The organism is Enterobacter sp. Li2LvB3, assembly GCF_056156645.1.
The window spans coordinates 113,639-228,981 of sequence record NZ_JBSICG010000002.1 but is presented as its reverse complement, the minus strand read 5'-3'; the positions used below and the strand labels follow the sequence as shown (position 1 = coordinate 228,981).

The 115,343-nt window shown below is 52.4% G+C and carries 104 protein-coding genes, 2 tRNA genes, 2 other RNA genes and 2 pseudogenes (2 of these 110 running past the window's edge); 68 read left to right on the top strand and 42 right to left on the bottom strand.

What is annotated here, in order from left to right; genetic code table 11:
• From nifN to nifH, 7 genes are all read right to left on the bottom strand, one after another.
• Positions 1–778: the 5' portion of a nitrogenase iron-molybdenum cofactor biosynthesis protein NifN gene (nifN, locus tag ACS603_RS02630; protein WP_182061387.1), read on the bottom strand. It extends 608 nt beyond the left edge of the window; the window shows 778 of its 1,386 coding nt (coding positions 1–778); its start codon is at positions 776–778; its stop codon lies off the left edge, out of view.
• 10 nt (positions 779–788) lie between these two features.
• Positions 789–2,162 carry a nitrogenase iron-molybdenum cofactor biosynthesis protein NifE gene (gene nifE / locus ACS603_RS02625; protein ID WP_182061386.1) on the bottom strand — a complete coding sequence of 458 codons (1,374 nt, stop codon included), beginning with the start codon at positions 2,160–2,162 and terminating at the stop codon, positions 789–791.
• 156 nt (positions 2,163–2,318) lie between these two features.
• A complete protein-coding gene (locus ACS603_RS02620) occupies positions 2,319–2,981 on the bottom strand; it encodes a NifB/NifX family molybdenum-iron cluster-binding protein (protein WP_182061385.1) in 663 nt (220 codons plus the stop codon).
• A gap of 11 nt (positions 2,982–2,992) precedes the next feature.
• Entirely contained in the window at positions 2,993–3,211 is a 219-nt protein-coding gene (gene nifT / locus ACS603_RS02615) for a putative nitrogen fixation protein NifT (protein ID WP_182061384.1), read from the bottom strand.
• 40 nt (positions 3,212–3,251) lie between these two features.
• On the bottom strand, positions 3,252–4,814 hold the full coding sequence (nifK, locus tag ACS603_RS02610) for a nitrogenase molybdenum-iron protein subunit beta (RefSeq protein WP_315685951.1): 1,563 nt from the start codon (positions 4,812–4,814) through the stop codon (positions 3,252–3,254).
• A gap of 55 nt (positions 4,815–4,869) precedes the next feature.
• On the bottom strand, positions 4,870–6,318 hold the full coding sequence (gene nifD, locus ACS603_RS02605; protein ID WP_182061382.1) for a nitrogenase molybdenum-iron protein alpha chain: 1,449 nt from the start codon (positions 6,316–6,318) through the stop codon (positions 4,870–4,872).
• 27 nt (positions 6,319–6,345) lie between these two features.
• Entirely contained in the window at positions 6,346–7,227 is an 882-nt protein-coding gene (gene nifH / locus ACS603_RS02600) for a nitrogenase iron protein (protein ID WP_182061381.1), read from the bottom strand.
• Positions 7,228–7,613: 386 nt separating this feature from the next.
• Between nifH and nifJ the strand changes: the two genes are divergently transcribed.
• Both nifJ and ACS603_RS02590 read left to right on the top strand, forming a co-directional pair.
• Positions 7,614–11,126 (top strand): pyruvate:ferredoxin (flavodoxin) oxidoreductase, encoded by a 3,513-nt coding sequence (nifJ, locus tag ACS603_RS02595; RefSeq protein ID WP_474943702.1) that lies wholly within the window; start codon positions 7,614–7,616, stop codon positions 11,124–11,126.
• Between the two features lie 103 nt (positions 11,127–11,229).
• Positions 11,230–11,349, top strand: a pseudogene (locus ACS603_RS02590) (IS3 family transposase); the annotation flags it as partial.
• A 327-nt stretch (positions 11,350–11,676) separates the two neighbouring features.
• Here the strand turns inward: ACS603_RS02590 and ACS603_RS02585 are convergent.
• Positions 11,677–12,390, bottom strand: a complete 714-nt coding sequence (locus ACS603_RS02585) for a hypothetical protein (protein WP_474943701.1) — start codon at positions 12,388–12,390, stop codon at positions 11,677–11,679.
• Between the two features lie 281 nt (positions 12,391–12,671).
• On the opposite strand from ACS603_RS02585, the gene ACS603_RS02580 reads away from it, so the two are divergent.
• From ACS603_RS02580 to ACS603_RS02570, 3 genes are read left to right on the top strand one after another with little or no spacing between them, the layout of a single operon-like run.
• Positions 12,672–13,883 (top strand): DNA cytosine methyltransferase, encoded by a 1,212-nt coding sequence (locus tag ACS603_RS02580; protein WP_474943700.1) that lies wholly within the window; start codon positions 12,672–12,674, stop codon positions 13,881–13,883.
• Positions 13,880–16,849 carry an ATP-binding protein gene (locus ACS603_RS02575; protein WP_474943699.1) on the top strand — a complete coding sequence of 990 codons (2,970 nt, stop codon included), beginning with the start codon at positions 13,880–13,882 and terminating at the stop codon, positions 16,847–16,849. The genes ACS603_RS02580 and ACS603_RS02575 overlap by 4 nt, the downstream gene beginning before the upstream one ends.
• Positions 16,842–18,641, top strand: coding sequence for a response regulator receiver domain (locus ACS603_RS02570; protein ID WP_234049214.1), 1,800 nt, complete (start codon positions 16,842–16,844; stop codon positions 18,639–18,641). The genes ACS603_RS02575 and ACS603_RS02570 overlap by 8 nt, the downstream gene beginning before the upstream one ends.
• A 220-nt stretch (positions 18,642–18,861) precedes the next feature.
• Here ACS603_RS02570 and ACS603_RS02565 read toward each other — a convergent pair.
• From ACS603_RS02565 to pth, 4 genes and pseudogenes are all read right to left on the bottom strand, one after another.
• Positions 18,862–19,973 (bottom strand): annotated as a pseudogene (locus ACS603_RS02565) (IS3 family transposase).
• A 160-nt stretch (positions 19,974–20,133) separates the two neighbouring features.
• Positions 20,134–21,309 carry a tyrosine-type recombinase/integrase gene (locus ACS603_RS02560; protein ID WP_474943698.1) on the bottom strand — a complete coding sequence of 392 codons (1,176 nt, stop codon included), beginning with the start codon at positions 21,307–21,309 and terminating at the stop codon, positions 20,134–20,136.
• A gap of 214 nt (positions 21,310–21,523) precedes the next feature.
• Complete coding sequence (ychF, locus tag ACS603_RS02555) at positions 21,524–22,618, bottom strand: redox-regulated ATPase YchF (protein ID WP_182061379.1); 1,095 nt, start codon at positions 22,616–22,618, stop codon at positions 21,524–21,526.
• A 126-nt stretch (positions 22,619–22,744) separates the two neighbouring features.
• Positions 22,745–23,329 carry an aminoacyl-tRNA hydrolase gene (gene pth / locus ACS603_RS02550; protein WP_182061378.1) on the bottom strand — a complete coding sequence of 195 codons (585 nt, stop codon included), beginning with the start codon at positions 23,327–23,329 and terminating at the stop codon, positions 22,745–22,747.
• 273 nt (positions 23,330–23,602) lie between these two features.
• Here pth and ychH point away from each other — a divergent pair, with 273 nt between their 5' ends.
• On the top strand, positions 23,603–23,878 hold the full coding sequence (gene ychH, locus ACS603_RS02545; protein ID WP_182061377.1) for a stress-induced protein YchH: 276 nt from the start codon (positions 23,603–23,605) through the stop codon (positions 23,876–23,878).
• 119 nt (positions 23,879–23,997) lie between these two features.
• Positions 23,998–25,044 (top strand): MerR family transcriptional regulator, encoded by a 1,047-nt coding sequence (locus ACS603_RS02540; protein ID WP_474943697.1) that lies wholly within the window; start codon positions 23,998–24,000, stop codon positions 25,042–25,044.
• Here the strand turns inward: ACS603_RS02540 and dauA are convergent.
• The 4 genes from dauA to lolB all read right to left on the bottom strand — a co-directional run bounded on the left by dauA (position 25,027) and on the right by lolB (position 29,395).
• A complete protein-coding gene (gene dauA, locus ACS603_RS02535) occupies positions 25,027–26,721 on the bottom strand; it encodes a C4-dicarboxylic acid transporter DauA (RefSeq protein WP_474943696.1) in 1,695 nt (564 codons plus the stop codon). The genes ACS603_RS02540 and dauA overlap by 18 nt on opposite strands.
• Positions 26,722–26,845: 124 nt before the next feature.
• Positions 26,846–27,793, bottom strand: coding sequence for a ribose-phosphate diphosphokinase (gene prs / locus ACS603_RS02530; RefSeq protein WP_003856663.1), 948 nt, complete (start codon positions 27,791–27,793; stop codon positions 26,846–26,848).
• 124 nt (positions 27,794–27,917) lie between these two features.
• Positions 27,918–28,787: a 4-(cytidine 5'-diphospho)-2-C-methyl-D-erythritol kinase gene (gene ispE / locus ACS603_RS02525; protein WP_182061374.1), complete on the bottom strand. Its 870-nt coding sequence runs from the start codon at positions 28,785–28,787 to the stop codon at positions 27,918–27,920.
• On the bottom strand, positions 28,784–29,395 hold the full coding sequence (gene lolB, locus ACS603_RS02520; RefSeq protein WP_182061373.1) for a lipoprotein insertase outer membrane protein LolB: 612 nt from the start codon (positions 29,393–29,395) through the stop codon (positions 28,784–28,786). The genes ispE and lolB overlap by 4 nt, the downstream gene beginning before the upstream one ends.
• A 234-nt stretch (positions 29,396–29,629) precedes the next feature.
• Here lolB and hemA point away from each other — a divergent pair, with 234 nt between their 5' ends.
• The 6 genes from hemA to kdsA are packed head-to-tail and all read left to right on the top strand — an operon-like array spanning position 29,630 to position 34,933.
• Positions 29,630–30,886, top strand: coding sequence for a glutamyl-tRNA reductase (gene hemA, locus ACS603_RS02515; RefSeq protein ID WP_474943695.1), 1,257 nt, complete (start codon positions 29,630–29,632; stop codon positions 30,884–30,886).
• 41 nt (positions 30,887–30,927) lie between these two features.
• A complete protein-coding gene (gene prfA / locus ACS603_RS02510) occupies positions 30,928–32,010 on the top strand; it encodes a peptide chain release factor 1 (protein ID WP_182061372.1) in 1,083 nt (360 codons plus the stop codon).
• Positions 32,010–32,840, top strand: coding sequence for a peptide chain release factor N(5)-glutamine methyltransferase (prmC, locus tag ACS603_RS02505; RefSeq protein WP_474943694.1), 831 nt, complete (start codon positions 32,010–32,012; stop codon positions 32,838–32,840). The genes prfA and prmC overlap by 1 nt, the downstream gene beginning before the upstream one ends.
• The gene (sirB2, locus tag ACS603_RS02500; RefSeq protein ID WP_182061370.1) at positions 32,837–33,229 is read left to right on the top strand and encodes an invasion regulator SirB2; all 393 of its coding nucleotides are present in this window, start codon (positions 32,837–32,839) and stop codon (positions 33,227–33,229) included. The genes prmC and sirB2 overlap by 4 nt, the downstream gene beginning before the upstream one ends.
• 3 nt (positions 33,230–33,232) lie before the next feature.
• Complete coding sequence (sirB1, locus tag ACS603_RS02495; protein WP_182061369.1) at positions 33,233–34,042, top strand: invasion regulator SirB1; 810 nt, start codon at positions 33,233–33,235, stop codon at positions 34,040–34,042.
• Between the two features lie 36 nt (positions 34,043–34,078).
• Entirely contained in the window at positions 34,079–34,933 is an 855-nt protein-coding gene (gene kdsA / locus ACS603_RS02490) for a 3-deoxy-8-phosphooctulonate synthase (protein ID WP_315685945.1), read from the top strand.
• An 88-nt stretch (positions 34,934–35,021) separates the two neighbouring features.
• On the opposite strand, the gene chaA is transcribed toward kdsA, so the two are convergent.
• A complete protein-coding gene (gene chaA / locus ACS603_RS02485) occupies positions 35,022–36,122 on the bottom strand; it encodes a sodium-potassium/proton antiporter ChaA (protein ID WP_315685944.1) in 1,101 nt (366 codons plus the stop codon).
• Between the two features lie 447 nt (positions 36,123–36,569).
• On the opposite strand from chaA, the gene ACS603_RS02480 reads away from it, so the two are divergent.
• Positions 36,570–37,265: a gamma-glutamylcyclotransferase gene (locus ACS603_RS02480; RefSeq protein WP_182061367.1), complete on the top strand. Its 696-nt coding sequence runs from the start codon at positions 36,570–36,572 to the stop codon at positions 37,263–37,265.
• Between the two features lie 42 nt (positions 37,266–37,307).
• Here ACS603_RS02480 and ACS603_RS02475 read toward each other — a convergent pair whose 3' ends face one another.
• From ACS603_RS02475 to ACS603_RS02465, 3 genes are all read right to left on the bottom strand, one after another.
• Positions 37,308–37,547: a DUF1883 domain-containing protein gene (locus ACS603_RS02475; protein WP_182061366.1), complete on the bottom strand. Its 240-nt coding sequence runs from the start codon at positions 37,545–37,547 to the stop codon at positions 37,308–37,310.
• 213 nt (positions 37,548–37,760) lie between these two features.
• Positions 37,761–39,545 (bottom strand): methyl-accepting chemotaxis protein, encoded by a 1,785-nt coding sequence (locus ACS603_RS02470; protein ID WP_474943693.1) that lies wholly within the window; start codon positions 39,543–39,545, stop codon positions 37,761–37,763.
• 106 nt (positions 39,546–39,651) lie between these two features.
• Positions 39,652–40,005, bottom strand: coding sequence for a DsrE/DsrF/TusD sulfur relay family protein (locus ACS603_RS02465; RefSeq protein ID WP_182061364.1), 354 nt, complete (start codon positions 40,003–40,005; stop codon positions 39,652–39,654).
• Between the two features lie 73 nt (positions 40,006–40,078).
• Here ACS603_RS02465 and nasR point away from each other — a divergent pair, with 73 nt between their 5' ends.
• From nasR to ACS603_RS02430, 7 genes are all read left to right on the top strand, one after another.
• On the top strand, positions 40,079–41,263 hold the full coding sequence (nasR, locus tag ACS603_RS02460) for a nitrate regulatory protein NasR (RefSeq protein ID WP_474943692.1): 1,185 nt from the start codon (positions 40,079–40,081) through the stop codon (positions 41,261–41,263).
• Positions 41,264–41,493: 230 nt separating this feature from the next.
• Positions 41,494–42,741, top strand: coding sequence for a CmpA/NrtA family ABC transporter substrate-binding protein (locus tag ACS603_RS02455; protein ID WP_182061362.1), 1,248 nt, complete (start codon positions 41,494–41,496; stop codon positions 42,739–42,741).
• A gap of 2 nt (positions 42,742–42,743) precedes the next feature.
• On the top strand, positions 42,744–43,625 hold the full coding sequence (gene ntrB, locus ACS603_RS02450) for a nitrate ABC transporter permease (protein ID WP_446493339.1): 882 nt from the start codon (positions 42,744–42,746) through the stop codon (positions 43,623–43,625).
• Positions 43,626–43,634: 9 nt separating this feature from the next.
• Positions 43,635–44,423, top strand: coding sequence for an ABC transporter ATP-binding protein (locus ACS603_RS02445; protein WP_182061360.1), 789 nt, complete (start codon positions 43,635–43,637; stop codon positions 44,421–44,423).
• A 13-nt stretch (positions 44,424–44,436) separates the two neighbouring features.
• Positions 44,437–48,423: a nitrite reductase large subunit NirB gene (nirB, locus tag ACS603_RS02440; RefSeq protein ID WP_474943691.1), complete on the top strand. Its 3,987-nt coding sequence runs from the start codon at positions 44,437–44,439 to the stop codon at positions 48,421–48,423.
• Positions 48,420–50,918, top strand: a complete 2,499-nt coding sequence (locus ACS603_RS02435; RefSeq protein WP_474943690.1) for a nitrate reductase — start codon at positions 48,420–48,422, stop codon at positions 50,916–50,918. Before nirB ends, ACS603_RS02435 begins: the two co-directional genes overlap by 4 nt.
• Positions 50,919–51,082: 164 nt before the next feature.
• Complete coding sequence (locus ACS603_RS02430) at positions 51,083–52,489, top strand: YchO/YchP family invasin (RefSeq protein WP_474943689.1); 1,407 nt, start codon at positions 51,083–51,085, stop codon at positions 52,487–52,489.
• A 2-nt stretch (positions 52,490–52,491) separates the two neighbouring features.
• On the opposite strand, the gene narL is transcribed toward ACS603_RS02430, so the two are convergent.
• Together narL and narX are read right to left on the bottom strand one after the other, a co-directional pair.
• Positions 52,492–53,142, bottom strand: a complete 651-nt coding sequence (narL, locus tag ACS603_RS02425) for a two-component system response regulator NarL (RefSeq protein WP_003856701.1) — start codon at positions 53,140–53,142, stop codon at positions 52,492–52,494.
• Complete coding sequence (gene narX, locus ACS603_RS02420) at positions 53,135–54,931, bottom strand: nitrate/nitrite two-component system sensor histidine kinase NarX (RefSeq protein ID WP_182061356.1); 1,797 nt, start codon at positions 54,929–54,931, stop codon at positions 53,135–53,137. Before narX ends, narL begins: the two co-directional genes overlap by 8 nt.
• Positions 54,932–55,240: 309 nt before the next feature.
• On the opposite strand from narX, the gene ACS603_RS02415 reads away from it, so the two are divergent.
• Positions 55,241–56,638 (top strand): NarK family nitrate/nitrite MFS transporter, encoded by a 1,398-nt coding sequence (locus ACS603_RS02415; protein ID WP_315685938.1) that lies wholly within the window; start codon positions 55,241–55,243, stop codon positions 56,636–56,638.
• A gap of 44 nt (positions 56,639–56,682) precedes the next feature.
• Here the strand turns inward: ACS603_RS02415 and ACS603_RS02410 are convergent, their stop codons facing one another.
• Complete coding sequence (locus tag ACS603_RS02410) at positions 56,683–58,962, bottom strand: patatin-like phospholipase family protein (RefSeq protein ID WP_474943688.1); 2,280 nt, start codon at positions 58,960–58,962, stop codon at positions 56,683–56,685.
• A 353-nt stretch (positions 58,963–59,315) separates the two neighbouring features.
• On the opposite strand from ACS603_RS02410, the gene ACS603_RS02405 reads away from it, so the two are divergent.
• Genes ACS603_RS02405 through narI form a run of 4 tightly spaced genes read left to right on the top strand, consistent with a single transcriptional unit; the run spans position 59,316 to position 65,975 of the window.
• Positions 59,316–63,059 (top strand): nitrate reductase subunit alpha, encoded by a 3,744-nt coding sequence (locus tag ACS603_RS02405; protein WP_474943687.1) that lies wholly within the window; start codon positions 59,316–59,318, stop codon positions 63,057–63,059.
• Entirely contained in the window at positions 63,056–64,591 is a 1,536-nt protein-coding gene (gene narH, locus ACS603_RS02400) for a nitrate reductase subunit beta (RefSeq protein ID WP_182061352.1), read from the top strand. Before ACS603_RS02405 ends, narH begins: the two co-directional genes overlap by 4 nt.
• On the top strand, positions 64,588–65,298 hold the full coding sequence (gene narJ / locus ACS603_RS02395) for a nitrate reductase molybdenum cofactor assembly chaperone (protein ID WP_474943686.1): 711 nt from the start codon (positions 64,588–64,590) through the stop codon (positions 65,296–65,298). Before narH ends, narJ begins: the two co-directional genes overlap by 4 nt.
• A complete protein-coding gene (gene narI / locus ACS603_RS02390; protein ID WP_315685933.1) occupies positions 65,298–65,975 on the top strand; it encodes a respiratory nitrate reductase subunit gamma in 678 nt (225 codons plus the stop codon). The genes narJ and narI overlap by 1 nt, the downstream gene beginning before the upstream one ends.
• Here narI and ACS603_RS02385 read toward each other — a convergent pair.
• The gene (locus ACS603_RS02385; protein WP_474943685.1) at positions 65,972–66,868 is read right to left on the bottom strand and encodes a DMT family transporter; all 897 of its coding nucleotides are present in this window, start codon (positions 66,866–66,868) and stop codon (positions 65,972–65,974) included. The two genes, narI and ACS603_RS02385, sit on opposite strands and share 4 nt — an antisense overlap.
• 107 nt (positions 66,869–66,975) lie before the next feature.
• Here ACS603_RS02385 and ACS603_RS02380 point away from each other — a divergent pair, with 107 nt between their 5' ends.
• A complete protein-coding gene (locus ACS603_RS02380) occupies positions 66,976–67,419 on the top strand; it encodes an Lrp/AsnC family transcriptional regulator (RefSeq protein ID WP_446493329.1) in 444 nt (147 codons plus the stop codon).
• A gap of 199 nt (positions 67,420–67,618) precedes the next feature.
• Here ACS603_RS02380 and ACS603_RS02375 read toward each other — a convergent pair.
• From ACS603_RS02375 to ACS603_RS02350, 6 genes are all read right to left on the bottom strand, one after another.
• Positions 67,619–67,749, bottom strand: a non-coding RNA gene (locus ACS603_RS02375) — RtT sRNA.
• 45 nt (positions 67,750–67,794) lie between these two features.
• Positions 67,795–67,879: transfer RNA gene (locus ACS603_RS02370), tRNA-Tyr, on the bottom strand.
• A 35-nt stretch (positions 67,880–67,914) separates the two neighbouring features.
• A non-coding RNA gene (locus ACS603_RS02365) (RtT sRNA) lies at positions 67,915–68,046 on the bottom strand.
• Positions 68,047–68,089: 43 nt separating this feature from the next.
• A tRNA-Tyr gene (locus ACS603_RS02360) sits at positions 68,090–68,174 on the bottom strand.
• A 156-nt stretch (positions 68,175–68,330) separates the two neighbouring features.
• A complete protein-coding gene (gene purU, locus ACS603_RS02355; RefSeq protein WP_182061347.1) occupies positions 68,331–69,173 on the bottom strand; it encodes a formyltetrahydrofolate deformylase in 843 nt (280 codons plus the stop codon).
• Between the two features lie 48 nt (positions 69,174–69,221).
• A complete protein-coding gene (locus tag ACS603_RS02350; protein WP_182061346.1) occupies positions 69,222–69,680 on the bottom strand; it encodes a YchJ family protein in 459 nt (152 codons plus the stop codon).
• A 114-nt stretch (positions 69,681–69,794) separates the two neighbouring features.
• Between ACS603_RS02350 and rssA the strand changes: the two genes are divergently transcribed.
• The 3 genes from rssA to galU all read left to right on the top strand — a co-directional run bounded on the left by rssA (position 69,795) and on the right by galU (position 72,909).
• The gene (rssA, locus tag ACS603_RS02345) at positions 69,795–70,697 is read left to right on the top strand and encodes a patatin-like phospholipase RssA (protein WP_182061345.1); all 903 of its coding nucleotides are present in this window, start codon (positions 69,795–69,797) and stop codon (positions 70,695–70,697) included.
• A gap of 92 nt (positions 70,698–70,789) precedes the next feature.
• On the top strand, positions 70,790–71,803 hold the full coding sequence (rssB, locus tag ACS603_RS02340; RefSeq protein WP_182061344.1) for a two-component system response regulator RssB: 1,014 nt from the start codon (positions 70,790–70,792) through the stop codon (positions 71,801–71,803).
• 197 nt (positions 71,804–72,000) lie between these two features.
• A complete protein-coding gene (gene galU, locus ACS603_RS02335) occupies positions 72,001–72,909 on the top strand; it encodes a UTP--glucose-1-phosphate uridylyltransferase GalU (protein ID WP_182061343.1) in 909 nt (302 codons plus the stop codon).
• Between the two features lie 205 nt (positions 72,910–73,114).
• On the opposite strand, the gene hns is transcribed toward galU, so the two are convergent.
• Positions 73,115–73,528: a histone-like nucleoid-structuring protein H-NS gene (hns, locus tag ACS603_RS02330; RefSeq protein WP_008502781.1), complete on the bottom strand. Its 414-nt coding sequence runs from the start codon at positions 73,526–73,528 to the stop codon at positions 73,115–73,117.
• A gap of 551 nt (positions 73,529–74,079) precedes the next feature.
• Between hns and tdk the strand changes: the two genes are divergently transcribed.
• A complete protein-coding gene (gene tdk, locus ACS603_RS02325) occupies positions 74,080–74,694 on the top strand; it encodes a thymidine kinase (protein WP_182061342.1) in 615 nt (204 codons plus the stop codon).
• 80 nt (positions 74,695–74,774) lie between these two features.
• On the opposite strand, the gene adhE is transcribed toward tdk, so the two are convergent.
• Positions 74,775–77,453, bottom strand: a complete 2,679-nt coding sequence (adhE, locus tag ACS603_RS02320; RefSeq protein WP_182061341.1) for a bifunctional acetaldehyde-CoA/alcohol dehydrogenase — start codon at positions 77,451–77,453, stop codon at positions 74,775–74,777.
• Positions 77,454–77,933: 480 nt separating this feature from the next.
• Here adhE and ACS603_RS02315 point away from each other — a divergent pair, with 480 nt between their 5' ends.
• From ACS603_RS02315 to ACS603_RS02285, 7 genes are all read left to right on the top strand, one after another.
• Complete coding sequence (locus ACS603_RS02315) at positions 77,934–78,581, top strand: YchE family NAAT transporter (protein WP_014070541.1); 648 nt, start codon at positions 77,934–77,936, stop codon at positions 78,579–78,581.
• 771 nt (positions 78,582–79,352) lie between these two features.
• Entirely contained in the window at positions 79,353–80,987 is a 1,635-nt protein-coding gene (gene oppA / locus ACS603_RS02310) for an oligopeptide ABC transporter substrate-binding protein OppA (protein ID WP_182061340.1), read from the top strand.
• A 123-nt stretch (positions 80,988–81,110) separates the two neighbouring features.
• Positions 81,111–82,031 (top strand): oligopeptide ABC transporter permease OppB, encoded by a 921-nt coding sequence (gene oppB, locus ACS603_RS02305; protein ID WP_182061339.1) that lies wholly within the window; start codon positions 81,111–81,113, stop codon positions 82,029–82,031.
• 14 nt (positions 82,032–82,045) lie between these two features.
• Positions 82,046–82,954, top strand: a complete 909-nt coding sequence (gene oppC, locus ACS603_RS02300) for an oligopeptide ABC transporter permease OppC (protein WP_182061338.1) — start codon at positions 82,046–82,048, stop codon at positions 82,952–82,954.
• 11 nt (positions 82,955–82,965) lie between these two features.
• Positions 82,966–83,979: an ABC transporter ATP-binding protein gene (gene oppD / locus ACS603_RS02295; RefSeq protein WP_014070537.1), complete on the top strand. Its 1,014-nt coding sequence runs from the start codon at positions 82,966–82,968 to the stop codon at positions 83,977–83,979.
• Positions 83,976–84,980, top strand: a complete 1,005-nt coding sequence (gene oppF / locus ACS603_RS02290) for a murein tripeptide/oligopeptide ABC transporter ATP-binding protein OppF (RefSeq protein ID WP_182061337.1) — start codon at positions 83,976–83,978, stop codon at positions 84,978–84,980. Before oppD ends, oppF begins: the two co-directional genes overlap by 4 nt.
• Positions 84,981–84,994: 14 nt before the next feature.
• Positions 84,995–85,864, top strand: a complete 870-nt coding sequence (locus ACS603_RS02285) for an ion transporter (protein WP_182061336.1) — start codon at positions 84,995–84,997, stop codon at positions 85,862–85,864.
• Between the two features lie 31 nt (positions 85,865–85,895).
• Here the strand turns inward: ACS603_RS02285 and ACS603_RS02280 are convergent, their stop codons facing one another.
• On the bottom strand, positions 85,896–86,225 hold the full coding sequence (locus tag ACS603_RS02280; RefSeq protein WP_003856748.1) for an HI1450 family dsDNA-mimic protein: 330 nt from the start codon (positions 86,223–86,225) through the stop codon (positions 85,896–85,898).
• A gap of 33 nt (positions 86,226–86,258) precedes the next feature.
• Complete coding sequence (gene cls, locus ACS603_RS02275; RefSeq protein WP_182061335.1) at positions 86,259–87,719, bottom strand: cardiolipin synthase; 1,461 nt, start codon at positions 87,717–87,719, stop codon at positions 86,259–86,261.
• Positions 87,720–87,862: 143 nt separating this feature from the next.
• On the opposite strand from cls, the gene ACS603_RS02270 reads away from it, so the two are divergent.
• The 4 genes from ACS603_RS02270 to leuE all read left to right on the top strand — a co-directional run bounded on the left by ACS603_RS02270 (position 87,863) and on the right by leuE (position 89,410).
• Positions 87,863–88,036, top strand: a complete 174-nt coding sequence (locus ACS603_RS02270) for a YciY family protein (protein WP_182061334.1) — start codon at positions 87,863–87,865, stop codon at positions 88,034–88,036.
• Positions 88,037–88,153: 117 nt separating this feature from the next.
• The gene (locus ACS603_RS02265) at positions 88,154–88,282 is read left to right on the top strand and encodes a KPN_01571 family protein (RefSeq protein ID WP_210434728.1); all 129 of its coding nucleotides are present in this window, start codon (positions 88,154–88,156) and stop codon (positions 88,280–88,282) included.
• Between the two features lie 11 nt (positions 88,283–88,293).
• Positions 88,294–88,704 carry an Exc2 family lipoprotein gene (locus ACS603_RS02260; protein ID WP_182061333.1) on the top strand — a complete coding sequence of 137 codons (411 nt, stop codon included), beginning with the start codon at positions 88,294–88,296 and terminating at the stop codon, positions 88,702–88,704.
• A 70-nt stretch (positions 88,705–88,774) separates the two neighbouring features.
• Positions 88,775–89,410 (top strand): leucine efflux protein LeuE, encoded by a 636-nt coding sequence (gene leuE, locus ACS603_RS02255; protein ID WP_182061332.1) that lies wholly within the window; start codon positions 88,775–88,777, stop codon positions 89,408–89,410.
• Between the two features lie 105 nt (positions 89,411–89,515).
• On the opposite strand, the gene ACS603_RS02250 is transcribed toward leuE, so the two are convergent.
• Complete coding sequence (locus ACS603_RS02250; RefSeq protein ID WP_217186544.1) at positions 89,516–90,526, bottom strand: phage integrase; 1,011 nt, start codon at positions 90,524–90,526, stop codon at positions 89,516–89,518.
• Between the two features lie 96 nt (positions 90,527–90,622).
• The gene (locus tag ACS603_RS02245; RefSeq protein ID WP_032665606.1) at positions 90,623–90,922 is read right to left on the bottom strand and encodes a helix-turn-helix domain-containing protein; all 300 of its coding nucleotides are present in this window, start codon (positions 90,920–90,922) and stop codon (positions 90,623–90,625) included.
• A gap of 119 nt (positions 90,923–91,041) precedes the next feature.
• Here ACS603_RS02245 and ACS603_RS02240 point away from each other — a divergent pair, with 119 nt between their 5' ends.
• Complete coding sequence (locus ACS603_RS02240) at positions 91,042–91,320, top strand: regulatory phage cox family protein (RefSeq protein ID WP_032665605.1); 279 nt, start codon at positions 91,042–91,044, stop codon at positions 91,318–91,320.
• Between the two features lie 41 nt (positions 91,321–91,361).
• Positions 91,362–91,601 (top strand): hypothetical protein, encoded by a 240-nt coding sequence (locus ACS603_RS02235; RefSeq protein ID WP_058677177.1) that lies wholly within the window; start codon positions 91,362–91,364, stop codon positions 91,599–91,601.
• A gap of 2 nt (positions 91,602–91,603) precedes the next feature.
• Here the strand turns inward: ACS603_RS02235 and ACS603_RS02230 are convergent, their stop codons facing one another.
• A complete protein-coding gene (locus tag ACS603_RS02230) occupies positions 91,604–91,792 on the bottom strand; it encodes a hypothetical protein (RefSeq protein WP_058677176.1) in 189 nt (62 codons plus the stop codon).
• A gap of 264 nt (positions 91,793–92,056) precedes the next feature.
• On the opposite strand from ACS603_RS02230, the gene ACS603_RS02225 reads away from it, so the two are divergent.
• From ACS603_RS02225 to ACS603_RS02205, 5 genes are all read left to right on the top strand, one after another.
• Positions 92,057–92,557 (top strand): replication protein B, encoded by a 501-nt coding sequence (locus ACS603_RS02225; RefSeq protein WP_474943684.1) that lies wholly within the window; start codon positions 92,057–92,059, stop codon positions 92,555–92,557.
• A 66-nt stretch (positions 92,558–92,623) separates the two neighbouring features.
• Positions 92,624–92,842 (top strand): DUF2732 family protein, encoded by a 219-nt coding sequence (locus tag ACS603_RS02220; protein ID WP_474943683.1) that lies wholly within the window; start codon positions 92,624–92,626, stop codon positions 92,840–92,842.
• A 22-nt stretch (positions 92,843–92,864) separates the two neighbouring features.
• A complete protein-coding gene (locus ACS603_RS02215) occupies positions 92,865–93,128 on the top strand; it encodes a DUF5405 family protein (protein WP_474943682.1) in 264 nt (87 codons plus the stop codon).
• A 1-nt stretch (position 93,129) separates the two neighbouring features.
• Entirely contained in the window at positions 93,130–95,415 is a 2,286-nt protein-coding gene (locus tag ACS603_RS02210) for a replication endonuclease (protein WP_474943681.1), read from the top strand.
• A gap of 62 nt (positions 95,416–95,477) precedes the next feature.
• Complete coding sequence (locus tag ACS603_RS02205; RefSeq protein WP_394119439.1) at positions 95,478–96,524, top strand: DNA cytosine methyltransferase; 1,047 nt, start codon at positions 95,478–95,480, stop codon at positions 96,522–96,524.
• On the opposite strand, the gene ACS603_RS02200 is transcribed toward ACS603_RS02205, so the two are convergent.
• The 4 genes from ACS603_RS02200 to ACS603_RS02185 all read right to left on the bottom strand — a co-directional run bounded on the left by ACS603_RS02200 (position 96,506) and on the right by ACS603_RS02185 (position 101,497).
• Complete coding sequence (locus tag ACS603_RS02200; RefSeq protein ID WP_394119437.1) at positions 96,506–97,255, bottom strand: MAE_28990/MAE_18760 family HEPN-like nuclease; 750 nt, start codon at positions 97,253–97,255, stop codon at positions 96,506–96,508. The genes ACS603_RS02205 and ACS603_RS02200 overlap by 19 nt on opposite strands.
• Positions 97,256–97,260: 5 nt before the next feature.
• Positions 97,261–98,382: a GmrSD restriction endonuclease domain-containing protein gene (locus tag ACS603_RS02195; RefSeq protein WP_394119435.1), complete on the bottom strand. Its 1,122-nt coding sequence runs from the start codon at positions 98,380–98,382 to the stop codon at positions 97,261–97,263.
• Positions 98,383–98,709: 327 nt separating this feature from the next.
• Entirely contained in the window at positions 98,710–99,726 is a 1,017-nt protein-coding gene (locus tag ACS603_RS02190) for a phage portal protein (RefSeq protein ID WP_474943680.1), read from the bottom strand.
• Between the two features lies 1 nt (position 99,727).
• Complete coding sequence (locus tag ACS603_RS02185; protein WP_474943679.1) at positions 99,728–101,497, bottom strand: terminase ATPase subunit family protein; 1,770 nt, start codon at positions 101,495–101,497, stop codon at positions 99,728–99,730.
• Between the two features lie 165 nt (positions 101,498–101,662).
• Between ACS603_RS02185 and ACS603_RS02180 the strand changes: the two genes are divergently transcribed.
• The 11 genes from ACS603_RS02180 (at position 101,663) to ACS603_RS02130 (ending at position 107,330) form a co-directional block, all read left to right on the top strand.
• The gene (locus ACS603_RS02180) at positions 101,663–102,505 is read left to right on the top strand and encodes a GPO family capsid scaffolding protein (RefSeq protein ID WP_447222530.1); all 843 of its coding nucleotides are present in this window, start codon (positions 101,663–101,665) and stop codon (positions 102,503–102,505) included.
• A gap of 57 nt (positions 102,506–102,562) precedes the next feature.
• The gene (locus ACS603_RS02175; RefSeq protein WP_474943678.1) at positions 102,563–103,630 is read left to right on the top strand and encodes a phage major capsid protein, P2 family; all 1,068 of its coding nucleotides are present in this window, start codon (positions 102,563–102,565) and stop codon (positions 103,628–103,630) included.
• Positions 103,631–103,633: 3 nt separating this feature from the next.
• The gene (locus ACS603_RS02170; RefSeq protein ID WP_474943677.1) at positions 103,634–104,389 is read left to right on the top strand and encodes a phage terminase small subunit; all 756 of its coding nucleotides are present in this window, start codon (positions 103,634–103,636) and stop codon (positions 104,387–104,389) included.
• Positions 104,390–104,488: 99 nt separating this feature from the next.
• On the top strand, positions 104,489–104,995 hold the full coding sequence (locus tag ACS603_RS02165) for a head completion/stabilization protein (RefSeq protein WP_156240060.1): 507 nt from the start codon (positions 104,489–104,491) through the stop codon (positions 104,993–104,995).
• A complete protein-coding gene (locus ACS603_RS02160; RefSeq protein ID WP_474943676.1) occupies positions 104,995–105,198 on the top strand; it encodes a tail protein X in 204 nt (67 codons plus the stop codon). The genes ACS603_RS02165 and ACS603_RS02160 overlap by 1 nt, the downstream gene beginning before the upstream one ends.
• Entirely contained in the window at positions 105,189–105,410 is a 222-nt protein-coding gene (locus ACS603_RS02155) for a phage holin family protein (RefSeq protein ID WP_474943675.1), read from the top strand. The genes ACS603_RS02160 and ACS603_RS02155 overlap by 10 nt, the downstream gene beginning before the upstream one ends.
• Positions 105,394–105,903 (top strand): lysozyme, encoded by a 510-nt coding sequence (locus tag ACS603_RS02150; protein WP_474943674.1) that lies wholly within the window; start codon positions 105,394–105,396, stop codon positions 105,901–105,903. The genes ACS603_RS02155 and ACS603_RS02150 overlap by 17 nt, the downstream gene beginning before the upstream one ends.
• A complete protein-coding gene (gene lysB / locus ACS603_RS02145; protein ID WP_474943673.1) occupies positions 105,900–106,325 on the top strand; it encodes an Rz-like lysis system protein LysB in 426 nt (141 codons plus the stop codon). Before ACS603_RS02150 ends, lysB begins: the two co-directional genes overlap by 4 nt.
• Positions 106,213–106,458, top strand: coding sequence for an Rz1-like lysis system protein LysC (gene lysC / locus ACS603_RS02140; RefSeq protein WP_474943672.1), 246 nt, complete (start codon positions 106,213–106,215; stop codon positions 106,456–106,458). Before lysB ends, lysC begins: the two co-directional genes overlap by 113 nt.
• Positions 106,421–106,888 carry a phage tail protein gene (locus ACS603_RS02135; RefSeq protein ID WP_474943671.1) on the top strand — a complete coding sequence of 156 codons (468 nt, stop codon included), beginning with the start codon at positions 106,421–106,423 and terminating at the stop codon, positions 106,886–106,888. The genes lysC and ACS603_RS02135 overlap by 38 nt, the downstream gene beginning before the upstream one ends.
• A complete protein-coding gene (locus ACS603_RS02130; RefSeq protein ID WP_474943670.1) occupies positions 106,881–107,330 on the top strand; it encodes a phage virion morphogenesis protein in 450 nt (149 codons plus the stop codon). Before ACS603_RS02135 ends, ACS603_RS02130 begins: the two co-directional genes overlap by 8 nt.
• A 126-nt stretch (positions 107,331–107,456) precedes the next feature.
• On the opposite strand, the gene ACS603_RS02125 is transcribed toward ACS603_RS02130, so the two are convergent.
• Positions 107,457–108,527 (bottom strand): hypothetical protein, encoded by a 1,071-nt coding sequence (locus ACS603_RS02125; RefSeq protein WP_474943669.1) that lies wholly within the window; start codon positions 108,525–108,527, stop codon positions 107,457–107,459.
• Positions 108,528–108,615: 88 nt separating this feature from the next.
• Here ACS603_RS02125 and ACS603_RS02120 point away from each other — a divergent pair, with 88 nt between their 5' ends.
• From ACS603_RS02120 to ACS603_RS02085, 8 genes are all read left to right on the top strand, one after another.
• Positions 108,616–109,251: a phage baseplate assembly protein V gene (locus tag ACS603_RS02120; RefSeq protein ID WP_474943668.1), complete on the top strand. Its 636-nt coding sequence runs from the start codon at positions 108,616–108,618 to the stop codon at positions 109,249–109,251.
• The gene (locus tag ACS603_RS02115; protein ID WP_474943667.1) at positions 109,248–109,598 is read left to right on the top strand and encodes a GPW/gp25 family protein; all 351 of its coding nucleotides are present in this window, start codon (positions 109,248–109,250) and stop codon (positions 109,596–109,598) included. The genes ACS603_RS02120 and ACS603_RS02115 overlap by 4 nt, the downstream gene beginning before the upstream one ends.
• 5 nt (positions 109,599–109,603) lie before the next feature.
• Positions 109,604–110,512 carry a baseplate assembly protein gene (locus ACS603_RS02110; RefSeq protein ID WP_474943666.1) on the top strand — a complete coding sequence of 303 codons (909 nt, stop codon included), beginning with the start codon at positions 109,604–109,606 and terminating at the stop codon, positions 110,510–110,512.
• The gene (locus tag ACS603_RS02105; protein WP_474943665.1) at positions 110,505–111,035 is read left to right on the top strand and encodes a phage tail protein I; all 531 of its coding nucleotides are present in this window, start codon (positions 110,505–110,507) and stop codon (positions 111,033–111,035) included. The genes ACS603_RS02110 and ACS603_RS02105 overlap by 8 nt, the downstream gene beginning before the upstream one ends.
• Positions 111,036–111,047: 12 nt before the next feature.
• Positions 111,048–113,165: a tail fiber protein gene (locus ACS603_RS02100; RefSeq protein ID WP_474943664.1), complete on the top strand. Its 2,118-nt coding sequence runs from the start codon at positions 111,048–111,050 to the stop codon at positions 113,163–113,165.
• 1 nt (position 113,166) lies between these two features.
• Positions 113,167–113,589: a tail fiber assembly protein gene (locus ACS603_RS02095; protein WP_474943663.1), complete on the top strand. Its 423-nt coding sequence runs from the start codon at positions 113,167–113,169 to the stop codon at positions 113,587–113,589.
• A gap of 123 nt (positions 113,590–113,712) precedes the next feature.
• Positions 113,713–114,906 carry a phage tail sheath protein gene (locus ACS603_RS02090; protein WP_474943662.1) on the top strand — a complete coding sequence of 398 codons (1,194 nt, stop codon included), beginning with the start codon at positions 113,713–113,715 and terminating at the stop codon, positions 114,904–114,906.
• A gap of 12 nt (positions 114,907–114,918) precedes the next feature.
• Positions 114,919–115,343, top strand: partial view of a phage major tail tube protein gene (locus tag ACS603_RS02085; RefSeq protein WP_166715563.1) — the 5' portion only. Its footprint extends 94 nt past the window's final position; the window shows 425 of its 519 coding nt (coding positions 1–425); it begins with the start codon at positions 114,919–114,921; its stop codon lies off the right edge, out of view.

Sequence of the window (115,343 nt, the reverse complement as noted above, 5' to 3'; positions counted from 1 at the left end):
CTGCATGGCTGCGCTGCGTCAGCAACTGCGCGGCGCGGGAGAGGGAAACGCCAATGGCGAACGTGCCGAGGCTCTGTCCCATCTGTTCAATCAGCCGCAGGCTGCTGCCGCCCTGGGTAATAGGCGAGAAATCCCCGCTGGCGAGATGGCCGTCCAGCGACTGGGAGAGATCCGGCACAATCACCGGTTGCAGGCCAAATGCCTCGACATAACTGCGCAGCAGCTCGACGTCGCCCGGCGTCAGCAAGTGGCTGAGCAGCAGGTTCACGCGGCGATTGCGCACGCCCGGCTGCGGTTTTTCCGGCACCCACTGTTCAACCATGCTCTCCAGTACCGCGCTGTAGCCGTTTTCCAGGCTGCCATAAAAATCCGGTGTGTTAACGGTCAGCAGCGCCACCCCTTTATGGCGCGGGAATTCATCGCGGAACTGGCGCACCACACGTGAAATATCGCTGCCCTGCGCCTCAGAAAGGCCGGTGCTCAGCAGAACAATCGCTTTCGGGTTGTTACGTGAGCACAGCACATTCAGTGCGGTAAAGATGTTCCCATCGGCGCCCATAATGGTGGATGTCGGGTCCATTGCCGTCGATTGCAGCGGGATCGGATCGTGAAAATGCTGAATAAAAAAGACCTTTGCGAAGGCGCTGCACCCCTGAGCACCATGAACCAGCGGAATGCTCTGTTCAAAGCCCATGCTCGCCAGAATCGCGCCCAGCGGCTGGCCGCTTTTTACCGGACTGACGGCCAGCGGCTTTTTACTACGGATAATTTCTGCCATTGTGTGATCCTTATTGCCACGGTGCGCGGGAATGGGTTTGTGGCCAGACCGGGCTTTCCATGGTCAGGCAGAGTTGTTCAGCCAGCGTGACAATGCCGCGGTAGCCGGCAAAGGCGTGCTCGCGCTCCTGATTGATATCGAGGAACGGCAGCCGCGCTTTGTAGGCGGTATACATATTGCGTCCCCCGGCGATCATTATGTCCGCCTGGTAGCGGTAAACCACGTCCAGAAGCGAGCGGGCGTTGCCTTCATCAAGCATCAGCGCATCGGCGCCCATCAGTTCGCGGATGCGCTGTTTATCCTCTTCGGTGGATTTGCGTGTGCCGGTCGCCACCACTTCCATGCCCAGATCCTGAAGAGCCGAGACCACCGACCAGGATTTCACGCCGCCGGTATAGAGCAGCGCTTTGCGCCCGCGCAGGCGCTCGCGCAGCGGGGCCAGAGCCTGCTCTGTTCGTTGTTCTTCGCGGGCAATGAGTTGTTCAGTGCGCTGCATCAGATCGCGGTCTGCCGTCAGTGCCGCCAGTTGACGCAGAGCGTCGGAAGTGGCGCGAACACCATAAAAACTGCCTTCAAACCACGGCGTGCCGTAGCGCTGCTCCAGCGAGCGGGCGACATTGATCAGCGCCCTGGAGCAGACCAGCATATTGACCTGTGCCCGGTGCAGCGTCTGGATCTCACTGAAACGGCCGTCGCCGGAAAGGCTACCGAGCACGCGAATACCCAGCTCATCGAGCAGCGGCTGAATGTGCCAGAACTCCCCGGCAATATTGAATTCGCCAATCAGCCCGATATCGTGGCGGTGCGCCGGGGCAAAAGGGGTATCTTCGGGCCACGGTGCGGGTTCACGCCCGCCAATTACCTTTTTCACCATCACTTCACCGGCCAGCCGGTTGCCGAGATTTTTGCTGCCGTAAAAGCCGGCGACATCAACGGCAATCACCGGTACGCCGGTAGCGGTTTCTGCCGCCTGACAGACGGCTTCGATATCGTCGCCCTCCATTGCGGGTACGCAGGTGTTATAGATAAAGACGGCGGCCGGGTGGTAGCGGTTGACGATGTGGCGCACGGCATGGAACAGGCGGCGCTCGCCACGCCCCATGATCACATCCTGTTCGCTCAGATCGGTGGTAAAACCCAGCCGGTTGATCGTCGGGCCGGAGCTGAAGCTGCCACGGTTATCCCATGAACTACCGGTACAACCAATGGGGCCGTGCACCAGGTGGGCAACATCGGAGAGTGGCAGCAGGGTGATCTGCGCGCCGTCAAAGGCGCAGCCACCCGCCGTCGCGCCGGGTTTCGGCGCGCTGCAGCCGGATTTCTGTTTGTGGTTGTGCTCGCAGGCAGGTTCATCGAGCAAAGCCAGGATCTCGTTCCCCTTCATCTTCACCTCATCATATGGTTGGGTTGTTGCAGAAGGTGCAATTCGCGAGCCAGTAATGAGTGATTGATTTTTAAGAGAAAAAAAGTGTCGTTTTTGCAACAAAGCAGACAATTGGCGCAATGTTCACGCAAAAAAAATCCCCCGAAGGGGATTGATTCAGAACACCCGTTCTTCCAGCGGGTTGGCGCGCTCAAGGCGTTTTGCCAGCCACGGCGGCAGTTGCCCATTGAGTAGCGTTTTGATGGCGTCGCACTGCGAGGTAATGGTCTGCCCGGGGGTGACTTTCATCGGATGGATATTGTGGCGGATCAGGCGGGCAGCGGCGGGGCCGCCAATCGCTTCGCAAAACAGCAGATGGCAATCGCCGAGCAATTGCGCGCGGCTCTCGTTGGGCTCTTTGTCCTGCGGGCTGGCGGCGTAACGACGTAAGTCATACAGCCAGCCGCCCTGGTCATCAAAGGCATAAATAAAAAACAGCCGCCCCTGGCCGAAATGACCGTTGATTGCCAGACCATCCTGCGAGCAGAAGGCGACAATCAACTGCGGGCGACGCGCCGCGTAGTCGATAACGCGCAAGTGGGCAGGCAGATCGCCTTTCAGGCACGCGTTTACCCGTGCCCAGCGCCCGGCGGACATTAATGCTTCCTCATGAGGAAAACGCTGCTCCAGATGGTGTTGATCCAGCGAGGCCAACAGTTCCGGCGTCAGCGGTTCATCGCAGTCACCGGTCAGCCACGCCATGATTTGCGCGGGTTGCAGTTCCGGCAGCGCCTGGAACAGCGCCAGCATCCGCCAGAAAAGGGTATCGTTTTCGGACATGGCTCGTCTCCTTACACCAGGGCGTCGCGGGTGGCGCGCAGGCTAATGGGAAATGAGGGCCGTCCCGGTTGCACATTGACGTAATAGCGGCGACCGCCCTCAAGAGAAATCGTACCGCCCCAGCGTTCCGGGGTGTCGTGCTCAACGACCAGGATTTTCGCTTCCAGATCCTGTTTAGCGATATAGCAGTAGAGATCCGCGCCGCGCTGGCGAATAATAACGACCGGCATAGTGCCTCCCTGAGCCCCGCACAAGGCGGGGCTGTGATGGTTAACGGATAAGATCGAAGCTGTAGTCGGTTTTGCCGAGCTTGATGGTCTCTCTGTCGACTTTCTCCAGCACCGCATTAACCAGCGTGGTGAGGATATTCATGGCCCCTTCGTAACCCCAGGTGGTCTGGCGGTGCAGATGGTGGCGATCGAACAGCGGGAACCCGAGGCGGATCAGCGGCACTTCAAACTGCTCACCCTTCGCCAGCGTATCGCGCTGGATAAACTTGGCGTAGGAGTTGCCGATCATAAAGTCCGGCTGACGGGTAAACATCAGCGAGCGGAAATGCCACAGATCACAGTTGATAAAGACTTCGCTCTCTTTACCGTACGGCGAGGCTTCAAGCATTTTCTTCATCGCTTTCTGCCAGCGTTTGTTGCCGTTATGGCACAGAATCACCGTCGGTTCGCAGCCCAGTTCCAGCAGGAAGCGGGTCAGCCCCATGACAAAATCCGGATCGCCGAACAGGCCGAATTTCTTGCCGTGCAGCCAGGTGTGGGAGTCGAGTATCATGTCCACCAGCCGGCCGCGTTCCAGCGCTAAGCTATCCGGAATGGCTTTGCCGGTTAACTGGCTTACTGCCATCAGCAGTTCGTCGGTTCCGGCCAGCCCCATCGGGATTTGCACCTCGGTGGCGGGCTGGTTCCAGCTTTCCTGCACCACTTTTTTAGTTTTCGCCAGCTGCCAGGGTTGCAGTAGCAGGGTGTCGATAGCGTCAGGCGCTTCGCGTATCTCCTGCTGGGTCGTACCGCCTGCATACATCTGGTAATGCCCGTCAGCCGGGGTATCCAGTACTTCGGAGGGATCGGAAAGCAGACTGCACGGCACTTCCATTTGCTCCATCATGCGTTTCAGCACGCGGAAATTGCCGAGATAGGTTTCAAATCCGCTAACCAGATTAATACGCGGTAGCTTGCCCGGCTGCCCGCTGTAATCGGCGGTAAAGGTACGGGCGAAGCCCTCAAACATATTGTCCCAGCCGGTGATATGGCTGCCGATAAAGCTCGGCGTATGCGCGTAAGGCACCGGGATCGCCGCGTCGATAAAGCCGTCTTTTTTGGCGTTAGCAATAAACGCCTGCAGGTCGTCGCCGATGACCTCCGCCATACAGGTGGTGGAGACGGCAATGATTTCCGGCTTGTAGAGGGCGCTGGCGTTCTGCAACCCGGTGTTCAGGTTGTTGTTGCCGCCGAATACTGCCGCATCTTCCGTCATCGAGTCGGAAACACAGGCAATCGGCTCTTTAAAGTGACGGTTAAAATAGGTGCGGAAATAGGCCACACACCCCTGGGAGCCGTGAACATACGGCAGGGTATTGGCAAAGCCCAGCGCGCAAAGTACCGCGCCCAGAGGCTGGCAGGCTTTTGCCGGATCGATAGTCAGCGCTTCGCGTTGAAAGTTAAGCGCTTCATACTCTGCCGTGGTGGTCCATTGAAAGACCTCCTGCACGCGCGCCGGATCGTGGGCCTCTTCCAGTTGCCGTTTATCTTTAAACAGCATCTGGTACGCATCCTGTTCAAACAGCGGATGACAGTTTTGAATTTTCTCAGCACTTTGGCTCATGGTGTTCTCCTCCCGCGCCACAAATCGGTGAACAGACGGGATAGCAGGATTAAAATCAGGCGGATTTCAGCCACGGCGCAGTCAACTGGCCCCACGCGGGGTTGTTGAGCGTCATATCCATATCGCGGGCGAAGATGGCAAAGCCGTCATAACCGTGATAGGGGCCGGAGTAATCCCAGGAGTGCATCTGGCGAAACGGCACGCCCATTTTCTGGAAGATGTACTTCTCTTTAATACCGGAGCCGATCAGATCCGGCTTCAGCGCTTTGACAAAGGCTTCCAGTTCATAACTGCTGGCATCGTCGAACAGCAAGGTGCCTTCTTTCAGATCCGGCAGGGTACGGTCGTAGTCATCGTTATGGGCGAATTCATAACCCGCAGCGATAATTTCCATCCCCAGATCTTCATAAGCGCCAATCACATGGCGAGGACGTAAACCGCCCATATACAGCAGCACTTTGCGGCCTTCCAGACGCGGACGGTATTTGGCGATGATGGCGTCGTTCTGCGCCTGATATTTGGCGATCACCGCTTCAGCGTTGGCGCGAATGGTGTCATCAAACATGTCGGCGATTTTGCGCAACGACTCGGCGACTTTGGTCGGGCCGAAGAAGTTGTACTCCATCCACGGAATACCGTGTTTCTCCTCCATATGGCGGGAGATGTAGTTCATCGAGCGGTAGCAGTGCACAAGGTTGAGTTTGACGAACGGCGTGTTCTCCATCTCAACCAGCGTGCCGTCGCCGGACCACTGCGCCACCACGCGCAGGCCCATCTCTTCGAGCAAAATGCGCGAAGCCCAGGCATCACCGCCGATGTTGTAATCACCGATGATCGCCACGTCATAAGGACCGGCTTCAAACGGCTTGCCTTCACGGTTATCCAGTACCCAGTCGCGGATCACGTCATTGGCAATGTGGTGACCGAGTGACTGGGAAACGCCGCGAAAGCCTTCGCAGCGCACCGGAATAACCGGTTTATTGATGGCTTTGCGGCTGGCGTTGGCAACGGCTTCAATGTCATCGCCAATCAGGCCGACCGGGCATTCAGACTGAATGGAGATCCCTTTGGTCAGCGGGAACAGCGTCTCCATCTCTTCAATCAGTTTGGCCAGCTTTTTATCGCCGCCAAACACGATATCGCGCTCCTGAAAATCGGAGGTGAAGTTGAGCGTACCGAAGCTATCAACACCGCTGACGCCGGTGTAGTAGTTACGCCGCCCGGCGCGGGAGTACTGACCGCAGCCGATCGGGCCGTGGGAGATATGGGCCATATCTTTGATCGGCCCGAATACCACCCCTTTAGAACCGGCGTAAGAGCAACCGCGCACGGTCATCACGCCGGGCTGCGACTTACGGTTGGAGATGATGCATTTCCCGACGCTTTCCAACTCCGGGTCGCTCACCATCATGTGCTTTCTGCGTTCTTTGCGCGTTTTTTCCGGAAAGATCTCCAGCACTTCCTGGATGATCTCCAGATTACGTTCGCCTGTTGCATTGCTCATAGTTGTCTTCCTGTTGGCGGGCGTGCATCAAACCGCGCTTTCTTCTGCGGCGGTTTTACCGATAATGCTGGTATCTTCCACATCCATAATGCCGAATTCCATCAACAGCTCTTCCAGTTCGTCCATGGTGATGGGCGTTGGTACCACCATTTTGGTGTTGTTGACGATCTTGTTCGCCAGCGAGCGGTATTCGTTGGCCTGGTTGCAGTTCGGATCGTACTCAATCACCGTCATACGGCGGATTTCTGCGCGCTGTACAATGTTGTCGCGTGGAACGAAGTGGATCATCTGGGTGCCGAGTTTTTCCGCCAGCGCCATGATCAGTTCATCTTCACGGTCTGTCTGACGGGAGTTACAGATCAGCCCGCCAAGGCGTACTTTGCCGGATTTGGCGTATTTCACGATGCCTTTAGAGATGTTGTTGGCGGCGTACATCGCCATCATTTCGCCGGAGCAGACGATGTAGATCTCCTGCGCTTTGTTTTCGCGAATTGGCATGGCGAACCCTCCGCACACCACGTCGCCCAGCACGTCGTAAAAGACGAAATCGAGGTCGGGAACATAGGCGCCTTCTTCTTCAAGGAAGTTGATGGCGGTAATTACCCCGCGACCGGCACAGCCTACGCCTGGTTCCGGGCCGCCGGATTCTGCGCAGCGCACGTCGCCGTAACCGATTTGCAGCACATCTTCCAGTTCCAGATCTTCCACGGAGCCGACTTCAGCCGCCATCTCCATAATGGTGTTCTGCGCTTTCGCATGCAGGATCAAACGGGTGGAGTCTGCTTTCGGGTCGCAGCCGACGATCATTACTTTCTTGCCCATCTCCGCCAGCGCGGCGACCAGGTTTTGCGTGGTGGTGGATTTACCGATACCACCTTTGCCGTAAATGGCGCATTGACGCATGGTCATGGTGTTTCTCCTGTTGGTTGTGTGAGTGGCGATTGCCTCACTCTGTTTTGCAGGGAACATACCAGCCGTGCCATTTCATTTAATTTATTGATTTTAAAGGTGTTGATTTTTTCGCTGTCGCAAAGGAAGGGACAAAGAGTAAACAATCGCCTTACCAATTGTTCGAAACAGAACAATTCCGCACATCGTTTCTGTACATCAGGGGATAACCCACGGCGTGCGACACTTTGTCGGCAGTTCAACAGGATGTCGCGTCTACTGTCTTGTTTCATGCAACCGTTTTGTTGTGGTTGCCTTTAATGCATTGTTTATAAAGGGATAAATGAGCTGGCACAGGCTGTGCAACGTCGTCAGGGAGATGACCTCTTACAGTCGAGGAATGAGCAATGTCCGGAAAGATGAAAACAATGGATGGCAACGCGGCAGCGGCATGGATTTCGTATGCCTTTACCGATGTCGCCGCGATTTACCCCATTACCCCCTCAACGCCGATGGCGGAAAACGTCGATCAGTGGGCGGCTGACGGCAAGAAAAACCTGTTTGGCCAGCCGGTGCGTTTAATGGAGATGCAGTCAGAAGCGGGCGCGGCCGGTGCCGTACACGGCGCGTTGCAGGCCGGGGCGCTGACCACCACCTATACCGCTTCGCAGGGGTTGTTGTTAATGATCCCCAATCTGTACAAAATCGCCGGTGAACTGCTGCCCGGTGTGTTTCACGTCAGCGCCCGCGCGCTGGCAACCAACTCGCTGAACATTTTCGGCGATCATCAGGATGTGATGGCGGTTCGCCAGAGCGGCTGCGCGATGCTGGCAGAGAGCAACGTTCAGCAGGTGATGGATCTCTCGGCGGTAGCACACCTCTCCGCCATTAAAGGCCGCGTACCTTTTATTAACTTCTTTGATGGCTTTCGTACTTCTCACGAGATCCAGAAAATTGAAGTACTGGAGTATGACGATCTGGCCACGTTGCTGGATACCGACGCGCTGAACCGCTTTCGCCGTAACGCCCTGAACCCGGATCATCCGGTGATTCGCGGCACCGCGCAAAACCCCGATATCTATTTTCAGGAGCGGGAAGCTGCCAACCGCTACTACGATGCACTGCCGGAAATCGTCGAAAATTATATGGCGGACATCTATCGCCTGACCGGTCGCGAATACCACCTGTTTGATTACTACGGCGCAGACGATGCTGAACAGATCATTGTGGCGATGGGGTCTGTATGCGACACCATTTCCGAAGTGGTGGATGCGCTAATCGACAGTGGTGAAAAAGTTGGCCTGGTGACGGTGCATCTGTTCCGGCCTTTTTCGCTGTCGCACTTCTTCGCCAAAATCCCGAAAAGCGTTAAACGTATTGCGGTGCTCGATCGCACCAAAGAGCCGGGCTCGCAGGCAGAACCGCTGTGCCTGGATGTGAAAAATGCGTTTTATCACCAGCATGACGCGCCGCTGATTGTCGGTGGGCGCTATGCGCTGGGCGGTAAAGATGTGCTGCCGGGGCATATTGTCTCGGTGTTTGAGAACCTGAAAAAACCGCTTCCGAAAGATGGTTTTACGGTGGGGATTTTCGACGATGTCACGCACACCTCGCTGCCGGTGCCTTCTCATGAGGTTCACGTTTCCCGCGAGGGGATCACCGCCTGTAAATTCTGGGGGCTGGGTTCCGACGGTACGGTCAGCGCTAACAAGAGCGCCATCAAGATCATCGGTGATAAAACGCCGATGTATGCGCAGGCCTACTTTGCCTACGATTCGAAAAAATCCGGCGGCATTACCGTTTCGCACCTGCGTTTTGGTGAACGTCCGATTACCTCGCCTTACCTGATCCACCGTGCGGATTTTATCGCATGCTCGCAGCAATCCTACGTCGACAAGTACGATCTGCTGGAGGGGCTGAACTCTGGTGGCACATTCCTGCTGAACTGCACCTGGTTTGGTGAAGAGCTGGAAGCGCGGCTGCCAAACAGTATGAAGCGTTATATCGCCCGCCAGGGGATCCGTTTTTACACCCTCAATGCGGTGGAAATTGCCCGTAAGCTGGGGCTGGGCGGGCGCTTTAACATGCTGATGCAGTCGGCATTCTTCAAACTGGCGGGGATTATTGAACCACAAGCGGCATCCGATTACCTGAAGCAGGCAGTCGAGAAATCCTACGGCAGTAAAGGGCAAAAAGTGGTGGATATGAACAATGCCGCCATTGATTTGGGGATGGAAGCCATCCAGGAAGTGATGGTGCCGGAACGCTGGGCGACGCTGGAAGATGACGCGGTGGAAGATACGCGGATGATGCCGGATTTTATCCGCGACATTCTGCAACCGATGAACCGGCAGAACGGCGACAAACTGCCAGTCAGCGCCTTTGTCGGTATGGAGGACGGGACATTCCCGACGGGAACCGCGGCGTGGGAGAAACGCGGCATTGCTTTGCAGGTACCGGTGTGGAACCCCGAAGGCTGTACCCAGTGCAATCAGTGCGCCTTTATCTGCCCGCATGCTGCCGTTCGTCCGGCACTGCTGAATCAGGAAGAGCGCGATGTGGCACCGGTAGCGTTGTTGAGTAAAGCGGCGCAGGGGGCGAAGGATTACGACTATCATCTGGCCATTTCGCCGCTCGATTGTTCCGGCTGCGGCAACTGTGTCGATATCTGCCCGGCGAAGGGGAAAGCCCTTACGATGCAGCCGCTGGAGAGTCAGTTAGCGATGGAACCGGTGTGGGACTATGCGCTGGCGCTGTCGCCAAAAAGCAATCCGTTCAACAAAACCACGGTTAAAGGCAGCCAGTTTGAAACCCCACTGCTGGAGTTTTCAGGTGCCTGTGCGGGCTGCGGTGAAACCCCGTATGCGCGGCTGGTGACGCAGTTGTTCGGCGATCGCATGATGATCGCGAATGCCACGGGTTGTTCGTCTATCTGGGGGGCCAGCGCGCCGTCAATTCCGTGGACCACCAACCATAAAGGGCAAGGCCCGGCATGGGCTAACTCGTTGTTTGAAGATAACGCTGAGTTTGGTCTGGGGATGATGCTCGGCGGGCGCGCGGTACGTGAACAGCTCGCCAGTGATGCGATGGATGCACTGGCTGCGCCGCATAGCGAGGCGTTACAGCAGGCGGTGCAGCAATGGCTGGAAAGCAAAGATCGCGGTGAAGGCACGCGCGAGCGCGGCGAGCAACTGAGCGCGTTGCTGGCGCAGGAGAAGGGCGACGATCCGCTGCTGAACCGCATGTACCAGAACCGCGACTATTTCGCTAAACGTTCGCAGTGGATTTTTGGCGGCGACGGTTGGGCGTATGACATCGGTTTTGGCGGCCTCGATCATGTGCTGGCTTCCGGCGAGGATGTGAATATCCTGGTGTTTGATACTGAGGTGTACTCTAACACTGGCGGCCAGTCGTCGAAATCGACGCCGGTTGCGGCGATTGCCAAGTTTGCCGCCGAAGGCAAACGGACGCGCAAGAAGGATCTCGGCATGATGGCGGTGAGCTACGGCAATGTGTATGTCGCGCAGGTGGCGATGGGCGCGGATAAAGCCCAGACGCTGCGGGCGATTGCTGAAGCGGAAGCGTGGCCTGGCCCGTCGCTGGTGATCGCTTATGCGGCCTGTATCAACCACGGCCTGAAAGCCGGGATGGGATGCAGTATGCGCGAGGCAAAACGCGCGGTGGACTCCGGTTACTGGCATCTGTGGCGCTATAACCCACAGTTGATGGCGAAGGGTAAGAATCCGTTTATTCTCGACTCCGACGAACCAGAGGAGAGCTTCCGCGACTTCCTGATGGGCGAAGTGCGCTACGCAGCGCTGGGCCGCACTGCGCCGGAACTGGCGGATCAACTCTTCGAGCAAACCGAGCAGGACGCGAAGCAGCGTTTAGCGCAGTATCAGCGAATGGCGGGGGAGTAAACGGTAATGTTTGGTGGCATGGAAGTTTCTGAGGTGAAGCGGCTCAAGTCGCTTGAAGATGAGAACGCCCGCCTCAAGAAGCTTCTTGCCGAAGCCATGCAGGCGACAGGATTATGACGAGTGTCGCCCACATTCATCGCTGGATTACCAGACTCGAGCTGAATTTGCAGCAGACTGGCAAAATGGGGGATATGAAGAAAAGCCAACCGACATGACTAACTAAGGGGGGAACTGATTCGGGGGGCCGGTCAAGATGAGTTGAGACAATATGAAATGAAAAATCCACGCAATTGCGTGGATTTTATAGTTTTTTCGATGCTCATGAGGTTCAACGAAACCTCATAAGACAACAAATTTTATTTAGATGTTGAACTGTGATTGGTTATTTATTCTTTTGATTTAATGTATTTTTATTTAATTTTGAATAATTTGTACTCATTTGTGTACTCACTTTCTCAAAAGCAGCAATTTAGGAAGTATGGCATTCACTTTTGACCGAAAACTGGTCAAAAAACCCATGCGTTGTTGATCAATGGTGTCCATTACACCATTATTCCCAAACCACCTCAGTTGCGAGATAGTTATGTATTACTGAGCGGACTGTCAGTATGCCTTGTTGAAATACCACGTATCGATAGATGTCATCTTGAACATTAACCCAACCATCATCTAAGTCTTGACCTGTCATGACACGAGTCATCATTCTACTTCCAACTTCTGGCCAGCCAGCAAAGGGTCCACCAGCTTCTTCGAAGTCGTTACGTTGGTTTTGATTCATAGACATCAGCGGAACGGCACTTACAGAGACTGGATCGTCCAACATTGGCTCTCCGTACTCGTAGAAAGCATGGCCTCTGGCATTTTTCAAAATAACCCGATGTATGCGTTCTATTTCAGGAAGCCAAAGAATCTGCTGTCTGCCATATTCATCCACTGTAATCTGCTTAGCTGCCTGTAGTCGAGCAGCCAGGGATGGGTTACGTGTAAGTGCCCTCCCGATTTTTGGATTTCTCTGCGCTGAAGGGTCTGTGCTTCCTGCCTCCACACAACTCAGAAAAGTAACGAAGTACTCTTCATCCAATGAGAAGCCGGTATTACATTCCTTGCATACTTCGACTTGTGGTACATGGGGCGGCAGAGGTCTTTCTAGTAACCCTTTTGTCGGGACGTGATCTCTGTTGGTATGACGGTCAATAATGGGTGAACTGCAATGGATACACCAGGCTTTGTGCCGATCATCGGTAAAATGCTCTATTTTTTCCATACATCCTCTCTAAATGTCATATTGCTGTTGCTTGTTTGTTCTGTAAGCCACGCAGTTTCAACGATTAAAAAGTTACTGATGCATAAACCAGCCATCCCATATACATAGAAACTAGTATCAATCCTGTTGTTAGTCTCAGTAAAGAGTGTTTGGTGCTTTTGATATCATATAGATAACACGGATCACACGATTTTCTGCTAGTAACATTAACTGGGGGTATCTGATACAAATGTTGCGTATAATGTTGGCATCAAAACTTGAAAAGTCTGAGTAAGATTAAATTGAAAGCTATTGATTTATTTGCTGGTGCGGGAGGTTTTTCGCTAGCAGCCTTTGAGGTTGGCATTGATGTTCAAGCTGCAATTGAACTCGATAAGCAAGCCTCTGATACTTATTACCACAACCTTGTTGAGAAGCTTGGCGCACAAACTCAGGTGTTCTCCCAAGACATCAATGATGTTGATATTGGCTCTATGATGAAGTTTCAGGGCATCAAGCAGGGGCAGCTTGACATTTTGCTTGGTGGTCCGCCATGTCAAGGGTTTTCATCACATCGTATTAACGATGCAGGAAAAGATGACCCAAGAAATGCTCTATTGATACGTTACTTTGACTTCGTTAAGAATCTAAGACCAAAAGTATTTCTGGTTGAAAATGTGCCGGGCCTCCTTTGGCCTCGCCATGCAGAGTATTTGAACAATTTTATCGCTCTCACGAGAGCACATGACTACCACATCGTTGGGGATCAACCCTTCATTCTCAATGCGAGAGATTATGGTGTTCCACAGAGCCGTAAGCGTGCTTTCATACTTGCAGTAAGAAAAGATATATGCACCGATGGTTTTGAATGGCCTCCAAAAGCGACTCATACCAAATCGGGTCCAAGAGTGTGGTCAACATCTTCAACTGTGTTTGAACGTCCTCCTCAATCAGTATTAATTGAGCTGAAAGATAGGCTTATTGAGAAATTTGACTTCACAGTGAAAGATGCTGAAACCTGCATTAAGGCGTTAATGTGGGGCAAACCCGTAGCTTCCAATGATCCATGTCATGTTCATATGATGCATTCTCCTGAACTGACAGCTCTTTTTGAAAACACCCCTCTCTTGGGGGATAGAACTGAATCAGGAAGGATATTGGATTGCCATAAAAATTACAGTGGGCATCTGGATGTGTATGGAAGAATCTATCCCCATATACCATCGAATACTGTTACTACGGGTTGTAATAACCCTTCGAAAGGCCGTTTTGTTCATCCGTGGCTACCACAGGGGATTTCTCTTAGGCATGCAGCACGGTTACAGACATTTCCTGATGATTATGCTTTTTTGGGGGGATCAATGTCTGTTGCTAAACAAATTGGAAATGCTGTCCCTGTGGAACTTGGTAAAGTGCTGCTGGGATCAATAATGAAACTACTATCAACGCAGCCTTCCCATGAGGTTGAAGATAATGCCAGGGAAGTAGATTATGGTAAGGAATGTACAAAATGACGCAACATGTTACGTTTCAGACTAGAGCAAGGACGATTGACCATCTAGGGCGAGAACAGATAGCTGACTGTCCGACAGCTATATCGGAGCTTTGGAAGAACGCTTATGATGCTTATGCCAGACAAGTAAGTCTTCATATCTTTGATGGGGATATGAAGATTTCGGCCGTTGTTGATGATGGCCACGGTATGAATCGTAATGAATTTGAATCTAAATGGCTCATTGTTGGGACGGAATCAAAAACTAATGGTTTCTCTATTCCTGAATTTGATCGAGATGGTTTACCAGAACGTCCAAAGCAAGGTCAGAAAGGAATTGGTCGCTTGTCATCGGCAGCTTTGGGACCACTGCTATTACTCATCTCCAAACGAAAAAACAGTGATTATGTTGCGGCCCTTATAGATTGGCGGTTGTTTGAAAACCCATTCTTATTTTTGAATGATGTTCAAATCCCTGTCAGCGAGTTTAACCATAAAAATGATCTATCAGAGGTACTTCCACAACTATTTGACCAGATGATGGGGAATATATGGGGTAGCTCAGATGATCCTGCGCGCACAAAACGGATCGCGGATGCCTGGAGTGCCTTTAGCAAACAAGAAACTGAAGATGGATTAGAAGTTACTACTCAAGAAAAAATCGAAGAAACACTGATACAAGACGTATTCAAAGATGAGCATTTCAGCAAATGGGCAGTATGGTCGGGCGATTCGGCCCATGGAACAGCCATGTTTATCGCTGATGTTCAATATGACATCTATATCCAGTTATCAAATACCGACCCTAATCAAGCTGACGACACAGAGAAAAGTACTCGTGAGAGATTTTTCCAAACGCTTTCAAATTTCACTGACCCCTTTTCCCGTAATGATGAACCTACAATAGATAATTTTTCATACAATGTTACGGGTTGGATTAATAATACTCCAAGAGTTATTATTGGAGAAAATAGAGAATTTGATCTAAGAAACCTTGAAGATTTGGAACATATCATTGAGGGGGGAGTTGATTCTGATGGATATTTTAAGGGACGGGTTAAGGTTTTTGGAGAGTGGATTGAAGAATATACTATTAAACCAAAGCAAGTCTATAAAACACGAAAAGATAGTGCCTTTGGTCCTTTTCATATACGAATTGGAGCTTTTGAACGAATCTATAACAGTTCTTCACTAAATGAAGCTCAACACGCGAACTTTATAGAACAATCAGATAAATATGGTGGTCTCAGAGTATATCGTGATGGGCTGCGAGTTATGCCATATGGAAGGGCTGATAGTGATTATTTTTCAATAGAAGAGCGCCGTTCTAAGAATGCTGGCCGATACTTTTGGTCGAATCGACGCATGTTTGGGCGTATCGCTATAACTCGCGAAAATAACCCTAATTTAAAGGATAAAGCGGGCCGAGAAGGATTTATTGAGAACCGCGCGTCTAAACTTTTTCGTGAAATTGTTGAAAAGATTCTTCTGGATTCTGCTGACAAACACTTCGGTAGGCTTGCAAAAGAGCGACAAAGCACAATTGATGATCTCAGAGAAAAGAAAGCTCAGTTAAAGGCTGATGAGGATAGGAGTAAATTACTTAACAAGGAACGCACACGTATACGGATGTCAATAAAACGTAACATGGCATCTCTAGTAAACCTTGTAACCACATTATCTGAATTTAAAGATAATCTGGCAGGTAGATTGAGTTTAGATTCAATTGATGATCTACAAGCGCTTAAGAAAACTACCGATGAATTTATTGAGATAATTCAGAGTTATTCATTGAGTCCTATACCTACAAATCTTGGTCGTTTGGAAGAGGATTATCGGGCTTATAGGAAAGAGGAATTACTGTGCAAAGAGATGATCAAGGATCTCTCATATGCAATAAACAAAGCTATTGCGGATTCTACACAAAAAAGTGACTACGAAAAAGCACATGAGGTTTATCGTAGTAAACTGGCAAGTATCAATAATAGCATCACAAGATATGCTGCCCGCGGTAAAGAAATGCTTGTCAAGCAGCAAGTTGAACTCGAAGAGTTAATTAAAAATTGCCGAGAGCAATATAAACTTGTTATGGAAGAAAGTCTTGAGGACTTAGACCTTGCGAGAGTATCATTGCCAGCAGTGCTTGAGAAATTAGATTCCGAACAAGAGAAAATTGAAATAGAGAATGCTCAAAAATTATCTCCATATGTTACAGCACTTGAGCGTGTTAATGAACAGATTGATCTGGAAGGTCTCGCCATCCACAGCATGAATGAGTCCGTTCGTTATAGAGACGAATTAGCTCGGTTGCATTCTCTGGCGCAGCTCGGAATTACAGTCGAAATTATCGGTCATGAACTTGATGGATTAGATCAAGAGCTTACCTATGCATTGAAAATGATAAAAGATGATCAGTTGACTCCTACCCAAGAGAAAAACATCGATGTAGCATTAAATTGCCATAACTCATTAATCGATAAGCTTAAATTTCTTTCTCCTCTAAAATTATCCGGGAAGAAAGAGATTCAGAAGATTACAGGTTTAGGTATAGAGGAATATATTACAGGGTATTTTTCTAAACAACTCTCGAACGCAGATATAAAGCTTTTATGCACTCCTGAATTCAGAAATATATCGATTATGGATTTGCAGTCACGAATCTTTCCAGTATTTATAAATATAATAAATAATTCTATATATTGGGTGCAGAGGCTCGAAGGCAATAATAAAGAGATATTATTATCATTTAGGGATAATGAAGTATATATAAGTGATGATGGCCCTGGCGTAGATGTTGATGATCTCGGAAGTCTCTTCACACTGTTTTTCACCCGCAAGCAAAAAGGTGGAAGAGGTGTAGGGCTTTATCTATGTAAACAAAACCTGATGGCTGGCGGACATAGTATCCGTTATGAGGTTCGAGATACTTTTAAAAAACTTAGCGGTGCGAATTTTGCGATTGCATTTAAAGGATTAATCAATGACTGACATGACAACGACTTATCCTGAGCTCATAAACGAAGCTTTTATAAAACCTATCCGTAACGTCACAGTTATTGATGATGAATATCCTACTCTTATATCACTGATTGAGTCGCAAGGCCAAGCTATTAATGGTGATGCTGAGACTATTGCATTAAGAAATGCTAATACAGAACGTCTTAAAAAAATCATTAATATGTGTCATTCCGATTATAAGTGGAGTATAGATGTTTTTAACGGTGAATCACCAAATTTCGGAGGGGAGGTAGATATACCACCTCATATTCATCACAGCGATTTGATCGTATTAGATTACCATTTAGATGGTGATGCATCGGCAGATAATGGTGCGCGTGCGCGTAAAATCATCCAATCGCTTGATCGAAACAATCACTATAATATAACCTTGGTGCATACAAAAGGGTATGAGGACGACATTAAGGACGTTTTCATTGAGGTTTTGAAGGATTTTATGCGAGTTGACTCTTCCCATGTTCTCATTCCTTCAGACGATAAAGTTGAAGAAATGAACATCTGGTTAGATTCTCATGATGATGGTAGAGACTATCAATGGATTAACTCAGACATAAATCTGCTTGAAGTCTTAAAAATATACTGTTCAGTAACTCCGGATAAATGTATTAATCCAAACAAACCAGAACATCCACTTCATGCTTTTGTGCCTGAGATAAATGATGTGGCACAAGAGTCAGGCTTAGATAGTGTCGATCTTATGAAATGGCGATTTCATGATATCCTGAAGCAAAATGAAATAGAGTTTGAGAAAAATGCCAGAGATGACTTAAGATGGTATTGGGGGAATGATACTAATTTTATTAGTACAGGTAAGACTTTCATTTCAGTTATTAGAAAGAGTTCGGATAGTCCTAAAGACGAACTGATAGGTGCACTTAACATTGCCTTAACTAAACACAATGCATCACCGATGCATCTCTTGATGGCGAAAATGCGCTATGAGATGGATGAAAATGGCATTGAGCAAGCATCAAGAATCATCAGCAACAAATATGCCCAAGCTGGGTGGCTTTACAACCTTCTTAAAAATGCTGGTGATGATTCAGCTCACGATAAGGCGATTAATTTGCATTGGGAGCAGTTGGCAACAGCTTCACGATTAGTTCTTCGCGATTTTTCTAAAAAAATAATGACAGTAGCTGAGAATGACTGTCCTTCGAATGAGAAGGGGTTTGTTCAGAAATTTTTCAAAGAATGCATGGGCGATAAAAATCTAGCCGTAGGGCATCTTAATGCTTTCTCTTGTTCTTTGCCAGTAAGCAATGACCATCTTATAACGGGTACCGTTTTAGATATTGAAGGTGAAATATGGGTATGCATTACACCAGCCTGTGATTTAGTACCCAAACAAAAGATTACTCAATGGCAATCACGCATTGGTGAGTCTCATAAAGTTTTTAAAGCAGTAAGATTTGACAGTGCGAAATTGAGCAAAGCAAATAGTAATGCAAACTGTAATGAATATATTTACCTTAATATTGATGGTACACCAAAAGCCTATTGGTTGGGGAACGATAATCCGACTTGGGATACATTTTACGCAGGAAATTTAGGCCGCTATGGAGATGGGCATACTGTGACGCTAACTGCTGTTCGCGAAGATGCTACAGTTGATGGTAACCCATTAACTATACGGTCATTAGCTGCTCACGCTGTTGCAGAGTTACGTTATGAGTATGCTCTGAATCTATTGCATAAGTTTGGTTCATCGCAGACCCGTGTAGGGCTTGATTTTCAGGAGCAAAACAGTATGTGGGCTTAGCACTTGATTTGAGTCCACCAGAACATTTTTTTATACAGATATTAATTAATATGCTATTCGGTTCAGGCTCGCAAAGTACTTCAAGTAAGAGCCTGAACACGTATAGTGGCTAAATATCATGTAGAAATATATGATGATTGTTGGTGGCATCCTTTATTATCAATTGCATTAGCCATGTTAATTAAGAATTGGGTTGAATGATTGTGTAAGCATCCCAGCTTTAGTTCCACGCACTTTTTGAGAGTTCCGGTTTTTCAGCCATCAGCCGGTACTCTTCCGGCGTCAGGTTGTTCAGGGATTCATGAGGCCGCTCGTGGTTATATTCCATCAGCCAGTGCTCTGTAATTTCCCGTGCTTCATTCAGTGTTCTGAACAGGTAAAAATCCAGGATTTATGTCCGGTAGGTCCGGTTGAACCGTTCGATAAACGCATTTTGTGTAGGCTTACCCGGCTTGATAAATTCGAGCTGCACGTCATGTTCTTCAGCCCATTGTGCCAGCGCCAGTGAGACCAGTTCCGGTCCGTTGTCCATCCGCATCTTCAGCGGGTAGCCGCGATTTACCACGATCCTGTCCAGCACCCGGACGACTCGCTGAGCCGGGATATTCAGATCTATTTCTATCGCCAGCGCTTCACGGTTAAAATCATCCACCACATTGAAGGTCCGGAAACGTCTGCCGCAGACCAGCGCATCGTGCATAAAGTCTATCGACCAGCTCTGGTTAAGTGCTTCAGGCGTCACCAGTGGTGACGGGTTACGTACCGGCAAACGCTGCTTTCCCTTGCGACGAAAATTCAGTTTCAGCAGGCAGTAAATCCGGTGAACGCGTTTATGGTTCCAGGTATTACCCTGCCTGCGCAGCAGCTGGAACAGCTTCTTAAAACCGTAGCGCGGATAGCGTTCTGCCAGCTCAGTCAGCGCATGGATCACCGGTTCATCACGCTGGGTATCAGGCTGATAAAAATAGACCGTCCTGCTCAGCGATAACGTCCTGCAGGCCTGGCGTAAACTCATGGCAAATTGCACCGTCAGATAGCTGACGAGTTCACGCTTTATCGCTGGTTTTAAAGCTTTTTTTCGATGACGGCTTTAAGTGCCCGGCACTTAAGGCTGAGATCAGCAAACATCTGTTTAAGGCGTCGGTTTTCATCCTCCAGATCTTTCATCCTTTTGATATCAGACGCTTCCATACCGCCATATTTTGCTTTCCGGTTGTAGTACGAGGCTTCAGAGATACCGGCTTCACGGCAGACATCCTTGATGGTACGTCCGGTTTCAACGGACTTCAGAACGGCGATGATCTGGTGCTCAGTGAATCGGGCTTTACGCATGGCGATCTCCTCAGGGGGACATAATCAGTATGTCGGAAGATCTCTAAAAGTGAATGGTTCGTTTTGCCGGGATGCTTACATTAGGAACTTCCGCTCTTGGCACAAAAGTGGACCCTGAGGAATTAGTTCTATCCTCGTGGTTCACTAAGTGCAGCAAGTTCTACTCGAATCCTGCTACCCATTTGTCCAACATATCAGCCCATTCCTGCATCATCACCTTACGCTCATCAAGATAAGTCGCATGATTGTATGTGCGACGAACATTGTTGGTGTCAGCATGCGCAAGTTGAGCTTCAATAGCATCAGGTCGATAGCCCATTTCGTTTAAACGCGTACTTCCTGTAGTTCTGGTTGCATGTGGGCTATAAGTACCACTCCAGCCGAGGCTTTTAAGTAACTGACGCAGCGAGTGCGACGTCATTGGACCTAGCGGATTATCTCTACCTGGGAAAAGGTGCTGCCGATGCCCGGTTAATCCCTGTAGTGTTCTGAGCATTTTGACAGCTTGGAAGGGTAGGGGAATAACGTGTTCTCTGCGAGCTTTCATTCGCGCTGCCGGAATAGTCCATAGGGCGTTATCAAGATCGAATTCTGTCCATTCAGCTTCGGTGGCTTCTGCAGGACGCGCTAATGTCCACCACATGAGCCACATGCAATAGTTAACCTGGTATGAGCCACGACTGTTATCAAAACAGCTTAATAGCTTCCCGATTTGTTGTGGGTTTAATGCCTGTTTGTGCTGTGTCTTATTCGCCGGAATCGCCTTACGCACTGGCCAGACAGGATCGCTATCTGCTCTGAGCGTCGCCACCGCTAGTTCAAAAACGGATGAAATGGTGCGGCGGGCTTCAGCGGCAACGGTCGGAGCGCCGCGCTTAGCCGTTTCCTGAAGAATTTTAAGAATGTGATGTGGAGTGATCTCTCTGACTGGGAGCTTACAGATTGCAGGGAAAACCACTCGTTCGAGCATATCCAGTCGCCGCGTTTTGGTAATTTCGGCCCAGTCTTTCATCTGTAACCACTCTTTAGCGATCAGCTCAAAGGTGTTAGAAGCGTCATTGACCTTGCGGATCTTATCTAATTGACGAGCCTGTGTCGGGCTAACTCCATCTGCGACTTGCTTACGCGCTTGCTCGCATTTCTCGCGAGCTTCGGCAAGTTTGACCGTCGGGTACTCACCCAGCGCAAACATGCTGGATTTACCGTTGAGTTTAAACCGATAGCGCCATGCCTTTTTGCCATTGGGTTTCACTTCGAGGTAGAGACCATTGAAGTCATTGAGTCGATAGAGTTTTTCTTTCGGCTTAGCAGTGCGGCATTGCGTATCAGTGAGCATAGCGAGTCCTTGTTTATTTCTTATACTGCTATTGTACTCACCTAAAATGAAGATGGAAACTGATTGTACTCATTCCTATACTCATTTTTGGCTGCGCTATTATGAGATGAGTTGAGACATTATGAAAAGAAAAATCCACGCAAGCGCGTGGATTTTATGGGGTTTTGCGGTTGTTTTGAGGCTCAGTGAAACCTCATGAGACAACAAATTTTATTTAGACGTTGAACAGGAAGTTCATCACATCGCCATCTTTAACAATGTAGTCTTTACCTTCTGCACGCATCTTTCCGGCTTCTTTCGCACCTTGCTCACCTTTATAGGTGATGAAGTCTTCAAACGCGATAGTCTGCGCACGGATGAAGCCTTTTTCGAAGTCGGTGTGGATTTTACCTGCAGCCTGTGGCGCAGTGGCACCCACCGGGATGGTCCATGCGCGTACTTCTTTCACGCCAGCGGTGAAGTAAGTTTGCAGGTTCAGAAGTTCGTAGCCTGCGCGGATCACGCGGTTCAGACCCGGCTCTTCCAGACCCAGCTCAGCCATGAATTCATCACGGTCTGCGTCGTCCAGCTCAGCGATATCAGACTCAACGGCTGCGCAAACAGCAACAACCACAGAACCTTCTGCAGCAGCGATTTCACGCACTTTGTCCAGGTACGGGTTGTTTTCGAAACCGTCTTCGTTGACGTTAGCGATGTACATGGTTGGCTTCAGCGTCAGGAAGCTCAGGTATTTGATGGCTGCCTTGTCTTCTTCAGTCAGGTTTTTCAGCGCACGCAACATGCCGGCGTTTTCCAGCTGTGGCAGACATTTTTCCAGTGCGGTCAGCTCAGCTTTGGCGTCTTTATCGCCGCCCTTGGCTTTCTTCTGCACGCGGTGAATGGCGCGTTCGCAGGTGTCCAGGTCAGACAATGCCAGCTCGGTGTTGATAACCTCGATGTCGTCAGCCGGATCCACTTTATTGTTTACGTGGATGATGTTGTCGTTTTCAAAGCAACGTACAACGTGGCCGATGGCTTCGGTTTCACGGATGTTGGTCAGGAACTGGTTACCCAGGCCTTCACCTTTAGATGCGCCTTTTACCAGGCCCGCGATATCCACGAATTCCATCGTCGTTGGCAGAATGCGCTGCGGTTTAACGATTTCAGCGAGCTGATCCAGACGTGGATCGGGCATCGGTACAACACCGGTGTTTGGCTCGATGGTACAGAACGGGAAGTTTGCTGCTTCGATGCCCGCTTTGGTGAGCGCGTTAAACAGGGTGGATTTGCCAACGTTAGGCAGACCAACGATACCGCATTTGAATCCCATTTCTAAATCACCTTAATATCTTGATAATCAATCCGTTAGCGTTAACCGACTGAAGAAAAGTAAATAACTCTGCCTATTATACACGTAACCCGTACGCTGCGCGGCAAAAAAGCCGTAATGTGCGGATTATTGCGCTTTGAAGGCGTGTAAGCGATTTGTGGCTTTGGTTAAACCGTCTTTGAGCCAGATCTCGGTGCAACGGGCCGCTTCGTCTACCGCTTCGTCAATCAGTTTCTGCTCAGAAACCGGAGGTTTACCCAGCACAAAACCGACAACTTTGTTTTTATCGCCCGGATGGCCAATTCCGACGCGCAAACGATGGAAATTCGGGTTATTACCCAGTTTGCTGATAATGTCTTTCAGACCGTTGTGGCCGCCATGACCACCGCCGAGTTTAAACTTTGCCACGCCCGGCGGCAGATCAAGCTCATCGTGGGCGACGAGAATTTCGTCAGGATTGATGCGATAGAACGTCGCCATTGCAGAAACCGCTTTACCACTCAGGTTCATAAAGGTGGTCGGGACCAGCAGCCGCACATCCGCCCCGGCAAGGTTAATACGTGAGGTATATCCGTAGAATTTCGGTTCTTCACGCAGGGGAGCACGCAACCGTTCGGCCAGCAAATCAACATACCAGGCACCCGCGTTATGGCGAGTTGCTGCGTACTCTGCGCCTGGGTTGGCAAGACCGACAATCAGTTTAATCGTCACGATGTAATTCCTAAAGGGTTCCAGATCTGGCGCGTAGTTTACTGTCTGGCGAGCCGGTTGACAAAATTCTGCGACAGCAACCACGAAATACGAATAATTGCTTATCTGAACAATTAGAATTTCAAGCTGTTCAAGACGTTATTTGTAAGTTTTTGTCTGGGAGCGATCCGTAAATGTGATCATTCACGCAACTCATAAAATGGGCGTTGTCTATACTTTACACACAAGGATTAGGGGCTTTCCCCTTGCAACCCAAAGTTCCGGAGGTGACATATGAAACGCAAAAACGCTTCGATGCTCGGTAACGTGCTAATGGGGTTGGGACTGTTCGTGATGGTGGCCGGGGTGGGTTATTCTATTTTAAACCAGTTGCCACAGATTGACCTTCCACAATATTTCGCACACGGCGCGGTGCTAAGTATCTTCCTCGGTGCGGTTTTGTGGCTGGCAGGTGCGCGTGTGAGCGGCCATGAACAGGTCAGCGACAGGTACTGGTGGGTGCGCCACTATGATAAACGCTGCCGCCGCGATCAGCATAAACACAGTTAGCGGTTAAACGGTTTTATGAGAACGGTTCCTTCAGGAGCCGTTTTTTTTTGCATATCATCTTGACCCTCACGTAACGTAAGGCTCCAGAGTGGGGCAACTGGCAAAGAAAAGGAGCTGCTATGTTGATTCAGGTGGGGGAACTGGCAAAGCGTGCCGGGATCACCGTACGCACATTACATCACTATGAACAAACAGGGCTGTTGCTGCCTTCTGCCAGAAGCGAGGCAGGTTATCGGCTCTACAATCTGCATGATGTTCAGCGTTTGCATATGATACAGGCGCTGGCAAAAGCGGGGCTGGAACTTGCTGAAATCAGGGACTTTCTGGAAAAGGAGTCACTCTCTCTGGCGGAACTGCTCGACGCACAAATCACGTTGCTGGAAAAACAGGCGCGCAGCATTACAACGCTGCGTGACAGGCTGGTGGATTTGCGTACCGGGCTTACCGCAGATGAAGACCCCGATCTTGAGTCCTGGCTACAGACTCTGGAGTTAATGAACATGTACGATCGCTGGTTTAGCAAAGAAGAGTTGCAACAGTTGCCGTTCGCGATACAGAAAGATGAACTGGGCGTCATTTGGGCAGGGCTGGTTACAGAGGCAAAAGCCCTGCTGGAACAACGCGCCGACGTATCAGACCCACGTGCCATGGATCTGGCCACACGCTGGATGGTGCGCCTGGAACAGGATACAGCGGGAAAACCGGAGTTTCTCACTCGCCTGAACGAGATGCACAGCGTCGAACCGCAGATGCGTCAGCAAACGGGGATCACCGCGGAAATGACGGACTACATTACCCGGGCATTCGCGGAAACAAAGCTCGTTATCTGGCAGAGCTATCTGTCGCCGGAAGAGATGGCATTCACCCGCGCGCACTATTTTGACCGCATGATAGAGTGGCCGCCGCTGGTGGCAAAACTGCACCAGGCGCAGAGCGAGTGCCTGGAACCTTCATCAGAAGCGGCGCAAAAACTGGCAGAGAACTGGCTGGCGCTGTTCCAGTCTTATGCCGGAACTGATCCTGCGACACAGCAAAAGTTTCGCGTAGCGATGCAGCATGAGCCGCACCTGATGAAAGGGACCTGGATGACGCCTGCCGTGCTTGAATGGCTACAGCAGGCGATTGGTTTCATGATGCAAAGACGAATGTCAGCGCAGGGTCGGTGACAGGTCGGCTAACGCGGCGGCACGGTCAGGATAGAAGGCAAGGCGGCCAGGGATCGGCTGCACGCCAGCTCGCGCCATCGTACGCAGCGGCTGGAACTCAAGATTACTTACCCGCAATTCACAGCCTTCCGGCAGGCGTTTCACGAAGCGCTGGAAGGCATCAAGCCCCCCCGCGTCCAGCACCGGCACCGCATCCCATTTCAACACCACAATCCGCTTGCCTGCGATACGTGACTCCAGATCGCTAAACAAACCTTCTGCGGCAGCAAAGAAAAGTGGGCCAATCACGCGCAGCACCAGCACATCGTCCGGGACGTCAACGTTTACCGGGGCCAGACGGGTCATCCGCGCAATGCGACGCATAAACAGCAGGGAAGCCATCACGATACCTACGCTGATGGCGATAACCATATCGAATAATACGGTCAGCGACATACAGATGAGCATCACGATAATGTCGTCTTTCGGCGCTCGGCGTAACAGGTTCACCACTTTATGCGCCTCGCTCATATTCCAGGCCACCATAAGCAGCAGGGCCGCCATTGCCGAGAGCGGCAGCCAGGAGAGCAGCGGGGCGAGGATCAGCAGGGCGAGGATCACCAGCACGGAGTGAATGACCGCCGAAACAGGAGACGTGGCCCCCGCACGCACGTTAGCCGCAGAGCGAGCGATCGCCGCCGTGGCGGTAATGCCGCCAAAGAACGGGGCAATGATATTCCCCAGTCCCTGGCCCACCAGTTCGCTGTTTGCTTTGTGTTTGGTGCCCGTCATGCCGTCCAGCACCACGGCGCACAGCAGAGACTCAATCGCCCCCAGCATCGCCATAGAAAAGGCGGCAGGAAGCAGGGCTCGCAGAGAATCCCAGCTTAAGGTGAAGCTTGAGCCCGGCATATCCCACGGCAGCACCAGCTGTGGTAACAGCTGCGGGATCCCGCTCCCCTGAGAGCCGTCTGCCAGCGTGTAATGGAACTGAGAGCCAATCGTTGCCACATGGCCGCCAAGCATATTGACGATGGCCATCACCGCGCAACCCAGCAGCAGTGCCGGTAAGTGCCCGGGCAGACGAATACCCAGGCGCGGCCAGATAATCAGCGTACCCAGCGTCACCACCCCGATAGCAGCGTCCCCAAGGTTCGCCGTCGGCAGCGCCATAAACAGCGCACCCACTTTTTGCAGGTAGTGTTCAGGAACGTGAGCCATTTGCAGACCGAGGAAATCCTTGATTTGCATCGTCCCGATGGTGATACCTATCCCGGAAGTAAACCCCAGCGTCACGGAAAGGGGTATGTACTCGATCAGGCGGCCAAAACGGGCCAGCCCGAACAAAATCAAAAAGACGCCGGACATCAGGGTCGCAACCAAAAGGCCTGCCAGCCCAAACTGTTGAGAAACCGGATAGAGAATGACCACAAACGCGGCGGTCGGGCCTGACACGCTAAAGCGCGAACCGCCGGTCAGTGCGATGACAATCCCGGCAACAGCCGAGGTATACAGACCGTACTGTGGCGCCACACCGCTGCCAATAGCCAGCGCCATTGCCAGGGGAATAGCGATGATGCCAACGGTTATCCCGGCAATAACGTCGCGCAAAAAGCGTGACGAGGTGTACTTCTCTTTCCAGCAAGCGTCGATGAGGGCGCGAAAGGGCAGAACATGTGACGAGGCTACGTTTTTCACAATTATCTATCATCCGTGTGCGCATCATCTGTCATATGAATGGCAGGTGAAGGAGGCATTAGTCATACAAATTAAAACCAGAGACAAAAAAACCCGCCGCAGCGGGTTTTTTGGCCGTGTTCGATTAGTGTTCGAACATTGCAGAGATGGATTCTTCGTTGCTGATACGACGAATCGCTTCGGCCAGCATCCCGGACAAGGTCAAAGTACGCACGTTTGGCAGTGCTTTGATTTCGTCACTCAGTGGGATGGTATCGCACACCACAACTTCGTCGATAACGGAGTTACGGAGGTTGTTCACGGCATTACCGGAGAAGATCGGGTGAGTTGCGTAAGCAAATACGCGCTTAGCACCACGTTCTTTCAGCGCTTCAGCTGCTTTACACAGCGTGCCGCCGGTATCGATCATGTCGTCAACCAGCACGCAGTCACGGCCAGCAACGTCACCGATGATGTGCATCACCTGAGAAACGTTAGCGCGTGGACGACGTTTGTCGATGATCGCCATGTCGGTGTCGTTCAGCAGTTTCGCGATAGCACGAGCACGTACCACACCGCCGATGTCCGGGGAAACCACAATCGGGTTATCCAGATTAAGTTGCAGCATGTCTTCCAGCAGGATTGGGCTGCCGAATACGTTATCAACCGGAACGTCGAAGAAGCCCTGGATCTGCTCTGCGTGCAGGTCAACGGTCAGTACGCGGTCAACGCCTACGCTTGACAGGAAGTCAGCGACAACTTTGGCAGTGATTGGCACACGCGCGGAACGGACGCGACGGTCCTGGCGGGCATAACCAAAGTAAGGGATTACAGCAGTGATACGACCTGCGGAAGCACGGCGCAGGGCGTCGACCATAACAACCAATTCCATCAGGTTGTCGTTCGTTGGAGCACAGGTGGACTGGATGATGAAAATATCACCACCGCGTACATTTTCGTTAATTTGTACGCTGACTTCGCCGTCGCTAAAGCGACCTACGGCGGCGTCGCCGAGGGAAGTGTACAGGCGGTTGGCAATACGTTGTGCTAGTTCCGGGGTGGCGTTACCAGCAAAAAGCTTCATATCAGGCACGAGAAGAACCTCAGGCATGCGTCCAGTGGTGGATAACCTTCGCCAAAAACTGTGCGGGCCAGGCGAACGCTATCCAGGCGTGTATTAAAGAGCGCGATGCAACGTCTGGAACAGGGTGACGTTGTCACCGAAACTCAGTCTGCGCCAGAATGGCTTGCTGTAGGGGGGAGGTGTTCATCCCGCGTGCTACAAAACCATGCAGCCAAACCGGCGCTTGCTCAAGCACCTGACGAGCAGTGGACTCAGTGTCAAATTCAGCAAAGACACAAGCCCCTGTACCAGTCAGGCGCGACGGCGCGTATTCTAACAGCCAGGAAAGCACCTCATCAACCTCGCGAAAACGTTTTCTTGCGATATCCTCGCAATCGTTGCTGAATTCACAATTTAATAACGTTTCTATTGACCGCACCGGGGTATTTCTTTTCAGGTCAGGATCTTTAAAGATGACCGGTGTCGGAATACTGACCCCCGGGTGGGCAACCAGGTACCATTTTTCTGGTGGCTCTGCGGGGGAGAGGATTTCCCCTACGCCTTCAGCAAACGCCGCATGACCACGAACAAACACCGGAACATCCGCGCCCAGCGTTAACCCTAAGGCGGCCAGTTCGTCTTGCGACAGCCCGCATCCCCAAAGATGATTTAGCGCAACCAGCACGGTTGCAGCATTGGATGAACCACCACCTAAACCGCCGCCCATCGGCAGACGCTTCTCGATGCTGATATCTGCACCGCTTCCGGCAGGCAAACGACCAGAGTCGGCGGCTGCCTTCATCAACAGACGCGCGGCGCGCACAATCAGGTTGTCTTCGTGCGCCACACCCTCCACCGCAGTGAGCAGGTGAATCTGGCCATCGCGGCGCAGTTCAATCGAAATCGTGTCACCATAATCGATAAACTGAAACAGCGTCTGCAACGTGTGATAACCGTCAGCACGCTGCCCGGTGATGTATAAAAACAGGTTCAGCTTTGCGGGTGAGGGCCATTGGGTCATCATTTAACGATCCAGTTGTCCATTTTCAGCTTGATACGCTGGCTACCCTGCGTCAGCTCCATACTGGATGGCAGAGACGGTTTGGTATTGCTGTCGTAGGCGCTGTAAACCACTTTCCAGGTTTTACCGTTTTGAGTGTAGTTGACCTGGCTCAGACGATACTGGTCGTCGAGCGTGTAGTCGGTCGAATCACCCGGCAAGCCCAGGATCCACTGACGCAGGCTGTTCAGCGGGATTGGCATTCCGGTCAGTTTGCCAATCATCTCTTCGGCATCGGTCGCGGTGTAGTGCTGGCCTTTGTTGTCGGTTATCTGCGCTTCACCCGGTTTGGCGATAAGCTCCAGTTCAGTGCTGCCCAGCGGGTTCAACAACAGCAGGCGATAGTTGTCCTGGCCCGTCTGCTGCCAGAAGAAGCGCGCATAAACCTTTTGTTCGTCAGACAGATAAGCAAAGGCACCGCGGGTCTGATACTGGCTCAAATTACGTACGTCCTGCTGGTGCTGACGCCACTGCGGAGAGTCCGGGCTTTTGCCTGGTCCTTTTGGTTGGGTGACGGTACATGCGGTCAGAACCAGTGCCGCCAGCGGCAGAAGGCGAATCAGTCGGGTCATGATAATGACAAATCCTTGAGATACGTTGCAGTTATAACTGTTAATGCTAGCGTCACAGGGTGCCACCGTCTACGTTCAAATTATCTCAAAGCGTTGTATCTACCCTAAATAATGTGAGTTGCTTGACCGGTATAAGCTATTACTCCGAAAGGGTGCAGTCTCTTTTATTGATCTCGCGCATCCTGTATGATGCGACCTGCTAACCTTATTAACGCTGGTACTACTCCCGCTCATATGACCCTTTTAGCACTCGGTATCAACCACAAAACAGCCCCGGTTTCTCTGCGAGAACGCGTAACGTTTTCGCCAGATACGCTCGACCTGGCGCTGGACAGCTTGCTTGCACAGCCAATGGTGCAGGGCGGCGTGGTGTTGTCGACGTGCAACCGTACCGAGCTGTACTTAAGCGTGGAAGAGCAAGACAACCTGCACGAAGCGCTTATCCGTTGGTTATGCGACTACCACAATCTGAACGAAGAAGAGCTGCGTAAAAGTCTTTACTGGCATCAGGACAACGATGCCGTCAGCCATCTTATGCGCGTGGCCAGTGGCCTGGATTCACTGGTGCTGGGCGAACCGCAGATCCTGGGCCAGGTAAAAAAAGCCTTTGCCAATTCACAAAAAGGGCACCTTAAGGCCAGTGAACTGGAGCGTATGTTCCAGAAATCCTTCTCTGTGGCGAAGCGAGTGCGAACCGAAACCGACATTGGTGCCAGTGCGGTTTCTGTTGCTTTCGCAGCCTGTACGCTTGCGCGTCAGATCTTTGAATCGCTCTCCACCGTTACGGTGTTGCTGGTCGGTGCGGGTGAAACCATCGAACTTGTGGCGCGTCATTTGCGCGAACATAAAGTGAAAAAGATGATTATCGCCAACCGTACCCGTGAGCGTGCGCAGGTGCTGGCAGACGAAGTGGGCGCAGAAGTGATTGCGCTCAGCGACATCGATGAACGCCTGAAAGAGGCGGATATCATTATCAGCTCCACCGCCAGCCCGCTGCCGATTATCGGTAAAGGGATGGTAGAACGTGCCCTGAAATCCCGTCGTAATCAGCCAATGCTGCTGGTGGATATCGCCGTTCCGCGCGATGTTGAGCCAGAAGTAAGCAAACTGGCTAACGCCTATCTTTACAGCGTGGATGACCTGCAAAGCATCATTTCGCACAACCTGGCGCAGCGTAAAGCCGCAGCGGTTCAGGCAGAAACGATAGTTGAGCAGGAAACCAGTGAGTTTATGGCCTGGCTGCGCGCGCAAAGCGTCAGCGAGACTATCCGCGAGTATCGCGGGCAGGCAGAACAGGTGCGTGACGATCTGACTGCCAAAGCGCTGGCTGCCCTTGAACAGGGTGGCGACGCACAAGCAATCATGCAGGATCTGGCCTGGAAACTGACCAACCGCCTGATCCATGCACCAACCAAATCTCTTCAGCAGGCAGCCCGAGACGGGGATGACGAACGCCTGACTATTCTGCGCAACAGCCTCGGGCTGGAATAGCGCCACATACCCATTTTCTATTACAAGGTGCACTTACGCCTATGAAGCCTTCTATCGTCGCCAAACTGGAAGCTCTGCATGAGCGCCATGAAGAAGTCCAGGCGCTGCTCGGCGATGCCGGGACCATTGCAGACCAGGACCGTTTTCGCGCGCTGTCGCGCGAGTACGCGCAGTTAAGTGATGTTTCTAAATGCTTTACCGACTGGCGACAGGTCCAGGAAGATATCGAAACCGCGCAGATGATGCTCGACGATCCTGAAATGCGCGAAATGGCGCAGGAAGAGTTACAGGAAGCAAAAACGCGTTCAGAAGAGATGGAGCAACAGCTCCAGGTTCTGCTGCTGCCAAAAGATCCGGACGATGAGCGCAACGCGTTTGTGGAAGTCCGCGCCGGGACCGGCGGTGATGAAGCCGCGCTGTTTGCAGGCGATCTGTTCCGCATGTACAGCCGCTACGCAGAAACCCGCCGCTGGCGTGTCGAAATCATGAGCGCCAACGAAGGCGAACATGGTGGTTTTAAAGAAGTGATCGCCAAAATCAGTGGTGACGGTGTTTACGGTCGTCTGAAATTTGAATCCGGTGGCCACCGCGTCCAGCGTGTTCCAGCCACCGAATCGCAGGGGCGTATCCACACCTCCGCGTGTACGGTTGCGGTGATGCCAGAGCTGCCGGAAGCAGAACTGCCGGACATCAACCCGGGTGACCTGCGTATCGACACCTTCCGTTCTTCCGGTGCGGGTGGTCAGCACGTTAACACCACCGACTCCGCAATTCGTATTACCCACTTGCCAACCGGCATTGTGGTGGAGTGTCAGGACGAACGTTCCCAGCACAAAAACAAAGCCAAAGCGCTTTCCGTGCTCGGCTCGCGCATTCGTGCCGCGGAAGTGGCCAAACGCCAGCAGGCGGAAGCCTCGACCCGTCGTAACCTGCTGGGTAGCGGCGATCGCAGCGATCGTAACCGTACCTATAACTTCCCGCAGGGCCGCGTTACCGACCACCGCATCAACCTGACGCTGTACCGTCTGGACGAAGTGATGGAAGGGAAACTCGATATGCTGATTGAGCCTATCGTGCAGGAATACCAGGCCGACCAACTGGCGGCATTGTCCGAGCAGGAATAATGGATTTTCAGCACTGGTTACGTCATGCCGTCAGCGCGCTTTCAGAGAGTGAAAGCCCGAAGCGTGATGCCGAGATATTGCTTGAGTTTGTGACAGGTAAAACCCGCACTTACCTGCTGGCTTTCGGCGAAACGGTGCTCACTGCTGAACAGGAAACACAGCTCGCGGCGCTGCTTTCCCGCCGTAAAACCGGCGAGCCGGTGGCGCATCTGGTGGGTGAGCGCGAATTCTGGTCATTACCGCTGTACGTCTCCGCGGCCACGCTCATCCCGCGCCCTGACACCGAGTGTCTGGTGGAGCAGGCGCTGGCGCGTTTACCGGCAACTCGCTGTAGCATTCTCGATCTTGGCACCGGAACCGGCGCGATTGCGCTGGCGCTTGCCAGCGAACGCCCGGACTGCGACGTAACGGCGGTGGATGTCATGCCTGATGCCGTGGTGCTGGCACTGCGTAATCAGGAACGCCTCGGATTAAGCAACGTGACGGTACTGCAAAGCAGCTGGTTTAGCGCGCTGTCGAACCGTACGTTTGCAATGATAGTCAGCAATCCGCCCTATATCGACGAGCGCGATCCGCATCTGGCGCAGGGTGACGTGCGCTTTGAACCACTGACAGCGTTGGTTACCGCCAATGAAGGTCTGGCCGACCTGGATCATATTGTGTCGACATCGCGCCAGCATTTGCTGCCGGGTGGATGGCTATTGGTCGAACACGGCTGGACACAAGGCGAAGCGGTTCGCGCGCTGTTTAGTGCGGCAGGGTACGCCGCGGTGGAAACTTGTCGTGACTATGGCGGCAATGACCGCCTGACACTAGGACAGTGGCTATGAGCCTGTTTTACGTTCTCATTACCGCTCACCTGGTGTCGGTGGCACTGACCATCGGGTTTTTCATCGTCCGTTACTGGTGGCGCTACAGCAATAATCCACTGATTGACGCGCGCTGGGTGCGCATTGCGCCGCACTGTATCGATACAGTGCTGTTCCTGTCTGGCGCAGGATTAATGTGGAAGACCGGCTATCTGCCATTTACTGATAAAGGCGCATGGCTGACTGAAAAGCTGTTTGGCGTTATCATCTACATCGTTTTGGGTTTTATCGCGCTTGGGCGTCGTCGTCCGCGCAGCCAGCAGGTGGGGTTTATTGCCTTTCTGCTGGGTCTGGTGGTGCTGTACATCATCATTAAACTCGCCACCACAAGAATACCGTTACTGGGGTAAGTCATGAGGTCCTTAGCCGATTTCGAATTTAACAAAGTGCCGCTTTGCGATGGGATGGTCCAGATTTCGGAGATGATCCGCGACGACTTTTCGTCACGCTTTGTCTACGATGAGCTGGAAAGCCTGGTTAGCCTGGCGCGAGAAGAGATTAATCAGGCGCGTCCTCAGGACTGGCAATTAGAGAAGCTGGTTGAGCTTTTCTATGGCGAATGGGGCTTTTGCGACACGCGCGGCGTGTACCGTCTTTCTGATGCGTTATGGCTGGATCAGGTTTTAAAAAATCGCCAGGGTAGCGCGGTTGCGCTGGGCGCTATTTTACTGTGGGTTGCCCACCGTCTTGATATTCCACTGGTGCCGGTTATTTTCCCGACGCAGATGATCCTGCGTGCGGAATGGCTGGACGGTGAGATGTGGTTAATTAACCCCTTCAACGGTGACACGCTGGACGAACACACGCTGGATGTCTGGCTGAAAGGTAACATTAGCCCGGTGGCTGAGCTCTTCAACGAAGATCTCGACGAGGCGGATAACTCAGAAGTTATCCGCAAGCTGCTGGATACGCTGAAAGCCGCGCTGATGGAAGAGCGGCAGATGGAGCTGGCGCTGCGTGCCAGTGAAGTGTTGCTGCAATTTAACCCGGAAGATCCGTACGAAATTCGCGACCGTGGTCTTATCTATGCTCAGCTCGACTGCGAGCATGTGGCGCTGAATGATTTGAGTTATTTCGTCGAGCAATGCCCGGAAGATCCGATTAGCGAAATGATTCGTGCGCAGATCAATTCGATCGCGCATAAACAAATTACACTGCATTAAATTTAATTCCGATTCACACCTGAATAAGGCGATCCTATGAAACAAAAAGTGGTTAGCATTGGTGATATCAAGGTAGCAAACGACCTGCCGTTCGTGCTGTTTGGCGGTATGAACGTGCTGGAATCCCGTGATCTCGCGATGCGCATCTGCGAGCACTACGTGACCGTGACCCAGAAGCTGGGCATCCCGTATGTGTTTAAAGCCTCTTTTGACAAAGCCAACCGCTCCTCTATCAACTCTTACCGTGGCCCAGGCCTGGAAGAGGGGATGAAGATTTTCCAGGAGCTGAAGCAGACCTTTGGCGTGAAAGTGATCACCGACGTGCATGAAGCCTCTCAGGCGCAGCCAGTGGCTGACGTGGTTGACGTGATTCAGCTTCCGGCCTTCCTGGCGCGCCAGACTGACCTGGTTGCCGCGATGGCGAAAACCGGTGCGGTTATTAACGTGAAGAAACCACAGTTCGTGAGCCCGGGTCAGATGGGTAATATCGTCGATAAGTTTATCGAAGGCGGTAACGACAAGATTATCCTGTGCGACCGTGGCGCAAACTTCGGTTACGACAACCTGGTTGTGGACATGCTGGGCTTCAGCGTGATGAAGAACGTGTCTAACCAGTCTCCGGTTATCTTCGACGTGACCCATGCCCTGCAATGCCGTGACCCGTTTGGTGCCGCGTCTGGCGGTCGTCGTGCGCAGGTTACCGAGCTGGCGCGTGCCGGTATGGCAACTGGCCTGGCTGGTCTGTTCATTGAAGCGCACCCGGATCCGGCTAACGCGAGATGCGACGGCCCATCTGCGCTGCCACTGGATAAGCTGGAGCCGTTCCTGAAACAGATTAAAGCGATTGACGATCTGGTGAAAAGCTTCGACGAGCTGGATACCAGCAACTAATAAAAAACCCGCTTCGGCGGGTTTTTTTATGGGGCATATTGCCGGGTGGCGTGTAGGCCCTGCAAGCGAAGCGCCGCTGGGCAAAAAGCTACGCAAATATCGTCATCAGATACGCAATAAACAACGCCATATGCGCCGCACCGTTAAGCACGTTAGTGCGCCCGGTTGAGAACGAGATATGGCACAACACCAGCGACGCCACCATCACAATCATCTCTGGCGCGCCCAGCGCAAAGTGCAGTTCGTTACCCGTCATAAAGGCAATCAGCGTCACCACCGGTACGGTAAGTGAAATCGTCGCCAGCACGGAACCAAAGAACAGGTTCATTGCACGCTGTACCTGATTGTTCAGCACCGCCCTCAGCGCCCCAAGGCCTTCCGGTGAAAGGATAAGCAGCGCGACCAGGAAACCGGTAAACGCCACCGGCGCGTTCAGTTCGGTCAGCAGTGTCTCCAGCGGGTTAGCGTTCATCTTGGTCACCGCGATAACCGCAATAAGATGTACGATCAGCCAGATGGTATGCCACACACTGCTATGCGCAGACGGTTTACCGTGATGCGGGTCGTCATCGTCGCTGTCATCTTCGTGCTCATAGACAAACAGGCTCTGGTGCGTTTTGGTCTGAATCAGCAGGAATACGCCGTACATGGCCGCGGAAATAAGCGCAACCAGCAGTGCCTGGCCGGTGGTGAAGTTCGCGCCCGGCAGCGCCATCGGGAACACCAGCACGATAATCGCCAGCGGAAACAGGGCAATCAGGTACTGCTTAATGCCGAACAGGTTCATATATTGGGTGGCGAATTTACGCCCGCCCAGCAACAGGGAAAAACCAACCAGGCCGCCCGTTACAATCATAATGATGGAATAGAGCGTGTCGCGCATCAGCGTAGGCGCAGCGTCACCGGTTGCCATCAGGGCAGAAATAAGGCTGACCTCAAGAATAACGACGGAAAGGCTTAATATTAAGGATCCGTACGGCTCGCCCAGGCGGTGAGCTAATACATCAGCGTGGCGAACAACGCTGAATGCACTGGATAAAATACCAATAAGTGCAAGAATATTGATACCAACGACCACTGGCAGTGACTGACTGCTTCCCCAGAAGAGCAGCACAGCCAGCGCCAGAACCGGGAAAATGAGTGATGTCTCCTTGTGGCGGGTTTTCACCGCCTCATGTGTTGCTGTCATGTTCTTCTCCCTCAATGCAGGTGCTTGTAATTATAGATAGAAAATTTGAGGTCATTAAACTAACAGATAACAATTTAAATCCAGTTATCTTTTACTTAATTTTACTGTATGGCCATTATTTTTATCGAATTATCTGTAATGACGTGTTTTTGCTAAATAAAACCTAAATAACAAAGCATTATGAATGGACGTTTTGCACTCTCGTAATGAGAAGGTATGTGGGCGAAATCGCCAAAATATCAGAGCAGCTATCGCCTGGTGAGTCTATTGCAGGCAAATTATTAGCCTCCTGCATTTTGACTTTTCAGGCGGTTGAACTTTCGTTGTATTGCAACTGGCCCATGAATTGCTTATCGTTAATCAACTGCTGGCAAAATGACCAGCACATAATGCCGGGAAGGCGAATTACAGATGTCGCAAGGAAGCATGCAGTGGCGGAGGTGTAAAGTGTTAACGCGTGATTTCTTAATGAAGGCAGATTGTAAGACGGCATTTGGTGCTATTGAGGAATCGCTTCTCTGGTCGGCTGAACAACGTGCGGCATCGCTTGCTGCCACGCTTTCCTGCCGCCCGGATGATGGCCCGGTATGGATTTTTGGCTACGGCTCCCTGATGTGGAACCCGGCGCTTGAATTTGTAGAATCAGCGACAGGGACACTCCCTGGCTGGCATCGTGCATTTTGTTTGCGTTTGACCGCCGGGCGGGGCAGTGCATGTCAGCCTGGACGGATGCTTGCACTGAAAGAGGGCGGACGCACCACGGGCGTGGCATACCGGTTGCCGGATGCATCCCTGGAAGACGAGCTGACGTTGCTCTGGAAGCGCGAAATGATCACTGGTTGCTATATGCCGAGCTGGTGCAAGCTTGAACTCGACGACGGTCGTACCGTCAATGCGCTGGTGTTTATTATGGACCCGCGCCATCCCCTGTACGAAGCCGATACCCGTACGCAAGTTATTGCCCCGTTGATTGCCGCTGCCAGTGGGCCGCTTGGCACCAACGCCCAGTATCTCTTTTCACTGGATCAAGAGCTGACTCGCCTGGGCATGAAGGACGATTGCCTGAATGAGCTGGTGACGAAGGTGAAAGCGTTACTGGAAGGGAACCTGCTGAATAACCCGTTGCGCCCGGGTTTTGCCTGATAAAACGCCCGGTTGCCAGATGGCAAACCGGGCGTTCATTTATTACGCGGCAACGTAGCTTACGGAATGCTCAAGAGACTGACTGTGGCTGTCAATCAGCACATCCCAGGTGCCGGTGTATGGCACGGTCAGCCACGCTTTATCATCCTGCACGGTCAGAATATCGGCCTGCGATTGCTTTTGCTCTTTAGAACTCATCAGATGAATGCGGCAACGCTCTGAGCAACGCACCACAACAGTATCCCCGCCAAACAGTTTCAAACTTGTTTTTACCAGTGCCATTTTTAAACCCCGTAGTCTTAAACAACGCTCTCCTTGCAGCCAATCCTGAGCGTGATGTTGTTCACAATTCACTCATTGCATAACACCAAAGGGGAGGGTACGGGATGCTGATTTTGATCAAAAAATGGCATAACGATTAAACAAAAATGACAAAACACCTGAAAGCTTTCAGCCTGCGGGCATTTAACCAGGTAAATGCCCGCGGGTGGAACATTAAATGCGGAAATGCCCCGCCGTTTCAGCAAGGTCGCCCGCCTGGCTTTGCAATGCACTGGCCGCAGCGGCTGATTGTACAACCAGTTCGGCGTTTTGTTGCACCATACGATCGAGATGTGTTACTGCGTGGTTAATCTCATGAATACCTTTCATCTGCTCGCTGGTTGCAATAGAGATTTCACGCATAATCCCCGACACGTTACCGATGCTGGAGCGGATTTCATCCATGCTTTCACCGGCCAGATGCACATAGCGGGAGCCCGTTGCCACGCTGTCGGTGGTGGAATCAATCAGGGATTTGATCTCTTTCGCGGCCTGAGCGCTGCGGCTGGCAAGGTTACGCACCTCGCCGGCTACCACGGCAAACCCGCGCCCCTGTTCCCCCGCACGGGCGGCTTCTACCGAGGCGTTTAGCGCCAGAATATTCGTCTGGAAGGCAATGCCGTCAATCACGCTGGTGATATCGCCAATTTTTGCCGACGCCACTTCGATTGACTGCATGGTGCTGATGGCCTGAGACACCACGTCCCCCCCGCGAGAGGCAGCAGCCGAGGCTTTGCTGGCCTGGTCGTTGGCTTCCGCAGCCGATTCATTCGACTGGGTAACGGATGCGGTGATCTCCTCGACGGCGCTGGCAGTTTCGCGCAGGCTGGATGCCGCCTGCTCGGTACGCCCGGAAAGGTCGTGGTTGCCTGCGGCAATTTCCTGGGCCGCATTTTTCACCGAGGCGCTGGCATCACGCAGCTGCGCCATCACCACCGACAACTTATCGCTGAAGGCGTTAAACGCCTGCGCAATTTGCGCTACTTCATCATCGCCATTATCTGGCAGACGCTGTGACAGGTCGTTAGTGCCGTTGGCAATGTTGTGCATGGCATCGCGAATATCTGACAGGCGCTTCAGCAGACGGGCAATCAGGAAGTGGACAATGGCACCGCTCAGCAGAGCAAGGATCACCAACGACAGCGCAGAAGCCTTGAGTAAGGCACGCATCCCGGAGGTGGCATCGTTGTTGTCGAGCGCGACAATTAACATCCAGTGCGTCCCGTTAACCGGCGTCGCCACAAAAGTCTTTTCTGCGCCATTAAAGGCGCCGTCAAGCGGGTTGCCGTTTTTCAGCGCCGCAAAATCAACGCCTTTGATGGTTTCAGCGAAGGGTTTCAGGGTCAGGGCCGGATCGTTGGCGGCAATAACGGTGCCATCGCTGTCAACCAGCAGCCCGCTGCTCGCCGGTGTCGGGTGAATGCCGCGCACGTTAGACACCACGCTATCCATCGCCACATCACCCGCAACAACGGCCTTCAGTGTCCCGTTGTCTTTAACCGGTACGGCAAAGGTCACCACCAGCTTTCCGGTGCCTGCGTCAACGTAAGGCGCGGTCACCACCGGCGCATCGGTGCTGACCACCTGCTGATACCACGGACGCACGGTAGGATCGTAATCCGCAGGCACACCCGCAGGATCAGAGAATTTCGCCGTCTTGCTGGCGTAACCCACATAAACGTTGGTGAACCCGCCAGCCTGCGCCAGCTGTTTGAATACCGGCACCGGGTCATCGCTCAGGGCAACCGTTTGTGCGGAAGAAATAACCATCATTTTGCTGTTTACCCAGTCAGCAATGGCCATGTTATGACTGGCGCTGGTGCTGGTCAGAATATCGCGCTGCGACTGCTGGTTATCCTGGCGGGTAACCTGGAAGTTAATAACGGTGTTAAGAATGAGTGCGACGATCAGACAACCTGTCGTCGCGGCAATGATGCGTGCACGAATGGACCTGAACATAAGTGAAATACCTGCTGTGTTGTTTTCATGCCTATCGGCAACCTTGCAGGTAAACTTGATGCTGAAACCGCGTCCATAAGAAAATAATATTTTTACGGGTTTATTATTAAAACGTTAATACTTTATCGGCGGTCAGTGTCCACTGCGCCAGCTCAATCAGTGTCCCAATCTCTACCCCGTCAATCAGCGGCAGGGCAGTAATTCCCCGCCCGTCGGTGCAGGTCTTGCACAGCTTCACCGGGACGTTTTGCGCCGTCAGGATCTCCAGCATCTGCTGAATGTTGTAGCCCTCGGCGGGTTTTTGTCCCTTCAGCCCGGCAGTCACGGCATCCGACATCAAAAAGAGACGTAACTGAAGCTCGCTGTCCTGATCGCGCAGGGCAATGGCCAGACGCAGGCTGTTGAAAAGAGATTCACTTCCGTATGCCGCACCGTTAGCGACGATCACAATCTTCTGCATGTTGACTCCTGTTATTTGAAAAGGCACGAATTTTGCTTATTTCTCTGTATAGAACCTATCCGGGAGAATAAGTATGACGTTAATGGTTGGCAGTTCGCCCGGCGCAACCGAATGGTTTCAGCGTGCAAAACAGTTGCGTCAGTTGCAACTCAACAAGCTCGCACAACTGGGCGAGCTGGTGAACGGCATCAGCCAGCTGGTGCATATGCTTCAGTGCGAGCGCGGTGCGTCAAACGTCTGGCTCTGCTCGCAGGGGCAACTCTATGCCCCCGAATGCAAGGCCAGCCGGGCGCTGGTGGACGAAAACCTTACCGCACTTCACCGGATGCTTAACGAACAATCCCCGATGCCGGGCAGCGCCGTGTGCGAACGCATCGCCAGCGCGTTGTTAAGCCTGGAAGGTCTTATCGCCCTGCGTGACGGGGTGAGCGCACAACACATTGCAGCGCCGATGGCGATGGAGCACTACAGCCGGATGCTGCGCCAGCTGCTCAGTATTGTACCGCAACTGAATGACAGTATTGATGATCCGCAAATCGCCGGGCGATTTGTCGCGCTCTATAGCCTGATGCAGGGCAAAGAGCTGGTGGGGCAAGAGCGGGCATTAGGGGCGATTGGCTTCACGCAGGGATTTTTTAGCGATGAGACTCGTCAAAAGCTGGTTGACCGTATTGATGGCCAGCAGGCCTGTTTTGAGGTCTTTTTGTCGCGCAGCGGCGATGACATCCGCCAGACATTTACCCTCAACTGCCAGCCGTGTCTGGAAACAGAACAGCTGCGGCGCGTGGCCTGCACGCGCCAACCTGCGGAAGATAATGGCCAGACGGCCCTCAACTGGTTTGCCCTGCAAACGGCGCGTCTTGAGCACCTGCGCACGCTGGAAGAGATGGTCATCGCCGACCTGATGGTCGCCGTGGATGTACGTATTCACAGTGACGATGAGATAACCCTCGCCGGGGATGAACACGACGATCCCCTTGCGTGTTACCCGGACAAACCCTTGCTGCCTTTGGTACGTCAGCAGGCGCGGGAAATAGAGCTACTGTCCCGCCAGCTGGCATCGCTTCGCGACACGCTGGAAGAGCGTAAAACCATTGATAAAGCCAAAAGCGTATTAATGAGCCACCAGAATATGAATGAAGAACAGGCATGGTATGCCCTGCGCAAAATGGCGATGGACAAGAATCAGCGCATGGTGGATATCGCCCGGGCACTGCTCACCGTGAAGACTTTATGGCAGATAACACCAAAGGAGTAGTTGCACAATCAGTGGGCATTTTGTGCCTGATTGAGGTGCGTAAAGTTGCCGTGAACCCGACGAAGAGTAGAAAAACAGGGGCTTAAAAGCTGGCATCGACTTTGCATTAACTAATTAACCATTTTTGACGATGCGCCAACGGCGGTGCAATCGTCTGCGGGATAAAGGCGTCCAGCGGTGCTTCGGCACTGTAGGGCGCTTTTTTTTTGTCTTTTTTTCAGGAGTGGGTCATGGCGGATTTGTCGAGACGGCGGTTTTTGCAGGCCAGCATGTTGGCGAGTGGCGCAATGTTGTTACCGGGCGTTATGCAGGCTGCATGGGCCGCAGGTTCGGATAAACCAGAACAGGACACAGTTCGCATCGGGTTTATCCCTCTGACCGATTGCGCCCCGGTGGTGATCGCGGCGCTGAAAGGGTTTGATAAAAAATATGGCATCACCATTGTGCCCACCAAAGAGGCGAGCTGGGCTGCAGTGCGTGACAAGCTGGTTGCCGGTGAACTGGACGCGGCACACATCCTTTACGGCCTGCTGTACGGGCTGGAGCTGGGCATCGCCGGTAAGCCGCAGCAGATGGCAAACCTGATGACCCTCAACCATAACGGCCAGGCGATTACGCTTTCAGCCGATCTGGCGGAGAAGGGCGTGCGCGATCTCGACGGGCTGAAAAAGCTGGTCGGGCAGCAGGCCCCGGGCACTTACACCTTCGCACACACTTTCCCGACCGGGACGCACGCCATGTGGTTGTACTACTGGCTTGCCAGTGCGGGCATTAATCCATTCGACGATGTGCGCACCGTGGTGGTACCGCCACCGCAAATGGTGATGAACATGCGTATTGGCAACATGGTCGGCTTTTGTGTGGGGGAACCGTGGAATGCGCGCGCCATTAACGACCGCATCGGTTTTACCGCCGCAACGTCACAGTCCATCTGGCCGGAACATCCTGAAAAGATCCTCGGCACACGGCGGGAGTGGGTGGATAAAAACCCCAATACCGCCCGTGCGCTGGTGAGTGCCGTGCTGGAAGCGTCTCGCTGGATAGATGCCTCACCAGAAAACAAACGCGAAACCGCGCAGATCCTCTCGCGTCGGGCGTGGCTTAACACCAAAGAGCAGTACCTCACCGGGAGAATGCTTGGCGAATACGACAACGGAATTGGCAAGCGCTGGCAGGACGCCAACCCCATCCGCTTCTTTAACGACGGGGCGGTCAGCTATCCGTATCTGTCAGACGGCATGTGGTTCCTGACTCAGTTCCGCCGATGGGGATTACTCAAAAGCGCACCGGACTACGCGGCCATTGCCGCACGCATTAATCAGACCTCGGTCTGGCAGGACGCCGCCACGGCAGTGGGCGGGATCTCTGCGCCATCATCACCTGTACGTAGCAGCACCCTGATGGACGGCACCGTCTGGAACGGTACCGACCCGGAAGGTTACGCAAACCGCTTCGCCATTCATCGTAAAGGGGCCTGATTATGAAGCATCTGCAAAACACCAGACATGTTGAAGAAAAGCCACTGAGTGGGGAAGTGATCACCCTGCCGCCTGTTCAGGTTCGCCGCCGCGCTCCGGCACTGGCCCGCAAGGTCAATGCACTGTTACAACGCATTATTCCTGCATTTCTGGGGCTGGGGTTGCTGGTGGTGCTCTGGCAACTGGCGGCAATTAGCAGCAAAGGTTTCCCGACGCCGCTCAGCACCCTGGATTCCGCGTTAACGCTGTTTGCCGACCCGTTTTACCGCGACGGGCCAAACGACATGGGGATTGGCTGGAACGTGCTGGCCTCGTTACAACGCGTGGCGGTGGGCTTTGGCCTGGCGGCGCTGGCGGGTATTCCGCTGGGCTTCCTGATTGGCCGTTTCACCTTTATCTCGCGCATGTTTACGCCGCTGATTGCGTTACTGCGCCCGGTCAGCCCGCTGGCGTGGCTGCCTATCGGATTGCTGTTGTTCCAGAAAGCGGAGCCTGCCTCCAGCTGGACCATTTTTATCTGCTCTATCTGGCCGATGGTCATTAACACCGCCGAGGGCGTACGCCGAATTCCGCAGGACTACCTCAACGTTGCCCGCGTATTGCAGCTTTCCGAGTGGACCATCATGCGCAAAATTCTGTTCCCGGCGGTATTACCTGCCGTGCTGACCGGGGTGCGTCTCTCCATCGGGATCGCCTGGCTGGTGATTGTCGCCGCCGAAATGCTCACCGGGGGGCTGGGGATCGGTTTCTGGATCTGGAATGAGTGGAACAACCTCAACGTCGAAAACATTCTCATCGCCATTGTGATCATTGGCGTGGTCGGGTTGCTGCTGGAGCAGGGGTTGATGCTGATCGCCCGCCGCTTTAGCTGGCAGGAAAAATAAGGAGTGACTATGAAACCGTTAATTCAGGTACAGGCCGTGAGCCAGCGTTTTTCCACCGCCAGCGGTGAGTTCCTGGCGCTGCAAAATGTCTCTTTTGATATTCACGAGGGCGAAACCGTTAGCCTGATTGGCCACTCCGGTTGCGGTAAGTCGACGCTACTGAACCTTATCGCCGGGATCACGCTGCCGACAGAAGGCGGGTTGATTTGTGATAACCGCGAAATTGCCGGCCCAGGACCGGAGCGCGCGGTGGTCTTCCAGAACCACTCTCTGTTGCCGTGGCTGACCTGCTTTGACAACGTGGCGCTGGCGGTGGATCAGGTGTTTCGCCGCACCATGAGTAAGGCAGAGCGTAAAGAGTGGATTGAGCACAACCTTGATCGCGTACAGATGGGACATGCCCTGCACAAGCGCCCGGGGGAGATCTCCGGTGGCATGAAACAGCGTGTCGGTATCGCCCGCGCGCTGGCGATGAAGCCGAAAGTCCTGCTGATGGACGAGCCGTTCGGCGCGCTGGATGCGCTAACGCGCGCCCATCTTCAGGACTCGGTGATGCAAATCCAGCAGGCGCTGAACACCACCATCGTGCTGATTACGCATGACGTGGACGAGGCGGTGTTGCTGTCTGACCGCGTATTGATGATGACCAACGGCCCGGCGGCTACCGTCGGCGAGATCCTCAACGTTGATCTGCCGCGCCCGCGTAACCGGGTACAGCTTGCTGACGACAGCCGCTATCACCACATGCGCCAGCAGATCCTGCATTTCCTCTACGAAAAACAGCCGAAAGCGGCGTAACGAGGAGGTCACGATGCGTCTGGTCATTATCGGCAACGGCATGGCAGCAACACGACTGATAACCGCCCTCACTGAGCGCGCACCGGGCCGTTTTGTTATCACCGTCATCGGTGATGAGCCAGAACATGCCTATAACCGCATTCAGCTCTCTCCGGTGCTGGGGGGCGAAAAAGAGGCAGCGAAAATCCGTCTTCAGGATGACGACGGGTATCGCGCACAGGGCGTCACGGTATTGCGGGGCGAAAAAGTCACGGCAGTGGATGTGGCAGGCCGCGAAATCCACACCCGGTGCCGGACGCTGCCGTGGGATGAGCTGGTCTTTGCTACCGGTTCCAGCCCCTTTGTACCGCCGATTCCTGGAAACCAGGCGCCGCATGTTTTTACCTTCCGCACCCTGAAAGATACCCGTGCCATTCAGGGGATCGCCGGCCCGGCTGTTGTGCTGGGCGGTGGGGTGCTGGGTGTAGAGGCTGCCGCAGCTCTTGCGCTATCAGGTGACAACGTCACGTTGGTGCATCGCGGGGAATGGTTGATGGAACAGCAGTTGGATCAGCAGGCGGGATTGCTTCTGGAAGAAGCCCTGGCAGAGCGAGGGGTTCGCTGTGAACTGTCGTCCGGTATTACGGCGATTGCGGAGGATTCGGTCACGCTGGCGAATGGTCGTCAGCTGCCGGCTGCACGGGTGGTGATGGCCACTGGCGTTATGCCCAACAGCCGTCTTGCGAACGAGAGCGGTATTGCCTGCGCCAGAGGCATCCTGGTTAACCACCAGATGCAGACTTCCGCCCCGCAGGTTAGCGCCATCGGCGAGTGCTGTGAGATTGACGGCCAGACGTTTGGCCTGGTCGCCCCTTGTCTGGCGCACGCGGATATTCTCGCCGCACGCCTGGCCGGGGAGACCCCCCCGGCCTTGAGCCATCGCGACAGCGGGATGCGTCTCAAGGTGACAGGCGTGGAGCTTTTCAGCGCCGGGCGCGCCCAGGCAATGCCGGAGGATGTGGTCTGGAGTTCGTGGGATCCGCTGACCCGGCATTATCGCCGTTTATTAATTGATCGCGGCACCCTTACAGGCGTGCTGCTGATGGGAGATTGCCGCAGCGCGGCGACATTTACTGATTTACTGGCAACGCCTGTTCCCGCGCACGTGGACTGGCTGTTCGATCGTTTCACTACGCAACCGCAGGTTGCAGGACAGAAAGCTATGACAAAACCTACTCTGGTGGTGGTTGGGCACGGTATGGTCGGCCACCATTTTCTTGAGGATTGCGTAAACCGCAATCTGCATCAGCAATACCAGATTATCGTCTTTGGTGAAGAGCGCTATGCTGCCTATGACCGCGTACATCTTTCCGAGTATTTTGGCGGGCGCAGCGCGGATTCCCTCTCACTGGTCGAGGGCGATTTCTTTGCCGACAACGGTATCGAACTGCGTTTATCCCAGCAGATCACCGCTATCGACCGGGAGTCCCGGGTGGTACGCACCGCCAGCGGGCATGAAACCCACTGGGACAAACTGGTGCTGGCTACCGGTTCTTATCCGTTCGTGCCACCCGTGCCGGGCAATGACCAGCCAGGATGCTTTGTCTACCGCACGCTCGACGATCTGGACAATATCGCGGCTCATGCCGCGGGTTCCCACCGTGGGGTGGTGATCGGCGGCGGCCTGCTGGGGCTGGAAGCGGCAAATGCCCTGAAGCAGCTCGGGCTTGAAACGCATGTGGTGGAGTTCGCCCCAAATCTGATGGCGGTACAGCTCGACAACGACGGCGCAGCAATGCTGCGTAAAAAGATTGAGGCGCTTGGCGTGGGTGTGCATACCAGCAAAGCGACGACCGAAATCGCCGCTACCGATGCAGGCCTGGTACTGCGCTTTGCCGATGGCGAGCAGCTTGATACCGATATGGTGGTCTTTTCTGCGGGGATCCGTCCGCAGGATGCACTGGCGCGCAGCAGCGGTCTGGCGGTGGGTGATCGCGGGGGGATCTGCATTGATGCCCGGTGTCAGACCTCTGATGAAAACGTGTACGCCATCGGCGAGTGCGCCCTGTGGGAAGGAAAAATTTTTGGCCTTGTGGCCCCGGGATACCAGATGGCGCGCGTGGCGGCAGCCTGTCTCGCGGGCGAAGAGAAGACCTTTGCCGGTGCCGATATGAGCACCAAACTGAAGCTGCTCGGGGTGGATGTTGCTTCGTTTGGCGATGCGCATGGCCGCACGCCAGGGGCATTAAGCTACCAGTGGACCCACGGCCCGCAGCAGATCTACAAAAAAATCGTCGTCAGCCACGACAGTAAAACGTTACTTGGCGGTGTGCTGGTGGGCGATGCCAGCGAATACGCCACTCTGGTGCAGATGATGCTGAACGGCATCAGCCTGCCAAAAGAGCCTGAAACGCTGATTTTACCAGCCGTTGCGGGCAGTGCGCCCAAAGCGCTCGGCGTGGCGGCGCTGCCCGAGAGTGCGCAGATTTGCTCATGTCATAACGTCAGCAAAGGCGACATCTGCCAGGCCGTCAGTGCCGGGGCAACGGATATCGGCGCCATCAAGCAGTGCACCAAAGCGGCCACCGGCTGCGGCGGCTGTAGTGCGCTGGTCAAACAGGTGATGGAGTTCCAGCTTGCTGAGCAGGGCGTGGAGGTGAAAAAGGACATTTGCGAACACTTCCCGTATTCGCGCCAGGAGATTTATCACCTGGTACGTGTTAACCACATCCACACTTTCGATCAGCTGATCAGCCGCTACGGACAAGGGCACGGGTGTGAAATCTGTAAGCCTCTGGTGGGCTCCGTGCTGGCGTCCTGCTGGAACGAGTATCTGCTTAAGCCTGCGCATTTGCCGCTTCAGGACACCAACGACCGTTACTTCGCCAATATCCAGAAGGATGGGACTTACTCCATCGTGCCACGAATGCCGGCCGGTGAAGTCACCGCCGACGGGCTGATTGCCATCGGCCAGATTGCCAAACGCTATCAGCTGTACAGCAAAATTACCGGCGGGCAGCGAATTGACCTGTTTGGTGCCACCCTCGAACAACTGCCGGAGATCTGGCAGGCGCTGGTGGAAGCGGGCTTTGAAACCGGGCACGCGTACGGCAAATCCCTGCGGACGGTAAAATCCTGCGTCGGCTCAACCTGGTGTCGCTACGGCGTGCAAGACTCCACCGGGCTCGCCGTCAGGCTGGAGCATCGCTACAAGGGGCTGCGCGCGCCGCATAAAATCAAAATGGCCGTCTCGGGCTGTACCCGCGAATGTGCGGAAGCCCAGAGCAAAGATGTCGGCGTTATCGCAACCGATAAAGGCTGGAACTTGTACCTGTGCGGTAACGGCGGCATGAAGCCTCGCCACGCTGACCTGTTCGCCAGCGATTTGGATGACGAAACGCTTATCCGCACGGTTGACCGTTTTCTGATGTTCTATATCCGAACCGCGGATCGCTTGCAACGTACCAGTACCTGGATGGATAACCTGGAAGGCGGCCTTGATTACCTTCGCGAGGTGATCCTGGACGACAGCCTGGGAATTGCCCACGAGCTTGAGCAGGAGATGGCGCGGGTTGTGGATACCTACCAGTGCGAATGGCAAACCACGCTTAACGATCCTGACCGTCTGGCGCTGTTCCGCACTGCGGTGAACGACACGCCAGCGGATGAGGACAAACGCTGGCAGGAAATCTGCGGCATTGATGAGATTCCTGAGCAGGCGGGCATTGGCGCGACACTTGGTCGCAAACACATTGCGCTGTTCCGCTTTGGCAAAAGCGTCTATGCCCTTGACGATCTTGAGCCCGGCAGCACCGCCCGCGTGCTTTCGCGCGGCATTCTGGGCGATGCGGGGGGCGAGCCTGTTGTTATTTCGCCGCTCTATAAGCAACGTATTCGTCTGCGCGACGGGCGTCAGGCTGAAAACGGTGAGCCTGCCGTGCGCGCCTGGCCGGTGAAAATTGAAAACGGCAAGGTGTGGGTCGGAAACGAAGAGCTGGTGATGCGCGCGGAGGCCTCATGAATGAAACCCGTACAACCTGTCCTTACTGCGGCGTAGGCTGCGGTGTCGTTGCCCGCGTTGAGGGCGAGACAGTGAGCGTGCGGGGGGATGAAACCCATCCTGCGAATCTGGGGCGGCTGTGTGTTAAAGGCTCGGCGCTGGGTGAAACCACGGGATTAGCGGGGCGGTTGTTACGCCCTGTGGTGGATGGCGACGAGACGACGTGGCCGCAGGCGCTGGACGTGGCGGGTGAGCGCCTGCGGGAGATCATAGATACCTGGGGGCCACAGGCGGTGGCGTTTTACGCCTCCGGCCAACTGCTGACCGAAGATTACTACGCTGCCAATAAACTGATGAAGGGATTTATCGGTGCGGCGAATATCGACACCAACTCCCGGCTGTGTATGTCGTCGGCGGTCGTGGGGTACAAACGCGCGTTTGGCGAAGATATCGTGCCGTGCAGTTACGAGGACGTTGAAAACAGCGATCTGGTGGTGCTGGTGGGCTCGAACGCCGCATGGACGCACCCGGTGCTCTATCAGCGGCTGGTGCAGGCGCGCCAGCAGAACCCGGCGATGAAAGTGGTGGTAATCGATCCGCGCAGGACGGCCACCTGCGATATCGCGGATTTGCATCTGCCGTTGCTTCCCGGCAGCGATGCCGGGCTGTTTGTCGGCCTGCTGAATATGATTCAGGGGACTACGGAGTGGACGCTCGCGCGGGTGGCAGAATTTTGTGGCTTGCCGGTAGAGGATATCGGCACGTTTTATGACTGGTTTATCACCGCCCCCCGGGCGATCACGCTCTACACCATGGGGATTAATCAGTCCTCCAGCGGCAGCGATAAATGTAATGCGATCATCAATGTCCACCTGGCCTGCGGGAAGTTCGCCCGGCCGGGCTGCGGCCCGTTCTCCCTGACCGGGCAACCCAACGCGATGGGGGGGCGAGAGGTGGGCGGGCTGGCGAATCAGCTGGCAGCGCATATGAATTTTGAACCGGACGACTTATCGCGCGTGGCGCGTTTCTGGGGAACTGAACGGCTGGCGCAAACGCCGGGGCTGATGGCCGTCGAGCTGTTTGATGCCATCGCGCGCGGAGAGGTCAAAGCGGTGTGGATTATGGGGACTAACCCTGCCGTATCGCTGCCGGACAGCCACGCGGTGTGTCAGGCGCTGGCATCCTGCCCGCTGGTGATTGTCTCGGAAGTGATGCGTGAGACGGACACCAGTCGCTTCGCCCATATCCAGTTTCCGGCACTCGGCTGGGGGGAAAAAGACGGCACTGTCACCAACTCGGAACGACGTATCTCGCGCCAGCGTGCCTTTCTGCCCGCGCCCGGAGAAGCCAGACCGGACTGGTGGATAATCGCCCAGGTGGCAAAACAGCTTGGCTACGCAGAGGCGTTTTCCTGGCAGCATCCGCAGGAGATTTTTTGTGAACATGCGGCGCTCTCTGCGTTTGAGAATGACGGCGCGCGGGCTTTTAACCTGAAAGAGCTGGCTTCGCTGAGCCGTGAAGAGTGGGATGCGCTGGCCCCGTACCAGTGGGCGGCGGGGGATTTTCCGCAACGGAAGATAATCCCGGTGTCGCCAGAAAAGCACGGTGCCGGGGTGGATGCGCTTTATCCGCTGCTGCTGAACAGCGGGCGTATCCGCGATCAGTGGCATACCATGACCCGCACCGGCTATGTACCCAGGCTGATGCAACATATGGATGAGCCGCACCTTGAGATAAGTGCAGAGGATGCGGCGCATTTTGCCCTGTGCGATGGCCAGCTGGCACGCGTAAGTTCACCGCGTGGGGTGATGGTTGCCAGAGTGAAGATAAACAATGGTCAGCGGGCCGGAGAGCTGTTTACCCCGATGCACTGGAACGGCTGCTTTGCCCGTCAGGGGAAGGTCAATGCTCTGGTGGAAGGGCGTTGCGATCCACATTCAGGCCAGCCCGAAAGTAAGCAGACGGCGGTCAGAGTCATGCCCTGGCAACCCGCCTGGCAGGGGGAGCTATACGCCCGTGACGTGCCGGAGCTACCGCTATCGGCCTACTGGTGGCGCAAAGCCGCGCAGGATGTGCAGCGCATCACCGTGGCAGGGGATAAATCGCTGCTGGAGTGGGTCATGGCGCACTGCACCGGGCAAGGCTGGCAGTTGCAAATTGCGCAGACGGGTGAGCGGAGCAGTGTCCTGGCCTGGCAAAATGGCGCATTAATGCTGGGGTTCTGGGAAGGCAGTGCGCTGCCAGAGCTGGCGCATTCGTTTATTGAGGAGGCTTTTCGTGTCGCGCCCGTGGAGCTGGCCGAACGACATGCGATCCTGAACGGGCAACGTCCGGGCGAGCGGGTGGATCCGGGGCGGATTATCTGTAGCTGCTTTAGCGTGGGTGAAAATGCGATACGCGAGGCGATTGCTGAAGGGTGTGATTCAGCGGCAGCGTTGGGAGCGAAGCTGCGCTGTGGCACCAACTGCGGCTCTTGCGTGCCGGAGCTGAAAGGGTTGTGTAGGGTGACGGTGTAACGGCGTCGGGTGGCGGCTTCGCCTTACCCGACCTACAAATGCGCGCCGCCCGACGAAAATGTTCAGGATAATCCTGAAATTTCGGCTAAGACTGCATTTCACTGCTTATCGCGTTAACATAATAAGAGTTTATTCATAAACACAGGTTCTTATTTACGACGTTGATGGCTGTATCGTCCCGCATTCGTTCGCTGTTTTTACTCCCCCTTATTTCGGCCGGAGCCGTTTACGGTGCGCCGAATTCCTTTATCCAGCAGGCGCAGAATCCCTTTGATAACAACGGTGATGGTCTACCCGACCTTGGGCTGGCGGCACCGTCGTCCGCAAGGGAAAAACATCTGGCGGAGATGGCGAAAGCATTCGGTGAAGCGAGCATGACCGATAATGGCCTGACGACCGGCGAGCAGGCCCGCCAGTTCGCCTTTGGCCAGGTACGTGATGCGTTAAGCGGTGAGGTGAATCAGCAAATTGAAACCTGGCTCTCGCCCTGGGGTAGCGCCAGCGTGGATTTGCTGGTGGACGAGGAGGGGAAATTCACTGGCAGCAGCGGGCGATGGTTTGTGCCCTGGCAGGATAATAACCGCTACCTGAGCTGGAGCCAGCTTGGGCTAACTCAGCAGACGGACGGGCTGGTCAGCAATGCCGGCATTGGGCAACGCTGGCTGGCCGGGACATGGTTGCTGGGCTACAACACCTTCTACGACAACCTGCTGGATGAAAACTTGCAGCGTGCGGGGCTGGGCGCCGAAGCCTGGGGCGAGAATCTGCGCTTGTCGGCAAACTACTACCAGCCGTTTGCCAGCTGGCGCAACCGCTCGGATGTTCAGGAGCAGCGCATGGCCCGTGGCTACGATGTCACGGCGAAAGCGTGGCTGCCGTGGTTCCATCACCTGAACACCAGCGTCAGTTTTGAACAGTATTTTGGCGATAGCGTGGATCTGTTCGACAGTGGAACCGGCTACCACAACCCGATGGCGGTAAATCTGGGGCTGGATTATACCCCTGTGCCGTTGCTGACGTTTTCGGCTGCACACAAGCAGGGCGAAAGTGGCGTCAGCCAGAACAATCTGGGCCTTAAGGTCAATTACCGTTTCGGGGTTCCGCTGGTTAAACAGCTCTCTGCCGGTGAAGTGGCCGCCACACGTTCGCTGCGCGGCAGTCGTTACGATTCGCCAGAGCGGGATAACCTGCCAGTGATGGAGTACCGCCAGCGCAAAACCTTATCGGTGTATCTGGCGACGCCGCCCTGGGATCTGAAAGGGGGCGAAACGGTGATGCTGAAGCTACAAGTGCGCAGTACTCACGGTATCCGCAAGCTACACTGGCAGGGTGATACGCTGGCCCTGAGCCTGACGTCGCCGACAAAAAATAACAGCAGCAATGGCTGGAGCGTCATTATGCCCGCCTGGAGTGAGCAGAGCGGCGCACGCAATAGCTGGAAATTATCGGTGGTGGTAGAAGATGAAGACGGGCAGCGTGTCTCTTCCAATGAGATCACGCTTGCTGTGGCACAACCGCTGGTGGCATTACCTAACGACGACCCACGCTGGAAGCTGCTGCCGGATGAATGAAATCAGAAGATACGTTCCTGATGTACCCAAACCGCCGCCTCGACGCGGGATTTTAATTTCATTTTCTTGAGCATATGTTTCACATGCACTTTGACCGTACTTTCGGTGATATCCAGACGACGGGCGATCATTTTGTTTGGCAGGCCCTGGGCAATCAGCTTGAGAATGTCACGTTCGCGTGGCGTTAACTGGCTGACATCGCGGTCAGAAGTGGCACGGTTGGCGCGCAGGCTGGCGGCCAGCACGGGCGTTAAGGCTTCGCTCAGCACCATCTCACCGGCTGCGGCCTGTTGCAGCGCTTTGAGCAGATCTTCCGGCTCCATATCTTTCAGTAAATAGCCATCGGCACCCCGTTTCAGCGCGGTCACGACGTCTTCTTCATGATTCGAAACGCTGAACACAACTACCCGGCCAGACAGTGATTTTTCACGCAGTTTGTCGAGCGTTTCCAGACCGTTCATACCCGGCATATTGAGATCGAGCAGGATCAAATCAGGATCAAGCGATTCGGCAAGTTCGATACCCTGTTCGCCGTTGCTGGCTTCGCCAACCACCGTGATATCTGGTGCCATGCTGACAAGTTGCTTCACGCCTGTGCGCAGCATCGGATGGTCGTCAATCAACAGGATGGATGCCGGTTCCTGGTTAGTCATGGTTTTCTCCTTGGGCAGTTATAAGGGGCTTTTCGGGAATAAAGGTGACCACTACCTCGGTGCCACCAGACTCTCCCCGGCGAACCTGGCAATCTCCGCGCAGGCTTTGTGCGCGATCTCGCATGATAATTAAACCATAGTGGTTACTTCTTTCGGCATTTTCCGGCACGCCGCAGCCGTTGTCCTGGACCGTAAGCCTCACCTGATTATTGTGCTGGCGGACGGTCACGGTTACTGCCGTCGCACCCGCGTGTTTGAGCACGTTGCTCAGGGCTTCACGGGCTATCTGCAGTAAATGTATGGCCTGATGAGAGGGGACAAAACGCGGTGGAAGCTGGTAGTCGAGCTTCACCGGGAACCCCAGTCGGGCGCTAAATTCGTGGCAGCTGGACTCAAGGGCCGGGCGCAGGCCGGGCTCGGTCAACTGCAAACGGAAGGTGGTCAGCAGTTCACGAAGCTGTACCCAGGAGGTATTAAGCTCGTTGCGGATCTGGCTGAGGAGCTGTTTGCTGCTTTCAGGCAGCCCGTCGTCCTGCATTTGCAGGCAGCTGACCTGCATCTTCATACAGGAAAGCGACTGGGCAATTGAATCGTGAAGCTCGCGGGCAATGGTGGCACGCTCTTCCATAACGATCAGCTGCTGTTGTTTTTCCTGGTGGCGATCGAGCGCGAGTGTGGCGGTCAGCTGTTCAACCAGCGTGTCCACCAGTTGCTGCTGGTCATGGTTAAGGTGACGCCCGGCTGGCAGGGTAGCCAGCAAAATGCCGTACTGTGTGTGGCTGTCTGTCAGACGCCATTTGAGCGTGGTACCACTGCCGGTAAGCGGCGGTAATCCGCGTGGGCAAAGATGGCAACCTTTATCATCACAGGACATGTCCGACTGACAGGTAAACTCCTGATGATTTTCTTCATCTTCGATGTCGTAAACCCGCAGTTCCAGATCGTGCAGCAGGGTTAAATTTTGCAGGCCGTTAAGCACCGGTGAGAGACGCTCACAAAGGGGCACCTGCATATGCAGGCGGCGATTAGCCTGCCATAAAAACGAGAGGATTTCGTTTTTCTGCTCAAGACCGGCCGTTTTTTCCTGGACGCGTTTTTCCAGCACCGCATAGCTTTCAGACAGCTCTTCCGACATGGTATTGAGCGCTTGTCCGAGCATCGCCATTTCATTGCGGCCGCTGATGTGGGTACGCTGGGTAAAATCTCTTTGCGTGACCGCGCGCGCCATCGCCAGCAGCTGTTTCCATGGGTTGAGCAGCCGCGCACGCAGCCAGACGATGGTGAACACCAGCAGTAACGCCATAAATATCGCCATCGCCCGATGGACAACCACTACCCGGTCAATACGGTGTTCGGTGGTTTGGTCGAAAGAGGAGACCAGCGCATCGATGCGCGCGACAAAACCGGCGACGTCCTGCGATACGGCGTCTGCACGTTGCGCACCTTCCAGGCCGGGTTTTAACTGCGAGTGCCAGTAGCCCTGGAGCGACTTAAGCTGCGACTCTTGTCCGTCTCGTGTGGCGGCTCTTTCCAGTTCATGGCTGAAGGCCGTGCGCTCCATTTCGTCGATCAGCGGCTGATCGTTGTGCGTAAGGGGAACGGCCGCCAGCAGGCGATAACTCTGCATACGTAGCGAGCCTGCCTCGTTAATGGCATGTGCATTACCCTGCACACCCTGTACCAGCGAGCCAGAGATAGCCATGCCGGTCACACCGATAGCGGTGGACAGCAAGACAATCAATGCCAACTGATTAACGAGTGTCAGCGGGGATAAACATTTTTTTAACATAGGGTTGCCGGGCTCCTGACGTGGCCTGCTTGCAGGAATGGCGCTATTTTCATGCATACCCTGGAGTATACCCATACCAATAAAGGATTACCCCTAAATTGCCGGTCGGGTGATGTCTGGGGGGAAGGGAGTACGGGGAAGCGTCAGTACCGTGAAAAGCCACACCTTTTTTACCGTAAAAGCCTACTCACTTAGAGTAATGGCTTTTTTTTCGCCATAAAACTGCCCACTTTTCCTTTGATTTATATCAACTTACCGCCGGCCTAAAACCCTAATGTTTGCAGCATCATTCGAGAATCAGAGGTGTCTATGAGTCACTCATCCGCCCCCGAAAGGGATAATGGTGCCGTAATTACAGAATGGCGTCCGGAAGATCCGGCGTTCTGGGAACAACGCGGCCACCGTGTAGCAAGTCGTAATCTGTGGATTTCCGTTCCGTGCCTGTTGTTAGCGTTTTGCGTATGGATGTTGTTTAGTGCGGTGGCGGTGAACCTGCCGAAAGTCGGGTTCAAATTTACCACCGATCAGCTGTTTATGCTGACGGCGCTGCCAGCGCTGTCGGGCGCATTACTGCGTGTTCCTTACGCGTTTATGGTTCCCCTGTTTGGCGGTCGCCGCTGGACGGCGTTCAGTACCGGCATCATGATAGTGCCTTGCGTGTGGCTCGGTTTTGCCGTGCAGGATACCTCTACACCGTTCAGTGTGTTCGTGATTATTTCTCTGCTGTGCGGTTTTGCTGGCGCAAACTTCGCCTCAAGCATGGCCAACATCAGTTTCTTCTTCCCGAAAGCGAAACAGGGCGGTGCGCTGGGTATTAACGGCGGTCTGGGGAATATGGGCGTGAGCGTGATGCAGCTGATTGCACCGCTGGTTATCTCTGTTTCTGTCTTTGCTGCCTTTGGTGGTACGGGTGCGCAGCAACCGGATGGCTCTTTGTTGTACCTTCAGAACGCGGCGTGGATTTGGGTGCCATTCCTGGTGGTATTAACGCTGGCGGCCTGGTTCTTTATGAATGACCTGTCGGCCTCGAAAGCTTCCCTCAGCGAGCAGCTGCCGGTGCTGAAACGCGGACACCTCTGGGTGATGGCGCTGTTATACCTTGCCACTTTCGGATCCTTTATCGGTTTCTCCGCAGGCTTCGCGATGCTGTCAAAAACGCAGTTCCCGGAAGTGCAGATCCTTCACTATGCGTTCTTTGGTCCGTTCATTGGTGCGCTGGCCCGTTCTACTGGTGGGATGATTTCTGACCGTCTGGGCGGAACGCGTGTGACGCTGGTGAACTTTGTGGTGATGGCTATCTTCTGTGCGCTGCTGTTCCTGACGCTGCCAACCAACGGCCAGGGCGGAAACTTTACCGCGTTCTTCGGCGTGTTTATGGTGCTGTTCCTGACGGCCGGGCTGGGTAGTGCCTCTACCTTCCAGATGATCTCGATTATCTTCCGTAAGCTGACGATGGACCGCGTAAAAGCGCAGGGCGGCAACGAAGCACAGGCCATGCGCGAAGCCGCGACCGATACCGCAGCGGCACTGGGCTTTATCTCTGCCATTGGCGCGATTGGTGGTTTCTTCATTCCGAAAGCGTTCGGTATTTCGCTTGACCTGACCGGCTCTCCGGCAGGAGCAATGAAAGTATTCCTCGTATTCTATATCGCCTGCGTTGTGATCACGTGGCTGGTATATGGCCGTAATACCAAGAAAAATAAGTAAGTTTGATTATCCGTTTGCGCGGCCTTAGGGCCGCGTTTTTTTTACTATGACAGCATATTCCTTGTAATCGCTTTACCCGCCTGCAAACCTAGCTGATGGTAGGCTTCCCACTGCTCCTCATCAAAGAATTGATCGCCCGTCGTTTGCTGCGGAAAATCATCATGTCGTTTTGCGTAGCGTTCGGTATCGAGCCCCATGTTTTCCAGCAAATGAGGTTTTACAATCAGCAATGTGCCTTCCATTTCAGGCAAGGGGCCTTGTTTCGGGTACGATATTGTCGCTTTGATAAGCGGTGCTGCTGCTTCCCCTTTTTTCAGGTCGTAGAGAGGAATAAACATCGGCTGGGCTGGTGTATCAAAAGTGATGATAATGCCGTAATCAATGCGGGCTTTACGCACCAGATTTTCAAGATCGTCAAACCTGTATTCTGGGTCAGCACCGCAGTCAGCCACAACGATCGTTTTTACCCGCCGTTTTAGCAGGGGGTATACACCGGTGTTTTCGAAATGTCCGCCATCAGAGAGATACCAGTATTCGCTGTTTTTGCCGGGAAATCGGGCAAACATTTCGGCAAACAGGGCAGGTAGTGAAGCGGTCACGTCATCTTTCGGATTGAGGTTTTTTTCCCAAAAACCCAGCCTGCCTCCAATCAGGAAAAGAATAAATGCCAGACCAGGGGATGTCAGAGAGCCCATTCCTGTTGCGGCTGCGGCTCCCGATATGGCAATCCACTTCGATAACGTACTGTCTTTTAATGCGTTGGAAGGGCGTGGGAAATGCGTGCCTGTTTCAACACCAAATGAGCTGACCGTCAGCGCAATTCCCTTTCTGTCGGCATTATAGTTTCCTGAGCGATCGTCAACTGTCTGGTTTATACAGCAGGTGATCAGGTGAATCGGCCCCAGATGGCTATGCGGGTTATAGTCTTTAAATTGAACGTCATCGCAGTGCAAGGAGTCCGTGACTTTCTCGATATTGGCAAGCTTGTTGTTTAACTGGTCTTCTAATGGGTTCTGTGGAAAGCGGTGTTTTGGCGGAGAGCCTACATTTGTAACAGAAAGCCAGGCGCGTTCAATACGTGAACGGTAGAAATTATGCAGAGAACTTAAATTCAGGAACGTAATTATTCGTTTTGGCTGGCAGAGGTAAATGAAGAATAACACCACCGCAAAAGCGAACAGTGAAGGATAGAGAGTGTAGTGGAAAAGTGAATCGTACCTGATGATTTTGATCTCAGCGGCGCAGACCGTTATCAGCGAAAAAATTAACAACAGATAGCCAAGAATGTTCGCACCTTGCATCAAACTGATGGATATAAAAGAGTGGCTGTTTTTCATTTTACTGAACAGTTTTTTGACGGCGGTGAGCTCCCAGCTTGCTTTTAGCAACGCGAGTAATGCTGGAGGGAGTAGCGTACCCGAAGCAGAACTTTCTCTGGACCATAGCAGCCCCAGAGCGTATACCCCCCATAAAATAAGTATGGCACCTGCCAGCCACAGGCTGTTTGTCATCGCCCGGGTAAACTGTTGTCTCAGTTTCCCTGAAGTGGAACTGAGCGTTTTTAATGCAGAGTGAATGAGCTTTACATTTGTGACCGCAATAATGATAAGGGCGACCGGAGGCAAGTATGATTGTAGAAAGTAATCAGGAAAATCGATTATCCATGCTAAACATGCATAAGAGATTGTCACCACAGTAAGGGCGAATTTTAAGGATTCCCTGGGTTTTTCTTCATCCAGTATCCAGTAAGAGAAGGCCATCACGGCAGAAAAATAGAGCGGGACAGAGAGCGCTATCAGCCAGGGCGTTGTTTCGAGAAAATTTGGCTGGAGAACTAACATTGTATTAAGACTGATGGCAATACCGCTTACGACGAGACACATTAGCGTCAGAAGAAATAATGCCGCAATAAAAGAGCGAAAGATTTGGGTAATTGCCAGTGACTTGTCGAGAAACCCCGCAGGTGTAAGATACCGACCGTTATTCCGTAACCATGCCAGTAAAATGGTATCGTCGCTGGCGAGTGCTTTTTCAATCGAATACTTCCCGTTATTCTTTGTATATAAGCGGCCCAGCATTCCGCCTAAATAACCACCACCAGATACAGTCGACAGATAATCGAATTTTTTCAGAAGCCCATTTTTAGCGAGCGCACGAACCAGACCTAAACAAAAGGTTGCACTGCGAATACCCCCACCTGATAAAGCCAGCCCCAGCGTACCCGTGTATTCTATGTTCTGAAGTTTACATTTTTCCCGGCGTTCTTTAATGGCATCTGTTTCGTTATCAGGTGAGAGGTTATGAACATCTGACGCTTCGCTCATCGTTGTGTCCTTACCAGGTAAAATTTAGGGTGATATAAAATGACTCTAGACCAGGCGTAAAAAAATGAGACTCATGCACTGTTCTTAAACAGCCAAAAACACCTACCACTTAATAACTAATCTTGTTAGGGTTTTACGCCTTCCTCGATGAAAGTTAGTAAATACCTATAAAAAACAATCAATTAAAAAACATAAAATACTACTTCTTTGGTGGTATTTTGCGCATCCACTCGTTTTGCCAACCCTGTTGCCCTTGATCGTTATCAATTCTCGTCATCTATCAGAGCGTTACCTTCGCTGCAAATCAGCAATGTCGATTTAGAGAGCCACAGGCTCCACACAGGAGATACCCGATGAGCAAATTTTTGGACCGGTTTCGCTACTTCAAGCAGAAGGGCGAAACCTTTGCCGATGGGCACGGCCAGGTTCTGGATACCAACAGGGACTGGGAAGATGGATACCGTCAACGTTGGCAGCATGATAAGGTCGTTCGTTCCACCCACGGCGTAAACTGCACCGGTTCGTGTAGCTGGAAGATTTTCGTTAAAAATGGTCTGGTGACCTGGGAAATGCAGCAGACCGACTATCCGCGCACGCGCCCGGATATGCCAAACCACGAACCGCGCGGCTGCCCACGTGGCGCAAGCTACTCCTGGTATCTGTACAGCGCCAACCGCCTGAAATATCCGCTGATGCGCAAACGCCTGATGAAAATGTGGCGCGAAGCTAAAGTTCAGCACAGCGATCCGGTTGATGCCTGGGCCTCTATTATTGAAGATGCCGATAAAGCCAAAAGTTTCAAGCAAGCGCGTGGCCGCGGTGGTTTTGTGCGTTCGTCCTGGAAGGAAGTGAACGAGCTGATTGCCGCCTCAAACGTCTATACCGTCAAAACCTATGGCCCGGACCGCGTGGCGGGCTTCTCGCCGATCCCGGCGATGTCGATGGTGTCCTACGCATCGGGCGCACGTTACCTGTCCCTTATCGGCGGTACCTGCCTGAGTTTCTACGACTGGTACTGTGACCTGCCGCCTGCGTCTCCGCAGACCTGGGGTGAGCAGACCGACGTTCCTGAATCCGCCGACTGGTATAACTCCAGCTACATTCTGGCGTGGGGTTCTAACGTTCCGCAGACCCGTACACCGGATGCCCACTTCTTCACTGAAGTGCGTTACAAAGGCACCAAAACGGTAGCTATCACTCCGGACTACGCAGAAATCGCCAAACTGTGCGACCTGTGGTTAGCTCCGAAACAGGGTACCGATGCGGCGATGGCGCTGGCGATGGGCCACGTCATGCTGCGTGAGTTCCACCTGGATAAACCGAGCCAGTACTTCACCGACTACGTCCGTCGCTACACCGACTTCCCGATGCTGGTCATGCTGGAAGAGCGTGACGGCTACTATGCTGCTGGCCGAATGCTGCGCGCTGCCGACCTGGTGGATGCCCTGGGCCAGGAAAACAACCCACAATGGAAAACCGTGGCCTGTAACAGCAATGGCGAACTGGTGGCTCCAAACGGATCTATCGGCTTCCGCTGGGGTGAGAAAGGTAAATGGAACCTGGAACAGCGTAACGGCACAACCGGCGAAGAGACTGAACTGCGCCTGAGTATGCTGGGCAGCCAGGATGATATCGCTGATGTCGGTTTCCCGTACTTCGGGGGCGAAGGTTCCGAACACTTCAACAAAGTTGAACTGCAAAACGTCTTAATGCACAAACTGCCGGTCAAACGCCTGCAACTGGCGGATGGCTCAACGGCGCTGGTTACTACCGTTTACGATCTGACCATGGCGAACTACGGCCTGGAGCGCGGTCTGAATGATGAAAACTGCGCTACCAGCTATGACGATGTGAAAGCCTATACCCCGGCCTGGGCAGAACAGGTAACAGGCGTGCCGCGTGCGCAGATCACCCGTATTGCCCGTGAGTTCGCCGAGAATGCCGACAAAACCCATGGCCGCTCGATGATCATCGTCGGGGCAGGTCTGAACCACTGGTATCACCTCGATATGAACTATCGCGGTCTTATCAATATGCTCATCTTCTGCGGTTGTGTAGGGCAGAGTGGCGGCGGCTGGGCGCACTATGTGGGCCAGGAAAAACTGCGTCCACAGACCGGCTGGCAGCCGCTGGCGTTTGCCCTTGACTGGCAGCGTCCTGCGCGTCACATGAACAGTACCTCTTACTTCTATAACCACTCGAGCCAGTGGCGCTATGAAACGGTTAATGCGCAAGAGCTGCTGTCACCCATGGCGGATAAATCCCGCTACACCGGTCATCTGATTGACTTCAACGTGCGCGCCGAACGCATGGGCTGGCTGCCATCTGCACCGCAGCTGGGAACCAACCCCCTGCGCATCGCCGAAGAAGCGAAAAAAGCCGGTATGACCCCGGCGGATTACACCGTGAAATCCCTGAAGGACGGCTCCATTCGTTTTGCGGCGGAACAGCCAGAAAACGGTAAAAACCATCCGCGTAACCTGTTTATCTGGCGCTCCAACTTGCTGGGTTCATCCGGTAAGGGCCACGAGTACATGCTGAAGTATCTGCTCGGTACTGAGAACGGTATTCAGGGTAAAGATCTTGGCAAGCAGGGCGGCGTGAAGCCAGAAGAAGTGGAATGGAAAGACAACGGTCTGGACGGGAAACTGGATCTGGTGGTGACGCTGGACTTCCGTCTGTCCAGCACCTGTCTGTATTCCGACATCGTGCTGCCAACGGCTACCTGGTATGAAAAAGACGATATGAATACCTCGGATATGCATCCGTTTATTCATCCGCTGTCTGCCGCCGTTGACCCTGCATGGGAATCCAAAAGCGACTGGGATATCTACAAAGATATCGCGAAAGTTTTCTCGGAAGTCTGCGTGGGCCATCTGGGTAAAGAAACGGACGTGGTAACCCTGCCGATTCAGCACGACTCCGCTGCCGAACTGGCGCAACCACTTGACGTGAAAGACTGGAAAAAAGGTGAATGCGACCTGATCCCGGGCGTGACGGCACCGCACATTATTCCGGTTGAACGTGACTACCCGGCTACCTATGAACGCTTTACCTCTATCGGCCCATTGATGGAGAAAATCGGTAACGGCGGTAAAGGCATTTCCTGGAATACCCAGAGCGAAATGGATCTGCTGCGTAAGCTCAATTACACCAAAGCAGACGGCCCGGCCAAAGGCCAGCCAATGCTGAACACGGCCATTGATGCGGCAGAGATGATCCTGGCCCTGGCACCTGAAACTAACGGCCATGTGGCCGTGAAGGCCTGGGCGGCACTGAGTGAATTCACCGGTCGTGACCATACGCACCTGGCGACGAATAAAGAGGAAGAGAAAATTCGCTTCCGCGATATTCAGGCCCAGCCACGCAAGATTATCTCCAGCCCGACCTGGTCAGGCCTGGAAGACGAACATGTGTCCTATAACGCCGGTTACACCAACGTTCACGAGCTGATCCCATGGCGTACGCTCACAGGTCGTCAATCGCTGTATCAGGATCACCAGTGGATGCGAGATTTCGGTGAAAGCCTGCTGGTTTACCGTCCGCCAATCGACACCCGTTCAGTGAAAGGGGTGATGGGCAAGAAATCCAACGGCAACCCGGAAAAAGCGCTGAACTTCCTGACACCACACCAGAAGTGGGGGATCCATTCCACCTACAGCGACAACCTGCTGATGCTGACGTTGTCACGTGGTGGCCCGATTGTATGGATGAGCGAAGCGGATGCCAAAGATCTGGGTATTGAAGATAACGACTGGATCGAAGTGTTCAATAGCAACGGTGCGCTGACGGCGCGTGCGGTAGTGAGCCAGCGCGTACCTGCCGGGATGACCATGATGTACCACGCGCAGGAACGTATCGTTAACCTGCCGGGTTCAGAAATCACCGAGCAGCGCGGCGGTATTCACAACTCCGTGACCCGTATTACGCCAAAACCGACCCACATGATCGGCGGTTATGCGCAGCTGGCCTACGGCTTTAACTACTACGGCACCGTAGGATCTAACCGCGATGAGTTCGTGGTGGTTCGTAAAATGAAGAATATTAACTGGTTAGACGGCGAAGGTAATGACCAGGTACAGGAGAGCGTAAAATGAAAATTCGTTCACAAGTCGGCATGGTGCTGAATCTGGATAAATGCATCGGCTGTCATACCTGCTCAGTCACCTGTAAAAACGTCTGGACCAGCCGTGAAGGTATGGAATACGCCTGGTTCAACAACGTCGAAAGTAAGCCAGGCACCGGTTTCCCGACCGACTGGGAAAATCAGGAAAAATGGAAGGGCGGCTGGATCCGCAAGATCAACGGTAAACTGCAACCGCGCATGGGTAACCGCGCGATGTTGCTGGGCAAAATCTTCGCTAACCCGCATCTGCCGGGCATTGACGATTACTACGAGCCGTTTGATTTCGACTACCAGAACCTGCACAACGCGCCAGAAAGCAAACACCAGCCGATTGCCCGCCCACGCTCGCTGATCACCGGGAAGCGGTTGGACAAAATTACCAGCGGGCCAAACTGGGAAGAAATTCTGGGCGGAGAGTTTGAAAAACGCGCCAAAGATCAGAACTTCGAAAATATGCAGAAGGCGATGTACGGTCAGTTCGAAAATACCTTCATGATGTATCTGCCGCGCCTGTGTGAACACTGCCTTAACCCGGCCTGTGTTGCCACCTGCCCGAGCGGTGCCATCTATAAGCGTGAAGAAGACGGCATTGTGCTTATCGACCAGGACAAATGCCGCGGCTGGCGTATGTGCATCACCGGTTGTCCGTACAAAAAAATCTACTTCAACTGGAAGAGCGGGAAATCCGAGAAGTGCATCTTCTGTTATCCACGTATCGAAGCGGGGATGCCGACCGTTTGTTCTGAAAGCTGCGTAGGCCGTATCCGTTATCTCGGGGTGCTGTTGTATGACGCAGATGCGATTGAAAATGCAGCCAGCACCGAGCACGAAAAAGATCTGTATCAGCGTCAGCTGGATGTGTTCCTCGATCCGAACGACCCGAAAGTGATTGAGCAGGCGCTGAAAGACGGCGTACCGCAGAGCGTGATCGACGCTGCGCAGCAGTCTCCGGTGTACAAAATGGCGATGGACTGGAAGCTGGCGCTGCCACTGCACCCGGAATACCGCACGCTGCCGATGGTGTGGTATGTGCCACCACTGTCACCGATTCAGTCTGCCGCAGATGCCGGTGAACTGGGCAGTAACGGCATTCTGCCAGACGTAGAAAGCCTGCGTATCCCGGTTCAGTACCTGGCGAACCTGCTGACCGCCGGCGACACGCAACCTGTGCTGCTGGCGCTGAAACGGATGCTGGCGATGCGCCACTTCAAACGCGCGGAAACGGTAGACGGTGTGATTGATACCCGTGCGCTGGAAGAGGTGGGTCTAAGCGAAGCACAGGCGCAGGAGATGTACCGCTATCTGGCGATTGCCAACTACGAAGATCGTTTCGTGGTACCAGGCAGTCACCGCGAACTGGCTCGCGAAGCCTTCCCGGAAAAAAGCGGTTGTGGTTTTACCTTCGGCGATGGTTGCCACGGGTCAGACACCAAATTCAACCTCTTCAACAGCCGCCGCATCGATGCCATGGATGTGACCAGCAAAACGGAGCCGCACCAATGATTGAACTCGTCATTGTTTCGCGTCTGCTCGAGTACCCGGATGCTGCGCTTGCGCAGCATCAACAGGAACTTTTCGATGCACTCGCGTCATCTGAAAACCTGGATAAAGAAGATGCTCATAGCCTGGGCGTTTTCCTGCGCGACCTGTTAGCGCGCGATCTTCTGGATGCACAGGCCGACTACAGCCAGCTGTTTGACCGTGGCCGCGCCACTTCACTGCTGCTGTTTGAACATGTTCACGGCGAATCCCGCGACCGGGGTCAGGCGATGGTAGACCTGATGGCGCAGTACGAACAGCACGGTCTGCAACTTGATAGCCGCGAGCTGCCGGATCACCTGCCGCTGTACCTCGAATATCTGGCGCAGCTGCCAAAAGAAGAGGCGCTTGGTGGGTTGCAGGACATCGCGCCGATTCTGGCGCTGCTCAGTGCGCGACTGCAACAGCGTGAGAGCCGCTATGCGGCGCTGTTCGACCTGCTGGTAAAACTCGCGAATGCGGCCATCGACAGTGAGAAAGTGGCAGAAAAAATTGCCGATGAAGCGCGCGATGATACCCCGCAGGCGCTGGATGCGGTCTGGGAAGAAGAGCAAGTGAAATTCTTTGCTGACCAGAATTGCGGCGAGTCGGAAATCTCGGCTCACCAGCGTCGTTTTGCCGGAGCTGTTGCCCCGCAATATTTGAATATCTCTAACGGAGGACAGCAATAATGCACTTCCTGAATATGTTCTTCTTTGATATCTACCCGTACATTGCGGGCACCGTGTTTCTGGTGGGAAGCTGGCTGCGTTACGACTACGGTCAGTACAGCTGGCGTGCGGCGTCCAGCCAGATGCTGGATCGCAAAGGGATGAACCTGGCCTCTAACCTGTTCCACATCGGGATCCTGGGGATTTTTGCCGGTCACTTTCTCGGGATGCTGACGCCTCACTGGATGTATGAGTCGTTCCTGCCGATTGAAGTGAAGCAAAAAATGGCGATGATTGCCGGTGGCGCGTGCGGTGTGATGACGCTGGTGGGTGGCTTGCTGCTGCTTAAACGTCGCCTGTTCAGCCCACGAGTGCGTGCAACCACTACCGGGGCCGACATTCTGATCCTGTCTCTGCTGATGGTGCAGTGTGCGCTCGGTCTGCTGACCATTCCGTTCTCTGCACAGCATATGGACGGCAGCGAAATGATGAAACTGGTTGGCTGGGCACAGTCGGTGGTGACGTTCCACGGCGGTGCGTCTGAGCATCTGGACGGTGTGGCGTTTGTGTTCCGCGTGCACCTGGTGCTGGGGATGACGTTGTTTGTGCTGTTCCCGTTCTCTCGCCTGGTCCACATCTGGAGCGCGCCAGTAGAGTACCTGACGCGCAAATACCAGATTGTGCGTGCCCGCCGCTAATTTGCCGTTTTGATACCAACCCCGCACGAGCGGGGTTTTTTTTCGCCCCAGCCCAGGTTGTTGCCCGCGGCGGCAACCAGGATCAGCGCGCCACCCGCCAGTTGCGTCGCGGTCAGCGAATGCCCGAAGACCAGATTATCAACCACAATCGCCACCACCGGGTAAATAAAGGAAAGGGAGCCGGTGACAGGGGTAGGGAGCTTCTGAATGGCACTATAGAGCAGCTGGTACATTATGCCGGTGTGCACAATCCCCAGCGTTAATAGTATTCCCCACGGGAATTGCCCGGAAAACGTGGGCATGTGCGCCAACGGCAATAGCATAACCACCCCGGTTAAGACCTGAATAAACGCAATATGTTGTGGCGCAATACTTCTGAGCCTGCGGGTGATAATGGCCGTCAGCGCGTAAAAGAACGCGGCACCAAGCGCCAGCGCAATACCGCTAAGCCAGCCAGCCTCGTGTTTGCTGGTCAGCTCGCCTGAGAGCAGAACCACCACGCCGCCGAAGGCAAGCAGGAGCCATCCCCATTTTGCCAGACTCACACGTTCACCCAGTAACATCCCCATCATTACCAGCATAAACGGCTGCGTGTTGTAGACCACGGTCGACAGACCTATCGAAATGCGCGCGTAGGCGGCAAAGAGCAGCATCCAGTTAACGACCAGCGCGATGCCGCCAAAAATTGCCAACCCCAACGTGACTTTGGTTAATGGGCTAAAAGGCTGTTTGCTGATACGGATAAAAAGAAAGAGAGCAACGGCGCCGATGAGGCAGCGCCAGAACACGACTTCTGTGACCGGTAAACCGGAGAGTAATACAAAGGCCCCGATTGAGCCGGAAATAAGCATCGCCAGGCTCATTTGCCAGACGCCTTTTTGTCTATCACCCATTATGCACCTCCTGATTAATTGCTCTATTGTCGAAAAAGCGTGTTGGCTTTTACAGAGGTGATATAAGGTGAAATACAGTTATGGCGTTTTTAAATTAGGTGAATGCTATGGATTACCTTCTCGATGATATCGACCGCCAGATATTAGCCTGCCTGGTGGAGGATGCGCGCGTGTCGTTGAAAGTGCTGAGTGGCCGTATCGGGCTGACATCACCAAGCACCGCAGAGCGTCTGAAAAGGCTGGAAGAACGGGGCGTGATTCAGGGGTATGGCGCGCGCGTGAATTTAGCCGCGCTAGGGTATACCTTGCAGGCGCTGGTGCGTGTGCGGCCGTTACCGGGGTTGTTACATAAGGTGGATAAATACATCCAGGCCATGCCGGAGTGTATTGAGAGCGACAAAGTGACGGGTGAGGATTGTTTTGTGATCAGGCTGGTGGTGCGTTCAATTGAGCAGCTTGATCTATTGCTGGATGGTCTTGCTGAACATGCCCAGTGCAATACATCGATTGTGAAGAGTTCTCCGGTGAAGCGACGGTTGCCACCGATGTAGCTGTCTGTTGCCGGGTGGCGGCTGCGCCTTACCCGGCCTACAATGGGGGAGAGTACGATTTGTAGCCTTGGTAAGCGAAGCGCCACCGGGGAAAGCAGGTGTGCAGATGCCAGATACAGGCATTGGTATACATTATTCCCCGCACAGGAAGAATATGTGACATGGTGCAAAGAGTGAATGCGGGTTGACTTAGAAGTGATGGTGGTGGGGGAAGGATTACTCGGCGCGTTGCGCCTCGCCCTTCGGGTCGTTGCCTGCGGCAACGCTTTCTCGCTACGCTCGAATCGAACCTTAGTCGAAGCTTCTCATCCTTCCCTGCATCGGAAATACATGTGGCATGGTGCAAAAAGTGAATGCGGGTTGACTTAGAAGTGATGGTGGTGGGGGAAGGATTCGAACCTTCGAAGTCGATGACGGCAGATTTACAGTCTGCTCCCTTTGGCCGCTCGGGAACCCCACCAGGGGTAATGCTAATTTTGAGGTACAGCTTGAAGATGGTGGTGGGGGAAGGATTATTCGTCGCTTCGCTCCTCACCCTTCGGGCCATTGCCTTTGGCAACGTTCTCTCGCTTTCGCGAGAGTCGAACCTTAATCGAAGGTTCTCACCCTTCCCGATGAGTGCAAACTTCACATTATCTCATCGGTTTTACCACATCACTGTGGTGAATAATGGTGGTGGGGGAAGGATTCGAACCTTCGAAGTCGATGACGGCAGATTTACAGTCTGCTCCCTTTGGCCGCTCGGGAACCCCACCACGGGGTAATGCTTTTTACTGGCCTGCTTCGTCTGGAAGCGGGGCGCATCATATCAAATGAGACGCCCCTGTAAAGTATTCCTTTAGCGAAATGAAGTTGTTTGCCTGCTTTTTATCCGTAAAGGCGCAAAGCTAATCAATTCATTTTCCAAAAGATTAAAGAATGATGGTTCTGTTACCGTAAACAAAGACGCGTTGACCCAGTACCTGATACAGCGCGCGGCTTAGTACATTCTTCTCTACGTCACGCCCGGCACGCATCATGTCTTCTGCTGTGTAGGTGTGATCCACATGAATCACGTCCTGCATGATGATTGGACCTTCGTCCAGGTTGTCATTCACGTAGTGCGCGGTTGCACCGATGATTTTCACACCGCGCTCATACGCCTGGTGGTATGGACGAGCGCCGATAAAGGCCGGCAGGAACGAGTGGTGGATGTTGATAATCTTGTTCGGGAAACGTGACACGAAGGTTGGGGTCAACACGCGCATGTATTTTGCCAGCACCACGTAGTCCGGGTTATGCGCTTCAATGGCCTGCGCCATTAAATCGTCATGCTCTTCACGGGTATGACCTTCGTGGCTCACCAGTTCGAACGGAATATCGAAACGTTCAACCAGCGTACGCAGCGTGTCGTGGTTACCAATAACGGCAGCAATGTCCACATCCAGCCCACCGTAGTTTGCCTTCATCAGCAGATCGCCCAGGCAGTGCGCTTCTTTAGTGACCAGAATCACGATGCGACGACGGCCTGCAGGCGTCAGTTCACGAACAGAACCTTCAGGTAATGCGCTATCAAGATCGGCAAGCAGGGTTGTGTCGTTGAAAATGCCTTCCAGCTCGGTACGCATAAAGAAGCGACCGGTACGGTGGTCAACGAACTCGTTGTTCTGCACGATATTCAGTTCATGCTTGTAACAAATGTTGGTAATTCGTGCGATCAGCCCTTTTTGATCGGGACAGATGGTGCGCAGAACTTTACGTTGTAATGATTGCATCGCCGGGAAATCCTGTTTGAGTATTTGCGAAATCTGAGTTGTCAGGCGTTACTGCCCGCAACACTTTTTAAATTTTTTACCTGAACCACAAGGGCAGGGATCGTTACGACCGATTTGAGGGCGCGTACCGTCAATATAATACCATTGCCCGCTTTCCTTTAAGAAACGGGAGCGTTCGATAATGGCAGCCGTTTTATCGCGCTCGGTAAAGCGGGCAACAAAGCTGACGTAGCCTTCATTGTCGTTGCTTCCGGGCGATGCTTCAAAAACGGTCAGGCCAAGCCACTGTGTGTTGGCAAAGCCAGCTTCAATGTCCTGACGAAAATCGGCGGCATGGCAAGACGGGTGCCAGGTCTTAATCAGATAGTCTGCGTCTTTGATCACAAAAGCAGTATAACGCGAACGCATAAGGTGTGACGGGTCTGGTGCAACCTGCTCGCCAGAAAGATATCGCTGGCAACATAGGCTATAATCCAGAGCGCTACCACAGGGGCAGAGTTGAGACACGATTCTCTTCCTGGAACAAAAATTAAGGGCGTAAAACGCTTCGGGTAGCACCATGTTAACTGAGCAGTTGCGTTGACGCTATGTTGAGAATCCAGGGGAAGTAAATCAGGGCTAATGAGAAAGGTAAAAATTGGACTGGCGCTGGGCTCAGGTGCGGCTCGCGGATGGTCACATATCGGCGTAATTAATGCCCTAAAAGAGATGGGCATTAATATTGATATCGTTGCAGGGTGTTCTATCGGTTCGCTGGTTGGGTCTGCGTACGCCTGTGGGAAGCTCCCGGAGCTGGAAACCTGGGTTCGTTCCTTCAGTTACTGGGATGTTCTGCGTCTGATGGATCTCTCCTGGCAACGCGGCGGTTTGCTGCGTGGCGAACGGGTGTTTAATCAGTTCCGCCAGATAATGCCTCTTGAAGACTTCAGCAATTGTCAGTTGCCTTTCGGCGCTGTAGCGACAAACCTCAGCACAGGTCGGGAACTCTGGTTTACCGAAGGAGATATCCATCTCGCCGTGCGCGCATCCTGTAGTATGCCTGGTTTAATGGCTCCCGTTCCGCATAACGGCTACTGGCTGGTTGATGGCGGAGTGGTGAACCCGATCCCTATCTCACTCACCCGTGCGATGGGCGCAGACATCGTGATTGCCGTAGATTTGCAACACGATGCGCACCTGATGCAGCAGGAGCTTTTGCCCGTCAATCTTCAAAGTGAGGATGCGGAAGGGGAAAAACTCGCCTGGCATGAACGCTTACGTGGGCAAATAGGGCGAATGGCGGCACGTCGTTCGGTTGCCGCACCGACGGCAATCGAAATCATGACGACCTCTATCCAGGTGCTTGAAAACCGCCTTAAGCGTAACCGCATGGCGGGTGACCCACCTGATATCCTTATTCAACCGTATTGCCCTCAAATCGCTACCCTGGACTTCCATCGTGCTGAAGCCGCAATTGCGGCGGGTTCGTTAGCCGTTGAGAAGAAAATGGATGAGCTGTTGCCGTTTGTGCGGACATCCGCCTGAACACCCTTTTTTTGATTACTTCAGCAAAATCTGACAGGCGATAGTGCCGATCACATGCCACTATTTAGTAACTGTCAGCCAGGGGAGGAACCATGACGCAGCCATTGGCCGGAAAACACATTTTGATAGTTGAAGACGAGCCCGTTTTCCGTTCGCTGCTGGATTCGTGGTTATCCTCGTTGGGGGCGATGACATCGCTTGCCGAGGACGGTATTGAAGCCCTGGAAAAAATGGACACTATCACCCCTGATCTGATGATTTGTGACATTGCCATGCCACGTATGAACGGACTCAAGCTGGTCGAACATCTTCGAAACGAGGGTGACCAGATCCCGATTCTGGTGATTTCTGCCACCGAAAACATGGCTGATATTGCCCGGGCATTGCGTTTAGGCGTGCAGGATATTTTGTTAAAGCCAGTTAAAGATTTGAATCGCCTGCGTGAAACGGTACTGGCTTGCCTGTATCCCAATATGTTTAATTCTCGGGTTGAGGAAGAAGAGCGCCTTTTCCAGGACTGGGATGCGTTAGTCAGTAATCCGCTGGCGGCCTCAAAATTGTTGCAGGAACTCCAGCCACCGGTTCAACAGACTATTTCTCATTGCCGTATAAATTATCGCCAACTGGTCGCCGCAGACGAACCCGGACTGGTGCTTGATATTGCCCCTTTATCTGATTCCGACCTCGCGTTTTATTGTCTGGATGTTACGCGGGCAGGTGACAACGGTGTATTAGCTGCACTGTTACTTCGGGCGCTATTTAATGGGCTCTTGCAGGAGCAGTTATCTCATCAGGGTCAACGACTTCCTGAATTAGGCAGTTTACTTAAACAGGTAAATCATCTCTTTCGCCAGGCCAATTTGCCGGGGCAATTTCCGCTGCTGGTCGGTTATTACCACAGCGGTCTCAAAAACCTTATCCTCGTATCTGCCGGGCTAAACGCATCGCTCAATACGGGGGAGCATCATATTCAGGTAAGCAACGGTGTTCCTTTGGGGACATTAGGAACAGCTTATCTTAATCAAATTAGCCAACGCTGTTCCTCATGGCAGTGCCAAATTTGGGGAGCAGGGGGGCGGTTACGCTTAATGTTGTCCACGGAATAAGCAATTGACTTTTATTCGTCAGATTGCTTTTCCGGTGTTTTGCTGACAGTGCTACTATGACCGCCAGATTCATGCGTATTTATCCTAATTGATCGGCAACGCGTCCTTTTCAGACCCGGACTGTATGGTGAGGCTGATATACTCAACGCGTTATTTATTGAATAAGTTCAAAACTTGAACAGCTCAGGAGAATTTCAATGGCTGCCCTAAATTCGAAAGTCAGAAAGGCCGTTATCCCGGTAGCGGGATTGGGAACCAGGATGCTACCCGCAACGAAGGCAATCCCTAAAGAGATGCTGCCGTTGGTTGATAAGCCATTAATCCAGTATGTCGTTAATGAATGTATCGCTGCCGGAATTACCGAAATTGTGCTGGTTACGCATTCATCCAAAAACTCTATCGAAAACCATTTCGATACAAGTTTTGAACTTGAAGCCATGCTGGAAAAACGCGTTAAGCGTCAGCTGTTAGCGGAAGTTCAGTCTATTTGCCCTCCACATGTCACCATCATGCAGGTTCGTCAGGGTCTGGCGAAAGGCCTGGGTCATGCGGTACTGTGCGCACACCCTGTCGTGGGTGATGAGCCAGTGGCAGTTATTCTGCCAGACGTTATTCTGGACGAATTCGAATCCGATCTGTCCCGGGATAACCTGGCAGAGATGATTAAACGCTTCGATGAAACCGGCAGCAGCCAGATCATGGTTGAGCCTGTTGCGGATGTAACCGCATACGGCGTTGTAGACTGCAAAGGGGTTAATCTGGAGCCTGGCGAAAGCGTGCCGATGGTTGGCGTTGTTGAAAAGCCAAAAGCGGATGTTGCACCGTCTAATCTGGCCGTTGTGGGTCGTTACGTCCTGAGCGCAGAAATCTGGCCGCTGCTGGCGAAAACCCCTCCAGGAGCGGGTGATGAGATCCAGCTGACTGATGGCATTGATATGCTGATCGAGAAAGAAACCGTCGAGGCTTACCATATGAAAGGTAAGAGCCATGACTGCGGTAATAAACTCGGTTATATGCAGGCGTTTGTTGAATATGGCATTCGTCACAATACTCTGGGTGAAGAATTTAAATCCTGGCTCCAGGAGAGCATGGGTATTAAAAAATAATCTGTTTCCCGGATGCACTAAACCGGTGTGGCAATGCCCACCGGTTTTTTTATGCCCATAACGCAGGCGGGGTCGCCTGACGCGGATTGTAAGGGTTTATAAATAGTGTCTTGTCGCTATATGACAGAGTGTAAGAGGATGTTCGGCATGTATTACAGATACAAAAAATCCCGCATTTAGCGGGATTTTTTAGAATGCGTCCTGATTAATCCTTGATCAGGAAGTCATCCAGTTGTTTACCCTGCTCATCCATTGCTTTCTTGATAACAGCAGGAGTACGACCCTGGCCAGTCCAGGTTTTAGTTTCGCCATTCTCATCGACATAGCTATATTTAGCAGGACGAGCAGCGCGTTTCGCTTTGGTGCCGGTTTTAGCAGCAGCCATGCTGTTCAGCAATTCGTTTGGATCGATACCATCAGCAATCAGCATTTCACGATATTGCTGAAGTTTGCGAGTGCGTTCTTCGATTTCCGCAGCAGCTGCGCTTTCTTCTTCGCGACGTTCATTAACTACAACTTCTAATTTTTCCAGCATTTCTTCAAGCGTTTCAAGGGTGCATTCTCTTGCCTGCGCACGAAGAGTACGGATGTTGTTCAGAATTTTAAGTGCTTCGCTCATTGTAGTAATCTCAAACTTATAATGGGGGGTGGTTTGTTGTCCTAATAATAGAGCCATAAATTGACTTGTGCAATAGGTGAGAATGTAAGGAATTCAAAAAATACTAAATATGAGACGCTATTATTAATTACGCTAACTTAAATTTCATGCCTTACCTGAGAGGTTTCTTATCACGTCATAGTTCATAAGGTTACCGAACACATGTTTGTTTTTGTGACATTTACCGCAGGAATTATAGTTGCGGCGGATAAATATCAGCCTTTTGTATTACTCCAGAAAAGCAGAGTGTTGTCGACAATAGTTAATAAATAGTGAATTTTAATGAATGCTGAATCCAGTATAAAAAGAAGTGTTATCTTTGACTAAACGCTTGACCTTACTAAGCTGAGAAATGCGTTTACTTCATGTTTTAACGGATTATTTTCTTAACCTGCCTGATGATGCCTTCCCCCTGAAACCCATACTCTGTGCGGCGTGTCGCTGATGGAGAGACAAAATATGGTACAATGAACCATCGGGAATATTACACATTGATTAAGGTTTTACGGCCAATGGCACAACTTTATTTCTACTATTCGGCAATGAATGCAGGGAAATCGACCGCGTTACTCCAGTCCTCCTACAATTACCAGGAGAGGGGGATGCATACGGTGGTTTACACAGCCGAAATTGATGATCGCTTTGGCGCAGGGAAAGTGAGTTCAAGGATAGGTCTTTCGTCACCTGCAAAGCTGTATAACCCCGAGACTGACCTGTTAGCGGATATACGTGCAGAACATGCTTCACGGCCTGTACATTGCGTCCTGGTGGACGAGAGCCAGTTCCTGACGCGCCAGCAGGTACATGCCCTTTCAGATGTCGTTGATGATCTGGATATCCCGGTGCTCTGTTATGGCCTGCGAACAGATTTCCGCGGAGAGCTATTTGCCGGTAGCCAATATTTACTCGCGTGGTCAGATAAACTCGTCGAATTAAAAACAATCTGTTTCTGCGGCCGTAAAGCCAGCATGGTACTGCGCCTTGATCAGTCAGGAAAACCCTACGCCGATGGTGAGCAGGTGGTGATAGGAGGGAATGAACGCTATGTTTCGGTTTGTCGTAAACACTATAAAGAAGCGTTGGTTGTGGGTTCGCTGACGGCCATTCAAAGCGAGAACCGGAAATAAGAGAAGGTCTGTTCTTTTAATTGCCCGACCGGCAGACATAAAAAAACCCGCCAATGGCGGGTTTTTTATCAGGCTGTCAATTAAGCGCTTTTCTTCGCTTTTTTGTCAACTTTTGCCGCAGGAGCTTCAACTTTAGTTGCTACAACGTCATCTTCTTTGAACTCGCGACCATAGTAGGTATCCAGCAGGATCTGTTTCAGCTCGGAGATCAGTGGGTAGCGCGGGTTAGCACCGGTACACTGGTCATCGAAGGCATCTTCAGACAGTTTATCTACGTGAGCGAGGAAGTCAGCTTCCTGAACGCCAGCTTCACGGATAGATTTAGGAATACCCAGTTCAGCTTTGATGCTATCCAGCCATGCCAGCAATTTCTCGATTTTCGCAGCAGTACGGTCACCCGCAGCGCTCAGACCCAGATGGTCTGCGATTTCAGCGTAGCGACGACGTGCTTGCGGACGGTCGTACTGGCTGAATGCAGTCTGCTTGGTTGGGTTGTCGTTCGCGTTATAACGAATAACGTTGCTGATCAACAGGGCGTTCGCCAGACCGTGAGGAATGTGGAACTGAGAACCCAGTTTGTGCGCCATTGAGTGACAAACACCCAGGAAGGCGTTAGCAAACGCGATACCCGCGATAGTTGCTGCACTGTGTACACGCTCACGTGCTACAGGGTTTTTAGACCCTTCGTTGTAGGACGCTGGCAGGTTTTCTTTCAGCAGTTTCAGCGCTTGCAGAGCCTGGCCGTCAGAGAACTCAGATGCCAGTACAGAAACGTAAGCTTCCAGGGCGTGAGTCACTGCATCCAGACCACCGAACGCACACAGTGACTTCGGCATGTCCATTACCAGGTTGGCGTCAACAATGGCCATATCTGGAGTCAGTGCATAGTCAGCCAGTGGATATTTCTGACCTGTTGCATCATCGGTAACAACTGCAAACGGAGTCACTTCTGAACCGGTACCGGAAGTGGTAGTAACGGCGATCATTTTCGCTTTTACGCCCATTTTCGGGAACTTGTAGATACGTTTACGGATATCCATAAAGCGCAGCGCCAGTTCTTCGAAGTGAGTTTCTGGATGCTCGTACATTACCCACATGATTTTCGCGGCGTCCATTGGGGAACCGCCACCCAGTGCGATGATCACATCTGGTTTGAAGGAGTTCGCCAGTTCAGCACCTTTGCGAACAACGCTCAGTGTTGGGTCAGCTTCAACTTCGAAGAAGACTTCAGTTTCGACGCCAGCCGCTTTCAGAACAGAGGTGATCTGGTCTGCATAGCCGTTGTTGAACAGGAAACGGTCAGTCACGATGAGCGCACGTTTGTGGCCATCAGTAATCACTTCATCCAGCGCGATTGGCAGGGAGCCACGGCGGAAGTAGATAGATTTCGGAAGTTTGTGCCACAACATGTTTTCAGCTCGCTTAGCAACGGTTTTCTTGTTGATCAGGTGTTTTGGACCAACGTTTTCAGAGATGGAGTTACCACCCCAGGAACCACAACCCAGAGTCAGGGAAGGTGCGAGTTTAAAGTTGTACAGGTCACCGATACCACCCTGAGAAGCAGGGGTGTTAATCAGGATACGTGCTGTTTTCATCATCTGACCGAAGTGAGCAACACGTTCAGGCTGGTTGTCCTGGTCGGTATACAGACATGAGGTGTGACCGATACCACCCATGGCAACCAGTTTCTCTGCTTTTTCTACCGCGTCTTCGAAATCTTTCGCACGGTACATTGCCAGAGTTGGTGACAGTTTTTCGTGAGCAAATGGTTCGCTCTCATCAACAACTTTCACTTCACCGATCAGGATCTTAGTGGTGGTCGGAACGGTGAAACCTGCGAGTTCAGCGATTTTATACGCAGGCTGACCAACGATAGCGGCGTTCAGCGCGCCATTTTTCAGGATGATGTCCTGAACGGCTTTCAGCTCTTTGCCTTGCAGCATGTAGCCGCCGTGGCTTGCGAAACGTTCACGAACTGCATCGTACACAGAATCAACAACAACAACGGACTGTTCAGATGCACAGATAACGCCGTTATCGAAGGTTTTAGACATCAGTACAGAAGCAACAGCACGTTTGATATCCGCAGTTTCGTCGATAACGACAGGAGTGTTACCTGCACCTACGCCGATTGCTGGTTTACCGGAGCTGTAAGCTGCTTTAACCATACCAGGACCACCGGTCGCCAGAATCAGGTTAATGTCAGGGTGATGCATCAGTGCGTTGGACAGTTCAACGGAAGGTTGGTCGATCCAGCCAATCAGGTCTTTTGGTGCGCCCGCAGCGATAGCCGCCTGCAATACGATATCAGCAGCTTTGTTCGTTGCATCTTTAGCACGTGGGTGCGGGGAGAAGATGATTGCGTTACGGGTCTTCAGGCTGATCAGCGATTTGAAGATTGCGGTAGACGTTGGGTTGGTTGTTGGAACGATGCCACAAATAATGCCGATTGGTTCAGCAATAGTGATAGTACCGAAGGTGTCGTCTTCAGACAGGACGCCACAGGTTTTCTCATCTTTATAGGCGTTGTAGATATACTCAGAAGCAAAGTGGTTTTTGATCACTTTATCTTCAATGATACCCATGCCAGATTCGGCAACGGCCATTTTAGCGAGAGGGATTCGAGCATCTGCAGCAGCCAGAGCGGCCGCGCGGAAGATTTTATCAACCTGTTCTTGGGTGAAATTGGCATATTCACGCTGGGCTTTTTTGACGCGCTCGACGAGTGCGTTCAGTTCAGCGATGTTAGTAACAGCCATAATGCTCTCCTGATAATGTTTAAACTCTATTAGTAAACCAGCGCTCGATACGAGAGACAGTATAGTCAGAGCCGATAATACTTGCGTAACACATAATAAAACAAAGGGTTACTTGCCGCTCTAACACACTAATTTACTAAAAGAGCCTTACCTTAGCATCATCCCTTTTTGATAGGTGATCTCCCTGGGGGCGTAATCAAGATTACTCACTTCTGAGTACGAAAATCATGATCTACATCAATTTTACCCCAAGCTGATACCTTTCAGCAGGGTTATTTCTTTGAGGATTTTCCAGTGTTAAATAATTAAGTAACTATTGGAAGTGGCGATATCATTGAGAATACAAATGTTTAACATCATGAAATGATAGCGTTTTGACATAGATTTCTGGTGAAGTGTGCTGATAAAAAGCGTATCTTCAGCGCGGTGTTATCATGACACACTGTAAGTCCCTGGCCATGCTCATAGGCGGAGCTAAACGTGATCCAAACGCTCTTTGATTTTCCAACATATTTTAAGTTTTTTATTGGTTTGTTCGCCCTGGTCAACCCAGTGGGGATTATTCCTGTCTTCATTAGTATGACCAGCTACCAGACGGCAGCGGCCAGGAACAAAACCAATCTGACGGCCAACATGTCTGTTGCCATTATCCTGCTGACGTCACTGTACCTGGGCGACGGCATTTTGCAGATATTCGGCATTTCTATCGATTCATTCCGTATAGCGGGTGGGATCCTGGTTGTCACCATTGCCATGTCGATGATCAGCGGCAAATTAGGTGAAGATAAGCAAAACAAACAAGAGAAGTCAGAAACGTCTGTCCGTGAAAGTATCGGTGTCGTGCCGCTAGCGTTGCCATTGATGGCCGGCCCTGGGGCAATCAGCTCAACGATCGTGTGGGGCACGCGTTACCACAATCTGATGCACCTTATTGGTTTCTCTGTCGCCATTGCTATTTTTGCGTTGTGCTGTTGGGGTGTTTTCCGTATGGCACCCTGGCTGGTTCGCTTGTTGGGCCAAACAGGCATTAACGTCATTACCCGTATCATGGGGCTGCTGCTGATGGCGCTGGGGATCGAATTTATCGTCACCGGGATAAAGAGCATTTTCCCCGGGCTATTGCACTGAATTCTTCATATGAAAGAACGGAGCCTGTGGCTCCGTTTTTTTACGTGATTATCAGCAAATCATATAAATAAAATTGAAATGGCGATGCGTCATAATAAATTCTACTAATAATAGCCTTTTCTTTAATTTCAACACGTTAGCTATTTTTCATTGGCGTGCCTGCACAGAAACCATCCAAACGGTCTGTTATTTTACTCACATGATACTCTGGGGCTTGCTGAGAGATAACCGAAATGATATTAGTAATTTCAACGTTCCCCTAGAGGAATGTGCTAAATAATAACCAGTTGTTAAATTTTCGTACAAAACCAGTCAATGATAGCGCAGCGACGCGCTTGGAGAGGAAAATTCCTCTATCGTATTGAATATCAATTGCTTTCCTTGATTTTCAGTGCCTGGCAGGGCTGCCCCCAAAGAAACGGTAATCACCGTAAAAGAGAATTGCTTAACAAATTTGCAAAATGTATTGGCGCGAGATTACGCCATTTGGTACTTTCCGGCCTTATATTTTGCACACTAAACAAGTAGATGAGAATTACTTTCATATAGTGTTCATCTCAGATATCCAGCGCACGCCTCATAACAGGGGAGGCGTGTTAAGAATCGACGCAAGACGGCCATACGAGCGGTCAGTAATAAAGAAGTCGGTGATAGCAAGAAGTAAAAAAAGAACCTGACAGTAGCAAAAAAAACTCCTGCACTGTACAGGCCCCAACAGGGGATTACACAGCTGGCAAAGCCAGTAATTATAATGAGTGGAGTATCAACACAATGTCCATCATCACTAAAAAAAGTCTGATTGCCGCGGGAATTTTGACTGCGCTAATCGCGGGTAATATGGCAATGGCTGCCGATGTGCCTGCTGGCGTTACGCTGGCAGAAAAGCAAACCATGATCCGTAACAACGGCGCTGAGCCGCAGTCTCTGGATCCGGACAAAATTGAAGGCGTACCTGAAGCTAACATCAGCCGCGACCTGTTCGAAGGTCTGCTGATTACGTCAACTAAAGACGGTCACCCAATTCCGGGTGTTGCTGAAAGCTGGGATAACAAAGACTTTAAAGTCTGGACATTCCATCTGCGTAAAGATGCAAAATGGTCCAACGGTGAACCTGTCACCGCACAAGATTTCGTATATAGCTGGCAGCGTCTGGTTGATCCGAAAACCGCTTCCCCATACGCCAGCTATCCGCAGTACGGCCACATCCTGAACGTTGATGAAATCATCGACGGTAAAAAAGCCCCATCAGAACTCGGCGTCAAAGCCGTTGATGATCATACTCTGGAAGTGACTCTGAGCGAGCCTGTCCCGTATTTCTACAAACTGCTGGTGAACCCGGCAATGTCTCCGGTTAACAAAACCGCTGTTGAGAAATTCGGTGAGAAATGGACTCAGCCTGCTAACATCGTGAGCAACGGCGCGTATAAACTGAAAGACTGGGTTGTTAACGAACGTATCGTAATGGAGCGTAATACCAACTATTGGGATAACGCGAAAACCATCGTAGACCAGATTACCTATCTGCCGATCTCATCTGAAGTGACAGACGTTAACCGCTACCGCAGCGGTGAGATCGACATGACCTATAACAACCTGCCGATCGAACTCTTCCAGAAACTGAAAAAAGAGATCCCGACCGAAGTTCACGTCGACCCGTACCTGTGTACTTATTACTATGAAATCAACAACCAGAAAGCACCGTTTACCGATGCTCGCGTTCGTACCGCGCTGAAACTGGGTCTGGACCGCGATATCATCGTAAACAAAGTGAAAGCACAGGGTGACCTGCCGGCATTCGGTTACACGCCGCCGTACGCGGACGGTGCAAAACTGACCAAACCAGAGTGGTTCACCTGGACTCAGGAAAAACGTAACGAAGAAGCGAAGAAACTGCTGGCCGAAGCCGGCTACACCGCAGACAAGCCGCTGACGTTTAACCTGCTGTACAACACCTCCGATCTGCACAAGAAACTGGCGATCGCGGCTGCATCCATCTGGAAGAAAAACCTGGGTGTGGATGTGAAACTGGTGAACCAGGAGTGGAAAACCTTCCTCGATACCCGTCACCAGGGTAACTACGACGTGGCGCGTGCTGGCTGGTGTGCGGACTACAACGAACCTACGTCCTTCCTGAACACCATGCTGTCTGACAGCTCCATGAACACCGCGCATTATAAGAGCCCGGCGTTTGATGCGATCATGAAAGACACGCTGAAAGTGACTGATGAAGCGCAACGTACTGCCCTGTACGACAAAGCAGAACAGCAGTTAGGCAAAGATTCTGCGATTGTACCGGTTTACTACTACGTGAACGCGCGCCTGGTGAAACCTTGGGTTGGCGGTTATACCGGTAAAGACCCGATGGACAACATCTATACTAAAGATCTGTACATCATTAAGCATTAATGGCAATCCGTGGGGCAAAGTCATTTGCCCCACTGTGTCTTAACTCATCGCACTATATACACCCGAATTTTCAGGTTTCCTGAAAGCTCAGGTGTAAAAGGCACACGCCAGAAGGTACGGGCAATGTTGAAATTTATCCTACGTCGCTGTCTTGAAGCGATTCCGACGCTCTTTATTCTTATTACTATTTCATTCTTCATGATGCGTCTTGCTCCCGGTAGTCCGTTTACCAGCGAGCGCGCGCTGCCGCCAGAAGTAATGGCGAACATCGAAGCGAAATACCATTTAAACGATCCTATCTCCACGCAGTACTTCAATTATTTGAAGCAGCTGGCGCACGGCGATTTTGGACCGTCATTCAAATATAAAGACTATTCCGTTAACGACCTGGTGGCATCGAGCTTCCCGGTGTCGGCTAAATTAGGTGCTGCGGCATTCTTCCTGGCTGTGGTTCTCGGAGTGGCAGCGGGTGTTATCGCCGCGCTTAAACAAAATACCAAATGGGATTATGCAGTAATGGGGGTCGCAATGACCGGGGTGGTTATACCCAGTTTCGTTGTCGCGCCATTGCTGGTGATGATATTTGCCATAACGCTGAAATGGTTGCCTGGGGGCGGCTGGAACGGCGGGGCGCTTAAGTTCATGATTTTGCCGATGGTGGCATTATCTCTGGCGTATATCGCCAGTATCGCGCGTATTACCCGTGGCTCGATGATTGAAGTCCTGCATTCAAACTTCATCCGTACTGCGCGTGCCAAAGGGTTACCGATGCGCCGTATTATTCTGCGCCATGCGCTTAAACCTGCGCTGTTACCGGTGTTGTCTTATATGGGGCCAGCATTCGTCGGTATCATTACAGGTTCAATGGTTATCGAGACCATTTATGGTCTGCCGGGAATTGGTCAGCTGTTTGTTAACGGCGCGCTCAACCGCGACTATTCGCTGGTACTGAGCCTGACTATTCTGGTCGGTGCATTAACCATTCTCTTTAACGCAGTTGTCGATGTGCTGTATGCCGTTATCGACCCGAAAATCCGTTACTAACACTGGAGCACGCCATGATGTTGAGTAAGAAAAACAGCGAGGCGCTGGAAAACTTCAGTGAAAAACTGGAAGTGGAAGGACGTAGCCTCTGGCAAGACGCCCGCCGTCGCTTTATGCATAACCGCGCAGCCGTTGCCAGCCTGATTGTTCTGGTGATCATTGCGTTGTTCGTGACCCTTGCGCCAATGTTGTCGCAGTTCACCTACTTCGATACCGACTGGGGCATGATGTCCAGTGCGCCTGATATGGCGTCCGGGCACTATTTTGGTACCGACTCATCTGGTCGCGACCTGCTGGTACGTGTCGCTATCGGTGGCCGTATCTCACTGATGGTGGGTATTGCCGCAGCGCTGGTGGCGGTGATCCTCGGGACGTTGTACGGTTCACTTTCCGGCTACCTGGGCGGCAAAGTGGACTCGGTCATGATGCGCCTGTTGGAGATCTTAAACTCCTTCCCGTTCATGTTCTTCGTCATCCTGCTGGTGACCTTCTTCGGTCAGAACATCCTGCTTATCTTCGTGGCCATCGGGATGGTGTCCTGGCTGGATATGGCGCGTATCGTGCGTGGTCAAACGCTGAGCCTTAAACGCAAAGAGTTTATCGAAGCGGCACAGGTCGGCGGCGTTTCAACCGGCAATATTGTGGTTCGCCACATTGTTCCTAACGTGCTGGGCGTGGTAGTGGTGTATGCCTCTCTGCTGGTGCCAAGCATGATCCTGTTTGAATCCTTCCTGAGCTTCCTGGGTCTTGGTACGCAAGAGCCGCTGAGTAGCTGGGGTGCGCTGCTCAGTGATGGCGCAAACTCGATGGAAGTTTCACCGTGGTTGCTGCTTTACCCGGCAGGATTCCTGGTTGTAACCCTGTTCTGTTTCAACTTTATCGGCGATGGCCTGCGTGATGCCCTCGACCCGAAAGATCGTTAAGGAGCGCCGTGATGACTATTATTGAAACGGCATCTGCGCCGGCGGCGCAAGCGCAGGGCAAAATCCTGCTGGATGTGAAAGATCTCCGCGTAACCTTTAAAACGCCAGATGGCGATGTGACGGCGGTAAACGACCTCAATTTCAACCTGCGCGCAGGTGAAACGCTGGGGATCGTTGGCGAGTCGGGTTCAGGCAAGTCGCAGACGGCTTTTGCACTGATGGGGCTTCTGGCACAAAACGGCCGTATTGGGGGCTCGGCAACCTTTAACGGTAAAGAGATCCTTAACCTGCCAGAGCAGGAGCTGAACAAGCTGCGTGCTGAACAGATCTCCATGATCTTCCAGGACCCGATGACGTCTCTCAACCCGTACATGCGTGTGGGTGAGCAGCTGATGGAAGTGCTGATGCTGCATAAAGGCATGGGTAAAGCCGAAGCCTTTGAAGAATCTGTGAAAATGCTGGATGCGGTAAAAATGCCTGAAGCGCGTAAGCGTATGCGCATGTTCCCGCACGAATTCTCTGGCGGGATGCGTCAGCGCGTCATGATTGCAATGGCGCTGCTTTGCCGTCCTAAGCTGCTGATTGCCGACGAACCTACCACCGCGCTGGATGTTACCGTGCAGGCGCAGATCATGACGCTACTGAATGAGCTTAAGCGCGAGTTCAATACCGCCATTATCATGATTACCCACGACCTTGGCGTTGTTGCAGGTATCTGTGACAAAGTGCTGGTGATGTATGCCGGTCGTACTATGGAGTACGGTAAAGCCCGTGACGTGTTCTATAACCCAGCGCATCCTTACTCCATTGGCCTGTTGAATGCCGTTCCGCGTCTTGATGCGGAAGGGGAATCGCTGTTGACCATCCCGGGTAACCCGCCAAACTTACTGCGTCTGCCAAAAGGTTGCCCGTTCCAGCCTCGCTGCCCACATGCGATGGAAATCTGTAACAGTGCTCCGCCACTGGAAGAGTTTGCACCAGGCCGCCTGCGCGCCTGCTTTAAGTCGCATGAGGAGCTGGTATGAACGCGTTAGACGAAAAAAGAAATGTGCTGCTCGAAATTGCCGATCTGAAAGTGCATTTCGACATCAAAGATGGCAAGCAGTGGTTCTGGCAACCGCCTAAAACCCTTAAGGCCGTTGATGGCGTGACACTGCGTCTGTACGAAGGGGAAACACTTGGCGTGGTGGGCGAATCTGGCTGCGGTAAATCCACCTTTGCCCGTGCGATTATCGGTCTGGTGAAAGCCACCGGCGGTAAAGTCGCCTGGCTGGGTCAAGATCTGCTGGGTATGAAGCCAGCCGAGTGGCGCGATGTTCGTAGCGATATTCAGATGATTTTCCAGGATCCGCTGGCATCGCTGAACCCGCGTATGACCATTGGCGAAATCATTGCTGAGCCGCTGCGGACCTACCATCCAAAGATGCCGCGCCAGGAAGTTCGCGATCGCGTAAAAGCGATGATGATGAAAGTGGGCCTGTTGCCTAACCTCATCAACCGCTATCCGCACGAGTTCTCCGGCGGCCAGTGCCAGCGTATTGGTATCGCGCGTGCGTTGATCCTTGAGCCGAAGCTGATTATCTGTGATGAGCCGGTATCAGCACTGGACGTGTCGATTCAGGCGCAGGTGGTTAACCTGTTGCAAAAATTGCAGCGCGAGATGGGTCTGTCTCTTATCTTCATCGCGCACGATCTGGCGGTGGTAAAACACATCTCTGACCGTGTTCTGGTGATGTATCTGGGCCATGCAGTTGAGCTTGGCACTTACGATGAGGTGTACCACAATCCGTTGCACCCCTATACGAAAGCGCTGATGTCAGCTGTGCCGGTTCCCGATCCGGATCTGGAAAAGAACAAAACCATCCAGCTTCTTGAGGGTGAATTGCCATCACCAATTAACCCGCCTTCGGGCTGTGTTTTCCGCACCCGTTGCCCGATGGCTGGGCCGGAATGCGCGCAAACTCGACCGGTACTGGAAGGCAGTTTCCGACATGCGGTTTCCTGCCTTAAAGTAGACCCGTTATAATCGCAAGGGCTGACATGATGTCAGCCCTTATTTTTTGCGAGGTTAATGTGTCGCGATTATCCATTTCTGCCCGTCAGCGGCTTTATCATTATTTGTTCGATCTTAAAACGCGCTCAGGCCGTCGATCCGAAGGGATTTGCGGCTTATTTGCGCTGCTGAGTGTGATTATTATTTTTGTCGAATCAGGTGCCGGGACGCAGTACCACCTGACATTTGACGAATGGCACGTGTTTGTCTGGCTGGAGTTAATGGTGACTCTGGTCTTTACCTGTGAATATTTGCTGCGGGTATTCTGCTGGCCGAACCCGGCAAAATATGTCTTTAGCTTCTGGGGATTTATCGATCTCGCGACGATCCTGCCGCTGTATGTGATGTGGCTGTGGCCGGAAATCAGCCTCGACTATGTTTTCGCCTGGCGGGCCATGCGCGCGATCCGGGTTCTGCGCATCCTCAAGCTTCTGCGTTTCATGCCATCGTTACGGGTATTCTGGCAGGCGATAATAAGCGCACGTCATCAGCTGGTACTTTTCTATTCGTTTATCGCCATCGTGATGATCGTTTTTGGCGCGCTGATGTATTTAATCGAGGGGCCAAAATATGGATTCACCACGCTGAATGCGTCCGTCTATTGGGCTATTGTTACCGTCACGACGGTAGGGTATGGCGATATTACACCTCATACACCACTCGGGCGTATTGTTGCGTCGGTACTGATATTGATTGGTTATTCGGTGATTGCTATTCCCACCGGGCTGATTACCACCCACATGAGTTCCGCATTTCAGAAACGGCAATTTGAACGACGGTGCCCGAAGTGCCAGCAACGCGGCCATGAGCACAGCGCCCGGTATTGCAACCGGTGTGGTAACGAACTGCCGGATTAAATAAAAAAGGCTGCAATCGCAGCCTTTTTTATTATTCGCGCCAGAGAATATGGCACAGCTTGTGGTCTTTCTCGCGACACAACAGCACGCGGGCGAAGATGTCGTTAATTTCACCGCCATCTTCATCAGCAAGCCCAATCACTACTTCGGCGAAGAAGTCCGGGTTGAGGTCGAAATCCACGTGTTCTGCCCAGTCTTCTGCAGGGTCGAACAACTCGGCACCGCCGCGCTCTTCAAATTGCAGATTAAAGAGGATCACGTCTGCGGGATCGAGGTTATCAACCGCCAGTTCGAGAAAAATGTCATAGGCCTGCTCGAGCGTTTCGTCTTCGGTCAGGCGATTGTTCAGATCCATTTCCATGATGACTACCTGTTTAACATCGTTGGGCACGTTTTACAGCAACGGACTAAAGAAGTAAAACAGTCGTTCGACAATTCGCTGCCATAGCGGGCGTGTCAGCCACAGTTTGGCATCCAGCAGGCGGGAACGGGAAATATAGTCATCCTGAACGGCCGCCAGATCGCCACCAAAACCGGCATCGTCAATCACCAGCGTAATTTCAAAGTTTAGCCACAGGCTGCGCATATCCAGATTCACGGTGCCGACCAGGCTTAATTCACCGTCGACCAGCACACTTTTCGTATGCAGAAGGCCGCCTTCAAACTGATAGATTTTTACCCCTGCGGCCAGCAGCTCTGTAAAGAATGCGCGACTAGCCCAGCCCACCAGAACCGAGTCGTTTTTACGCGGCATAATGATGCTGACATCCACACCTCGCTGCGCAGCGGTACAAATGGCGTGCAGCAGGTCATCGCTCGGGACGAAGTAAGGCGTGGTCATTATTAAGTATTCACGGGCGGAATATGCTGCAGTGAGGAGTGCCTGGTGAATAAGATCTTCCGGGAAGCCCGGGCCAGAAGCGATGGTATGGATGGTGTGTCCACTGGCCTCTTCAAACGGCATGATGTTGACGTCTGGCGGCGGTGGAAGAATACGTTTCCCGGTTTCGATTTCCCAGTCACAGGAATAGACAACCCCCATGGAGGTGGCGATTGGGCCTTCCATACGCGCCATCAGGTCAACCCATTGTCCAACGCCTGAATCTTGCTTGAAGAAGCGGGGATCTACCATATTCATACTGCCGGTGTAGGCAATATAGTTATCAATCATGATCATTTTGCGGTGCTGGCGCAGATCCATACGGCGCAGAAATACACGCAGGAGATTAACCTTCAGCGCCTCGACCACTTCGATGCCCGCGTTGCGCATCATCGCGGCCCACGGGCTGCGGAAAAACGCAACGCTGCCAGCGGAGTCCAGCATCAGCCGGCAGTGAATGCCGCGACGGGCTGCCGCCATCAGTGATTCTGCAACCTGGTCTGCCATACCGCCCGGCTGCCAGATATAGAACACCATCTCGATATTATGACGAGCCAGCTGGATATCGCGGATCAACGCCTGCATCACATCGTCTGAGGTGGTCAGCAGTTGAAGCTGGTTGCCTTTTACCCCGGCAATCCCCTGACGGCGCTCGCACAGTTTAAACAGTGAAGAGGCGACGCTACTGTTGTCCTCAGCAAAGATATGTTTGCAGGCTTTAAGATCATTCAGCCATTTCGCCGTAGAGGGCCACATGGCGCGTGCACGTTCCGCCCGACGCTTACCAAGATGAAGTTCACCGAAGGACAGATATGCAATAATCCCGACCAGAGGCAGGATATAGATAATCAAAAGCCAGGCCATGGCAGAGGGTACGGCTCTGCGCTTCATCAGGATGCGTAACGTCACCCCCGCGATGACCAGCCAGTATCCCAGAATGACCAGCCAACTCACCACGGTGTAGAAGGTTGTCATAAATAAAAAATCCTTTTGAAAGCGTATTGTTATGAGTGTACGCATCCGGGTTCATCTGGCAAATAAAAACGGCAGATAAAAGCGCTGGTTTGCCGCAGGGTTGGGTTTATAATGGCATTTCTGTTAGAGAAAGAGTTGTAGACATGAAGCGCAGTAGAACAGAAGTAGGGCGCTGGCGCATGTTGCGACAGGTGAGTCGTCGTAAGGCTCGTTGGCTGGAAGCACAATCCCGCCGCAATATGCGTATCCACGCCATCAGAAAATGTGGGTTAAGCAAACACCGTAACGCGTTACTGTTTGCGTTCCCGGAACTCTGAAAACCACGAGGGCACCGTTAAGGTGCCCGATGTTTATATAACGGCTATTAATTTTCGCAGTCTCCCCCGACGTGATTCCGCGATATACTGCATCTATTTAACATTATGAAATAAAAGATGAATCCATACCTCTGGGTATTTATTGTGCTTTTTGCGCTGGATGCGCTCAGAGAAAATTTAGGGCTGTCGTCATTTTCCTCTTTGGCAGATTTTATATTTGCCTGGGTGTCACAGTGGTTTTACTAAGGGAACAAGGGATGAACGGAAAAGTTGTTGCTGCTATTTTAAGCATTGCTGTGTTGAGCGGGTGTGCCAGTACAAAAACAGCACCGGAACGACATGCGTATTATTTCGTCTCACATAAATCGAGTTTCACTGGCGGGAATTTTGCTGCCAGCGTACCCGTGAATTATCGTCTGAACGTACCGCAGTTTCGCGAGATTTACGCCAGTGGCAAAGCCGACCGAGCGGCCGGACGCACGGAAGCCGAGGCCAATGCGTATGCGCAAAGTATTCGCGATCAGCTAAAGAAAAGTGCCGTGACAAAACAATCTTTCTCGGGCAATGCGAATGACCAATGGTCTTCAGATATGGACCAGAAAGATGCCCTGTTGTTTGGTAACGAATTAGCCGCGACTTATCTTGATGGCTTTAACGGCGTACAATAAGCCGATTCACTGTCGGAAATAGCGCCGTTGCAGCGCTATTTCCTTTGTTTTATAGCAAAAGGAGGGAGCTGTGTTTGCGGAGTTTGGTGTGCTTAATTTCTGGACCTATGTGGTAGGCGCATTTTTTATTGTCCTGGTTCCAGGGCCAAACACACTGTTTGTGCTGAAAACAGGCATTGGTCATGGCGTCAAAAAAGGATATCTGGCCGCGACCGGTGTCTTTATTGGTGATGCCGTATTGATGTTTCTGGCATGGGCAGGGGTCGCTGCGTTAATTCAGACCACACCTGTGTTATTTAATATTGTGCGTTATTTAGGCGCATTCTATTTGCTGTGGCTTGGCGGCAAAATGTTATGGTCGGTTATCACCCGCAAGAACAATGCCCATGATGCGGTTGCTGAACCAGCAAGTATGATCATGAAGCGTTCTCTGGTGTTAAGCCTGACGAACCCGAAAGCGATCCTGTTTTATGTGTCATTCTTTGTGCAGTTCATTGATGTGCGTGCGGAAAATACCGGAACCTCTTTCCTGATCCTCGCCACCACGCTTGAGCTGATCAGCTTTACCTACATGAGTTTCCTGATTTTCTCTGGCGCGTTTGTCACTCGCTACCTGAAAACCAAGAAGAAACTGGCGAAGCTGGGTAATGGCCTGATAGGGCTGCTGTTTGTAGGATTTGCAGCGCGACTTGCATCGCTGCACTGAGATGAGGCTCCTGAGGGAGCCTTTTTAATGTCTGGCGTAACTGGAAAGCCGCGCCAGACAAGGCTTCACGTTTTACTACTAGCAGTCAAAAGCCATAAAAAGCGGCTAGGGTGTGGACACATTGTGGACACTCTGACCACCATTAGCACCCTTCAACGGGTTGAGCGAAATCGCGTCCTGCAGGTACTGAGGTGCGAAGTGCGCATAGACCATTGTCTGCGCAATTTTCGTATGACCCAAGATCCTCTGCAGTGTGATGATGTTGCCCCCGTTAATCATAAAGTGCGTGGCGAAAGAGTGTCGCAGCGCATGTGTCGCTTGCCCGGCCGGTAAATCTGGTTTAACCGCTTTGAGGATTCGCCTGAATTCAGCATAACTGGCCTCAGCAAACAGAAAGCCCCTTGTTTTACCGACTATGTAAGCCGCAACGTCGTCAGAGATCGGAACCGTTCGCGGTATGTTGGTTTTCGTCTTAACGAAAGACACCCGGTTATGAATCACGTTCTCCGCCTTTAGCCTTGCAGCCTCTCCCCATCTTGCCCCGGTACTCAGACACAAGACGGCAATTTTACGATTGTCTCCTGATAGCGCAGCCAGTAAGGCGTCAATTTCCTCAAGAGTCAGATAGCCCGTTTCGGCAGTCTGCTCTTTCAGTTTTTTGAACCCTCTAAACGGATGCTCGCCGTTATACATTTCCGACTCAATCAGGGTAGTAAACATCCCACCTAATGTGATCAGGTCGCGGTTGATGGTAGTTGGCTTAATACCTTCACCCCGGCGTTGAGCACAATATTGCGTTATCAGGCTCTTGGTGATCTGGAAAGCGCATGGGTTACCGGTCATCGTTTCGAAACGCTCAATTTTCTTGAGATACGATTGACCGTGTTCCTCGTGTTTACCTTTCAGCTTCCACCATAACTCTTTCAGTTCTGACAGTTGGCGTTTGTCCGTGGGTTTTGAAAGCCATTCCTTTGAGTGATGGTTATATTGAGTATGTTTTTCAAAAGCCATCGCCTCGCTTTTCTTGTCGAACTTCCGACGGATGCGTTTTCCGTTACGCCCGGTCGGTCTAATGTCCACTTCATATCGACCATCATCGAGCTTTTTAACAGACATAAAGCCTCCCGATGATGTTACTGCGTACTTCAATTTCCTGATTTAAATAGCAAAAACTCACTGTGCATTTACTGCACAAATAAGCGCCGTAAATGGTTAGCCAGTTTTCTGGTCTGAGTGGGGTGACGTTGTTGTCTGCTGCCCAAAGTGCGCGAGAGCCGGTGCAATCTGCCCAGCTTCAGGTGCTATTTGATCAGTCATAAACCACATCGTGTATTTCGTGAAACGAGGATGCTGGAGAATTTTCATTATGGATTCCACACCTGCATTTTTGGAGCGGCTTTCATAGCTCGAAAGTGAACTATAAGGAACGCCAGTCAAGTCACTGACTTCCCTACGGTTTAGCCTCTCTGACTCCCGCATGAGCTTTAGCTTCTCTGAAACGTGTATTGACATAATTACTCCTATTGCGTAATTTTGTGTTCATGGTGTCTATTGTTTTGCATTCGTAGTTACACTAAAGGCAATTATAAGCCATTAAGAGCAATTAAAACGCTAACGGAGAAGTGTACCAGATGAAGAAGACGTTAGAGAGCGCAACTGACGCAGTTCCATATCAGGAGTTTGCACGCCTGATAGGTAAAACCCCGGCGGCCGTAAAAGGGATGATTGAGAAAGGCAAATTACCAATCATTGAAATGACCGACCCACAATCTGCTACTGGAAGAGCTGGGGAGTATTGGGTCTACCTTCCAGCATGGAACAACGGTATGAAGATGGCATATGAGAGCCGTCCTAGAGAGATTCGCGATGGTTGGTTGATGTGGCTCGGCTTAGGGCAACCTTCACGGTAATTAGATTCATCTAATCCATTCAAATTCAATCGAGAAATTGCATGTCTAAACCAATAAAGCATGGCTGCATTCGTCATATCACTAATGGTATGCGGGTGCTGATTGACTTAAAAAACGTGGCCGCTATCCGAGAGCGCACTGAAACAGCCGACAAAGTTGAGGTGCATCTTACGTCTGGAGAGGTTTTTGAACTTGATGTTGCCTATGAGGAGATTGCTGGGCTGTATCTGGAATTTTTAGCAAAAGAACGTGGGGCTATGGCAAACCCCACCAGTATTTGAGCTTAGTTGATATCTAAAAAGCTTTTATGCGTGACAGGCATTTTAGATTGAATTGCCTCTCTCAACTGGACTGACAGTTTGTTTATTTCCTCAGCCTTCTCACGATTAGAGATCGCATCAGAGGAAGAATTAACCAATGAAATGGCTGATTTTAGAATGGCAATTAATTCTTCATTTTGTTGATTAGTCATGAAATACCTCATGTGATTGGCTTGTTTTTGGCGATTCGATCCTATCACAAGGCCATGTGTCGGGCATGGTTAAAACCCGACTCCCTAAGGAGAAATTATGAAAGAGCCTCGCTGTATCGCACAGCTGCTTCGAAGAGAAAGTCCTAATCCAATCAACTTCACTATCACTCACGGTCGCGGCCGCAAGGGCATCATCATCCGAACCCGAAAGCCGGGCGTTATCGAGAAATTTCGCCGCCTGGTCAAAAAGAGAGGACAGTGGTTATGACGGTTATGACACTGGACGTGATCCAGAAACAACCAACAGCACTTCGCGGTCTGGTCTGTAAGTATCTGGCTCAGCCTCGCTGGCAGGACACTTGCGATTTTTACAATCAGATGATGGAGCGGGAGCGTCTTACGGTTTGTTTCCACGCTCAATTAAAACAGCGTCACTCTGTCATGCGCTTAGAGGAAATGACCGAAGCCGATCGTGAGCGTCTTGTTTGTGCGCTTGATGAATTGAGAACTGCATTTGCCCGGCACCGCCAACTTGGCGCCTCAAAAGCAACTTTCATCAGCCGGCTGACCGTTAGTCAAAGACGCTCACTGTATCTTCATGCGGGACTGACAGAGCAGGAATTTATGATGCCGCACTGGCGTTTGAATGAAGAGGACTGTTACTGGCGTGACAAACTTTTCCGCGCTCTGCGAGAGCTGTTCAGCCTTTTTGAGTACGCACCAACTATTTTAACCTCGGTAAAACCTGAGCAGTATTTACATTAATTAATCTGGATTCGACTAATTACGCGCCTTACAGCGTGGGGACTCCTTTTGCCCGGAGGTAGGCAAATGCAAGAACAAAATACAGCGCAGCGGGGGATGTATTCAGCACATCTGGCGCAGGTAGTAAGTGAGGTACAGCGCGACACGGCGACCCGTTTCTCTTCTCAGTTTGACGGACTTATCGCGTACATCAGTAAGTCAGAACTTAATCGCACCGAGATTATCGAGTTATTAGGCCAGGAGTCGGAAAAGTTACACAACTCAATTTTCGGTAGAGCTGGCTAACCAGTGTTAACAGGAAGCAAAAATGAGCATACGCATCGAGATTAATAACCAATACGTCATCACCAGTGATCGCTATCAATTCATTTTGCAAGAAAAAAAGACCGCTACATCCGGGAAGAATGAAGGTAAGGAATGGTTGGACGTTGTGGGTTACTACCCAACTATCCCTAAGCTTATCTCAGGCTTGGTATTGCATGATCTTTTGACCAGCGATCTTACTGGCTTCTCAGCTCTGGAAGCTCGGATTGAATGCTTGGGGAAGCTATGTCTGGACGCTTTTAAATAATATGTCCAACGAACCTCGGGGGCGTGTTGCCCCCTCGCCACCACCATTTTTGAAGGGCACCAGTGATTCATTCGTTGGTGCTTATCCCTGGAATAACGTCACCAAAGAGGCCATTGGGCGCGACAGACCCCTTACACGTGCCGAACTCCGTCAGGTGCAAGGTGTTTTAAACCGGATTGACCGTCTGCCGTTTTTCCTGCAAACGCTGTTTACATCGCGTTATAACTTCATCCGCCGTAAAAAGAGCCCTTTAGGAGGGCTGTATTTCCTCAAAAACACGTTTGAGCGCAAGCTGCTGCCGCGTCTTGAGCGCGTTAATGAGCTGTGCGGGATGAATGAATCCGCCTCAATTGGCTTTTTGTCAGAGCGTGACCAGTATGCGCGCTTACCTGATATGAATGACAAAGAGCTCAGGAAATTCTCGGCAAGAATCGCCGCGCAACTCTGGAGCAAATACGAGGAACTGAGCGACGCCTGGGCGGTTGCGCACGGCGGTAGAGAGACTCTTTTCACCGATGAGGCGCAGGCGCATTTATACGGTCAGGTGGCCGGTGTCGCGCGCGCTTTCAATTTCACCCCGTTGTACTGGAAAAAATACCGTAAGGGTCAGATGACGATCCGCCAGGCATTTTCCGCTATTTCCCGTCTGATTAAAGATGAGTGGTGGGTTAACCAGCTCAAAGCACAGCGTATGCGCTGGCGCGAGGCGTTGCTCATTGCTGCCGGTGAGGTCAATAAAGACCGTTCACCCTACGCAAGCAAAATGGCGATCCGTGATGTTCACGCACGCCGCCTGGCTAATCTCGAATATCTGAAATCCTGCGAGCTGGAAAACAAAGTTACCGGCGAACGTATCGACCTCATCAGTAAAGTCATGGGGAGTATTTCAAACCCTGAAATTCGTCGCATGGAGCTGATGAATACTATCGCCGGGATTGAGCGCTACGCGGCCAGCGTGGGTGACGTTGGGATGTTTATCACGCTGACCACGCCGTCGAAGTATCACCCGACGCGTCAGGTCGGCAAAGGCGAAAACAAAACGGTACAGCTTAATCACGGCTGGAACGAAACCGCATTCACCCCCAAAGACGGCCAGCGCTATCTCTGCCGAATCTGGAGCCTGATACGCACCGCTTTCAAAGATAACGATTTAGACGTTTACGGGATGCGCGTTGTCGAGCCGCACCACGACGGTACGCCACACTGGCACATGATGCTGTTTTGCAAACCCGGTCAGCGTAAAGCCATTAACGAAATTATGCGTCGTTACGCGCTCAAAGAGGACGGACACGAAAAGGGCGCGGCAAAACAGCGCTTTGAGTCACGTCATCTTAATCAGGGCGGCGCGGCGGGTTATATCGCTAAGTACATTGCAAAAAATATCGACGGCTATGCGCTCGACGGCCAGCTCGACCACGACACCGGCAAGCCTCTGAAAGATACGGCCGCAGCTGTAACCGCTTGGGCATCTACATGGCGCATCCCGCAGTTTAAACCGATTGGCCTCCCGACGATGGGCGCTTACCGCGAACTGCGCAAGTTGCCGCGCGGGGTGAGTATTGCCAGCGAGTTTGACGACAGAGTCGAGGCTGCGCGAGCGGCTGCAGATGAAGGTGAGTTTGACCTGTATATCATCGCGCAGGGTGGGGCAAACATGCCGCGTGATGCTCAGGCCGTCAGGGTCGCCCGTAAGGTGACGGATGAGGTCAACGAGTATGAGGAAGATATCGAGAGGGTGGTCGGGATTTATGCCCCACACCTCGGGGCTCACCGTGTCCATGTAACCCGCTCAGCCGAATGGCGCATCGTTTCAAAGGTTTTGGCCGTTGAGCCTTTGACCTTAAAAAGCGGCTCTGCCGCGCCTCGGAGTCCTGTCAATAACTGTGGAAAGCTCACCAGCGGTGGCGATCCAGTTATGACACCCACATCGTCTGAGAAAGCCGCAGCGGTGTTAAATCTGATTGAGCGCGGGGTTATGGGCTGGGATGAGCCTGACGTCGTGAAGGTGCTTAACGGGGCACTAAAAGCTGGTACGCCACGCAAAAATCGCCAGCAAAGAAGCAATGCGCCGCTAAAAACGAGCGAGCAAGCGCCATCAGCTAGGATGACGAAGTCCGAAAGGGATCGCGTCGCAAAAATTCGTTTCAATTTGGCTCAGGAGGCCATTATCCCGGAACGCTGGGAACTCAATGCGTTGGCGCGAGGGGCAACGGTGATTTATGGCAATAAAAAATTCAAATTCCCTGCCACTGATGAGTGGAAGGGCGATTTAGCTCAAACATGGTGAAAAATGCTCGAGGTTTCGCTGATCTCTCTGTATAATTCGCGAGTGCATAACCGGAGACAAAAATGTTAGTTAAAGTTGTTGATCTTTTCTGTGGCGCTGGCGGCCTGACTCATGGCTTAGAGACTGCTGGCTTAGATGTTGTTGCTGGTATCGATTTAGAAGGTGCTTGCAGAGTAGCCTATGAAAGCAATAACTCGGCACGCTTCATCGAAAAAGACATATCCTTAGTATCAAAAGAAGATGTTGATATTTTTTTCTCGGGTGCTGACATTCGAGTTTTGGCCGGTTGCGCTCCATGTCAGCCTTTCTCAAAATATACTCAAGGCAAGGATAAGAAAAATGATAAGAAATGGCCTTTGTTATATGAGTTTGAGCGTTTAATTAAAGAGGTTAAGCCAGAAATAGTTACTATGGAGAATGTTCCTGATGTAACAAAACATTCAGTTTATGATGATTTTTACAACAGCCTAAGGTCTATGGGTTATTTCATTTGGGCTGACAAAGTTGAATGCGTAGATTATGGTATCCCGCAAAATAGAGTCAGGCATGTGCTGTTGGCTTCTAAGTTGGCACCATTAATGTTAATAAAACCTGATAAATACACTCCGCGTACAGTAAAGGAGTGTATTGGCAATTTGCCTACACTAAATGCAGGTCAGACAGACCCCAATGATCCTTTGCATAAAGCTAGCAAGCTAAGTGAAATAAATCTGAAGCGTATTTTGCACTCTAAGCCTGGTGGAACTTGGAGAGATTGGCCCCCAGAGTTAGTTGCATCATGCCACGCTCGAGAAAGCGGTCAAGGTTATGCCAGTGTATACGGTCGTATGGAATGGGATAAACCAAGTCCTACAATAACGACCCTTTGCTATGGATTTGGGAATGGCCGATTTGGTCATCCTGAGCAGAATAGAGCACTATCTTTACGGGAAGCTGCACTGCTCCAAACCTTCCCTGAAAATTATATTTTCTGTGCATCAGAAAAAGGTATTTCAATGAAGAGTGTTGGCAGAATGATTGGGAATGCGGTTCCCGTTAGGCTAGGTGAGGTCATCGGTAAATCAATTTTGACTCACCTAGCTGAACAAGGCTATACAGCTAATTGCTGATTCGGTTGTATAATTGGTGGCCTTAGATACAACTGGCCATCAAGATACTGCTGAATATTTTCTAAAATTTCTTCTAAATAATTAAATACTTCATCCTTTAATTCTTTAAGAGCATCAATTGATGTCTCCTGTCCTTTGTTAAGAAATGACTCCGAACCATGAGCAAGAGAGTTTCTTGCTTTTTTAATCTTGACAAGATTCCCTCCATTTCTTGTTCGTGAGGCATTGGTTACTGAGGAAAAACCATATTCATCAGCAACTTCCCTTATGACGCGAGCATCAACATTCCCGGAGAATAAAGGGTTTTTGTTTTCTTTTACCAATTTGTCATGCTCATTTAACCAGGCTCTAAGTACTAGTTTTGCAACTTCAGCATTGGCAAAGTTCATGTTTCCCACAACATTACTATCTATTCTCTTTAATGCCATTTTTGTGATCTTTTCACATAGCTGATCAACGCATAAATCAGGGTTTTTGCTTAATTGGCTATGTATATCTTCAATAGCATTAGCAGCAGTAGCTTCAATTAAGTTATACAATAGAATGAACATATTGGCTTTCAAAATATGAGTCATTTCAATGTCAATTTTTTTCTCCTCGTCAACGCCGGTCAATTTGTTTCGGAAAGAAAAAGCGGGTTTATCATCAATGATAAACTTTACGAAATCAAAATACTTTTCTATATCATCTCGTCGTTCTACGAAAAGAATTTTGCTTTGCATTACAACCATGAGGTTTACTCCTCAGCGTCATCAATAACATCGTGCACTGGCACACCTAACAACTTGTCGCGAACAAATTCAATTCGAGCTTTTACTTTCGGTCTTGAGTTTGACGCATCAGAACGTGTATGTGTTATAAATTCAGGTGAGTTTATCCATGCATCAACTGCCGGCGGTATCAGTTGAGGGTTTCGTATCAGAGCGAGCGTTGCACCAACAGAAATGGCTTCAAATCGAATTCTTGGAACAGTATTAGCGGTTGCGTTTTTTCTAAAGCCATTAGGGAAATGTTGCATCACGAAATGGCACATGTTCATAAATTGTGCAGTAAGAGCGGCTCGTTGCTCTTCTCGATAAGATTGGTTTTTTTCAATTAAATAGTCAGTTAAGAAAGAATCAACACTTTTATCAAACTCAAGATACTTATCAGTATAAGCAAAATATCGTAAAACTAATTCTGGGTATTCCGAACGTCGCTCACGAGCTGCATTTAAAGGACAAATACTCCTGAAAATAGGCTCTTCAGATAGTTGATTGACTAGGTCTAAGAATGGACCGTCATTAGTCCCCTGACGTTGTTCCATTGTAGTCAACTTAATACCACCGGTATTTAGACGGTCAAATATTTCTCTTCGCGCTTCCTCATCACAAAGTTCGGTCAGTTCAATCATACGAATTGTTTTTCGGTCGAAACGCAACTTTCGTGCAGGAGTGAAATCGGAGTACTTGAAACCATTTGCCGAAGTAAGTTTTTTCAGTCCATTTAGCTCAAATTGGTCATTCAGAAAATGGTAAAGGGTTCTTATGCGCTGACTGCCATCAACAATCTCCAGGCGCCCGTCATCATTCCCGATATCAGCAACAAAAACGTATGGGATAGGTATATTTAATAGCAGGGACTCGATAAACCTAGACTTCTGCACGTTGCTCCATACGAACTCCCTTTGATAATCAGGTATATAAAGCTCAGCTTCGTCTTTTTCTAGTCCAGTTTGGAATTTATCAACAATAACACTTACTGGAAATTCTCTGATTTGATGGTCCGTGATTTTTTGCATGGCAACGATTTCTGCATCAAGCGCAGCTCTATCCGCATCGTTTATCTCACGTACAGGATTTCTCGGTAGTCGGGCCATAATAATTCCTTATCGTTTTTCGCATCAGTGTGCATTTTTTTGCATGTGTAGTGTGCCCTAAATTTAATAACACAAGGCTTTGGTACGCAAGCGTTAGAAACTACAATGCACCTGCATCAAAAGCCCTCCCTTAAGAGTGCAGGCGAGGCGGGGATAGCACTGCGCGCCAGACGTGGTGACAGCATTTATTTTGCGCGTCTGGGTGCGTCGTGGTGGTGCGCTGTGCTTTCGGGTCGGGCGACGAGGTGTGCGAGGGATTACGGGGCGTGTGCGGCGTCTGGTACGCTCTGTGAAAGTGCCGCCCGGAGGCGGCATTTTTGGCGGGGTTTAGTCAGTCTCTATGCTGTAATCCTTAAAGCGGATCACCTCCATTCCTAACCAATCGTTTATTTCTTTGAAACGTTCCTGTAGCGGCGTCAGCTCGTTACGCACAAACACCCGCGCCACTTTCTCGATATCCCCCATCGAGCCGATATTTTCAGGCTTACCGCCCATGAGCTGAAACGGCACGCGGTGAGCATCGAGCAAGTCGGCGGCGCTTACCTTCTTGATGTTAAAAAAATCATCCTTCGTGGCGACTTCACTTAGCGGAACAATCTTGATGCCATCCGGTTTCCCGTTCGGGGCATAGAAAAACAGGTTTTTAAAATTCCCGAGTCCTTTCGAGTCACGCATCGCGGAGCGCAGCGACTCGACATCGGTGCTGCTTTGCGCCGCGTCGGTCACGTACATGATGTAACCCGCGTGAGCGCCGTTCTGGTAATACTTACGGCGGAACAGCGTGGCTGATTCATTCAGCCAGGCGGAATTAAGCGCGCTCAGGTATTCCGGCATCCCGTAGAGCTCCTGATTGATATCGGGCTCAAGCAGATGAAACACCGAGCCGGGCGCGAACTGGTGCGGGTGGGTAAAGCTCGATACGTACCAATAGACATCTTCCTCGACACCCCGGCGGGTGTATTTGGCCGGGGAGGTTTCCAGTTTAAAGAGCTGGCCGGTGACGCTCATGCGCTTTTCCAGATAGCCGTTAGCAAAGACCAGATAATCGAGCACAAGGCGGCTAAAGTCCTGACGTGACAGCAATGGATGCGGGATATAGGTGCTGGTCAGAATGTTGCGCTTAACGTAAATCGGGGAGCTGTGGTGTACGGCGGCGCGCAGGCTTTTAGCGAGCCCGGAGAAGTTGACCGGCGGCTCGTACCATTTCCCGTTATTGATGCATTCGACATAGTCGAGAATATCGCGGCGATCCAGAACGGGGGAGGGCTCACCAAAGGTGAACGCCTCCATTTTTTGCGGTGCGCTGGCGGTCATGGTGGTGGTTTTCTTTTGGCGTTTTTTCATCTTAGTTAATATCCAGAATTGAGGATGATTGCATTCCGCTTCCGGCGGAAAGCGGCTCGTTTAAAAGGGCGTGCATGGTCGCCCACGCGATATCCGCATGGCTGGCCTCTTCACTGCGGCTGGCTTCATAGGTGGCACTGCGGCCACTGCTGGTCATGGTTTTGCGGATAGCCATAAATGACTGCGTGATGTCGGTCGCACCGGCGTCATACTCCAGACAACCACGGCGAATCGTGTCTTTCGCCTTGAGTACCATTGCGGTTTTCATTTCCGGCGTGTAGCGGATGGCGCGTGCGGCCGGGAAGAATGAGCGCACAAGCTGGTAAACACCCTGGCCGATGCCGGTCGCATCGATGCCGATATAGTCGACGGTGTATTTCTCTGTCAGTGCCCGGATGGCCTCGGCCTGCGCGGCAAAGTCCATGCCTTTCCACTGATGACGCTCAAGGATGCGGAACTTGCCACCGGCAACCAGTGGCGGAGCCAGTACCGCACACCCGGCGCTGTCGCCGGTGTGTGACGGGTCATAGCCAATCCAGACTGGTCGCCAGTTAAACGGACGGTCTGCGAACGGTTCGAAGTCCTCCCATTCTTCCATCGCATCGACCATGCAGCGCTGCAGCTCCTCGAACGGGAATACCGACGCCTTATCGTCGACAAACTCGCACATAAACAGGTTACGGAAGTCATCCGCGCTGTTTTCCTGTTTAAGCTGGTCGAGGTTAAAGAGAGTACAGCCACCGGCGAGTGCGTCCTCAATGGTGACAATCTGCCGCCACTGGCCGTCCGGGCAAAGTACGCCACCGGCAAGCGCTTTGTGAGTGATATCGATGTCGACACGTTCGTCGCGGTTACTGCGGCCACGATTAAACAGCTCGCCTGACCAGAACGGATAAGCACCATGCGCCAGCGTGGATGGGGTCGAAAAATAGGTGGTGCGCAGGTGTGACTGCGAGGCCATGCCCGAGGCCACTTTGCGCAGCTTCTGGAAATTGGGTATCCAGAAAATTTCATCGACATACAGGTCGCCGTTGTGGCTCTGCGCGGTGTTGGAATTCGTCCCGAGGAAAATCAGCTCAGCACCGTTATTGCCGATGACAATCGGGTCGCCTGACAGGTCGACGTCGACCAGACGTGCAAAGGCGATGATGTATTTTCGGAACACGTAAGCCTGCGTTTTACTGGCCGACAGAAATATCTGGTTTTGCCCGGTCTTGAGGGCGCGCAGTAGTGCCTCGCGCGCAAAGTAGAACGTTGCGCCAATCTGGCGCGATTTCAGTATGTGGCGAATGCGATGCGCGATGCCTGCCTTATGCCAGTTGAGCTGATACTCAAAGGACTGGTCGAAGAAAATCTCTTCCAGCTTCTCGATTGCCTCGTCGCTGAAATAATTACGTTTCGGCTTTTTGCGATCCCCTTTGTTACGGCTGGCTATATTTGGGTTTAAATCCGCCTCGTTTCCGGTCTGGCCGTAACGGTTCACGCGCGCGAGGCGCTCCATCTGGCGCGACAGAAAATCAGCGACTTTAAAATCATGTGCGGTCAGGTCAGGCTTTGCGTAAAGCTGGATGAGTCGCGCCTCTAACGTCGATTCAACGCGGTTAATCGGCGCGGTTTCTTCCCATCCATCACGCTGCTTCCAGCTCTGCACAGTCGGGCGCTTTATCTTCAGCGTCTCTGATATTTGCGGTACAGAAAATCCCTGCCAGAACAACAGACGCGCCTGTCGTCGCGGGTCATTTAACAGTGAAAGGTCAGTCGAAATGGTCATGTTTGCCTCGTTTTGGTGTCACGAGGCAAGGCTAAGGAAATAGGCGGGCATTATCGCTAAGCCCCTGTTGTGTCAGGGGTTGCACTTCTGTAACCGGTGGCTGATGCGGGGCTGAGTCGGGAAACTAACCCCGACCCGAAAACCCAACATCAGGACACCTGAACAATGGCAAAGAAAGTTTCTAAATGGTTTCGCATCGGCGTCGAGGGTGACACCTGCGATGGCCGTGTCATCAGTGGCGATGATATTCAGGATATGGCCGACACGTTCGACCCGCGCGTTTATGGCTGTCGCATTAACCTCGAACATCTGCGCGGCATCCTGCCCGACAGCGTGCTCAAACGTTATGGCGACGTGACCGAAGTGAAAGTCGAAATCATCAGCGATGACTCTGCACTAAACGGCAAAAAAGCGCTGTTTGGCAAAATCGCACCGCTCGATGAACTGGTCAGTATGGTGAAAGCTGGTCAGAAGGTTTACACCTCAATGGAGATCCGCCCGAACTTTGCCAACAGCGGCAAATGTTACCTCGTTGGCCTTGCTGTTACCGATGATCCGGCAAGTCTCGGCACTGAATATCTCGAATTCTGCAGCCGTGCCACGCAGAACCCGCTCGCCGGTAAAAAAGCCCACCCTGACGACCTCTTTTCTGTGGCCTCACTGGCTGAGCTGGAATTTGAGGATGTTCCCGACACCATGTTCAACAGCCTGACCGACAAGGTCAAAGCCATTTTCAGCCGTAAGCAGGCCAGCGATGACGCGCGTTTAGCTGATGTGCATGAAGCGGTGACCACCGTCACCGAGCTGGTGCAAACCAATCTTACTGCCACCGACCAGCGCGTCACCGGGCTGGAGACCGAGCTTGCGCAGCTTAAGCAGGCGAACGAAGAAAGCGCACAGGCGTTTATCTCCCTCAAAAGCTCCCTCGATAACACCGAAAGCCAGCGCCAGCCGCGCCGCGAGCTTTCCAAAGGTGGTACGGGCGACGAGCTGCTGACCAACTGCTGATAAAGCGCCGGGCGCGCTGCCCGGCCTGAACTCCCTTTTTAGAAAACAGGAATAACCATGCGTAAAGATACCCGTTTCAAATTCAATGCCTACCTGTCCCGCGTCGCGGAACTGAACGGCGTCGACACCGACGACGTGGCGAAAAAATTCACCGTCGAGCCGTCGGTCACGCAAACTCTGATGAACACCCTGCAGATGTCATCCGCGTTTCTGACCAAAGTTAACATCGTGCCGGTCGACGAGCTGAAAGGCGAAAAAGTCGGGGTAGGTGTTAACGGTACAATTGCGAGTACCGCCGACACCGCCGGTGATGATGAGCGTAAAACCGCTGACTTCACCGCGCTGGAGTCCAACAAGTACGAGTGCGCGCAGGTTAACTTTGACTTCCATATCCGCTACAAACAGCTTGACCTGTGGGCGCGCTTCCAGGACTTCCAGACTCGTATCCGTGACGCGATTATCAAGCGTCAGTCGCTCGATTTCATCATGGCCGGTTTCAACGGTACTAAGCGTGCTGATACGTCCGACCGTGCGAAAAACCCTATGCTGCAGGATGTTACGGTGGGCTGGCTGCAGAAGTATCGCAATGAAGCGCCAGCGCGCGTGATGTCAAAAATCACCGACGAGGAAGGTGCTGTTATTTCCGATGTGATCCGCGTGGGCAAAAACGGTGATTATGCGAACCTCGACGCGCTGGTCATGGATGCCACCGGAAACCTGATTGACGAGATTTATCAGGATGACCCGGAGCTGGTTGTTATCACTGGCCGTAAGCTGATGGCGGATAAGTATTTCCCTATCGTCAACCAGGAGCAGGCAAACACCGAGTCGCTGGCCGCTGACATCATCATCAGCCAGAAGCGCATCGGCAACCTGCCAGCCGTGCGCGTGCCTTACTTCCCGGCTAATGCGCTGATGGTGACGCGTCTCGACAACCTGTCTATCTACTTCATGGATGACGCGCACCGTCGCAGCATCATCGAAAACCCGAAGAAAGACCGCGTCGAAAACTACGAGTCAATGAATGTTGACTATGTGGTCGAGGCTTACGCCGCCGGTTGCCTGATTGAAAATATCGCGCTCGGTGACTTCACCGCCCCTGCAGCACCGGAAAGCGGAGAGTAAGCCATGACGAGTCCCGCAGCGCGTCACATGATGCGGGTCTCGGCCTCTGAAACTGCGCGGCGGGTTGCTTCGCCGCTGCGCAATGCAACTGCTTATGAGCAGATGCTGGTTAAGCTGGCCGCAGACTGTCGCACACTAAAACAAATCCGCTCAAACGAGAATAAGGCCGACAAAAAGCGCGAGCTGCTGCCGTTCTATCTGCCGTGGGTGGCTGGCGTCCTCGAAAACGGCAAGGGGGCGCAGGATGACATCGTGATGACAGTCATGCTGTGGCGTCTCGATGCCAACGACATCACCGGGGCGCTGGAGATTGCCCGTTACGCGATGACCTATGGCATGACCATGCCGACCGGGCGACGTCCGACGCCGTATCTGCTGGCCGAAGAGGTGGCACTCGCTGCGCAGCGCCTGCGCGATGCAAAGCGGCCGGTTGAACTGGCGAACCTGCTCGACACCCTCGCGCTGACTGAGCGTGCAGATATGCCCGATATAGTGCGTGCGAAGTTGCACAAAATCACCGGGTATGTGCTGCGCGACGCGGAGCAACTGCCCGAGGCACTGGCGCACCTGCAGCGTGCGATCCAGTTAGAGCGCAGCATTGGGGTGAAAAAAGACATTGAGCAGTTAGAGCGCCAGCTCAGGCCAAAACCCGAACCTGCACCGAAAACCAAAACGACTCAACCACGCACGCGCAAAGCTGCTGCTAAACCGGCGACACGGCGCGGGCGTCCACCAAAGGCGGCAAAAGCCGCAGGTTAACCGAGCGCTCCCCGAGCCGGGCGGCACGCCGGTCAATGCGGGTATCAATTGCCCTGACTGCGACCGGCGTCCACCGCCCACCTATTACCCGAGGTTGTCATGACGACGCTGATTATTGAGCAAAACAAAGAGCCGCAGGATGTGCCGGGCGTGGTGATACCGCCGCCGGGTGTGAGCGAGCCGGTAATCAAAAACACCCCGTTTTACCCTGATGTTGATCCGAAGCGCGTGCGGGAAGAAATGCGCCTTGAGCAGACCGTTTCCCCTGTGCGCCTGCGCCGGGCGATTAAAACCGCCATCGCGGAGACTAACGCGGAGCTGGGCGAGTGGCGCGAGCGTCAGCTCGATGCCGGTTATGCCACGCTGGCTGATGTCCCGACCGACGAGCTCGACGGCGAGAGCGTGCGGGTTTTCCACTATTTCAATGCCGTGTGCTCGATGACGACGGCCACGCTTTATGAGCGTTTTCGCGGTGTGGATGCGACCGCTAAAGGCGATAAAAAGGCCGACAGCATCGACAGCACTATCGATGAGATGTGGCGGGATATGCGCTGGTCAGTTGCGCGCATCCAGGACAAGGCGCGCTGCATTGTGGGACAAATCTGATGAAAGCCTATGCGCTGCAGGGGGACACCCTCGACGCGATTTGCGCGCGGTACTACGGGCGCAGTGAGGGTGTGCTCGAAACCGTGCTGGAAGCGAATCCCGGCCTGTCTGAGCTCGGCGTGATCCTGCCGCATGGTACGGCGGTTGAACTGCCCGAGGCCGACAGCGCGGCCAGAACTGAAACGGTGAATCTATGGGACTGAGTATGGAGAAAATCACCACCTTTATCGCCTACTGGCTGGCCGTTGCGGTGGCCTATTTCGGGGCGATGTCACCCGAAAAGGTGGCGCTTTATGTGGGGGTCGGATGCGCCATTTTTACCGCGCTGACGAATTACTGGTTTAAACGAAAAACCTATCGCTATCTGACATCACTCGGACTCGATAAGGGGGCAATTCGTGGGCTCAATCATTAAACGATGCAGTGTGGCCGCAGTGCTGGCGCTGGCGGTGTTGATGCCTGACTTTCGTCTGCTTAACACCTCGCCCGAGGGGCTGGCGCTGATTGCCGACCTCGAAGGATGTCGCCTGACACCTTACCAGTGCAGCGCGGGAGTGTGGACGTCAGGCATCGGCCACACTGCCGGGGTCGTACCGAAAGGGGAAATCACCGAGCGTCAGGCGGCGGCGAACCTCGTCGCGGATGTGCTGAACGTCGAGAGGCGTCTGGCTGTCTGCGTGCCGGTGGAAATGCCGCAGCGCATTTACGACACGCTGGTCAGTTTCTCATTCAACGTGGGAACCGGCGCGGCCTGCCGGTCGACGCTGGTCTCGTATATCAAACGCCAGCAATGGTGGCAGGCGTGCGACCAGCTCACCCGATGGGTTTATGTGAACGGCTCTGTTAACAAAGGGCTGGAAAACCGACGCGCGCGTGAGCGTGCTTACTGCATCAGGGGCATTCCATGAAAGTGACGTTGTTTTTAGTGGCCGCACTGATTGCGGTTGTGCTGTGGCAACGCCACGAGAACGGCAACCTGACGCGCTCTTTTGAACGGGCGAACAAGGTCGCCACCGAACAAAAAACCGCGATCGGAATGCTGAAAAATCAGCTTTCCGTGTCGCAGGGAATTGCCAGGCGAAATGAAACCGCGCAGGTCAGTTTACGCGGGGAACTGATTGCCGCCGGTGCGATGGCCGTGCGGCGTGAAGAGACCATAACGAGGCTGTTAAATGAAAATGAAGAGCTGCGCCGGTGGTATGGCGCTCATTTGCCTGATGTTGTGCGCAGGCTGCACACCCGCGCCGGTTGCGCCTCCGCCGGTCATTGTGTACAGCGCCTGCCCGAAGGTGAGCTATTGCCCGATGCCGGAAAGCGAACCGGCCACTAATGGCGACCTGAGTGCAGACATCCGTAGGCTTGAGCACGCGCTCACCGCCTGCGCGCTGCAGGTTGAAACCGTCAAAGACTGTCAGGATAAACTCGATGAAGAAAGCTCACAGCCTGCGCGAAGCGTTGACTGACGCCGTCCCGCAGTTAAAAACTAATCCCGAAATGATGCGCATCTTTGCCGATGAGGGGAATATCGACGCGCGTCTCGCGGCCTCGCTGTCACACGAAAAGATTTACACCCTGAATGTGATCGTGTGTGACTTTGTCGGCGACCCGGATTTGATATTCGTGCCGGTGGCCGCATGGCTCAGGGAAAACCAGCCGGATATCTGCACGCTCGATGACGGACGAAAGAAGGGCTACCGTTTCCAGATGGATTTAAACGACGGGGACAGTGTCGACATCAGTATCAGCCTGCAGCTCACCGAGCGCACCCTCATCCAGGAGGAAAACGGCGCGCTGCATGTGAGCTATGCCCCTGAGCCGCCATTGCCTGAGCCTGTTACCCGACCAAAAGAGCTCTATATCAACGGCGAACTGGTGAGTAAATGGGATGAGTGACTTTAAGCCCTTTGACGGCCAGCTCGCCGGGCTACTTGCCGCCCTGTCACCTGCAGGGCGCCGACGGCTTGCCGGTGAGATTGCGAAGGAGCTGCGCAAGTCGCAACAGCAACGAATAAAACAGCAAAAAGCACCCGACGGTTCACCGTATAAGGCGCGAAAACGCCAGCCGCTCAGGGCAAAGACCGGGCGAATCAAAAGGGCGATGTTTCAGACGCTGCGCACAAGCCGGTACATGAAAGCCAGTGGCCGTGAAAATAGCGCGGTGGTGGAATTTACGGGCAAAGTGCAGCGCATCGCGCGTGTCCATCAGTACGGCCTCAAAGACCGGCCAAACGAGCACGCTCAGGACGTGCAGTATCCTGAGCGGCAATTGTTGGGGTTTAGTCGGGAAGATAAACAGTTAGTCGAGATAATGGTTATTAAACATCTAAGAGGCTAATTTTTCCGTTATTTATCCAAAGCGTGCGAACGCCGCTGTAGTGGGGCAGCGGCGTTTAAACTCAAAACATATTCTAGCGGTGGGTTTTGATGAGTGTGATTTAAAGGTAATTCATCATTGGATTTGCTATTTTGGCTTTATTGCATTTATTAAGGAGGCTATTTGCTCGATGCCATCAAATGTTGATGGGATTTTTTCCTCAGATGGCATTATATTCGAAAATACAACATCTTCAAATTTTGATAGAGCCCCAGGATTACCTTCTCTTACACCTTTTGAGTAATCAGCATAACTTTGGATGAATTGGCATAGGCTTCTGCGCAATTCTAACTGCAAGATCTGCGTCCTTAGTGATGAGTTATTTTGTAATGCGACTCTAAAGTAATATATAAAGATGAGTGTGAGCGATATTAATGGTATCAGAGACAAGGCTTGAGATAGAGTGCTTAAGCTATCCCCGGCGCTTTTTAAAAGTAAGGTTTCAACTATGAGTGGAGTTGGAATTATGATTGCTAAGAAAAATAAAAGCCATTTTGATAAGGACAGTTCGCTTTTTTTTTGTTTCCATAGTGAATTAAACCCATCATAAAGACCAACAAAGTTAAAGGCGCTTTCATAGTTTTTTAGTGTTAATTTAATGTCGTCAATTTTGGCTTCTTTTTCTTTAATGTAATCCTTCCATTGAGAAGAGAATTTTTTTGCTTCATTCACTTGTTCATTGAATTGTTTGAATGTTTTCACGTCCTCGCTGTCAAAGAAATTTTTCACTATACTAATTGGCATTTCTCTTAACGCATAATCGATCTGGGCACGACTTCTTTCATCAAATTCATGATATCTATATATCCCAAAGTCTTTTATGGTTTTTATTATATCGTATGAGGGGTGTACAGTTGATGAAAATGACGTGGGCTCTAAGCAAAACCTAAAGCAAGTGGAGAAAACAATGTTGATTTCCTCTTCAGCCATCGATTTATCATCGAGTTCGCGTTCAAAAACACTGCCAATCATTTCAATGTTAAAACTTGCCCTATCATCCCATTCATCAGGTTTTTCCATGAAAACATTAAATATTCTGATGATTAACTCGTTTCTATCTCGTTGAAACTCACTCAACCCTGAGAGCATTTTAAGTGCGTTGGAGTATTGGAGCATTAAGTTTCTAATTTCGGATGAAGAAAAGAACGGTGTAGTCATTATTCGCGCCTGTGGAAGTTTTGTTGTGACGTTGGTGAGCAAAACTAACGAAGTTCAATTCGTTTTTTTTAAAATACATGATGTGTGTATGAATACTCAACTTAATGAAGTGATGCGTATTTTACGCAACCTCATCCGCACCGGCATTGTGACCGACGTTGACACCGTCGGGGGGCTTTGCCGTGTCCAGACCGGCGGCATGAAAACCACCTGGTTAAACTGGCTCACCTCTCGCGCCGGTCGCTCGCGGGTGTGGTGGGCTCCCTCGGTCGGTGAGCAGGTGCTAATCCTTGCTATTGGCGGTGAGCTCGACACGGCCTTTGTATTGCCGGGCATTTTCTCGGATGACCATCCCGCGCCATCGGCCTCACTTGATGCGCTTCACGTTGCCTTTCCTGACGGTGCGGTCATTGAGTATGAGCCTGAAACCAGCTCGCTGACTGTTTCCGGTATCAAAACTGCCGACGTGACCGCGTCCGACGCCATTACGGCCACCGTGCCGGTGGTACTGGTGAAAGCGGCAACCCGCATCACGCTCGACACACCCGAGGTGGTGTGCACCAACAAGCTAATAACCGGCTCGCTCGAAGTGCAGAAGGGCGGAACGATGAAAGGGAATATCTCTCACAACGGCGGGAAACTGACCTCGAACGGGGTGCAGGTGGATGACCACGACCACGGCGGTGTGAGAAGTGGCGACGACAGAACGGTGGGGACGAAATGACGGTGCGTTATCTGGGAATGAACAGCCAGACGGGGCTCAGTATCTCTGAGGTTGAGCATATCAGGCAAAGCGTGCGCGACATTCTGGTCACTCCGGTTGGCTCGCGTGTCATGCGCCGTGAATACGGCTCGCTGTTATCGGCGCTGATTGACCAGCCGCAGACCCCGGCACTGCGCCTGCAGATTATGGCCGCGTGCTATTCCGCGATCCAGAAGTGGGAGCCGCGCGTCAGCCTGACAACCATCACCTTTGAACGGTCAGACACCGACGGCGGGCTTTATGTCGATATCAACGGCACGCGATCGACATCAGGCCAGCCGTTTTCCATCACCATTCCACTGAGTTAAACGCTATGGCCATTGTTGACCTGAGCCAGCTCGCCGCGCCTGATGTCGTGGAAGAGCTGGATTATGAAACCATCCTGGGCGAACGAAAGGCGACGCTCGTCTCGCTTTATCCCGAAGACCAGCAGGGCGCGGTCGCGCGCACGCTGACGCTTGAATCTGAGCCGATTGTGAAGCTGTTGCAGGAAAACGCCTATCGGGAAGTTATCTGGCGACAACGCGTCAACGAGGCCGCGCGCGCGGTGATGCTGGCTTATGCCACCGGTGCAGACCTCGACCAGTTAGGGGCAAACGCCAGCGTCGGGCGTCTTGTCATTACCCCTGCAGATGACACCACGTTACCCCCGACGCCTGCCGAAATGGAGTCGGACACCGATTATCGCCTGCGCATCCAGCAAGCCCCGGAAGGGCTGAGCACCGCAGGCTCAACCGGCGCATATCAGTTTCATGGTCGCAGTGCTGACGGGCGAGTCGCAGATATTTCCGTTATCAGTCCCGAACCCGCGTGTGTGACGGTCTCGGTGCTGTCCCGCGAAAGTAACGGCGTGGCCTCTGACGAGCTGCTCGCCATCGTGCGCGCTGCCCTGAACGATGAGGACGTGAGGCCGGTCGCTGACCGCGTGACCGTGCAGTCAGCGAGTATTATCGACTATAAAATCACTGCATCGCTTTACCTTTACCCTGGCCCCGAAAGTGAGCCGGTGCTCAGTGCCGCCAAAACAAAGCTGCAGGCGTATATCACCGCACAGCACCGGCTCGGGCGGGATATCCGTAAATCAGCCATTTATGCCGCGCTCCATGTCGAGGGGGTGCAGCGTGTCGAGCTGGCCGAACCGGTAGCTGACATCGTGCTCGATGACACGCAGGCGTCATGGTGCAGCGAGTACAGCGTCACCATCGGGGGTAACGATGAATGATACCCGTCTGTTGCCAGTGGGCTCGTCGCCGCTTGAGGTGGCGGCGGCGCGTGCCTGCGCTGACATTGAAAAAACACCTATCCCACTGCGCCGACTCTGGAGCGCTGACGACTGCCCGGCAAATCTGCTGCCGTGGCTGGCGTGGGCGTTTTCTGTCGACCGGTGGGATGAGAACTGGCCGGAAGCCACCAAACGGGAGGTGATCCGCGCGGCACGATTTATCCATGAGCACAAAGGGACAATTGGGGCGGTGCGCCGTGTGGTGGAGCCGCTTGGCTACCTGATTAACGTCACTGAGTGGTGGGAAGCTGACGACCCGCCCGGCACGTTTCGGCTTGATATCGGGGTGCTGGAAACCGGCATCACCGAGGAAATGTATTACGAAATGGAGCGGCTGATTGCGGATGCAAAGCCAGCCAGCCGCCATCTTATCGGCCTCACCATTATTCAGGATATTCCGGGCTATCTGTACACCGGAGCCCTGACCTATGACGGCGACATCATCACGGTTTACCCCGGATAAGTGAGCATAAAAATGACAGTGAAATATAAAACGGTCATCACCAAAGCCGGTGCGGAAAAACTGGCTGCAGCAACCGTCCCGAACGGGAAAAAGGTGAATTTTACAGCGATGGCCGTCGGTGACGGTGGCGGCACGCTGCCGACCCCGAATGCCAGCCAGACAAAACTGGTGCGTGAGGTCTGGCGTCATACCCTGAACAAAATCAGCCAGGACAATAAAAACAAAAATTACGTTGTCGCTGAGCTGGTCATTCCCCCGGAAACCGGCGGTTTCTGGCTGCGGGAAATGGGGCTTTATGATGACACCGGCACGCTGATTGCGGTCGGTAATATGGCCGAAAGCTACAAGCCAGAACTGGCGGAAGGGTCAGGGCGAGCGCAAACCCTGCGAATGGTCATCATGGTGAGTGATATCGAGTCGGTCGAACTGGCCATTGATACCACACTGGTGATGGCCACACAGGACTATGTCGACGATAAGCTCGCGGAGCATGAGCAGTCACGCCGCCACCCTGACGCCTCGCTCACAGCAAAAGGTTTCACGCAGTTAAGCAACGCGATCGACAGCACGTCTGAGGTGCTCGCAGCGACACCGAAAGCGGTTAAGGCGGCATACGACCTTGCAAAAGCGAAATATACGGCTCAGGACGCCACCACGGCGCAAAAGGGTATCGTCCAGCTCAGCAGTGCAACCGACAGCATGTCTGAGGCGCTCGCCGCGACACCGAAAGCGGTTAAGGCGGTGCGAGACATTGCTGACGGGAAATATACGGCTCAGGACGCTACCACGGCGAAAAAGGGTATTGTTCAGCTCAGCAGTGCAACCGACAGCACGTCTGAGACGCTCGCAGCGACACCGAAAGCGGTTAAGGAGGTTCGGGATATTGCTGACGGGAAATATACGGCTCAGGACGCCACCACGGCGAAAAAGGGTATTGTCCAGCTCAGCAGTGCAACCGACAGCACGTCTGAGGTGCTTGCAGCAACACCGAAAGCGGTTAAGGCGGCGAATGATAATGCGAACACGCGTTTTCCCATTGCCGGTGGGTGGTTGACGGGGAGCAGTGGTGTCAAAACCGCGCTGGGGTCTATTATCTTTGGTGTGGGCAATACGGACGTTTATATCCAGAACGGCACTTCTAATAAATATCTTCAGCTTGGTAATAATGGCGAACTGAAATATAGCGGGAGTTATATTTACCATGAAGGCCATAAGCCCACCGCCAGTGAAGTCGATGCCGTTTCTGCTGAGAATGGCGGAACGTTCAAAAAGGAAGTCGCATTCAGCGGTGGGTTGAATGTGCGTAGTGGCACGACAGGGATTTATCCCGGTAGCGATGCGGCAGGTTTTACCAGCGCCAATATGATTTTTAAATCATGGTACGGTATCGGTTTTTATTGCACGCTGCCAGATTCTGCCGGAGATGAAACGGGAATGACCGGGTTTATCAATACCCGGAATGGCCTGTTACAGATGAAAGGGCAAATTATTCCCGGCGATTATGCAAACTTTGACGGGCGTTTTATTAAGCTTGCCGGAAACCTGAATATCACTGGCACGCTTCGTAGCTCAGCAGAGTTTCAATCAACCTCTCAAAATAATTACAGGATCGTAAGTGGCAATTTTGGCACGTTCTGGCGCAATGATGGCTCAAACCTGTATTTGATGTTGACTAACTCAGGTGACCAGTACGGGGGTTACAGCAGCCTGCGTCCTTTTGCGATTAATCTCGCAACGGGTGACGCGACCATAAATAAGCTGGCTCTGGCTAATTATGCCAACTTTGATGCGCGCTATTACACAAAAACGTTAGCTGATGCCACATTCCAGCCAAAGGGCAGTTACGGAAAGCCTGACACATACGCAGTGAGCGGTAATATTCTCTGGACAAAAAACGGCGATACAAATGTTATCCGAATGACCGGTAAAGTCGGTACCACAAATGGCGGCGCGCGCATCACATTTCCGTTCGCGTTCGCTTCAAAGTGTTACAGCATCCACCTGAATGCAGTCGCAAGCAGTGGCGCAGGAACGGCGCTGGCTTATTACAACGAGGATACTACGGGGTTTAACCTGCAGATTGCAGGCGGCGGCGCGGTGGCGTTCGCGTGGACTGCGGAGGGGATTTAATATGGCTATTTTTTACAGTGCGTCAAAACAGGGATTTTTCCCTGATTTCATGAAAGCGGAATATCAACAGGCGGGTAACTGGCCTGATGACCTGAAAGAGATTTCTGACCGTTGGTTTAACTATCTGCTCGGAAAGCAGGCTACAGGAAAATTGATCGTCCCTGATGAGTATGGGCTGCCGGTGCTGACTGACCCACCAGAACCGACACAAGCGGAGCTTATCAGCCAGGCGGAAAGTGCCCGAACAGTGTTGATGGCAACCGCGAGCGCCAATATTGCACCATTGCAGGATGCCGTCGAACTTGGGATTGCCACCGAAGAGGAAGCAGCAACGCTTTTGCGCTGGAAGCGTTACCGGGTCATGCTGAACCGACTCGATATCAGCGCTGCGCCATCGATAGAATGGCCTGAATTACCCGCCTGACCTGAGCCCTCCATCCGGAGGGCTTTTTGTTTGTTGTGTTATCCCTCCACCAACGGCATTCAATCGCTACCAGACTGCACACAACAGAAAATAGTTGCTCCACTTCACCACGGAGTTTAACTGATGGGCGACTATCATCACGGCGTCGAGGTCATCGAGATTAACGATGGCACGCGCACCATTTCCACGGTCTCGACGGCCATCATCGGCATGGTCTGCACGGCCAGCGATGCTGACGCAAAGACATTCCCGCTTAACGAGCCGGTGCTGATTACCAGTATACAAACTGCGATCGGGAAAGCCGGTACAAAAGGCACGCTGGCAAAATCCCTGCAGGCCATCGCTGACCAGTGCAAACCGGTCCTTGTGGTGGTGCGTGTTCCCGAAGGTGTCGAAGACCCGGAAGACCCGGAGGCGGCGCAAAAACAAACCATTTCCAACATCATCGGCACGACCGACGAAAACGGCAAATATACCGGGCTGAAAGCGCTGTTAACCGCTAAAACCGTCACCGGCGTTAAGCCGCGCATTCTCGGTGTGCCGGGACTGGATACTCAGGAAGTGGCGACCGCGCTCGCCTCCACCTGCCAGAGCCTGCGTGCATTTGGCTATGTCAGTGCGTGGGGCTGCAAAACCATTTCAGAAGCGATGGCCTATCGAGAGAATTTCAGCCAGCGTGAGCTGATGGTTATTCACCCTGATTTTCTGGCGTGGGACACCACGGCGAATGAAACCGATATTGCATGGGCGACTGCCCGCGCGCTCGGTCTGCGCGCCAAAATCGACCAGACAATCGGCTGGCACAAAACGCTGTCCAACGTCGGCGTGAATGGTGTCACCGGCGTCAGTGCCTCGGTCTCATGGGATTTGCAGGAACAGGCCACCGACGCCAACCTGCTCAATCAGGCCGGTGTGACAACACTCATCCGTAATGACGGCTTTAAGTTCTGGGGCAACCGCACCTGCTCAGACGATCCGTTATTCGTGTTTGAGAACTACACCCGCACCGCGCAGGTGCTGGCCGACACGATGGCGGAAGCGCACGCGTGGGCGATGGATAAACCCGTCACCGCAACGCTTATCCGTGACATCGTCGCCGGTATCAATGCCAAATTCCGCGAGCTGAAAAACAACGGCTATATCGTTGACGGTACGTGCTGGTACGACCCGGAATCAAACAGCGTGGAAACGCTGAAAGTGGGGAAACTGTATATCGATTACGACTACACCCCCGTCCCGCCGCTGGAAAACCTGACCCTGCGCCAGCGCATCACTGATACCTATCTGGCGAACCTGTCAGAGTCGGTTAACAGCTAAGGAGCCCGGAGCATGGCACTACCACGCAAACTGAAATACCTGAATATGTTTAACGACGGCCTCAGCTATATGGGCGTTGTTGAATCCGTCACCCTGCCAAAGCTGACCCGTAAGCTCGAAAAATACCGGGGTGGCGGGATGCCGGGCTCGGTGTCGATTGACCTCGGTCTCGATGACGATGCGCTGTCGCTGGAATGGACGCTCGGCGGTCTGCCTGATGTCGAGTTGTGGGCGCAGTACGCGTCACCGGGAGCGGATAGCGTGCCGCTGCGTTTCACCGGCTCTTATCAGCGCGATGACACCGGCGCGATTTCCGCCGTTGAGGTGGTCATGCGTGGCCGTCACAAAGAGTACGATGGCGGCGAAAATAAACAGGGGGAAAGCGGCTCGACCAAAATGTCGACCGAGTGCGCTTACTACCAGCTCACGATTGACGG

Bases quoted from the DNA above. Each gene is read 5' to 3' on its own strand.
- ACS603_RS02230 (WP_058677176.1), bottom strand. From the start codon at position 91,792: ATGACTAATCAACAAAATGAAGAATTAATTGCCATTCTAAAATCAGCC.
- ACS603_RS02260 (WP_182061333.1), top strand. From the start codon at position 88,294: ATGAACGGAAAAGTTGTTGCTGCTATTTTAAGCATTGCTGTGTTGAGC.
- ACS603_RS02250 (WP_217186544.1), bottom strand. From the start codon at position 90,526: ATGTCTGTTAAAAAGCTCGATGATGGTCGATATGAAGTGGACATTAGA.
- ACS603_RS02380 (WP_446493329.1), top strand. From the start codon at position 66,976: ATGGATTACCTTCTCGATGATATCGACCGCCAGATATTAGCCTGCCTG.
- prmC (WP_474943694.1), top strand. From the start codon at position 32,010: ATGGATTTTCAGCACTGGTTACGTCATGCCGTCAGCGCGCTTTCAGAG.
- hns (WP_008502781.1), bottom strand. From the start codon at position 73,528: ATGAGCGAAGCACTTAAAATTCTGAACAACATCCGTACTCTTCGTGCG.
- ACS603_RS02195 (WP_394119435.1), bottom strand. From the start codon at position 98,382: ATGGCCCGACTACCGAGAAATCCTGTACGTGAGATAAACGATGCGGAT.
- nirB (WP_474943691.1), top strand. From the start codon at position 44,437: ATGCGTCTGGTCATTATCGGCAACGGCATGGCAGCAACACGACTGATA.
- ACS603_RS02130 (WP_474943670.1), top strand. From the start codon at position 106,881: ATGAGTGACTTTAAGCCCTTTGACGGCCAGCTCGCCGGGCTACTTGCC.
- narH (WP_182061352.1), top strand. From the start codon at position 63,056: ATGAAAATTCGTTCACAAGTCGGCATGGTGCTGAATCTGGATAAATGC.
- narX (WP_182061356.1), bottom strand. From the start codon at position 54,931: ATGTTAAAAAAATGTTTATCCCCGCTGACACTCGTTAATCAGTTGGCA.
- ACS603_RS02210 (WP_474943681.1), top strand. From the start codon at position 93,130: ATGTCCAACGAACCTCGGGGGCGTGTTGCCCCCTCGCCACCACCATTT.
- ACS603_RS02410 (WP_474943688.1), bottom strand. From the start codon at position 58,962: ATGAGCGAAGCGTCAGATGTTCATAACCTCTCACCTGATAACGAAACA.
- ACS603_RS02110 (WP_474943666.1), top strand. From the start codon at position 109,604: ATGGCCATTGTTGACCTGAGCCAGCTCGCCGCGCCTGATGTCGTGGAA.
- oppD (WP_014070537.1), top strand. From the start codon at position 82,966: ATGACTATTATTGAAACGGCATCTGCGCCGGCGGCGCAAGCGCAGGGC.
- galU (WP_182061343.1), top strand. From the start codon at position 72,001: ATGGCTGCCCTAAATTCGAAAGTCAGAAAGGCCGTTATCCCGGTAGCG.
- sirB2 (WP_182061370.1), top strand. From the start codon at position 32,837: ATGAGCCTGTTTTACGTTCTCATTACCGCTCACCTGGTGTCGGTGGCA.
- ACS603_RS02120 (WP_474943668.1), top strand. From the start codon at position 108,616: ATGAATACTCAACTTAATGAAGTGATGCGTATTTTACGCAACCTCATC.
- rssA (WP_182061345.1), top strand. From the start codon at position 69,795: ATGAGAAAGGTAAAAATTGGACTGGCGCTGGGCTCAGGTGCGGCTCGC.
- ACS603_RS02220 (WP_474943683.1), top strand. From the start codon at position 92,624: ATGCAAGAACAAAATACAGCGCAGCGGGGGATGTATTCAGCACATCTG.
- sirB1 (WP_182061369.1), top strand. From the start codon at position 33,233: ATGAGGTCCTTAGCCGATTTCGAATTTAACAAAGTGCCGCTTTGCGAT.
- ACS603_RS02540 (WP_474943697.1), top strand. From the start codon at position 23,998: ATGTTGATTCAGGTGGGGGAACTGGCAAAGCGTGCCGGGATCACCGTA.
- kdsA (WP_315685945.1), top strand. From the start codon at position 34,079: ATGAAACAAAAAGTGGTTAGCATTGGTGATATCAAGGTAGCAAACGAC.
- ACS603_RS02560 (WP_474943698.1), bottom strand. From the start codon at position 21,309: ATGCTCACTGATACGCAATGCCGCACTGCTAAGCCGAAAGAAAAACTC.
- ACS603_RS02430 (WP_474943689.1), top strand. From the start codon at position 51,083: ATGGCTGTATCGTCCCGCATTCGTTCGCTGTTTTTACTCCCCCTTATT.
- ACS603_RS02200 (WP_394119437.1), bottom strand. From the start codon at position 97,255: ATGGTTGTAATGCAAAGCAAAATTCTTTTCGTAGAACGACGAGATGAT.
- oppC (WP_182061338.1), top strand. From the start codon at position 82,046: ATGATGTTGAGTAAGAAAAACAGCGAGGCGCTGGAAAACTTCAGTGAA.
- ACS603_RS02180 (WP_447222530.1), top strand. From the start codon at position 101,663: ATGGCAAAGAAAGTTTCTAAATGGTTTCGCATCGGCGTCGAGGGTGAC.
- ACS603_RS02205 (WP_394119439.1), top strand. From the start codon at position 95,478: ATGTTAGTTAAAGTTGTTGATCTTTTCTGTGGCGCTGGCGGCCTGACT.
- ACS603_RS02235 (WP_058677177.1), top strand. From the start codon at position 91,362: ATGTCTAAACCAATAAAGCATGGCTGCATTCGTCATATCACTAATGGT.
- ychH (WP_182061377.1), top strand. From the start codon at position 23,603: ATGAAACGCAAAAACGCTTCGATGCTCGGTAACGTGCTAATGGGGTTG.
- ACS603_RS02160 (WP_474943676.1), top strand. From the start codon at position 104,995: ATGAAAGCCTATGCGCTGCAGGGGGACACCCTCGACGCGATTTGCGCG.
- ACS603_RS02435 (WP_474943690.1), top strand. From the start codon at position 48,420: ATGAATGAAACCCGTACAACCTGTCCTTACTGCGGCGTAGGCTGCGGT.
- ACS603_RS02175 (WP_474943678.1), top strand. From the start codon at position 102,563: ATGCGTAAAGATACCCGTTTCAAATTCAATGCCTACCTGTCCCGCGTC.
- narJ (WP_474943686.1), top strand. From the start codon at position 64,588: ATGATTGAACTCGTCATTGTTTCGCGTCTGCTCGAGTACCCGGATGCT.
- narI (WP_315685933.1), top strand. From the start codon at position 65,298: ATGCACTTCCTGAATATGTTCTTCTTTGATATCTACCCGTACATTGCG.
- ACS603_RS02570 (WP_234049214.1), top strand. From the start codon at position 16,842: ATGACTGACATGACAACGACTTATCCTGAGCTCATAAACGAAGCTTTT.
- oppA (WP_182061340.1), top strand. From the start codon at position 79,353: ATGTCCATCATCACTAAAAAAAGTCTGATTGCCGCGGGAATTTTGACT.
- lysC (WP_474943672.1), top strand. From the start codon at position 106,213: ATGTTGTGCGCAGGCTGCACACCCGCGCCGGTTGCGCCTCCGCCGGTC.
- ACS603_RS02405 (WP_474943687.1), top strand. From the start codon at position 59,316: ATGAGCAAATTTTTGGACCGGTTTCGCTACTTCAAGCAGAAGGGCGAA.
- ACS603_RS02385 (WP_474943685.1), bottom strand. From the start codon at position 66,868: ATGGGTGATAGACAAAAAGGCGTCTGGCAAATGAGCCTGGCGATGCTT.
- ACS603_RS02575 (WP_474943699.1), top strand. From the start codon at position 13,880: ATGACGCAACATGTTACGTTTCAGACTAGAGCAAGGACGATTGACCAT.
- oppF (WP_182061337.1), top strand. From the start codon at position 83,976: ATGAACGCGTTAGACGAAAAAAGAAATGTGCTGCTCGAAATTGCCGAT.
- nifK (WP_315685951.1), bottom strand. From the start codon at position 4,814: ATGAGCCAAAGTGCTGAGAAAATTCAAAACTGTCATCCGCTGTTTGAA.
- lolB (WP_182061373.1), bottom strand. From the start codon at position 29,395: ATGACCCGACTGATTCGCCTTCTGCCGCTGGCGGCACTGGTTCTGACC.
- hemA (WP_474943695.1), top strand. From the start codon at position 29,630: ATGACCCTTTTAGCACTCGGTATCAACCACAAAACAGCCCCGGTTTCT.
- ACS603_RS02465 (WP_182061364.1), bottom strand. From the start codon at position 40,005: ATGCAGAAGATTGTGATCGTCGCTAACGGTGCGGCATACGGAAGTGAA.
- nifD (WP_182061382.1), bottom strand. From the start codon at position 6,318: ATGAGCAATGCAACAGGCGAACGTAATCTGGAGATCATCCAGGAAGTG.
- ACS603_RS02415 (WP_315685938.1), top strand. From the start codon at position 55,241: ATGAGTCACTCATCCGCCCCCGAAAGGGATAATGGTGCCGTAATTACA.
- ACS603_RS02090 (WP_474943662.1), top strand. From the start codon at position 113,713: ATGGGCGACTATCATCACGGCGTCGAGGTCATCGAGATTAACGATGGC.
- ACS603_RS02115 (WP_474943667.1), top strand. From the start codon at position 109,248: ATGACGGTGCGTTATCTGGGAATGAACAGCCAGACGGGGCTCAGTATC.
- ACS603_RS02185 (WP_474943679.1), bottom strand. From the start codon at position 101,497: ATGACCATTTCGACTGACCTTTCACTGTTAAATGACCCGCGACGACAG.
- ACS603_RS02455 (WP_182061362.1), top strand. From the start codon at position 41,494: ATGGCGGATTTGTCGAGACGGCGGTTTTTGCAGGCCAGCATGTTGGCG.
- ACS603_RS02170 (WP_474943677.1), top strand. From the start codon at position 103,634: ATGACGAGTCCCGCAGCGCGTCACATGATGCGGGTCTCGGCCTCTGAA.
- ychF (WP_182061379.1), bottom strand. From the start codon at position 22,618: ATGGGATTCAAATGCGGTATCGTTGGTCTGCCTAACGTTGGCAAATCC.
- purU (WP_182061347.1), bottom strand. From the start codon at position 69,173: ATGCAATCATTACAACGTAAAGTTCTGCGCACCATCTGTCCCGATCAA.
- ACS603_RS02280 (WP_003856748.1), bottom strand. From the start codon at position 86,225: ATGGAAATGGATCTGAACAATCGCCTGACCGAAGACGAAACGCTCGAG.
- lysB (WP_474943673.1), top strand. From the start codon at position 105,900: ATGAAAGTGACGTTGTTTTTAGTGGCCGCACTGATTGCGGTTGTGCTG.
- narL (WP_003856701.1), bottom strand. From the start codon at position 53,142: ATGACTAACCAGGAACCGGCATCCATCCTGTTGATTGACGACCATCCG.
- ACS603_RS02105 (WP_474943665.1), top strand. From the start codon at position 110,505: ATGAATGATACCCGTCTGTTGCCAGTGGGCTCGTCGCCGCTTGAGGTG.
- ACS603_RS02095 (WP_474943663.1), top strand. From the start codon at position 113,167: ATGGCTATTTTTTACAGTGCGTCAAAACAGGGATTTTTCCCTGATTTC.
- ACS603_RS02225 (WP_474943684.1), top strand. From the start codon at position 92,057: ATGACGGTTATGACACTGGACGTGATCCAGAAACAACCAACAGCACTT.
- ACS603_RS02445 (WP_182061360.1), top strand. From the start codon at position 43,635: ATGAAACCGTTAATTCAGGTACAGGCCGTGAGCCAGCGTTTTTCCACC.
- nasR (WP_474943692.1), top strand. From the start codon at position 40,079: ATGACGTTAATGGTTGGCAGTTCGCCCGGCGCAACCGAATGGTTTCAG.
- ACS603_RS02135 (WP_474943671.1), top strand. From the start codon at position 106,421: ATGAAGAAAGCTCACAGCCTGCGCGAAGCGTTGACTGACGCCGTCCCG.
- ACS603_RS02270 (WP_182061334.1), top strand. From the start codon at position 87,863: ATGAAGCGCAGTAGAACAGAAGTAGGGCGCTGGCGCATGTTGCGACAG.
- rssB (WP_182061344.1), top strand. From the start codon at position 70,790: ATGACGCAGCCATTGGCCGGAAAACACATTTTGATAGTTGAAGACGAG.
- ACS603_RS02190 (WP_474943680.1), bottom strand. From the start codon at position 99,726: ATGAAAAAACGCCAAAAGAAAACCACCACCATGACCGCCAGCGCACCG.
- ACS603_RS02245 (WP_032665606.1), bottom strand. From the start codon at position 90,922: ATGTCAATACACGTTTCAGAGAAGCTAAAGCTCATGCGGGAGTCAGAG.
- ACS603_RS02265 (WP_210434728.1), top strand. From the start codon at position 88,154: ATGAATCCATACCTCTGGGTATTTATTGTGCTTTTTGCGCTGGATGCG.
- nifJ (WP_474943702.1), top strand. From the start codon at position 7,614: ATGTCCGGAAAGATGAAAACAATGGATGGCAACGCGGCAGCGGCATGG.
- nifE (WP_182061386.1), bottom strand. From the start codon at position 2,162: ATGAAGGGGAACGAGATCCTGGCTTTGCTCGATGAACCTGCCTGCGAG.
- nifH (WP_182061381.1), bottom strand. From the start codon at position 7,227: ATGACCATGCGTCAATGCGCCATTTACGGCAAAGGTGGTATCGGTAAA.
- ACS603_RS02100 (WP_474943664.1), top strand. From the start codon at position 111,048: ATGACAGTGAAATATAAAACGGTCATCACCAAAGCCGGTGCGGAAAAA.
- ACS603_RS02470 (WP_474943693.1), bottom strand. From the start codon at position 39,545: ATGTTCAGGTCCATTCGTGCACGCATCATTGCCGCGACGACAGGTTGT.
- prfA (WP_182061372.1), top strand. From the start codon at position 30,928: ATGAAGCCTTCTATCGTCGCCAAACTGGAAGCTCTGCATGAGCGCCAT.
- adhE (WP_182061341.1), bottom strand. From the start codon at position 77,453: ATGGCTGTTACTAACATCGCTGAACTGAACGCACTCGTCGAGCGCGTC.
- ACS603_RS02155 (WP_474943675.1), top strand. From the start codon at position 105,189: ATGGGACTGAGTATGGAGAAAATCACCACCTTTATCGCCTACTGGCTG.
- nifT (WP_182061384.1), bottom strand. From the start codon at position 3,211: ATGCCGGTCGTTATTATTCGCCAGCGCGGCGCGGATCTCTACTGCTAT.
- ACS603_RS02165 (WP_156240060.1), top strand. From the start codon at position 104,489: ATGACGACGCTGATTATTGAGCAAAACAAAGAGCCGCAGGATGTGCCG.
- ACS603_RS02620 (WP_182061385.1), bottom strand. From the start codon at position 2,981: ATGTCCGAAAACGATACCCTTTTCTGGCGGATGCTGGCGCTGTTCCAG.
- oppB (WP_182061339.1), top strand. From the start codon at position 81,111: ATGTTGAAATTTATCCTACGTCGCTGTCTTGAAGCGATTCCGACGCTC.
- ispE (WP_182061374.1), bottom strand. From the start codon at position 28,787: ATGATGACCCAATGGCCCTCACCCGCAAAGCTGAACCTGTTTTTATAC.
- ACS603_RS02215 (WP_474943682.1), top strand. From the start codon at position 92,865: ATGAGCATACGCATCGAGATTAATAACCAATACGTCATCACCAGTGAT.
- tdk (WP_182061342.1), top strand. From the start codon at position 74,080: ATGGCACAACTTTATTTCTACTATTCGGCAATGAATGCAGGGAAATCG.
- ntrB (WP_446493339.1), top strand. From the start codon at position 42,744: ATGAAGCATCTGCAAAACACCAGACATGTTGAAGAAAAGCCACTGAGT.
- ACS603_RS02475 (WP_182061366.1), bottom strand. From the start codon at position 37,547: ATGGCACTGGTAAAAACAAGTTTGAAACTGTTTGGCGGGGATACTGTT.
- ACS603_RS02240 (WP_032665605.1), top strand. From the start codon at position 91,042: ATGAAGAAGACGTTAGAGAGCGCAACTGACGCAGTTCCATATCAGGAG.
- ACS603_RS02585 (WP_474943701.1), bottom strand. From the start codon at position 12,390: ATGGAAAAAATAGAGCATTTTACCGATGATCGGCACAAAGCCTGGTGT.
- cls (WP_182061335.1), bottom strand. From the start codon at position 87,719: ATGACAACCTTCTACACCGTGGTGAGTTGGCTGGTCATTCTGGGATAC.
- ACS603_RS02125 (WP_474943669.1), bottom strand. From the start codon at position 108,527: ATGACTACACCGTTCTTTTCTTCATCCGAAATTAGAAACTTAATGCTC.
- chaA (WP_315685944.1), bottom strand. From the start codon at position 36,122: ATGACAGCAACACATGAGGCGGTGAAAACCCGCCACAAGGAGACATCA.
- ACS603_RS02285 (WP_182061336.1), top strand. From the start codon at position 84,995: ATGATGTCAGCCCTTATTTTTTGCGAGGTTAATGTGTCGCGATTATCC.